We start from the raw sequence: 91,454 nt of genomic DNA, 5'->3' as shown, positions 1-91,454 counted from the left end.
TCACAGACAACAAGCCCTTTCGGCTACTTAAACAATTTTTACTTTCAAATATTGTCTAACTTTTGGGGGTCACTTCATTCTGGAGGCTCCGGGCGTATTTCTTTTTTTCTCTCTATCAATACATCCCTTTGGGATTGGGGCCATACTGGTTGGAACCGGGCTGGCTGTCCATGCAGGCAAACACAAGCAGGATGAGCGAACCGATGCCGGGGATCAGGTTCAACAGCAGGAACCAGGCGCTCATATTGATGTCGTGCAGCCGCCTTGCCCAGAGGGCGAGGAACGGGAGCAAAATAGCCAACCCATAAATCGTCTGGACCACACCGAAGACGGAAAGGAACCTGGTCAGGATGCTCAGGATCAACGTAATGACGAAGTTGACGAGGACGGCCATCCAGAAATCCCTGCGGCGGGTACGGCCGGAAAAGTTTATATAGTTGCGGAACATATTCACGTAGGGCTGAAAGAAATCCATGGTGACGGCTCCTTTTCATCATTTGTGTCCAATTATAACATAAGCCGCTCTAAAAAGGAAGTCCTTTTGTGCAAAATACACTTTAACAATAAGGATGGTCTTCCCTATGATTCCCTTTCTGCCTTGCAAAGATGTTTGCTTGTTCCGGGCACTTCTGTGGGACGAAACATAAGTCCCGCCTGTCTTTTTCGAACGCCCCCTGTGGAGCGGGAACGAATCCCTGTTGGCTTTCTTAGAGCGTCCCCCGTGGAGTAAGAAATATCAGGATTCCGCTTCGCTTACTTGGCTCTCGCTGGAGGCGCGAAAGACGCTGTGCGTCCGCGAAATGGCACTTCGTGCCCGCCGGAGGTGCGAAAGACGCTGTGCGTCCGTGAAATGGTACTTCGTGCCCACCGTGAGGCGGGAAATGAGTCCTCGTTGGCTTTCTTAGAGCGTCCCCTGTGGAGCGGAAAATATCACGATTCCGGTTCACTTCCGCGGCTATCGCCGGAGGCGCGAAATGACGCTGTGCGTCCCCGTGGAGCGGGAAATATCAGGATTCCGCTTCGCTTACGTGGCTCTCGCCGGAGGCGCGAGGGGCACTGCGTGCCCGCATGGTGAGGGAAATGCGCTTCTTTTTGGTGTCTACGGAGAGCACCCAGACCTTCACAATGTCGCCGACCTTGAGCACCTCGCTGGGGTGTTTGATGTACCGGTCGCTGATCTGGGAGATGTGTACCAGGCCGTCCTGGTGCACCCCGATGTCGATGAACGCGCCGAAATCGATCACGTTGCGCACGGTTCCCATCAGCTCCATGCCGGGCTTGAGGTCCTCCATGCTCAGCACGTCCGTGCGCAGCAGGGGCGGCGGCAGCTCGTCGCGCGGGTCGCGCCCGGGGCGCAATAGCTCTGTGACGATATCCCGCAGGGTCGGGACGCCGGTGTCCAGCTGCTTGGCAAGCGCCTCCTCGCCGGCCTGTGCCACCTTGTCCCGCAGGCCGTCCAGCCTTCCCGCGCGCACATCCTCCAACGTGAAGCCACAGCGCTCCAAGAGGGCCTTCGCCACCGCATAGCTCTCCGGGTGCACGGCAGTATTGTCCAACACGTTTTTGCTCTCGCTCACGCGCAGGAAGCCCGCGCACTGCTCAAACGCCTTGGGGCCGAGCTTCGGCACCTTCTTGAGCTCCGACCGGCTTTGGAATGCGCCGTTCTCCTCGCGGTACTTCACAATGTTCTTCGATACGGCGGACGATACGCCGGAAACCTTTTCCAGCAGGGCCGGGGACGCCGTGTTCAAGTCCACGCCCACGGTGTTCACGCAGTCCTCCACCACGCCGGAGAGCGCCTCGTTTAAGCGCTTGGGCGGCATATCGTGCTGGTACTGCCCCACGCCGATCGCCTTCGGGTCAATCTTGACCAGCTCCGCGAGCGGGTCCTGCAAGCGCCGCGCGATGGAAACCGCGCTGCGCAGGGTCACGTCGAAATCCGGGAACTCCTGGGCGGCCAGCTTGCTGGCGGAATAGACGGACGCGCCCGCCTCGCTCACCACCATGTATGAAACCCCGGCGCCCAGCTCGTGGATCACTTCCGCGGCAAAGATTTCGGTCTCCTTGCTGGCCGTACCGTTGCCGATGGCGATCACCTGCACCCCGTGCTTGCGGATCAACTCGGAGACGGTCTTCTTCGCCTCCTCGACCTTCGCCTTGGAATGCGTGGGATAGATCACGCCCGTATCCAGCACGCGGCCGGTCGCATCCACCACCGCCACTTTGCAGCCCGTGCGGTAGCCGGGGTCCAGGCCCATCGCCACGCGCCCCTTGACCGGCGGCTGCATCAAGAGCTGGCGCAGGTTGACGGAAAAGACCTTGATCGCGGCTTCGTCCGCGTTTTCCGTCAGGGTGTTGCGCACCTCCCGCTCGATCGCGGGGAAAATCAGGCGGCTGTAAGCGTCCTCGGCCGCTTCGCGCACCGCGTCCGTGCAGGGGGACCCCTCCTTGACCGCGACCGAATACACGATGTTCAGCCCGCGCGCCGGGTCCAGCGCCACGCTCACCTTCAAGAAGCCCTCGCGTTCGCCGCGGTCGGCCGCCAGGACGCGGTGCCCCGCCAGCTGCCGCAGAGGTTGCCGGAAGTCGTAGTACGGCTCATAGACGGATTCCTCCTCCGGCTTGGCGGCCTTGCTGACCAGCTCGCCCTGCGCCATCGTCACCACGCGCAAACGCTTGCGGATCCCGGCGTCGTCCGAAATCCACTCCGCGATGATGTCCTTTGCGCCCGCGAGCGCGTCCTCCGGCGTCTCCACGCCCAATTCGGGGTTGACGTAGGCTTCCGCCAGGTCGATGGGGTAGGAAGCCGTTGGGTCCTGCTTGTAGATTTCCTGCGCGAGGGGCTCCAGGCCCTTCTGCCGCGCCACGGACGCGCGCGTCTTGCGCTTCGGCCGGAAGGGGCGGTAGATGTCCTCGATCTCCGACAGGGTCGAAGCGCCGTCCAGGGCCGCGGCAATCTCTTCGGTCATGCTGCCCGCGGCCGTGATGAGGCTCGCCACCTCCTGGCGGCGTTTCTCCAGCCCGCGCAGGTATTCCAGTCGCTCCGCAATTTCGCGCAGCGTCTGGTCGTCCAGGGAACCGTGGGCCTCCTTGCGGTACCGCGCGATAAACGGGATGGTGTTTCCCTCGTCGATCAACTCTATGACCTTTTCCACCTGCCAATTTTTGAGGTGGAACTGCTCTGAAAGTATCGTTACAAAATCCATCCGCTCACCATACCCTTGCCATCTGCGCCGCCGCGCTCTTCGCCTGCTCCATCCGCTCTGCGACCTCTTCCGGCGGGAGAAGGTCCGTCCCCTCTGCAAAGAGGCAATCGAAGCCCGGGATGCCGAAGAACTGCGAGAGGGCCTTCATCTCTTTTTCGCCCAACTCCAAACCGGACGCCGCCCCGGTATAGAGGCCGCCCCGGGTGGTCAGATAGAGCAAACGGCTCGCCTTGCAGCACCCGATGCAGCCGGTATCGCCCTCGCCATAGCGGAACGTGATTCCCGGCACGGATACCGTCTCGATATACGCTTTCAGGATGGCCGGGAAGCTCAGCTCCCACATGGGCGCGGCGACCACGATGCCGTCCGCCGCGGCGAACCGGCGGGCCTCGGCGAACTCCGGCGCGTCGATCTTGCCTTGACTCTTGAGCGCCTCCCGGCGTTCCAGCTCTTCGCCGCGGATGCAATGGATGTCCGCCTCTGCCAAGCGGACCACATCGACGGTATCCTGGGGATGCGCCTTCCGATAGGCGTTGAGGAACGCGTCCGCCAGTTCGCGCGTCCGGCTGCCCGTGCGCAGGCAGGTATCCACATACAGGAGGGTGCGGGGCGCAACCCATTTTTCCATCACATAGTCGTCCATCACAAAGCCGTTGCCGATGTCCGTCACGAGCGGATAGGCGACGGTAAAGCCCCGCGACCGGTAGCAGGCGATGGACCCGTCGTTGTGTTTATTGACCGTGAGCCAAATTTTCCGCAATCCCTCGCGGCGGCAGAGGTCGGTCATAAAGGCGATGCCGTGGGATGCGATCCCCTTGTGCCGGAAGGACTTTTCCACATAGATTTTGCTGAGGAACAGGCTGTCCCCGTCGCGGCGGATGCCGGTGTACCCGGCCTTCTGGCCGTCGTATAAGAAGAAATAGTAGTGATACCCTTCGTTTGCCATCTGTGCGCGCATGGCCGGGGCCGACTGGAATTTTTCAATCATGTAAGCGGTCTGCTCCGCGCCGATGATGGGGGTAAAATGATCCGTCCAGATGGGCTTTGCCAAAGCGGCCAGCTCGTCCACCTGTTCGGGAAAGACTTCAACCATTTGGATAACAGGCATGGAATGTTTCTCCTTTTTCTTGGATTCTTGGGTTCTATTATACGTGCTTTTCCAAATGGACGCAAGAAGGCCCCCGGCATATGCCGGGGGCCTCGATTTGCAAGAAATGCTCACTCGTGCCGGACTTCAGACGAAATCCGTGCAATCCTTGTGGATTCTCTACTTCTTATCCCAAGAAGCCAAAGAATGCTTCCGCTGTATCCACTGCATTGAGATTATCTCTCTCTGCCACATACTGCGTCAGGAACAGGGCAACCTGTACATCCATCGGGTCGGCCGTATTCGCCGCAAACGTGGTGATGCCATTGGTGTTGTCCTTCAGGCGCAGGTTCATCATTGCCTCATTCAGATTGTAGGTAGCTTCCTGAATATCGGAATAAGAAGCGCTCGGATCCGCCTGGACTTCTTTCGCTCTGGCAAGCGCCGCGCGGAATTTCTCTATACCGGCTTCTTCATATTGGCCCGCGTCAACAGCAGGTACAATGGATTCTGCCTTTTCGATGATATAGGCCAGATTCTCATCCGGGCTCTGTTCCATCACCAAGTTCACACTGCTGTCCATCAATTTCTCAAATGCGTTCGCAATCTCATCGGCGGTCGCATCCGCATTGTCCAGCACGTCCTTGGCCTGGTTCATGGCATTTACAAAGTCCTGCCATGTGTCAGGGAGGAAATTTCCTTCCAGCGGGAGCAGTATGCTCAATTTATCATACAGATCCTGCAGCAGGTCCTTATTCACTTCATTAATCTCAATGTTATCCGGATCGCCGCCATCGGTCGTATCCATCTGATAGGCGTTCAGGACAAGCTTGCCGTGGTAGTGCTGGCCCTGGTAGGCGTTGCCGGCATTCTCCGGCAGATAGCCCGCGATCACATAGCGCACGCTTTCGCCCGCCGGGATCATCACGGTTGTGTATGTATCGCGAGCCCCATCGTCCGCGCCTGCATAATCCGTGTTCAGGTTGACATCCGCAACCTGCGTCCAGGCACCGGAGTTCGGGTCGTTTCTATTATAATAGACAAACACCTTGAGGGCTTCCTTCAGGCCGTTGTCACATGCCTCCGTCTTGCCCTGGGTGATGGTGAAGCCATCCTCGGTCAGAGCCGGCTCTCCGTCTGCACAGCCTTCGCCCAATTCCAGGGAAATCTGCACCTTGGTGGGCAGGGTGCCGTCGTTTGTGATGACGACCGGCTTAAAGTAGGCCGGAACAGGATCGGCATAATCGCCAGGGTATACGCCCGTGGTGTTGTTCTGCGTGACGTCGTTGGTCCATTTGTCCGAACCATTGCCCGCCAGTTCCGCGTTGAAATTTTTAAGCTGCATCGGGCGGAGATTATCAAAGGTTAAATCTGTGGACGCAGCTTCGCCCGGCTTTACACTGATGTCCAATATGCCGGCCGTAAAATTCGTGTTTACCTTTTCCGTATCTGTGAACCATGCCATTGTTCCTCCCGCCAATAGGCACAGAACCAGCAATACAGATATACCCGATAGAATCGCTCTGCTCTTTTTGGTCTTTTGCATGATGTTACCTCCATTTCATTTTCTAACCAGTTTGTCCGAACAAAAGGATTTTTCCTCTTTACGGGTAGTTCGTGTCTAGTATAGCATAAAAGATCATAAAAAGATATACCCAATCTATAAATTTTAAATATTTTTTTCTCTTTGTTCTGTCTGTTTTCGTTAAGTTTCTACCTAATTTGAATCGCTGCCCTACGAATTTCGCGTTTATATTTACCTTTTTAGATCCTTTACATTTCCTATTTATTCCTGAGAATCCCTTTGCCAACACAGAATAAACCGTGCAGGCATTTCCCTCTATCGAGCGAAAACCGTTGTAACATATTCTACAAACACAAAAAGCCCCAACCCTGGGAACTCCCGGGGTTGGGGCCTTACCGTTATCGGGAAGAAGTCTTCCCTTTTATTTTGATGTCCAGTCCACGATTACGCAATCGTTACCGTGCAGTGCTTTGTAGCGTTCTGGCCCGGCAGGGTCGTATAAACGCCCGTGCTCTGGCCCGGCGTGCCGATGGCATAGACTCTGTAATAGTAGTCGTTGCCGATCTTCGCCACGAACTGCGTCTTGAGCACATCGCCGTTGCCGACCGTGAAGCTCGGCGTCATAGCGTTGCCGTTGACCACGGTCATCTTGAAGCAATACGCCTGGCCGTGCTTCAGCGTGAAGTTGACCGTCGTGTCGGAAACCACATAGGCGTTCGCCGCCACGCTCTGGCCTGCGGAGACAACGCCCGCTGCGCCGTACGCATTGCCAATGTTCGCGGACGTGCTGCCGCCGGAGCTGCCGGCGTTCGAACCGCCGTTGTTCACTTCCACCAGGTTGGCCTTTGCTGCACGCGCCTGTGCGACCGCGTTATCCACAACAACCTGGCCCTCTTCTGCGTCGAGGGTCTCGTCCGCCAGCAGGGTCTTCAGGTTCGCGATCGAAGCGGCAACCGCTGCATAGCTCGTCGCTGTGTAGTCGGAAGCATCCAGTGCTTCGAGCTCGTTCAGCAGAGCTTCCAGCTCGGTCTTGTCCGCCTTCTTGCGCAGCGCTGCCATGGCCTCGGTCAGCGTCTGCGCCGCCGCGTCGATCGTCGCCTGCGCGTCGTCCTTCGTCAGCGCCTTTGCTGCATCGAGCGCCGCCTGGAAGGCCTCCTGGCCGTCCGGCAGGTACTTGCCCTCTGCGATCTCCGCTGCAACCGCTTCCGCCTTCTCGATCAAGTCGTTCAGGCTGCTCCGATCGGAGGCACGCACCAGGCCCTCCGCTGCGTTCAGCAGGCCGTCGTATGCCTTCGTGACGTCCGCTTCCAGCGGCTCATCCTCTGCAAGGACTTCCGCTGCCTGCGCCATCGCGTCGGCAAATGCCGCCCAGCTGCTGCTCGTGAAGTCGTCCTCCACCAGGCCGCTCAGCAGGTTATACAGTTCTTCCAGCGCGCTCGCGTCGCCCGCCTGGAAGTCCAGATAGTGGATGACGTTCAGCAGGCCGCTCCAGGCTGCATCGATCTGCGCCTGGGTTGCCGCGTCGTCGGCCAATACTGCCGCCGCTGCGTCGTAAGCCTCCATGAAGGCTTCCTTTGCCGCTGTGACCAGCGAATCGACCGTGCCGTCGTCCACATAGGTCTTCGCGTAGTTGTAAGTCTCTTCCAGGATGCGTTTGTCCGTCACTTCGAATACGAAGTCCAGATTGACGGAGCCGTTTTCGACCGTCGCCGTGTAGGTGTACGTATCGCCGCTGATGAGCTGCGGTTCGCCGCCGTTGATGGTCACGGAGCGGAAGTTCTTGCCTTCCACGCGCGGCGCAAAGGTCAATTCGGCTTCCGTGCCGTCTGCGACGTCCTTCATTTCGAACTTGCCGAGCAGGTCCGCGATCTTCTGCGGCTCGCCATTCACCGTCAGGGTGACGTCTTTGCTGTTGTACGTCGCCGTCAGGTTCTGCTCTTCCGATGCAGGGATCGGCAGGGCGTCCTGGGAGGTGGTTTCATTGCCGGCCAGCGTGTCTTCAAACAGCAGATAGAATGCCGCTGCGGACCAGCTGAAGTTCTTGGTGTGCAGGCCCTCGCCGGTCTCCGGGTTGTAGTTTTCACGGATGGGGCCGTCGCCCAGCAGGCCTTCCGTATTGTCGAACAGGCGGTAAGCCGCTTCTCTGGCTTCGTCCTCATAGCCGTAGTTCTGCAGGGCCTCTACCGCGTACAGCGCCTGATCCAGCCAGACCGGGCCTCTCCAATAGGTGCTCGGGCTGTACTTGTCGTTGTCCGCAGAAGCGGTTGGGAACGGAACCGGACGGTAGAATTTGTCCTCGTCCAGCATGTTTTCGGCAACGCGCGCAGCCTTTTCCGGCGTGGCGAGCTTTGCCCACAGCGGGAGCCAGCCCTCAGTGCCCTTGCCGCGGTTGACCAGCAGTTTCTTTTCGCTGCCGTCTTCGTTGGTCTGGAGGTCGTAGTAGAAGCCGGTCTCCTCATCGAACATGTTCGTGTTGATGTAATCGCGGACGTATGCCGCTTCCTTTTCGTACTTGGCAACGTCTTCGTCGTAGCCGAGCACTTCTGCCATGGACATCAGGAACGCTTTCTCCGCATAGAGGTAGGAGTTCAGGTCCACGGATTCCTGGTTGATGCTGTAGCCGACGATTTCATTATCGGCATTGCGCACCGGGAAGACATGCACGCCGATGTCGTCCGGGCCGTTGCCCTCTTTGTCAAAGCGGGTGGCGTTGTCCATGCCGCTTTCCCATGCAGCTGCCTCGATGATGGCGTCCTCGTCAAAGAGCGGTTCGCCGTTCCCGTCCAGCAGGATGTTGCCCTCGCGGTCATACTGATAGTGGGAATCGTGCACCATGGCGCCGTATTCCGCAATGCCGTTGTGGTCGACGTCGCGGTTGGTGTACCACCAATTGTGGTAGGCGACCAGCTTCGGATACATTTCCTCGAGGAAGGCCACGTCGCCCGTCTGGCGGTAGATGTTGTAGACCGCCCATGCCGCCAATGCTGGTTTGGAGTTGCGTTCGTTCCAGTTGCCGCTGTCGCCGCCGCGCTCCGGTCCAAGGTTGTAGAAGATGCAGTCAACGATCGTGCCAGCGTCCTGCGGGCGGACCGGGTCGTCCGGGGTGATCTGATAATCGAAGTGTGCGCGGATATTATCCTCTGCGGCCTCAGGGTTGAAGCGGGCCATACCGGTCGCCTGTTTCCAGGAATCCCAGCCCCACAGGCCGATGAACCACTGGTAGGATTTGGACGGGACAATGCCGCCGTGCTGCAGGGCGCCCGCCGCGCTGATCCAGTTGGTCATCAGGGTTTCGATAGCTTTCACAGCCGCGTTTTTGTACGCCTGGTCCACGTCCGCGTTGTCGATGGTATCGACATAGCCCTGCCAACGCTCGCTGTTTTCCACAAAGTAGCCGTCGCCGCTGGCCAGCATGTCCGCGGTTTTGTCCGCTTCCTCTGCGGCCTCTTCGTCCGTGAAGGTAAAGCTCTGCGTCTGGTAGGTCACATAGGGCTCGTCCGGCTCCACGGTGATGGGCGCTTCGAATGTGCTTTCATAGGAGAGCGCATCCTCGGAGACCTCCGTTGTGACCGGCTGGTCAAAGCGGATGTTAAACTTGTTTTCCTCTGTGGTCATGTAGCTCCAGATCTCGCGGATGGTTTGGAAGTTTACGGCTACGCCGTCGTCCGTCGCCTCCAGAGAGGTTCCGGAGGGGGAACCATACGCGTCGTATGAGTCAAAGATGGAGCCGGTCTGCTTGAGGTTCAGTTCCAGTGCTTCGTCCGTCTTATTGTCGATGGTGGTCCGGATCAGCGCCGTGCGGCCGCTGGCGAAGATCAGTTCCAGTTTGAGATCGATATCTTCCAGTTCATAGCCCTGCACCAGCTTACCGGGATAGGCGTTGACGGTCGCTGCGGCGTCCGCCAGGTTATAGGCCGTCCCGTCAGTGCCTGTAATAACCCATTTCCCAATGCATTCGGATAGGTTCACCGGGTATTCTTCGGCAAAGATCACCGGGCCGGCAAAGCCGCCGTAAGCGTCCGTGGCGTCTTGGGGATGCAGATAATAGCCATGCCAGGCGCCCATGTCGCAGAAGTTATTGTACTTATTGGTGCTGTAATCCCCATAGATGTCCGGCTCCGGCACGCCGGTCATATCCAATACATTGGCATAGCCGATCGGTTCCGGGGCAAGGATCGAATCCTCCTGCGCTGCCGCGGCCGCAAAAGCGCCGCCTGGAATTGTGCCCGCAACAAGTGTGGCACACAGGAGCATTGCAAGTGCAGAACGGTGCAGTTTTTTCATGAGACTTCCTTCCTTTCAAAATGTTTCGATCTGCGGGAATCGCTGGGTCCCCAGCAAGCGCTTGGAGAGGGCGCCGCGCCTCTTCCCGCTGGAGGCGGCAGGGGTCGGTTGGATGGCCTCCCTTCTTTTGAAAGATTTCCAAAAATAAAAAACCCTATAAAAGAATTTCAGGCAGAACGATCCATATCTTAATAAAGGCGAAACGAAATATGTGAACAGATGAATGTTTAATAGTATATTAACATTTACAAATTGTAAAGTAAAGAATACTCGTGCATAATATATAACCATTCTTTTTGTTATATTGCATAAATTCTGATCGCATATTGATTGATAAAGCAGTTTTTGATAATATTATATGAATAGAAAAATTTATGGCGGGATGTTGGGCGGCCAGCAGGCCAAGCGCCCCAGGAAACCGTTGCCACAGAGGGAAAAAGGGCTTGTAAAAAATTTTTCAGAAAAATTGAAAAAAACGCTTGCATTTTCAAATATCCTGTGCTATTATATGGGAGTCGCCAGTGAGGACGACAAGAATTGAATAGTTGGTGTCGATGACGATGAGGGTCCACCCGTTCCCATCCCGAACACGGAAGTTAAGCTCATTAGTGCCGAAGATACTTGGCTGGCGACGGCCCGGGACAATAGGAAGGCGCCAACATCAAAGCAGTCACCCAATAGGGTGGCTGTTTTTTTATAATTTCATATGCTTTTTTGCCGTTTTTGCGCAGCCGCGCCAGATCTGCGTGGCGCAATTGCGTGCCGGGCGCATGTTCTGCAACAAACCGGAAACAACATCCATGCAGAGGTTTTGTAGATCCCCCTTGTTTTTTTGCACGGTTTTCTATATAATGTTATTTAGCGCTTTAAAGCATAAAGTAATAAAAGTACAGACAGGAGTGATCGTATGATTATTGTCATGAAACACGGCTCCACCCAGGAGAACGTTGATAAAATCGTAGAAGTCCTGAAGGCACACGGCCTCGGGGCAAACCTTTCCACTGGCGCCCAGGCGACCATCATCGGCGTGCTGGGCGACAAGAGCAGGCTGGCGGACGCCAACCTGGAATTGATGGACGGCGTGGAGAAGTGCGTGCCCATCATGCATTCCTATAAGCTGGCCAGCCGGGAGATGTGCCCGGATGGGCGCGTTGCAGAGGTGGGCGGCCAGAGGATCGGCGGGAAACAGCTGGTCCTGATGGCGGGCCCCTGCGCGGTCGAGAGCGAGGAACAGATCCTGGAGGCGGCCCAAGGGGTCAAGGCAGCGGGCGCAACATTCCTGCGCGGCGGCGCGTATAAGCCGCGCACCTCGCCGTATGCGTTCCAGGGCATGGAGGACGAGGGCTTCAAGCTGCTCCGCAAGGCGGCGGACGCCACGGGCCTCAAGGTCGTCAGCGAAGTGATCTCCCATGACCAGATCGACACGGCGGCCAAATACTGCGATATGTTCCAGGTGGGCGCGCGCAACATGCAGAATTTCCGCCTGCTGCGCGAGATCGGCCGCTCGAAGGTGCCGGTGCTGCTCAAGCGCGGCATCGCCTCCACGATTGAGGAATGGCTGGACGCTGCCGAATACATTATGAGCGAAGGCAATTATAATGTTGTATTATGCGAACGCGGAATCCGTACCTTTGAAACCGCCACGCGCAATACGCTGGATGTCTCCGCGGTGCCGGTGGTCAAGGAGCGCAGCAGCCTGCCGATCATCATCGACCCCTCCCATGCGGCGGGGAAATCGCGCTACATTGAAAGCCTGTCCCTGGCGGGGATCGCCGCCGGGGCGGACGGCCTGATTATCGAAGTGCATCCGGAGCCGAAGGTCGCCATGAGCGACGCGGCCCAGCAGCTCACCATTCCGGAATACCAGGCGTTGGTCAAAAAGGTTGGCGCAGTGGCCGCCGCCGTGGGAAGGGAACTGCCCTGCTGAGCGGCCGCAGGGGCTGGCTGCGGCTTTGGAATGCCTTCCAAGCGGGCGGCGGCTCCATAAAGCGGGGGAAGTTTTCCACAGGATGGAAGCTTCCGGTGGAAAACAAAGCCGCCCCGGGATTTCCGGGGAAACGGTTTCCCGGGGAATAAATTTCATATAAGGGACCATGGAATGGCAATCGATGAAGCGGGCCCCGTTCTCCCAAGTGGAGGGCGGGGCCCGTTTTGTGCATTTCCGGCAGAGTTGTCCGCACGGAAAGCGCCTGCGGGATGCGCGCAACCCGGTCAGCCCATTTCGCCCAGCGTCAGCCCTTCAAAAAAGCAACCGTAGCTGCAATGGTAGATCTGATGCAGCGCAACCAGCAGGCGGATCGGGATATTCAGCTCGCCGGTTTCGTAGCGGGAATACAGGCCCCGCGTGGTGGAAAGGCCGAGGATGCCCAGCCGGGCCACCAACTGGTCCTGTGTCAGCCCGTTCGCCTTTCGGAGGCGGCGCAGGTTGTTTCCCATGTTGAGATCGGCCTTTAATTTTTCCATCAGGAGCCCTCCTCTGCGGCCATTTCCCATATACAAGGATGCGTATCTATGTTATGCTAAATAAGAAATAAACGCAAGCGGAAGGGCAGGGGGCAGCGATGCGCGCCGGACAGAAGGGCCATTACAAGAATTGTTGCTTTATGGGGCACCGGGATGCACCCGATGGGTTGTATCCCCTGCTGCGCAAGGAAGTGGAGAGGCACATCCTGCAATGCGGGGTGAACCGCTTCTTTGTCGGCACCTACGGCAATTTTGACCGCATGGCGGCTTCCGTGTTGGGGGAGATCAAAGCGCGGTATCCGCACATCCGCTTCTATCAGATGCTCGCCTATCCGCCGGAGCAGGAGTGGATGGAACTGCCGCCCGGCTGCGAACGCGCCGTCTATCCAAAGAAGCTGGCCCGGGTCCCGGAGAAGGCGGCGATCCCGGTCCTGAACCGCATGGTGGTGGACGCCTCCGACTACGTGATTGCCTATGTCTACCGCGTTTCCAACGGCGCCTATCAGACATGGAAGTATGCCCGCCTGCGGGAACAGCGGGGATTGCTTTGCATAAACAACCTGGCGGAATTTTGAACGGGATAGGGGTTTTATCTGGAACCATCATGTGAAAAATGCCATGCAAATGTAGGAACGTTCCTGCGTTTGCATGGCATTTTTCCTTATATTGAGGGGGAAAACGGGCGGCTGGGACGCGCTTTTGGGAGGCCGGCCAAAAAAGGAAGAGCGGAATGGTCTGCTAAAATATTGTAAATTCCGGTTTTGTTATCGTAAAGACTTTAAAAACCAAACCGGATACAATAGAGACAACGAAAGGGGAACGGCCCCGGGGAGGCGGAGAATCCGGCCGGCCCAAATCAAACAGTCAAAGTTACATAGGAGGAACGATCTATGAAAATGAGAAGATTTGCAGCAGCTATCCTTTCCGTATTGATGTTTAGCGCATGTGTGACCGGATGCGGAAGCACGGAAGAAACCCCCGCAGCAACCGACGGCACCGCTTCGACCGAGAGTACAAGCGATACGAACGCAGGCGGCGCGGACGACGGAAAATTGAAAGTCGGCTTTGCACAGATCGGCCAGGAATCCGGCTGGCGCGACGCGGAGACCGCTTCCATCCAGTTCTATGCAGGCCAGAATTTGGATACCATCGATTTCAAATTTGCAGATGCACAGCAGAAGCAGGAAAATCAGATCAAAGCAATCAAATCCTTTATCGATATGGGCGTTGACGTCATCGGCCTGGCGCCGGTAGTAGAGACCGGTTGGGACGCCGTATTCACCGAGGCAAAGGACGCAGGCATCCCGATCATCCTGGTAGACCGTATGGCGGACGTCCCGGAAGACCTCTATGCAACGTTCATCGGCTCTGACTTCATCGAAGAGGGCAAGAACGCAGCCGACGAAATGGCGAAGCTGATCGGCAACAGCGGCAAGATCGTACAGCTCGAAGGCACCGTGGGCGCCTCCGCTGCGAACGACCGCAAGAAGGGCTTTGAAGATCAGATGGCAGCGGAATATCCGGACATCGAGATCATCGCATCCCAGACCGGCGACTTCACCCGCGCAAAGGGCAAGGAAGTCATGGAGTCCTTCCTCAAGACCTATGGCTCGGACATCAAGGGCGTTTATGCGCACAACGACGACATGGTACTCGGCGCAATCGAGGCCATCAAGGAAGCCGGCCTCAAGCCCGGCGAGGACATCAAGACCGTTTCCTGCGACGGCGTCAAGGCGATCTTTGAAGCAATGGCTGCCGGCGAAGCAAACGTCACCATCGAGTGCAACCCGCTGCTCGGCCCGGTCTTCTTCGAGACGGCCCAGAAGCTTGCAAACGGCGAAACCGTTGAGAAATGGATCAAGTCCGAAGAGGGCATCTTCCGTCAGGAGACCGCCGCAGAAGACATCAAGACCCGTGTCTATTAATTTGATTTCTCCTTCACTTTCTTTCTTCTTCATTTTATAAATTTTACCGATTCTGTGAAATCCGCCCCGCCTGTTGAGACGGAGGCGGATTTTGCATATCAAAAGGAGGGGCTGCTATGAGCGGCGAAACGGCATTGATCCAAATGTCGCACATATCCAAGACATTCCCCGGCGTCGTCGCGCTCGACGACGTGCAGTTTACATTGCAAAAAGGGGAGATCCATGCGCTGCTGGGCGAAAACGGCGCAGGGAAATCCACGCTCATCAAGGTTCTCACGGGCGTCGAAGAGCGCGACGGAGGGACAGTGCTGCTGGAGGGAAAGGAAATTTTCCCCAAGACCCCGCAGGAGGCCCAGGACGCCGGCATCAGCACGGTGTACCAAGAGGTCAACCTGTGTCCCAACCTCTCGGTGGCGGAAAATGTCTATATTGGACGCGAACCCAAAAAGGGCGGGCGGATCGATTGGAAAACCATCAACACGCGCTCCAAGGAGCTTTTGGAGCGGTTTGACCTACAGATCGACGTGACCAAAACACTCGATTCCTATTCTGTGGCAGTGCAGCAGATGGTGGCCATCGCGCGCGCGGTGGATATCTCTGCAAAAGTGCTGATCTTGGACGAACCGACGTCCAGCTTGTCCACGCTGGAGGTGCAGAAGCTGTTTGAGATCATGCGGATGCTGAAAAAGCAGGGGATGGGGATCGTTTTTGTCACCCACTTCCTCGACCAGGTGTATGAGGTATCGGACACCATCACCGTGCTGCGCAACGGCGGCTATGTCGGTACATACGCCACGGCGGACCTCCCGCGCGTGCAGCTGGTCGCCAAGATGATCGGCAAGGAATACGCCGACCTCAACCAGCGCTTTGTCAACGAAGAGGCCGCAAAGACGGAAAAAGAAACCCTGCTGTCCCTCAAGGATGCCAGCGGCGCGGGCACGATCGATTCCATCTCGCTCGACGTCCACAGCGGGGAGGTGCTGGGGCTGTCCGGCCTGCTCGGGTCGGGCCGCTCGGAAATTGTGCGCCTGATCTTCAGCGTGGACCGTCTCAGCGGCGGTGAGATGGTGCTCAAGGGCGAACCCATCCACAACCGCAGCCCGTTGGGCGCGATCCGCAAGGGTTTCTCCTTCTGCCCGGAAAACCGGAAGACGGAGGGCATCATCGGGGATCTGAGCATCCGGGACAACATCATCCTGGCGCTCCAGGCAAAGCGCGGCATGTTCAAGGCCATCTCTAAGGCGGAAGCGCAGAAGCTCGCCGACGAATACATCGAAAAACTGGAAATCAAGACGCCGTCCGCGGACCAGCTCATCAAGAATCTCTCGGGCGGCAACCAGCAGAAAGTCATTTTGGCGCGCTGGCTGGCTACCAACCCAGACCTGCTGATGCTGGACGAACCCACCCGCGGCATCGACATCGGCACAAAGGCGGAGATCCAGAAGCTGGTGGTCCAGCTTGCGGAGCAGGGCATGGCGGTTATCTTTATTTCCTCGGAAATCGATGAGATGCTGCGCTGCTGCGACCGCATGGTCGTTTTGCGGGACAAAAAGAAGGTCGCGGAGCTGAACGGGCAGGAGATCTCGGAAGCGGCGATCATGCATTATATTGCGGGAGGTGCGGAGAATGAACCTGCTTAAAAAATGGAGCAAGGCGCAGGTGTTCTGGCCCATTGTGATCTTCCTGTTGATCCTGCTGGTCAATGGGATCGTCTCGGGCGGCGCGTTCTTCGAGATGAAGATCGTGGAAGGGCATCTGTATGGCAGAATTATTGACATTTTGCGGAATGGTAGTAAACTTATGTTGTTAGCCACCGGCATGACGTTCGTTTTGGCCACCGGGGGGACCGATATTTCCGTCGGCTCTGTGATGGCCATCAGCGGCGCGATCGCGTGCAGTATTGTTGCAAATGGCGGTAACGTGGCCGTCGCAGTGTTGGTGGCGATTTTGGCAGGAGTTGTAGCAGGGGCATGGAATGGGATGCTGGTCGCGAAGGTCAAAATTCAGCCCATCGTCGCAACCATGATCCTGATGGTGGCGGGCCGCGGCATTGCGCAGCTCATCACCAACGGTAAAATCATTACCATCAATTCGGATTCTTATTATTTTATCAACGGCGGCTATATTTTGGGCCTCCCGTTCCCGATTTTCATCGTGGCGTTTGTCGTGCTTATCGCCATGCTGTTCACCAAAAAGACCGCCTTCGGCCTGTTTTTGGAGTCCACGGGCATCAACCCGGTGTCCAGCCGCTTTGCCGGCATCAACGTGGACCGCATCAAATGGCTGGTCTATACCTTCTGCGGCGTGATGGCGGCGGTTGCCGGCCTGATCGAGAGCGCGGGCATCAAGGGCGCGGACTGCAACAATGCGGGCCTTTTGATCGAGATGGACGCGATCCTGGCGGTCGCAATCGGCGGCACATCCCTGAACGGCGGGCGGTTCTCCATCCCGGCGAGCCTGGTTGGCGCGCTGATTATCCAGAGCATCACCACGTCTATCTATGCGATGGGTGTTGCCCCGGAGGTCACGCTCGTGGTCAAATCGCTGATCGTTGTCTTTATCTGCCTGTTCCAATCCAAGGCGTTTAAGGATATGCTCAAGAGGCGGTTCCTGTCCCGGAAGGCGGTGAGCCAGGCATGAGAGAGACGAGTGGAAAGAAGAGAACGTTCCGGATCAAGAACATTTCCCTGGCAATCACCACCGTGCTGTTCCTGGTGCTGTTCGGCGCTGGGTCGGTTGCATACGACAACTTTTTCTCGTTCTCAACGTTCTTCAATCTGTTTAACGACAACGCGTATCTGATGATCGCTTCCATCGGGGTAACGTTTGTGTTGCTGACGGGCGGCATCGACATTTCCATTGCATCGACCATTGCGTTTACGTGCGTGTTTTCCGCGTTTTTGCTGCGGCTTGGCTGGACCCCGCTGATCGTGATCCCGCTGGTCCTGTTGATCGGCCTGGCGTTTGGCGCGCTGATGGGGTACATGATCCACTATTTCAAGCTTCAGCCGTTCATTGTCACGCTGGCGGGCCAGTTCTTCATGCGCGGCATGTGCGCGGTCATCAGCACGGAGTCCATCCCGATTTCGGATGAATTCTACAAGACCATGGCCCTGACGAAGGTCACTTTGTTGGGCGGTAGGATCTATTTCTATGTGTTTATCGCCATCCTGGTGCTGGTGGTTTCGCTGTTCGTGTTGAAGTTCACGCGGTTTGGCCGCACGGTCTACGCGGTGGGCGGCAACGAGCAGTCCGCCATCCTGATGGGCCTGCCCGTGGCGCGCACCAAGGTCGCTGTGTATGCGATCAGCAGTTTTTGCGCAGCGCTGGCCGGCGTGGTGTTCAGCTTCTATACGCTGGCGGGCTATTCCCTGCAGAACATGGGCCTGGAGCTCGATGCGATTTCCTCCTCCGTCATCGGCGGCACGCTGCTGACCGGCGGCGTGGGCAACGTGATCGGCACGACGGTCGGCGTCCTGATCCAGGGCGTGATCCAGACCATCGTCACCTATCAGAATTTGAACACCTGGTGGACCAAGGTGACCATCGCGGCGCTGCTGTGCATCTTCATCGTGATCCAGAGGGTGATCGCCATCCGCGCGGAAAAGGCGAAAGGGACTGCAAACTAAAGCCGTTGCTTTCTCGTTTACAGGAATCCATATCCGATACGGGATGGGGGCCGAGGGGGCCCATCGTATTGCCATCCCTGGCGGGAGGCCCTGCGCCGCCCGCCAGGGGTATTGTGCTTTCTGCCATGTGCTGTAAAACCGCCATCTGAACCATGGATGATCCAAATGTAAGAGGAATGTTGAGGTGCATGCAGATGCAAAGACAAACAAGGAAAACAAAGGCCCCGTGGGCGGTGCTGCTCGCCCTGTTCCTGCTGGCAACAGCTGTGTTCCCCACAGCGGCGTGGGCGAGCGCGCAGCAGGACCCCTCCGCTTCGGAAGAGGTCACCTATCTGGACACCGTGTCCGTCAGCCCGGATGCGGACCTGGAGGAAGGCAATGTGGAGATCCTATACTATTTCTACAACCGGTGCCTTTCCTGCGACGAGGAAGCAACCATTGAGGAAAATATCCTTGGGATGCTCAAGAAGGATTTCCCAAACGTCACAGCGGACCTCACGATCAAAAATGTGGCGGAAGAGGAAAACCTGGAGGCCCTGCGCCAGGCCCTGATCGACAGTGGGGTTGGGGAAGAAAAACTGATGCAGCATCCGATCGTGTTCATCGGCGACCAGGTGCTGATCGGCTCGCAGGAGCTGGGGGAAAAGTTCCAACCGGCGGTGGCGGCGTATCTGGAGGAACAGCGCGCTGCTGAGGACGAATCGGTCACGATCCAATACCTGTATGCGGAGGGCTGCTCCGAGTGCGAACAGGTGACGGAATTCCTGGATGGGATCACGGCCGTCGAAGTGCAGAACGAGGACGGTTCGGTTGAAGAAAAGCCCCTGCGTGTGGAGCGCATCGACGCGGGCAATATTGCGGACATCGAAGAGATCAATGCGCTTTACAGCGAGCACCAGGTCAAGCCGGAGGAGCGGCGTGTGCCAATTGTGTTATATGATGGAGGTTATTTCGTCGGCTATGAAAATATCCAAAAGAACTTGATAAATGCGCTAAAAAATGGTAATCTTAGTTATAATGACCAAGCCTTTGCAGAAGGGGCGGAGGAATCCCTCTCGGGGGCCAATTTGTTTTGGGTAGCCCTGTCAGGGTTGATCGGGGGGCTGTCCCCCTGCTCCATGTCGCTGGTCCTTCTGCTGTTTTCGCTGCTGATTGCCGATAAGCAAAAGGTACTGAAGGCCGGGTTCGGGTTCATCCTGGGCAGGATCATCCTGTATTTCCTGCTGGGGACCGTGTTCTTCGGCCTATTGCAGGCAATCGACCGGTCGCTCTTTTCGGGGATCAATACCGTGGTAGCCGTGTTGGTGGTTGTCATCGGGTGTTTGTTTGCCGTCCTGAGCTTTATCGACTTCCTGCGCACCAAGAACGGGCGCGCGGGGAAGGCCATTTTGCAGTTCACCCCGCGCATGAAGGATTTTTACCGCAGGACCGTTGAGAAACTTTCCACAGGGAAAGCTGTGTTTATTGCCGCTATGTTGGCGGGCGCGGTCATCGCGGTTGGGGAATTCCTGTGCACGGGCCAGCTGTTTGCAGCGACGGTCCTCTATTATTTTGATGCCAGTGCAGGAAATATGATGGTGGGAGCCCTTATATTCCTGCTTTATACCGTGATGCTTTCCCTGCCCGCCGTTGTGGTAACGCTTTTGATCTACCGGGGGAAGCAATATTTGGATATTGCGGCGAAATTTGCCGGAAAAGAGCACCTCATCAAGCTTGTGATGGCGGTCCTTTTCCTGGGCTTTGCCGCGTTGAGCGCCTACCATCTGTGGGGCGCCTGATGTCCCGCCGCATCGCTTCCAAAGGGCGGCGTAGCGGAAGCATAGAGCAGCCCCTGTGAAGATCCTCCGGTTTGGGACGGGGGTTTACTGGGGGCGGGCGCATGGCTGCACGCAGAGGCGGGGCGTCTTTTCAGGACATTGCTGTATGCGCCGGCAAGGGCAAGTTAGCCCGATACCGGAGGTCTACAGAAACCAATTGTGTCAGGTCCTTTTGGGGCTGGAGAAATGGGGTGGGAGACAAACTAGAGGGAGCAAAGGTTATTCAAGAAAAAGAAGGAGGATTCAAGTGAAAAGGTTTACAAAATTTGCCACAGCCCTATCGACTGCCTTTTTGATGGCAGCGGTTTTGGCAACGGGCGCCAGCGCGCACGACAACGGGGCTGCCCAGACGCCGCCCATGGGGTGGTCGAGCTGGAACCTCTTCGCGGCCAACATCGATGAGGATCTGATCGTCGATATCGCGGACGCGATGGTGGAGTACAATCTGGATGACGCCGGGTATGAGTATGTCAACCTCGACGACAACTGGCAGTCGTCCGAACGCGACGTCAACGGGAGATTGCAGTTTGACCCGATCCGCTTCCCGCACGACGGCAACTGGCTGTCGGGGCAGATCCACGACAGAGGGCTGAAGATGGGCCTGTATACGTCCAACGGCCTGTACACCTGCCAGGACCTGCCGGCCTCCGAGTTCCGGGAGCTGAGCGACGCGACGAGCTTTGCAAATTGGGAGATCGACTTCTTCAAGTACGATTATTGCCACAATGTGCAGCTCTCCCCCACGGCATATGGCATTTACGGCCTGGATGTCGCAAAGCCGTATGAGCCGGGCACGGAAGTTTATGAGTATTCCTATAGAGACGCGGAGCTGGAAGGCACCGCCTACATCTCTGGCGACCACATCGACGGCCTGGGTGAAAACGCGGGCGCCGCAACTTTCACCGTAACGGTGCCGGAAGATGGTACATATGCCATTAACCTGGACTTCTACAAGAAGCCGTCCAGCGAGGATGTGCCGATGTTCGTCGACATCAACGGCGACAGCGCCCATCCGTACCGCATGATGCTGCCGGCCTCCAACTACACCGGCGGCGCACCGGGCAGCCGTGCATCCGCTCTGTTTGAGCTGAAAGCCGGCGAAAACACCCTGCGGTTCTACAACCCGATCCGCAGCTCCAACCGCGACTACGACACCGCCCGCTACAACTACAAGTTCATGAGCACGAACTTGATGCAGGCGACGGAGAAGTATGCAGAGGAGAACGGCAAAGAAAACCGCCCGATCACGCTGGAAATCTGCGAATGGGGCGGCCGCCAGCCTTGGGTCTGGGGCGGCGAAACCGGCAACATGTGGAGAACTACCGGCGATATCGCGGCCAACTGGAACTCCATCTCCAGCATCTACGATACCAACGTAGAACTGTATAAGTATGCTGGCAAGTACGGCAAAGAAGAGGGCGACAACAACTACGGCTGGAACCATCCGGATATGTTGGAAGTCGGCGTCGGTTCTTCCTTGACGTATGACGAGTATGTCTCGCACTTCAGCCTGTGGTGCCAGATGGCATCCCCGCTGATCCTCGGCAACGACCTGCGGACGCTCGACGAGCATCCGGAGATCCTCGACATCATCACGAACGAGGACGCCATTGCGGTCGACCAGGACCCGACGGCCATCCAGGGCATCCGCTACCGCGATGAAGGCGATTTCGAGTACCTTGTAAAGCCTCTGACCGACGGACGCATTTCCCTGCTTATGTTCAACCGCTCCAATTCTGCGGCGACCATGACCCAGGAAATTTCCCAGATCGGCGAACTGCTGAAAGAAAAAGACGAGTACTACTATGACAACTACTACAAGCTCGACAACACCTATGTGTATCATCTGAAGGACGTCTGGGAGAAGGACGAAGACGGCAACAACATCGAGTTTGACTCCCCGGTTGCCACCGCATCCGTCCCGGCGCACGGCGTCAAGATGTACATCATCGAACCCAATGAGAACGTCCAGGAAGGCGCTTACATTGTTGGCGAACTCGACGACAGCAACCTGAGAAGCGGCGAGAGTGCAATCCTGACAGCGCGCTTTGTCAACGGCGGCGCAACGAAGGTTGACACCGTCGGCATCAGCCTCGACCTGCCGGAAGGCTTCACCTCCAAGGCGCTCTCCTCCACCGTGAGCAGCGACCTCACCACGGGAGAAAGCTTTACTGTCCAGTTCCGCGTCACCGCGGGCGATGTGCCCATGACCAATGAACCGATCACGGTCAAGGCACTTTTGACGTATGAAGGCTCCAACCAGCCGGTCACCGTGACGTTCGATACGATGATCACTGTGCAAGCGGCAGCAACGGGCGACCCGCTGCCGGACGGCCCGTTGACCACCGAAAACTGGGTATCCGGAACTGCCGGCTGGGGCAACATCCAGCAGGACCGCTCCATCAACGGCAACCCGCTGACCATCAACGGCACCACCTATGAGACCGGTATCGGCACGCATGCGCCTTCCGAGCTGGTATACTACATCGGCGGACGCAACGTAGAGTTCACCGCGCTTGTCGGCTCCGACGCGGATTCCGGCAACAGCGGCGACATTACCTTCCAGGTCTATGGCGACGACGACCTGCTGTATGACAGCGGTGAGATGGATTGGCATGACGATGCGAAGTCCGTCGCTGTGAAGCTGATGGGTTACGATTACCTGCGCCTGGTCGTCGACTCGGGCGGCAATATGGACTTTGACCACGCGGACTGGATCAATCCGCGAATCGATTCCTATGATCCGGAAGTGCTGGCAGACGATGTATTGACCATTGCGAACGCTTGGTCTGCGAACAGCTACTGGAGAGACCCGGCGGACGGCAAGAACATGGACGGCGGCTCCATGATCCTGGACGGCGTGAACTATGACCGCCCGGACGGCGGCTTCCAGGTGAACCCGCCCAGCGAGGTTGTGTATTACCTGAACGGCGCGTCCGGCGTCTTTACCACGAAGATCGGCATCGGCGATGAGGTGGAGGACGACGCCAACGGCGCTACCGTAAATTATAAGATTTACGGAGACGATGAACTCCTCTTTGAACAGTATATGGATGCCACTTCGGAATCCGTTGACGTTGAACTGCCGATGGCAGGCTATGATTTCCTGAAACTGGTTGTGGAAGAAGTAGACAGCACCGAATATGACCACGCTTGCTGGGTAGAGCCGCGCTTCACCACCTCTACCGAGCCGCTGGCGGCTTTGATCGCAGAGGCGGAAGAGCTGTTCAACACAACGGACAACGTCACGGACGAAGCAATCGAATTGCTCCAGAACGCGATTGACGAAGCACAGGCGCTCGTCGACCTGGGCAGCGAAGCCAATAAGGACGACATGGCGCTTGCCGCGAAGCAGCTGCGCGTTGCGATGCAGGAATTCACCGATTCCAAGTGGGTTGTCGATAAGGCGGGCCTCTATGGCGCGATTATCATGGCGAAATCCCTGAACGAAGAAGACTATGATGCGGATAAGTGGGCGGCCTTTGAGGAAGTCTATGACGCAGCATATGAAGTGTACTTGGATGAAGAGGCAACGCAGGAAGACGTCAATGCAGCGGAGCAGGCACTGCGCGATGCATTGAAGTCCCTGGACGTGGTCGCCGGCGACCTCGACGGCGATGGCGAACTGACGGATGCGGATATCGAGATGCTCCAGCAGTACATCTTGGGCGACCTGGAACTGACGGAAGACCAGATGGCTCTGATGGACTATGACGGCAACGGTACGGTTGATATCCGTGATATGATCCAGTGGAAGAAAGTCCTGTTGACACAGGCATAAACAGCAAACCATTATGACCCAGGCGGGTAGGCCGCCCGGCATAGTGGATTCGGAAAAGGCATTGACAGGCGTTTGGACCCTTTTGCCTGTCAATGCCTGTTTTCTTCCTTTCGAAAAACAAACTGCATAATTTACGTTTGAATTTTATAGAATTTTATGGATATTACATACAGAAAACTGCTTATCAAACCATTCATTGGACAATTCGGCAGAAAGATTTCTCTGCCTCCAAATATATGGCCCTGCAAGACGGCAGGACGGGAAAGAGGGGATGTAGGCTTTGCGGAAAATGAAGGATCTACTGTTGAATGTAAGCTTGCGGACCAGGATGCTCCTGTCCAATATCGTTGTGGCGCTTATCCCCTTCCTGATTTTTTCCATTGTGAGTGGGTTCGTCTTTCTGGATCATGCCCAGAAGACCGCGGAAGAGCACTCCGTGCAGTTGATCCACCAGGTGAGCAACTCTATGGACGTCTATGTGGAGACCATTGAAAAGATGGTCAATTATATCCAGTTGGAATTGCAGGATACGCCTTTTTTCACCATGGAATCCGAAGGCGCCTCTGGCTGGGACAGCGAGACGGCCTATATCCGTTCCGTTTTGGAAAACGTCGCGAATTCCCACCGGGAGGTGGCCGGGATCTTTATCGCGACAAAAGAGGACCTCTATGTCAGCACGGGGATGTCGCGCATTTCGCGCGACCCCTTTCAAAACGAACGGTGGTACCGGGAAGCTTCGGAAAACCCCGAGGAAATCCAGCTCATCAGCGTAGTGACGGGCCGGAATATTGTGACCAACCGCAGCTATAGCATCGACGATGTGTTCTCGCTGGCAAAAGCTGTGCAAGACCCGGAAACCGGGGAAGTGCTGGGGGTGATCCTGCTGGATATCCGCCACGACATTATCCAGAGTTCCATCAACGGCGTCACCATCGGGGAAAAAGGGTTTGTCTTTGTGATGGACCAGGAGGACAATATTGTTTATACGCCCGTCAACGGCATTGTATACCGCGTCAACCCCAAGTGGGTCAAGGCGATGGAGCCCATGTCGGTGCAGATCCAGGGCGGAAGCTACCAGATCCGCAGCGAGCTGTCCCCCTATACCGGCTGGCGGACCGTGGGCGTATTTTCCATGGACGAAGTGATGTCCAGCGTCAATACCATTGTGTACATCCTGTTTACCTGCGTCATCATCTCCCTGGTATTGGTGGTCATCGTTTCCTTTAAATTCAGCCGGACGCTCACAAACCCGATCTTTAAGCTCAAACGCCTGATGAAACAGGCGGAATCCGGCGACCTTACGGTCCGTTTCAATTTCCAACACAACGATGAAATCGGGGAGCTTGGGCAGAGCTTTAACCACATGATTGCGCGCATCGACCAGCTGATCCAAATGGTCTATGTGGAGCAGGAGAACAAGCGGACCGCAGAGATGAAGTCCCTCCAGGAGCAGATCAAGCCGCATTTCCTCTACAATACGCTGGATACCATCAGCTGGATGGCCCGCGACTACGATGCGGAGGATATCGTGCGTCTGGTGGACGCCTTGACAAATATGTTCCGCATTGGCCTGAGCCACGGGAAGGACATCATCACGGTAAAAGAAGAGATCACACACGTTTCCAACTACCTCTATATCCAAAAGATCCGCTATAAGGATAAGCTCAACTATGTGATCCATGTGGACGAATCACTCTATGCCGTCGAGGTGCCCAAGTTGATTTTACAGCCCCTGGTGGAAAACGCCATTTACCACGGCGTAAAGGCAAAGCGCGGCGGCGGCACCATTACCATCACCGGTGTGCCCGAGGGGGAAAACCTGGTGTTCACGGTCCAGGACGACGGGGCGGGAATGCTCCAGGAGAAAGTGGAGGAACTCAACCGGCGGATGAGCGAGCGCAGTGTGCTGGACGAAAAAAAGAGCTTCGGCCTGTTCTATATCCGGGAACGGATCCAGCTTTGCTACGGAAAGGGGTATGGCGTACATGTGGAAAGCACGCTGGGGGAGGGTACCCGCGTGACCATTACGCTGCCCCTGTATCAAAAGCCGAAAAAATTTGATGAGGAGTGATGGGAATGTACAAGGTGCTGATTGCGGATGACGAGGAGATTATCCGCAGGGGGATTGCCCATTTCCTGAAAAAGGACCCCGATATACAGGTGGTCGCCCAAGCGGAAGACGGGGAAATGGCCTTGGAACAGGCGATGGAATATCACCCGGATCTGCTCTTTGTAGACATCAACATGCCGTTTTTAAACGGCCTGGATTTTATTGAGAAGCTGAAAACCGTCCAGCCGGACGCCTTGATCCTTGTGATTACCGGCTACGACGATTTTAAATATGCCCAGAAGGCCCTGCGCCTAGGGGTCTTTGACTATCTGCTCAAGCCCATTATGGAGGATACCTTTTATGAGGCGTTGGGCAAGGCAAAAGACCAGCTTGGGCACCGGCAAAAACAGGCCCAGTATCTGGAATGGGCCCGGGCGCTGGTGGAGAAAAACCGGCCGGCGTTGATCGCCGAATTCCTGGAGGGCTGGCTGGACGGCCGCTTTACGGAAGCGGAGATCCAGGAGCGCATTTCTGCCCTTGGGCTGGAACTCCCGGAGCCAGTCGGCGTGACGCTGGTGCATCTTGAGAACAAGGACAATGCGGAAATCGGCGGCGAGTGGGACGAGGACTTGCTGTTCTATGCGGCGGAAAATATGGCGAATGAGGTCTTCCAGACGCTGCGCCCTGTATCCACCTGCCGGAATTCCGCCGGCGAATTGGTGCTGCTCACCGCGGGGGAACCGCGCGCTGTGTGGGAGGCCGCGGGGGAACAGCTCAAACACTTGCTGCAAACCCACCTGCCGGTGGATGTCTTCCTCACCCGGCGCCTGGGGGATACGCTGCAAGGCCTGCCTGCCGCATACGAAGGGGCGTCCGAGGACCTGCGTACCCTGTTGGAGACGCCGCAGCTTGTCCGGGATGCAAAAAAATACATCGAAGAAAACTTTGCCCGGGAGGAATTCTCCCTCACAGAGGCGGCGGACTATACGCATGTCTCCCCGCAGCACCTGAGCCGGGTGTTCCGCCAGAGCACGGGCATCACTTTTATGGACTATATCACGCGGGTACGCATCCGCCGGGCGATTGAGCTTTTGCGCGATGACGACCACAAGATGTATGAGATTGCGGAGGCGGTCGGGTACTCCAGCCAGCATTATTTCAGCAGCGCGTTTAAAAAGGTGCTGGGGGTTTCGCCTATGGAGTACAAGAAGAGCTTGCAGAAAAGGGGCGAACCCAATCCATGACCGGCCCAACGGCAGGAATGTAGAAAGGAGGGAATCCGCATGCGGGAACGGATCAAAAAGGCAGGCTACCGGTTGATCGGGAAAGCTGCCTGCGCATGTATCCTGATTTTTGTGTTGCTCTTTACGATCTTCTCCGCGTGTGTGGTAAAGCAGCAGCCAGACCAGATCTCCTATGTGATCGGCGTATCGCAGGCCAATATGCGGGAGCCCTGGCGGTTGGTGCTCACGCAGGAGATCCAGGAGGAAGCTGCCAAACATCCGGACGTGCGCCTGGTCATTACGGACGCGACGGACAACAGCGATAAACAGATCGCGGACATCCAACGGTTGCTGGATTTCGGGGTCGATTTGATGATCGTCTCCCCTTGTGACGTCAAAAAGGTCACGCCGGTGGTGAGCGAAGTGTACCAGTCGATCCCTGTGGTGGTCCTTGACCGCGTGGTGGAGGGGTACGATTATTCCCTCTTTATCGGCCCGGATAACGAACTGATTGGGAAGCGGGCGGGGAAATCCGTGTCTGCCATGCTGGGCGGCAAAGGGACCGTCCTGGAGCTCTGCGGGAGTTCCGTCTCGCAGGCGAGCATCGACCGGAGCGAGGGCTTCCGAAGCGTCATCGAAGAAGCGGGCAACGTCAGGGTGGAGCAGGTGCATGTTGTGAGCGAATCCCGCGACTCCGCGGAGGATATTGTCCGGGCGTTCGGCACGCATCTGCGCGACATCGACGCGATTTTCGCACACAACGATTATATGGCCCTCGGCGCTGCCCGCGCGCTGGAACAGTTGGGCTACGACGATATCCGCATTGTGGGGGTCGATGGGTTCACCGGGGAGAACCGGGGGATCGACCTGGTGCGCCGCGGGCTGATCGACGAGACGATCACCTGCCCAACCGGCGGCAGGGAGGCTGTCCAATATGCGCTGGAGATTTTGCAGAATGTCAGCGGCGTCCCCAAGCAGGTGATCCTGCGGAGCCACAGCATCACAAAGGAGAATGCGGACGAATACGTCGAGAGCCTCAACCGGGTGTATGAAGAGCCCGACCGGATCATCGACGTGGGATATGCACAGGTTGGCACGGAGAGCGTCTGGCGCTTGGCAAACACCCAGTCGATCAAGACCGCGGCCAAGGATTTTGGCATCAACCTGATCTACGAGGACGGCAACCAGAGCCAGGAGCGGCAGATCGAGGCGCTGCGCCGGTTCATTGAGATGGAAGTGGACGTCATTGTGCTAAGCCCGGTTGTAGACAGCGGCTGGGACGAGGTGCTGGAGGAAGCGCAGGACGCGGGGATTCCGGTCCTCCTTTCCGACCGGAAGGTCAGCACACAAAAGGACGATATGTATATGACGTTTATCGGCGCGGACTTCCTGGAGGAAGGGCGGCGTGCCATGCGGTGGTTGGCCGGGACCATGGAAGACCCGTTGGAGCATGTGCGCATTATGGAAATTGAGGGCACCGTGGGGGCGTCCCCTTCAGAGGAGCGCAGCCAGGGGTTCCAGGAGGTTATGCAGGAATACCCCAATTGCCAAATTGTCTATTCAGCCTGCGGGGATTTCACCTATGAGGGCGGGAAACAGGTGGTAGAGGATTACATGGCCTCCCATAAGTGGGACATCGACGTGATCTTCTCCCAAAATGACGATATGGCGCTCGGCGCGGCGGAGGCGTTGGAGGCCCATGGCCTGAAGCCCGGCGTGGACGTCAAGCTGATCTCTGTGGACGGCGTGCGCTCGGCCTTTCAAGCGCTGATCGATAAACGGCTGAACTGTGTGGTGGAATGCAGCCCGCTGCTGGGACCCCAGCTGATGAAGGCGGTCAAGGACTTGATGGCGGGAAAAGAGCTGCCCCTGCGCATTATCACCGACGAAAAGGTCTATACACAGGAGAATGCGCAGCAGTACATCCGGAGCAGGAAATATTGATTTCCGGGGAAAAGGGAAGCGGGATCGCTTCCAGACTTCCCGGCGCGCGTGCCGGAGGGAAAGCCGCGCAAGCTTCCTTATGCCGGGGCGCGCAGCAGCAACCAACTGAGTTTGATAAGGAGGATAAAAAGCATGGTCACACAAGAATTGTTTGGCACGACACGGGGCGGGGTCCCCGTATACCGGTTTTGCATCGAAAATGCGAGCGGGGCGTCCGTGAGCGTGATGAACTACGGATGCACCATCCAGGCAATCCGGGTGCCCGACCGCAACGGGACGTTGACGGACGTCTGCCTGGGGTACCGCACCCTTGCGGAATACGAGCAGAACAATGGGTATCTGGGGGCTGTGGTCGGGCGCCATGGCAACCGCATTGAAAAGGGGATTTTCCAGCTCAATGGGACGGAATACCATCTGGCGGTCAACGATGGGCCGAACCATCTGCACGGCGGGATTTGCGGATTTGACAAGCGCGTTTGGGACGCCAGCATTGAGGGGCAGTCGGTGATGTTCCACCGGCTTTCCCCGGACGGGGAAGAGGGGTATCCCGGCAACCTCGATGTGCGCGTGACGTACACCTTTACCGATGACAACCGGCTGCTCCTGCAATACCGTGCGGAGACCGACGCGGACACCGTGGTCAACCTCACGAACCACTGCTATTTCAACCTGTCCGGCGAGGGGAAGGGGACGATCCGCAACCATATCCTGCGCATTCCGGCGGGATCTTTCACGGAAAACGATGCGGACTGCCTGCCGACCGGCACCGTCCTCTCCGTCGAGGGGACGCCGTTTGACTTCCGGGAGAGCAAGGAAATCGGGCGGGATATGGACGTGGACTGCCCGCAGCTGCGCAACGGGAAGGGATACGACCACAACTTTATCCTGGACGGCGGGGATGGGGAGAAGGTCGCCGCAGAGCTCTATTCGCCCGATACAGGGATTGCGATGACCGTCCGCACCACCATGCCCGGCGTGCAGTTCTACAGCGGGAATGTGTTGGATGGCCCGGTCGGGAAATCCGGGGTGCCCTATGAGACGAACATGGGCTTGTGCTTGGAGACGCAGTATTTCCCCAATGCGATGTCGTGCCCGCATTTTCCGTCGCCCGTGCTGCATAAGGGAGCGCTCTATGCACACGACACGTCATTTACGTTTGGTTGTAAATAAAGAAAATTATCCAAAATGTATTTCATATACCCTGCATTTGCCGTCAGCAAAGGCCGGTTGGACTTTGCTGCGAAAACAGGGAGACGAGGGGAAGGCTTGTATTAAAAGCCTTCCTCTCATACGGTTCTGGAAAATTCAGCCCCGTTCATCTTTCCAATCCTTGACAGGTCCCAATGCGTCCTGTATAATGCCATTGTAAACTTTATGAAATCAATAGGTTGACAATAGGGAGGAGACGTATGAACCGGTTGGAAAAAACAAGAAGCTTGATCCTTTGCGCACTGTTTGCAGCCTTGACCGCGGTGCTTTCCCAGATTGCAATCCCGATTCAGCCCGTGCCGGTCAACCTGGCGACCTTCTCGGTCTTTGTGGCGGGCGGCGTGCTGGGGGCGAAGCGCGGTGCAATTAGCCAGGCCGTCTATGTCCTGCTGGGGGTGATTGGCCTGCCGGTGTTTGCCTCTTTCAGCGGAGGGATGGGAATCCTGCTTGGGCCGACGGGCGGCTATATCGTTGGGTACGTTGCGGCGGCATGGCTGGTGGGGCTCTTGTCCGCACGGTGCCATGGGAAGGCATATTGGTTTGCCCTGTCCATGGCTGGCGGGTTGGCGCTCTGCTATCTATTGGGCACCGCCTGGTATATGGTGGTCGCGCATACCGGCCTGGTGGAATCCCTGTTGCTGTGTGTCGTTCCTTTCCTTCCGGGAGATGCGGCCAAGATTGCCGTGGCCGCCCTGTTGGTACCCGTGCTGCGCAAGACGCTGTCCAAAGCAGGGATGGCGGTTTCGGTATGAACGGGAAGGCCATACGGCTGCGGCCCCACCACGGGCTCTGCATCCGGCACTTTACGGGAAAGGGCTATAGCCCTGCGTTTGTCGAGAATATGACGCGCGTCATCGCCGGCCTGCAAGCCGCACCGGAGACGGACATCGAACTGACCGCAGGTGCGGACGTCCTCTGCGCGAGCTGCCCACACAATCAAAGCGGCTGGTGCGCGTCCGCGCCGAAGCCCGATAGGTATGACCGTGCCGTGTTGCAATACTGCGGCCTGCGGTTTGGGCAGCGGGTTCCCTGGGACGAATTTGAGCGGCGGGTGGAGCAGCAGATCCTACGGCCCGGCTGTTTGGAGCAGGTTTGCCAGGGGTGCCAGTGGCTGGACCTCTGCCGGGGACAAAGTAGAACCTGTAATAATTAAAGCAAATTATACAAAGTGTATCATATTAAACGATACGTTTCGTATAATCATAATGATTTATACGAATAGGATATCACCTTTAGCGCCTTTATACCGGCGGAGCGATTCAGCGCCCGAAGAGGATACGATCGCTGGGGCGCCACCCTGCCCCTCTTTGTTTGGCGCGGAAGGCCGGGATCAGGATTTTGCGCTTCCCATCGCTGGGTTCCTCCGCTCGCATTTGACATGCAAAAAGAAATCTGTTACAATAGACAGGCTTGCTCGGAGGGCAAATCATTCGGTAGAAATGATGGGCTGGATAAGGCACAGACTGAAATGTCTGACCTTATCCAGCCTTTTTTATTTGGAAGGAGGAGAATATGAATGGACTTTCTGAACGGCAACATCAAAACCATCTATTTTAAATACTTAGCGGCGGCGTTTGGCAGCGCCCTGATCACGTCGATCTATTCGATTGTAGACATGGCCATGGTCGGCCAGTACCACGGCCCGGAGGGGTCGGCGGCCCTGGCGGTGGTCGCGCCCGTCTGGAACATCATCTACAGCTTTGGGCTCCTGATGGGGATCGGCGGCTCGGTCCTTTTCAGCACCATCCGGGGAAAGGCGGAAGGCCAGGAGAAGCGGTCAAATGCGTATTTTACCGCTTCCGTGATCGGCTCGATCTTTCTTGCGGCGGTCATTTGGCTGGTTGTGATCTTTTTCGACCGCGAGCTCCTGCTGCTGTTTGGCGCGCAGGACAACACGCTTTCTCTGGCGCGGGAATACGTGAGCCCCATCAAATTTGCAATCCCGCTGTTCCTGTTCAACCAGATGCTTGCGGCCTACCTGCGGAACGATAAAAACCCCGCGCTGGCCACAGGGGCTGTGTTGGCGGGCGGCATTTTCAATGTGTTTGGGGATTATTTCTTTGTCTTTACATGCGATATGGGCGCGTATGGCGCGGGGCTTGCCACGGCCATCGGTTCGGCCATCACGTTTATCGTGATGCTGTCGCATTTCTTCACGAAGCGGAATACACTGCACTTCGTGAAACCCACCGGCCTGTTCAAAATGCTGAAGGAGATCTCTGTAACCGGATTTTCCACCTTTTTCATTGACGTTGCGATGGGCATCCTCACCATCCTGTTTAACCGGCAGATTATGCACTATTTGGGGACAAATGCGCTGGCGGTGTACGGCGTAATTGTCAACATCAGTACGTTTGCGCAGTGCTGCGCCTACAGTGTTGGGCAGGCCTCCCAGCCCATTATTTCTACAAATTTCGGTGCAAACAAGGGGGACCGGATCCGTCAGGCCTTAAAATACGCTTTGGGCACAACGGCCTTTTTCGGCATCTTTTGGACAGCATTGAGTTTGGCGGTTCCCAACCTGTTTATCCGCGTCTTTATGACGCCAACGCCCGAGGTCCTGGAAATTGCTCCAACGATTTTCCGCTGCTATGGCATCTCGTTCCTTTTGCTGCCATTGAACATCTTTTCTACCTATTACTTCCAGGCCCTTATGAAGCCCAAGGTGGCGTTTGTTGTGTCCGTGGCGCGCGGATTGGTGGTCAGCGGGGTCCTGATCTATTTGCTTCCGTTGGTCACGGGGGCGGACTCCATTTGGTTCGCGATGCCCATTACGGAGCTGCTCGTTGCCATCTATGTCGTTTATGAGATGGTAAAATGTACAAAACCTCTGAAAACGAAAGGAGTTGTGTAGGATGAACCGAATCATTACCATTGGCCGCGAATTCGGAAGCGGCGGCCGCGAGTTTGGCCGCCGGTTGGCGGAAGAGCTGGGATTTGCCTATTACGATCAGGAAATCATCAGCGAAATTGCAAAACGGACCTCACTGTCCGAACAGTATGTGGAGGCGATTGTAGAACATCAGCCCTCGTTTTCGTTCCCCATCCATATTGGAAGGAGTTTTTACCCTGCGGTAAACCCTGCTTTTGAGCAGACGATGGCGGTCTATCAGGAGCAGGCGCGCATCATCACACAAATGGCGGCGAAATCCAATTGCGTGATCGTGGGGCGGTGTGCGGATTATATTTTGAAGGAATACCGGCCGTTCCGGATCTTTATCTATGCGGACATGGAAAGCAAAATCAAGCGCTGCCGGGAAAAGGGTCCGGAGGACGAAAAGCTGACCGATAAGGAATTGAAACAGAAGATTACCGGAATCGATAAGAAGCGTGCCAAGTATTATGAGGTCTATACCGGGCACGCCTGGGGAGATAAATTGAATTTTGACCTTTGCATCAACACCACACAGACCGTCATCAAGGAGATTGTACCCGCAATTGCAAGGCTCTTTGTTTGACGGGCCGCAGCAGGCTCCGAAAACCGGGCGCTTCACACCGAAGCGCCCGGTTTTTGTATCTGGAGGGAAACCTCTATACGGAAAAACGCGGAAAAAGCCGCCAGGGAAACAGGACCTCCAACCGGTTATAGGGCCCGAAGATGATTTTATAAAGAAAGCCTTTACGTCCCACCGCATACTCAGGGAACGATAGGGATCGAAATCAAAATAGAAATTTAACATGGATTTTACATAGATTTAACCCGCATCCGTTTTGCTTTCCCCTTGTGCTTTGTATGATATTATAATGGAACATTCTAAATAATTTTTTCAGTTCCTTTGTTATCGACCCCGGTTTTAAAAAACAGGGGCCGTATTTCTATAAATGGGGGGGAATCTGCTGCATGCGTGACGAACACAAAATCATTCAACAGGTCTATGCGGCAAAGGAAGATGTGGAGGCGGCGGACCGTCTGATCGGCATATACATGCCCTTTATCAAGGCGGAAACGGCAAAATATTTAAAACGACCGCCGGTGGAAGGGCACGATGACGAGTTGAGCATCGCGATGATCGCATTTCATGAGGCGATCGGCGGATATTCCCGCGTCCGGGGGGCTTTCCTGAAATATGCGGCGATGCTGATCCGGAGCCGTCTGATCGATTACAGCCGCAGGGAACGGCGGCACAGCCGCACCCTTTCGCTGGACACGCCGGCGGGGGAAGAGGATGCGGCGCTTTTGGATACGCTGCCGGAAGAAAGGGATCACCAGGAGGAAATGCTTTCCCGGGACGCTACCCGTGCGGAAATCGAGGAGTTGACCCGGCAAATGCAGGAATTTGGCGTCAGCATCAGCGACGTGGCGGACAATTGCCCCAAGCAGCAGCGCACGTTGGCCGCGTGCCGGCAAGCGCTGCAATATGCAAGGGAAAACCCGGAGCTCTTCGATGTGCTCTTACATACCAAAAAACTGCCGGTTGGACAGCTCGCGGCCGGCAGCGGCGTGGAACGCAAAACGCTGGAGCGGCATCGCAAATACATGGTCGCGCTCCTGTTGATTTATACCAATGGATATGAAATCATTCGAGGCCATTTAAAACAGGTGATGAAAGGAGTGGCGGCAAAATGAGTTATGTCGTTATGGAATGCCACCCCGGTTACGTGGTTTTACTGGATGAAGAGGGCCGGTTTTTAAAAGCGGCAAATCTCCGCTATGAGGTGGGGCAGACGGTATACGATCCGGTGCTGATGAAAGAGGGACCGGTCAAACAACGCCGCACGGCCCGATGGGTCTGCAGCGGGGTTGCGGCAATCGCAGCCTGCTTCCTCTTCCTCTTTGGGTTCGGCTATTACCAGGACTATATACAGCCCTACTCATCCATCTACCTGACCATCAATCCGGAGGTTCAGATGGACCTGAACCGGCATGGGGACGTTGTGGGGCTGGTTGGAACAAACGAAGACGGGGAGAAGCTCCTGGAGGGCTACGACGGCCAGGGGAAGGACAAAGTGATCGTGGCCGATGAACTGGTCGACCGGGCGATTGCGATGGGCTTCCTTTCCGAAGGGGGCCAGGTTTCCATTTCCATCGACTCCCCGGACGACATCCTGTTCCAGGAATACGGGACGGAGCTGCGCACGGAAGTGGAGGAACATCTGGCCGGGCGGATGACGGTTACCGTCGAAATTGTGGACCATAAGAAGGGGCGGCAGGAGCCGCCGGAGAGCGCTTTGCCCGCAGCGCCTTCCCAGCCCGCACAAACGCAGCCGGAGCCGGCGTCCGAACCGGCGGAGCCAGCCGTTGTGCCACCGGCATCTTCCGAGCCCCAAAACACTGGCGGCCAGGACAGCACCAATCCGGCAGGGACGTCCAGCTACAGCGATACCAACGATGGCCCGGGCAACGGCGGTGCGGCCAATGACCCGCCGCCCACCGGCAGCACGCCCGCCCCAGCGGACACGGACTATGGCTCCGGAAACGACGGCGTGACGGATTACGGCGATCGGGATACCGGCAATGGACAGAATAGCGGCGGGGTTTCCGGCAATCTGCCGCCCACCGGCAGCGCCTCCATTCCCGCAGATACGGACTACGGGCCCGGAAACGACGGCGCCACGGACTACAGCGATGGGGATACCGATGACGGTCCGGACGAGGAAGGCGGTACGGACTACGACGGCGGCAACGACCGCGGGGATGATGACGGCGATGACGATGATGACGACGACGATGACGGCGAAGACAGCGATGATTAAATTTAAAAAATTTTTCCAAGAGACCCCGGTTCCTGAAACGCCCCTCCGTAATCTATGGGTGTAAGGCAAAACAAAAGCCACCTGAAATAAGATTGAGAGGAGTTATCAAAATGAAATTGAGAAGAAAAATCTTTGCAGCGGTCTCTTCCCTGGCGATTTTCACAGCAGCCCTTCTGACCGGCTGCGGCTCTCCGGAAACACCGGCAGCCGAAGGCGCTGCGCTGAAAGAAACGGGAACCCTGATGCTGAGCGTGAACCCTGAGATTCAAATCGATTACAACAAAGAGGGAAAAGTGATCGCCCTCGCCGGCCAGAATGAAGAGGGGAAGGGGATTGTAGAAGCCTACCCGGATTACATCGGCAAGAACTGCGACGTTGTCTTGAGAGACCTGGTTGAGAAAATCAACGAGGCCGGATACTTTGTAGAGGACATCGACGGGAACGAAAAGAATATTGTGTTGCAGTTGGAACCCGGATCGGTACTCCCAAGCGACCATTTCCTGGCGGATATGAGCGCCAGCACCCAGGCGGTGGTCAAAGAGATCAGCCTTTCTTCCGGGATTGTGACCATTGACGGCGACGATTATGACCCCGCATATGCGAAGGGCGGGGAGCCCTCCCCCTACATCACCCTGGAAAAAGCGCAGGAGATTGCCCTGACCCAGGCCAACGTTCCGGCAGAAGACGCCGTGTTTGACGACAAGGAGTTCGACCACGACGACGGGACCCCGGTTTTTGAACTGGAGTTCACCGCCAATGGCAATGAATACGAATACGATGTACACGCGGCCACAGGGAAAGTGGTCAAAGCCGGGCATAAGGCGGTCGATGCGCAGGCCGGGCAGCAGCAGACGAGTTCCTCCGGGGATTACAACGACACGGACTACGGCCCGAACAACGACGGTGTGACGGACTACAACGACACGGACTATGGCCCGAACAACGACGGCGTGACGGATTACAACGACACGGACTATGGCCCGAACAACGACGGTGTGACGGACTACAACGACACGGATTATGGCCCGAACAACGACGGCGTGACGGATTACAACGACACGGACTATGGCCCGAACAACGACGGCGTGACGGATTACAACGACACGGACTACGGCCCGAACAACGACGGCGTGACGGATTACAACGACACGGACTATGGCCCGAACAACGACGGCGTGACGGACTACAATGACACAGATTACGGCCCGAATAACGATGGGGTCACAGATTACAACAACGGCGACACCAACTATGATGACGGCGGCAGCGACTACAGTGACAACGACGATGGGGATTCCGATTATGATAGCTAACCCGCCGGAGGCCATCCCTCTGCGGCACGAATACAAGCACCAGATCAACCTGCGGGAAGACCTGGTGCTTTCCCAAAGGCTGCGCAAATTGTTTCCCCATGACCCGCATGCAGGGGTGGACGGATGCTACCGGGTGACGAGCCTCTACTTTGATACCCCCTATGACAGCGCCCTGCGGGAGAAGCTCGACGGGGTGAACCGGAGGGAAAAATTCCGCCTGCGCTATTATGGGGCGGATCCCTCCTTTATCCGCTTGGAAAAAAAGTTTAAGCAGAACGGCCTGTGCGGAAAGCGCAGCGCCCGCATGACGGCGGAGCAGGTGCAAAGCCTTCTGGCCGGCGAATACGGGTTCCTGTTGGACTCCGGGGAACCGCTCTTCATAGAGCTTTACAGCAAACTGCAAGGGAAGGGCCTGCGGCCGAAAACCATCGTCCGCTACGACCGCGAAGCGTTCCTTTATGCGCCAGGCAATGTGCGCATTACCCTGGACCGGGACATCTGTACCGGGCTGGGGAACGTGGATTTCCAAAACCCAGACACGTTTTACCTGCGGGCGCTGGAACAGAGCACGGTGCTGGAGGTCAAATACGATGCGTTTTTACCGGAGCTTGTCCGCATGGCGGTGCAGGTTCCCGGAAGGCAGGCGGCGGCCTGTTCCAAATACGCTGTATGCCGCAGGTTTGATTAAAGGAAAATCGGGAGGAACGGCTGAAATGACTTTTCAGGATATTTTCAAATCCAGCTTTCTGGAGAACATCGCCAGCATCTCCATGCTGGACATGGCGATCGCCCTTGTCTTGGCCTTTTTGTTGGGGCTGTTCATCTTTTTCGTCTATAAAAAGAGCTACAGCGGGGTGATGTATTCCGCCAGCTTCGGCGTGACGCTGGTCGCCCTTTCGCTCATCACCACGCTGCTGATTATGACGGTCGTGAGCAATATTGTGCTGTCCCTCGGCATGGTGGGCGCCCTGTCCATTGTGCGCTTCCGCACGGCGATCAAGGAGCCCATGGACATCGCCTTTTTGTTCTGGTCGATTGCGGTGGGCATTGTGCTGGCGGCCGGCCTCATCCCTCTGGCGGTGTTCGGCAGCATCTTTATTGGGGCGGTGCTGGTCGCATTCTCCAAAAGGAAGACGGTGGATTCGCCGTATATCCTGGTGGCGCATTGCGAAAACAGCGAGATTGAGGAACAGGTGCGCATTTTTGTAAAGACGCAGGTCAAACGGCTGAACCTGAAAAGCAAAAGCGTGTGCGGCGGCTGCGTGGAGCTGAACTATGAAGTCCGCCTCAAGGATGACAACAGCGCCTTTGTCAATCAGCTGGAGGCCATGCCCGGCGTTTCCCGGGTGGTGCTTGTCTCCTACAACGGCGATTATATGGGATAAAGCGATGATAAAAAGTGCATGGATCGACCGGATCTGCACCGGCGCGGCAGCGTTGGCGGCCCTGCTTGCCATACTGCTGATGTTTGGCGAACCGTTGGGGCTCCCAAAGGCGAGTGCCTCGCCGGGGTATGCGTCCCGCCTGTTTGACAGCAGCAGGGTACATACCATCGATCTTCAGATCGATGACTGGGGCGCGTTTGTCGAAAACGCGGGAAAAGAGGAGTACGTCCCCTGTACGGTGGAGATCGACGGGGAGGCGTTCCGGCAGGTGGGCCTGCGCGCCAAGGGGAACAATTCCCTGCGCCTGACGGAAGAGTACGGCCTGTCGCGGTACAGCCTCAAGCTGGAATTCGACCAATTCATTGACGGCGGCAATTACTACGGCCTTGACAAATTGTCGCTGGACGCCTCCTTTCAGGACAACAGCTACCTGAAAACCTATATGGCCTATGATATGATGGCGTTTATGGGCGTCCCCACCCCGCTGTGCAGCTATGCGTGGGTGACGGTGAATGGGGAAGACTGGGGGCTGTTCCTGGCGGTGGAAGAACCGGAGGAAGCTTTCACGCGCCGGAATTTCGGAAAGGACTTTGGGCAATTATACAAGCCGGATTATCGTTCCCTGAACGAGGAAAACGCCGATGTAGCGCTCAAATACATCGACGGGGACCCGGACAGCTACCCCAACATCTTCGAGAACGCGAAGTTTAAAGCGTCGGAGGCCGACCGGGAACGGTTGGTCGAGGCGCTGCGGGTCTTATCGACCGGCGAAAATTTGGAATCGGCGGTCGATGTGGACGAGGTGCTGCGCTATTTTACCGTACAGGTTTTTGTGATGAACTGGGACAGCTATCTGGGACGCACCGGGCATAATTACTTTTTATATGAGGAGGACGGAATTCTCCGCATCCTTCCCTGGGACTATAACCTATCCTTTGGCACCTATGCCCTGGGGATGACCAATCCCATCAAGGACTCCAACGTGCTGATCAATTATCCCATCAACACCCCCGCAGAAGGGGAGGTTATGCGCAACCGGCCCCTGTATCACAACCTGATGAAGCATGACGAATATTTTGCCCGCTATCACAGGTACTTTGATGAATTCCTTTCGGGATATTTTGAGAATGGCCGGTTTGAAGCTGTCCTCCGGCAGACGGAAAAAAGGATTGCCCCCTATGTGGAACGGGACCCGACGGCGTTTTGCTCCTATGAAGATCACCAGCTGGCCGTGGATACGCTGGAACAGGTCTGCCTGCTCCGGGCGCAGAGTGCCCGGGGCCAGCTGGAAGGGAAAATCCCGGCGACCATCCGCGGGCGGCAGGAACAGCCGGAGGCCGGGGTGGACGCTTCTGCCGTATCATTGGCCGCCCTTGGCGATTTTGAGGATTTGGAGTGGGCAAAGGAGAAGCAGGACGCGGCGCTGGAAACGGTCCTACAAAAAGGGGCGTTGTAAAATAGCTGCCAGGCGATATTGTAAAAAAACGGCATCCAGCGGGAAATACCCGCTTGGATGCCGTTTCTGCGAGATCGTTTAAGGGACGCCTTGTGAACGTTGCCTCTTAGCGTCCTTTGTGCGGTGCGCCCGGTTGTTTCATGGGGCAGGGCCCCTTTGAATGGCTGCTGGCAGGGTAACCCGCTCACCAGCCCGAGAGGTGCGCCCGCTGCATGGCGCCCATCACCTTGGAGCGCAGGTCGGGGAACTGCTGCTCCAGGTTGGCAAGAAGCGTGGCCGTGTCCTGCCGGCTGGTTGCGCCGTCCGCAGGGCAGGCGCTTTTGACCACGGGGAAGGCGTTCCGGCGCGCGGCGGCCCGGATGGACGCCTCTTCGGTAAAGATCAGGGGGCGGATCATCCAGAGGTCCTTGCGGGAGAGATACGTCTTTGGGGAAAAGCAGGAGAGCTTGCCGCCGTAGAAGAGGTTCATAAAAAAAGTCTGCACGGCGTCGTCGAAGTGATGCCCCAGCGCCAGCTTGTTGCAGCCCGCTTCCTTGGCCATGTTGTGCAGGATGCCGCGCCGCATGCGCGCGCAGAGGCTACAGGGGTTCTTCTCCTTGCGCTCCTCAAAGATGATCTCCCCCAGGCGCGTGCGGCGCAGATGGTATTCCACACCCAGGGAGGCGCACAGGGAGGCGATCGGGCTGTAATCCGTCTCCTGGCCGCCAAAGCAGGGGTCGGCGGTCAGCGCGACGACCTCAAAAGGCTGCGGGTAGTAGTCCCGCAGGCGGGCCATGCCGCAGAGCAGCGCCAGGGAGTCCTTCCCGCCGGAGACGCCGACCGCAATGCGGTCCCCGGATGATACCATTTCGTAGCGCTCCATGGCGGCGCGCATCTCCCCCATAATCTTTTGCATGAATGATCCCCCGTTCCGTCTCAAGCCGCTCCCGGCCATATATCTATATTATATAATGTATAAGAGCGTTCCAATGGATTCCGTGCTATTATACCGGAAACGCGGCAAAAAGAAAAGCGCTACCCGAATTGACATTTCTTTAACAATTGAAATGACGGGGGAGTTTGCAGGAGATAATCGGCCAAAAATGCGAGAAAACGGAAGCTATCCGCAAAGTAAATTAAAAATTTCGCGTTTTGGTCTTGACACCGTGCGCCGCAGATGGTATATTAAGAACCGCACTGTAGGAAGTGCCATGCCTTTTTGAGGGATGGCCGTCCCGCCAAGAGCCTATCCCTGAGCCGCCGGAAACCCTGCGGCGATTCAGGGATAGGCTCGGGAATCTTGAAAGAATATTGGAGGTAAACGCTATGTCCACGTATATGCCCAAGGCCGGCGAAGTCGACCGCAAGTGGTATGTGATTGACGCGGCAGGAAAGCCGCTGGGCCGTGTTGCTGCCCAGGCTGCGGTTCTTCTGCGCGGCAAGCATAAGCCGACCTATGCTCCCCATGTCGATTGCGGGGATCATGTCATCATCATCAACTGCGCAAAGGCAGTTCTCACCGGCAAGAAGCTGGAGAAGAAGTTCTATTACCGCCACACCGGTTATATCGGCCACCTGAAGGCGGTCCGCTATGACACCCTCATGGAACAGCGTCCGACCAAGGCGATGGAATTGGCCGTCAAGGGCATGATTCCGAGCACCACCATCGGCCGCGCTGCATTGACCAGACTGCGTTTGTTTGACGGCGCGGAGCACAAGCATGCCGCCCAGAAGCCCGCAGCCTGGGAGTTATAAGGGAGGGACTGAACTATGTACGAGAAAGCGCCTTATTTTTACGGAACTGGCAGAAGAAAGAGCTCCGTCGCCCGTGTGCGCCTGTACCAGGGCACCGGCAAGGTGACGATCAACGATCGTGACATCGACGATTATTTCGGTCTCGAGACCCTCAAGCTGATCGTGCGTCAGCCGCTGGTGCTCACCGAGACCAACGAGAAGTTCGACGTTGTCTGCCGTGTGGCAGGCGGCGGCGTAACGGGACAGGCCGGTGCAATCCGCCACGGCATTGCGCGCGCCCTGTTGCAGTACGATTCCGAGAACCTCCGCGCCTCTTTGAAGAAGGCCGGCTTCCTCACGCGCGACCCGAGAATGAAGGAACGCAAGAAGTACGGCTTGAAGGCTGCACGCCGTGCACCGCAGTTCAGCAAGCGCTAAACTTTATCAAAAGTGGTCAAAAACCCCGGAACTACGCGGTTTCCGGGGTTTTTCCTTTTCAAATGGTTTGACGCAATTTGACAGAACGAAGCCTCTTTTAACCCGTTTTCTATGGGTTAAATGGTGGACAACCACCCCAAAAAGAGGGCTTATGGGTTAAAAAATAGGACAACCGAGACGCGATTTTGGGATGCCAAGGGGATGTTTATTTATACATCTCCAAGAGACCTTTTTCGTGAAAACGGTTTGTCTGAATTTGACCTAATTTGAACAAAAGAGAATAAATCTAATCGCCAAGCGCTCAGTATTTTCTACTGGGCGCTTTTTGCGTTTCCGGGGAATTTCATTCCGGGATAAGAAAAGGCCGTCACTTTCAATTTTTGAAGTGGCGGCTTTTTCTATTTCCAGAAGCCATAGAACAATTCAGAAATGAGGTGAAGTCATTGAACACGCAAATCATCGCCATCGCCAACCAGAAAGGCGGCGTTGGCAAGACAACCACCTGCGCGAACCTGGGGATTGGGCTGGCGCAGGCCGGAAAGAAAGTGCTGCTGATCGACGGGGACCCGCAAGGCAGCCTGACCATCAGCCTGGGCCACCCCCAGCCGGACAAGCTGCCCTTTACCCTGTCCGACGCGATGGGCCGTATCCTGATGGACGAGCCGCTGCGCCCCGGCGAGGGTATCCTGCACCACCCGGAGGGCGTTGACCTGATGCCCGCAGACATCCAGCTCTCCGGCATGGAGGTCTCCCTGGTGAACGCCATGAGCCGAGAGACCATCCTGCGGCAGTATCTGGACACGCTCAAGGGACAGTATTCCCATATCCTGATTGACTGCCAGCCATCCCTGGGTATGCTCACGGTCAACGCCCTGGCCGCCGCCAACAGGGTCATAATCCCCGTTCAGGCGGAGTACCTGCCCGCCAAGGGCCTGGAACAGCTGCTCCAGACCGTAAACAAGGTGAAGCGGCAGATCAACCCCAAGCTCCAGATCGACGGTATTCTGCTGACGATGGTGGACAACCGCACCAACTTTGCCAAGGAGATCGCCGCCCTGCTGCGGGAGACCTATGGCAGCAAAATCAAGGTGTTCGGCACCGAGATTCCCCATTCTGTCCGGGCCAAGGAGACCAGCGCCGAGGGCAAGAGCATCTTCGCCCACGATCCCGGCGGCAAGGTGTCCGAAGGCTACCGAAATCTGACGAAGGAGGTGTTGAAACTTGAAAAGCAGCGCGAAAAAAGTAGAGCTGGCTCCATACGATGATTTGTTTTCCACCGAGGAAAGCCGCCAGGATGCCAAGCTGGAGAAGATACAGGAAATTCCGCTGTCTGAGCTGCACTCATTTAAGGGGCATCCCTTCAAAGTCAAGGATGACGAGGCCATGATGGAGACCGCCGACAGCGTTCGGCAGTATGGTGTTCTGGTTCCGGCGATCGCCCGCCCGGACCCGGAGGGCGGCTATGAGCTGGTTGCCGGTCACAGGCGGCACCGGGCCAGTGAGCTGGCCGAGAAAGAAACCATGCCTGTCATTGTCCGAGACCTGGACGATGATGCTGCCACTATCATCATGGTGGACAGCAACTTACAACGTGAAAGCCTGCTCCCCAGCGAAAGGGCCTTTGCTTACAAGATGAAGCTGGAGGCTATGAAACACCAAGGCGCACGGGGGGACTTAACTTCGTCCCAACTTGGGACGAAGTTGCGTGCAGATGAATTGTTGGCGCAGCAGGCTGGTTCGAGTAGGAACCAGGTGCAGCGCTATATCCGCCTGACGGAGCTGATTCCCGAACTGCTGGATATGGTCGATGAAAAGAAAATCGCCCTCAATCCGGCTTATGAGCTGTCCTTTCTCAAAAAAGAAGAACAGCGGGATTTGCTGGACGCGATGGACAGCGAACAGGCTACCCCCTCTCTCTCCCAGGCTCAGCGACTCAAGAAATACAGCCAGGAGGGACATCTGACCCTCGATATGATGCGCGTCATCATGGGTGAGGAAAAGAAAAGTGATCTCGACAAAGTGACTTTCACCTCCGACACCCTGCGGAAGTATTTCCCCAAAAGCTATACGCCCCAGCGGATGCAGGAAACCATTATCAAACTGCTGGAGGCGTGGCAGAAGAAGCGCCAGAGAGACCAGGAGCGATGAAAGGAGCGCCTATGAGGGATATTTCAGCCCGTGAGCTGAAAGGACACAACATTCTTGCCGTGGAGCGGTTTCGGGACAATACCCGCTGGATGATCGAGTTTTCCGTCCTGCGCCCCGGTTCCTACGGCAGCCCCGGCGATGATATGCGGCTGTTTCTTACGGAGGACGGGTATCAGGCCGCCCTCGTAAGCCAGAAGCGTCGGGAAATCAAAATCAAGCGGTATGCCCGTGTGATCGAGGGCCATGTGCTCGACTTCAAACCGGACAAGCGCCGCCGCCACCCGTAAACTCATTATCACTACGAAAGGAAAGGAATGAATATGTGTACTGTCCAGAGCATCAAAGATGCCATCCGGGAAAGTTGCCAGTCCCAGTATGATATGGAATCCACCGACATTGACCGGGTTTTGCAGACCCTCCCGTTTTCGGAGCATGAGCCGATGTTCAGTCATCCGCCGAAGTACAAGCGTCCTTACCGGCCCTGGCAGAACAACAAAAACAGCTGAAAGCCACAGTCTTTTTCACGAAGGATTGTGGCTTTTTTCATGCCCTAAAATTAGAAAGGAGTGAAGTCAATGGCCGTTTTTCGCATTGAACGGACCAAAGATTATACCGTGATGAGCAATCATCACCTGCGGAACCACGAACTATCCCTCAAGGCAAAGGGGCTTCTTTCCATGATGTTATCCCTGCCTGATGACTGGAACTATACTACCCGTGGACTTGCGAAAATCTGCAAGGAGGGCGTTGATGCCATCGGCAGTGCGCTGCGGGAGTTGGAAACCGCCGGTTACATCGTGCGGAACCAGCTGCGGGACCAACAAGGCCGGATCAGCGACACCGAGTATGTGATTTATGAGAAACCCCAGCCCAGGCAGCCAGAAACGCCAAGGCCGGATACGGCTGTACCAGATACGGCTTCACCAGATACGGAAAACCCGTATCTGGATAAACCGGATACGGAAAAGCCCGCAGAATTAAATATAGAGAAACCAAATACTCAAAAACAAAATACTCATGGAGCAAGTACCGATTCCATTCCCTTCCGGGAAACAGCGGCAGCACAGCTGCCGGAACGGAAAGGAAGGGATGCGATGTCTGTCTCAGAGATAGAAAATTATCGGGAATTGATTCTGGAGAACATCGAGTATGACTATCTGTGCAGAGAGTTTTCGACCTACCGTGAGGACCTGGACGAGATTGTGGAGCTGATGGTGGAGACCGTTTGTGCCAAACGTAAAACCACTCGGATCGCTGGCAGCGACTTTCCCCATGAAGTCGTGCGCTCCCGGTTCTTGAAGCTGGATAGCGAGCATATCCGATTTGTCATGGACGGTATGCAGAAAAACACCACGGAGGTCCGCAATATGAAACAGTATTTGCTTGCAGTGCTGTTCAACGCGCCCACCACGATCAGCAATCACTACACCGTACAAGTCAATCACGATATGAACACAGGCGGCTGGTAAACAGCCGCTTTTCTGTTGCCCGGCAATACCGGGAGAAAGGATTTTGCCATGAAACGACCTCTTGCCTACATTACGGCTCCCTGGAGCAACAACCAGTATGAGAACGCCGAGAACGCTGCCACCTACTGCCGCCAGGTGTACAACGCCGGGTATTCGCCCATCTGCCCGGTTCTGTTCTTGTCCACCTTCCTCAAGGACGAGATTCCCCAGGAACACAAGGACGGGCTGGATATGGTGCGAGACTATCTGCGCCGGTCCCATGTGCTGGTGGTCTGCGGCCACGGCATCGACGAGACCGTGAAGAATGACATCGCCACCGCTGAGCGCCTGCGGATCACCGCTACCACCCTGGACGGTATCCTGACTGTGAAAGGCCAGGGACGCGGGAAAGGAGGTGCGCGCCATGCCTGAGCGTAAGACCGTGGGCCAGCTGATGGAGGAAATGCGGCTCAAGGCCGGGGCGCAGAACTACCACGGCCATGAGTACATGGATTTGGAGCGGTTTGCCGAGGACACCCGGCACATGATTATCTTCGATGTGCTGACCCACGATTCGCCGGTGGGCTGGAAAGGCGAACGGACCCGCCTGTTTCTGACGGAGGCCGGATACCAGAAAAGCCTGGAGAACCAGGAAAAGGGCCACATCAAGATTCTCAGCCATGCCAAGGTGCGCCAGGGACATCTGTACTATGACCGCTCCGATCAGCTGCGTTGAAAGGAGCCTGCCATGATGAAATACCTGCTGCGGCGGCTGGTGGTCCCGCCTTAGTATCAAGCGCCACCCCTGCAAAATCCGTGGAAAGGAGGCGATGACCTATGCAGGAGGAAGTGGAAAACAGGACTTTGACGCTGGTAGTCAGCGGAACAAAGTTTACCGGGCGGCTGTTTAAGGCCGCCATCACCAAGTACCTTGCCCACCGCAAGGAAAAGAAGCTGCAAAAGCAGAAAAGCCGGGATACCCCCGTGATTCCCCACGGCAAACAGACGGTGAAGCAGCTGATCGGCCAGAATCAGGGCGTTTCCAACATCGAGATCACCGACCCCTCCATCAAGGAGTTTGAAAAGATCGCCCGGAAATACGGCGTTGACTATGCGGTGAAGAAGGACCGCAGCAGCTCCCCGCCCAAGTACCTGATCTTTTTCAAAGGCCGCGATGCGGATGCCCTGACCGCTGCCTTTACCGAGTACACCGGCAAGAAGGTCAGAAAGGCGCAGAAAACAGAGCGTCCGTCCGTGCTGGCAAAGCTGAGCCAGTTCAAAGAGCTGGTGAAACACGCCGTTGTGGACCGGAACAAGCGGAAGGAGCTGGAACGATGAAGATGAAAAAGCAACTTGACATCAAAAAGCTCCTTTTGCTGAATATGCCCTATATCCTGATGGGGCTGTTCGCAACCAACTTCGGTGAAGGATGGCGGATGGCCGTGGGTGCGGACGCTTCGGCAAAAATGCTTTCGTTCTTCTCCACGCTGCCGGTGGCGCTGGCCAGCTGGTGGCCCAGCCTGCACCCTTTGGACCTGCTGGTGGGGCTGTGCTGCGGCGCTGGCCTGCGATTGGCCGTGTATCTCAAAAGCAAGAACGCCAAGAAGTACCGGCACGGTATGGAGTATGGCAGCGCCCGCTGGAGTGCATAATTTTAAGTGTAAAGGAAACCTATATGGACGCACAGGAGGTTATGCACATGACTAATTACAGCAAAATCACAGCCCTTTACTCCCGCCTTTCCGTAGGGGACGAGGACAGGGACGGCGGCGAGAGCAACAGCATACAAAACCAGAAGATTTTTTTAGAGAACTACGCCAGAGGGCAGCACCTAACCAATATCCGGCACTACATCGACGACGACGAAAGCGGCAGATTTTTTGACCGTTCCGCCTACTCCCGCATGATTGAAGATGTGGAAAGCGGCAAAATCGGCGTGTGCATTATGAAAGACCTGACCCGCTGGGGGCGCGACTATCTCCAAGTTGGAAACGCTATGGAGATATTCAGACGGAACAATGTGCGCTTTATCGCGGTAAACAACGGCATAGACAGCGAGAAGCCCGACACATTGGAGTTTGCGCCCTTTATCAACATCATGTCGGAGTGGTACGCAAAGGACATAAGCAAGAAAGTGAAAACGGGCATTAAGACCAAAGGCATGAGTGGAAAGCCGATTGCCACCGAAGCCCCTTACGGCTATGTCAAAGACCCCGACAGCAAGGATTTTTGGATAATCGACGAGGAAGCCGCCGAGGTTGTACGCCTTATTTTTCGTCTGTTTCTGGACGGGAAAAACCGAAACCAAATCGCCGTATATCTGACACAAGAGCAAATCCCGACCCCCACTTTCTACATGAAAGACCGGGGGCGGGGAACTTGTAAAAATAAGACGCTCAACGAGGATAACCGCTATAAGTGGAACAAAGCCACGCTGACCCATATCCTCACGCGGCAGGAGTATTGCGGCGATGTAGTCAATTTCAAGACTACAAAGCATTTCCGGGATAAGCGAAACCACTATGTAGACAGAAGCCAGTGGCACATCACAGAAAATGTGCATGAGCCGATTATCGACCGCACAGACTTTGAAAATGTGCAGCGGATTTTGGAAAACGCACCTGTCAAACGCCCCAACGGGGACGGAGAAATCCACCCTCTTGCCGGCTTGCTTTTCTGTAAAGACTGCGGTTCAAAAATGCACATTCGCATAGATTACCGAAACGGCGGCAAGCGGCATATTGCCTATTGCAGCGAGTACCATAAAGGGAAAGCCAAAAATCCTAAATGCAATTCCCCGCACATCATCGACGCGGATCTGCTTATGCAGACCGTCGCGGACGTGCTGAAAAAAATCGCGGAATACTCTATCAGCAATCGGGCAGAGTTTGAAGCCTTAGTAAAAAAGAGCCTTGCCATGCAGCAGACCGACAAGACAAAGAAACAGCAGAAGCGTATCCCGCAAATCACGACGCGCCTTGAACAGATTGACAAGGTACTGAATAAACTTTATGAGGACAACGCGCTGGGTACTATCCCGCAAGACCGCTATGAGCAAATGTCGCAGAAGTATTCAGAAGAATACTACACGCTGAAAGCGGAGCTTGCTGCACTCCAAGAACAGCTATCCGCTTTTGAAAATGCGGGAGGACGGGCGCAGAAGTTTTTGAAGCTGACGGAACGCTATGCCGCCTTTACCGACCTTACCCCCGCAATTCTCAACGAGTTTATCAGCCGGATTGAAGTGCATGAGCGCGACCAGAAAAGGGCGAGATACGCCATTCAGCACATCGGGATATATTTCAACCACATCGGCAGGTTTGAAAACGAAGTGACACAGCTTGCCGAGCCGACGGAGCAGGAAATCCGGCAAATGCGGGAGGAAATCGAGGAAGCAAAAAAGGAAAGGAGCCGCGCTTATCACAGAGCGTATTCAAGGGAGTACCGGGCGCGTAACCTTGAAAAGCAGCGGGAATATGACCGCATGAAAGCGCGGGAATACAGGGCGAGGAAAAAGGCGCAGGCAGCCGCCGCAGCCCCCGCACAGTAAAACAGAATAGCCGACAGCAGAGAGGGATTTTCCAGATACGGGAAATCCCTTTTTCGCGCCCGGAGAAAGGAGTTGCCATTGACAGAAAAGAAAGGAACGCCTATCCCGCCGACCAAGCCGGACGGAGTTATCACGACACAGGGAAACGGGCAGACCATTGTTGCGGAATTGTTTTTTAACCGCAGCGGCACAGAAACTTTCCGCGACAAGCTGCTAAAACTGATACTTGCCGACAGTTTGCGCTTTTCCGCGTCTGACGGTCAAGAGCCGGAAAAAACGGAAACCTTGCGATAACAGCCGCCCCGACGATACATTCCCCGTCCGGGCGGTTTTTATCGTCAAAAACGCCGTTTTTCCCAAGTCAAGAGCCGGGGAAAACACCCGAAAAATGCCCCTATTGCGTAACAGGGGCGCAGAAAGGAGAGTTTATGAAAACAGGGCTTACCAAGCAGGAAAAGACCACCGACATTTGGTTTGACGAGAAAGACCCTCTTATCCATATCCGCACCCACAACACCGCCTTAAAGAAGCGGCTGCTTGCATACAGCCGCCGTTATCCGGCGAATTGCCAGCAGACCGACGCAGACCCGGAAACGGGCTGCATGGAGTTTGATATTGAGAAAGGACGCTTCTCTTTCCGTCTGACCGCCCCATACAGCGAGGAACGGCGGGAAGCAGCGCGGCAGTATGCCAGAGAGAACAACGCCGCCGACAGGCTAAAATGATGTAGATTTGTTCATAGTCTTGTGCTATACTTAAAAAAACAAGCCAAAGTAAACCGAGCGGCAAACTGAAAATTTAAAAGGAGAATAAATGATGAAAAAGTTCCTTGCCTTTTTGTTGTTATTAAGTATGACATACCTATTTTGCGGATGTAGTAATATTCATTTAAGAGGAACGGCACCTCATTATGAAGAAAATACATATTCTGCTTCGGACGAGATTGAAAGCGTTACGATAGATGAGAAAAATACTCCCATTCAGATAGTCAGTTCAGATAGTAAAACTGTTTCTGTCACATATTATCGAGCAGATGATGGAAGTGAAGATTATGAGATAACAGAAGAAAATGGAGAGTTGACGATTACAAAGCAATCTCAATCTAATATAGGGGATAGATATTCTGAAGATGACTCTTATAAAAATGTTAAATTAGTGTTATCGCTTCCCGATAATTACACCGGCAATTTGTGTATTGAAACACTGGATGGTGATATAAATATCGGAAATGTGGATATTCAGGATATAACAATAACTACTAATAATGGAAATATAGCTTTTGGAAGTGCGACAATCAACCATTTGCAAATAAACACACTTGATGGTAATATTTCTTTTGACAACACCGCTATAATGCAAGAGTTAGCTTGTGAAACGAAAAATGGGAATGTTATAGGAACATTTAGTGGCAACATGGCAGATTATAGTATTGTTACCGAAACCGTAGGTGGTAATAGCAATCTCAATTCTAAGGTTGGCGGAGATAAAACAATATCAATTTCAACACAAGATGGGGATATTGATATTTCGTTTGATAAATAAGCCAAAATGCCGACATAGAATACAATATGCGACTTCCAGATTAGCAAGAAAAACACAGTAAAATTAAATAAACCACCCACAGGGGACAGCCGAGAAAATCGACTGTCCTTTTTCTATGCCGACAGGCAGAAAGGAGCGACCAGCTATGACAAAACCGAGAGAGAAAACCCGCGAGGAATTGACCGCCGAGATTGAGGACAGCAAGAAGAAAATCCAGCAGTACGAAAACCGGGAAAAGGTGCTGCGGCAAAAGCTGTCACAGGAAGAACGCCGGACACGCAGCCACCGCCTTATCGTCCGGGGCGCGGTCTTTGAAAGCATTGTGCCGGAAGCCAAGACCATGACCGACGAGGAAGCCGCCGCGCTTCTCAGGGTTGCCTTGACGAGCGAGCCAGCGCATGAGTTTTTGAAAAAACGAGCCGAGGGCGGGAACGCCGGATAAATCCCTTAGGCACTAAGGGCGCACTTATACACCCTTACGGGCGTGTGCGCTCTGCCGAGGGCTTATCTCCGCACAGGGAACTTTCCCCACGCTCCGATATGGCGGCTTTGCCGCAGACAGGGGAAGCTACACTTCCCCTGCGACAGCTTGCGCTGTCTACCCCTTTGTGTACTTGCCGGAAGCGAACACCTTGCGCTGCAAGCTGTTCACTTCCGACAAGTTTGAATGACGCTCTAACGGAGGTGATACCCATAGCCATTTACCATTGTAACATCAGCATAATCAGCCGGGGAAAAGGCAAATCTGCCGTTGCCGCAGCCGCTTACCGAAGCGGCGAGAAAATCACAAACGAGTGGGACGGAGAAACCCATGACTACACCCATAAAGGCGGTGTAGTCCATACGGAAATCCTGTTGCCGCCCCACGCCCCGCCCTCTTTCTCTGACCGCGCTACTTTGTGGAACAGTGTGGAGCTTTACGAGAAAGCCGGAAACGCCCAGCTTGCAAGGGAGATTGACGCGGCACTCCCCATAGAATTATCACGAGAGGAACAGATACGGCTTGTCCGGGAATACTGTTCCTCTCAATTTGTTTCCAAAGGAATGTGCGCCGACTTCTGCATACACGACAAGGGCGACGGAAATCCCCATTGTCATATCATGCTTACCATGCGCCCCCTTGACGAGCGCGGCGCATGGGCGGCGAAATCCAAAAAGGAATATGACCTTGACGAAAACGGCGAGCGCATACGCTTACCAAGCGGCAGATACAAGACGCACAAAGTAGACCTTACCGGCTGGAACGACAAGGGCAACGCCCTCTTGTGGCGCAAGGCGTGGGCGGACATTTCAAATGCCTACCTTGAACGCGCCGGAAGTACGGAGCGTATCGACCACCGCAGCAACGCCGAGCGCGGCATTGACGAGATACCCACCGTCCACATGGGCGTGGCGGCTTGCCAAATGGAGAAGAAAGGCGTAACCACCGAGAAAGGCGAGCTTAACCGGAATATCCAGAAAGCAAACCGTCTTATCCGGGAAATCCGGGCGCAGATCGGCAAGCTCAAAGAATGGCTTGCCGGACTGCTTGCCGAAAGGGAAACCGCCCCGGAGCAGCCCCCGCAATCCCCCGGACTTGCAAACCTCTTGATGAAATATCTAAGCATTCAGAGGGAAAAGAGCCGGAAGTATTCGCAGAGTTGGCAAAGGCAGCACGTAGCCGACGAACTGAAAACCGTATCGGCGGCAGTCAACTATTTATCCGAGCATGGCATTTCCACCCTTGCGGAGCTGGACGCAGCCCTTTCCTCTGTCAGTGATAACGCCTATTCTATCCGGGCGGGAATGAAAACCGCCGAGCAGCGAATGAAAGAGCTTCAAAAGCTGATTGAGTGCGGGAAGAACTACACCAAGTATAAGCCCGTCCGCGACCAGCTAAAGACGCTGAAAAACGGCTGGACGAGCAAACGCGACAAGTACGAGGAAGCCCACCGCGCCGAGCTTGCCCTATGGGAAGCGGCAAGCCGCTATCTCCATGCGAAGCTGCCGAAAGGAACAAAGAGCCTGCCTATCGCGGAATGGGAACAGGAATACGCCACCCTAAAGGCGCAGGACAGCGAGGACTATGCAAAACTGAAAGCTGCCTGCGCCGAAGTAGCCGAGCTTCAGAAGATACGCAAGTGTGTTGATGTCGCACTCCGCGCCGAGCAGCCGGAGCAAAGCCGCACCAAGCGACACGACTTAGACCGATGAAAGGAGTTGATTTTTTTGTATTATACCCAAGACCAGATAGACCGGGCAAACCAAGCCGACCTTGTTTCGTTCCTGCAATCACAGGGCGAGCAGCTTACCCGCGCCGGACAGGAATACCGCTGGAAGCGGCACGACAGCCTGACAATCCGGGGGAACAAGTGGTACAGGCACAGCCAGAGCAAAGGCGGCGGCCCCGTTGATTTTGTCATGGAGTTTTTCGGCAAGAGCTTTACCGAAGCCGTTGAATTTCTCACAGGCGAGAAAGGAGCCGCCCCGCCGCCGGACAGACCTTGCCCCGCGCCCCTCTCCGACTTCCGGCTACCGCCCCGGAACACCGACAACCGAACAGCGAGGAACTACCTCACAGCAGCCCGCCGCATTGACGAAGATGTGACGGGCTTTTTTCTTGCCAGCGGGGATATTTACGAGGAAGCCGCCCACCACAACGCCGTATTTGTGGGGCGGGACGAGGACGGCGTACCGAGATACGCCCACCAGCGCGGCACAGCCGGAAACTTCCGGCTTGATGTGAAAGGCAGCGACAAGGCATTTAATTTCTGCTACCGGGGCGAGGGCGAACGGCTTTTCGTCTTTGAAGCCCCTATTGACCTGTTATCTTTTCTCTGCCTGTTCAAAAAGGAATGGCAGAAACAAAGCTACCTGTCATTGGGCGGCGTGGGGGAAAAAGCCCTGTTGCGTTTCCTCTCTGACCGTCCGAACATCAAGACCGTTTACCTCTGCCTTGACAGCGACCAAGCCGGGAACGACGCTTGCAGCCGCCTTGTAGACCTCACGACGGAGGGCTTGACCGTCCACCGCCTTGTGCCGCTTTTCAAAGACTGGAACGAGGTATTGCAGCGCAAGGGGGAAATCACAGACGGGAAGTATTTGCGGGAAGCCGTTTACGGCTTGAAAGAGCCGCCGCCACAGGAAGAAACCGTTGAGATTATCCGCATGAGCGAGGTTGACACGCAAGCCGTTGAATGGCTATGGGAGCCGTATATCCCCTTTGGGAAAGTGACTATCGTACAGGGCAACCCCGGCGAGGGAAAGACCACCTTTGCCCTACGCCTTGCCGCCGCCTGTACCACAGGGGGAACGCTGCCGGGAATGAAGCCCCTGCCGCCGTTCCAAGTGATTTACCAGACCGCCGAGGACGGTTTGGGCGATACCGTCAAGCCCCGGTTGATAGAAGCCGCCGCAGACCTTGACCGCGTACTTGTCATTGACGAAGCCAAGCGGGAGCTTACCCTCTCCGACGAGCGCATAGAAAAGGCAATCGTACAGAATGGGGCGCGGCTGATTATCCTTGACCCCATACAGGCGTACATGGGCGAGAAAGCCGACATGAACAAGGCAAACGAGGTACGCCCCATTTTCCGCAGGCTTGCCGAAGTTGCCGAGCGTACCGGCTGCGCCGTTATCCTTATCGGACACTTGAACAAAGCCGCCGGAGGACAAAGCGCGTACCGGGGCTTAGGCTCTATCGACTTCCGGGCGGCGGCAAGGAGCGTGCTTTTAATCGGGCGCGTGAAGCGTGAGCCGAATGTGCGGGTAATCGTCCATGACAAATCTTCCCTTGCGCCGGAGGGAAAGCCCGTTGCCTTTTGCCTTGACCCGGAAACAGGATTTTCATGGATAGGCGAATACGACATAACCGCCGAGGAACTTCTATCCGGCGCGGGCGGGAATACCGCCACCAAGACCGAACAGGCGGAACGGCTGATACTGGATTTACTTGCAGACGGGAAAGAGCTTGCCAGCGAGGACATTGTAAAAGCCGCAGCCGAAGCCGGAATATCCGAGAGGACAGTACAGAACGCCAAGCGCAATATGGGCGGCATTTTGGGCGCAAGGCGCGTCGGCGGTCAATGGTACAACTTCCTCAAAAAGAAGCAGCCGCCCGAAACCGCAAGCTGAAAGTGCAAAACGCAGACCCTTTGCACTTTGCACTTTCGCGCTTTCACTATCATTTGCGTCAATAACTCAAAAAAGCACTTGACAAAACGCCTCATGGGGCACCCATGAGGACATCGCACCCTACATCGACCCGGTGTTCCAGAACAATGTGATTCTGACTAAAACCGAGAGCCTGACCATGAACAGCCGCCCCAAGGACCCCAAGACCGCCAGAAACAAAAATGTGCTGGTGATCGGTGGCTCCGGTTCCGGCAAGACCCGCTTCTGGCTGAAACCGAACCTGATGCAGATGCACAGCTCCTATGTGGTGACAGACCCAAAAGGCACCATCCTGGTGGAGTGCGGCAAAATGCTTCAGCGCGGCACACCCAAGCTGGGCAAGGACGGCAAGCCCATGAAGGATAAGCACGGCAAGGACATCTATGAGCCTTATCGGATCAAAGTCCTCAATACCATCAACTTCAAGAAGTCCATGCACTATAATCCCTTTGCCTACATCCACTCCGAAAAGGACATCTTGAAACTGGTCACGACGCTGATCGCCAACACCAAGGGCGAGGGCAAGGCCGGGGACGATTTTTGGGTTAAGGCCGAGACGCTTTTGTACTGCGCCCTCATTGGGTATATCCACTACGAGGCCCCGGTGGAGGAACAGAATTTCTCCACCCTCATCGAGTTCATCAACGCGATGGAGGTCCGGGAGGATGACGAGGAGTTCAAGAACCCCGTGGACCTGATGTTTGACGCGCTGGAGGCAGAGAAGCCCAACCACTTCGCCGTCCGTCAGTACAAAAAGTACAAGCTGGCTGCGGGAGATGTATGCTCTAAGTGACTTCTTAATCATGGCTTTTGTCATGGTTAGTGAAGCAGTCACTTAGAGCATTTTCATTTCAGGAGGTACAGCCATGAGAAACGAAAAAATCACCCCACTGTACGAGCGTTTGAGCCGCGACGATGAGTTACAGGGCGAGAGTAATTCCATAAGCCATCAAAAGCAGATGTTAGAGGAGTTTGCCCGCCGGAATAACCTGCCCAATCCCCGGCATTTCACCGATGACGGTGTATCGGGAACCCGCTTTGACCGCCCCGGCTTTCTGGCGATGATGGAGGAAGTCGAGGCCGGACGGGTGGAGGCCATTGTTATCAAAGACATGAGCCGCCTGGGGCGTGACTATCTGAAAGTCGGCCAGGTTATGGAGATTTTGCGGCAGCGCGGTGTCCGGCTGATCGCCATCAATGACGGTGTAGACAGTCTGAAAGGTGATGATGATTTTACCCCTTTCCGCAACATTATGAATGAGTTTTACGCCCGCGACACCAGCCGGAAAATCCGCTCCGTGTTCAAGTCCAAGGGCATGAGCGGCAAGCACCTGACCGGCACCGTTATTTACGGCTACTTGTGGGACGAGAAGCGGGAACACTGGCTTGTGGACGAAGAAGCCGCCGAAGTGGTACGCCGTATCTTTTCCCTGACGATGGAGGGCTACGGCCCCTATCAAATCTCCAGGCTACTGTCCGAGGCAAAGGTTGAAATCCCCGCTGTCCATCTGGCACGCTTTGACGAAGGAGTAAACAGGACGAAGCCGGTCAAAGACCCTTATGGCTGGGGTTCATCCACCATTGTAAACATCCTGAAAAAGCGGGAATACCTGGGCCACACCATCAATTTCAAGACCCGCAAGCACTTCAAGGACAAGAAAAGCCACTATGTTGACGAAAGCGAGTGGACGATTTTCGAGAATACCCATGAGGCCATCATCGACCAGGAAACCTTTGACAATGTGCAGCGTATCCGGGCAAATGTCCGGCGCTACCCGGACGGCTGGGGCGAGGCCCATCCCCTGACCGGCCTGATGTACTGCGCTGACTGCGGCGGCAAGATGTATGTTCACCGCACCTACAACGGAAAGCGCGATCCACAGTTTACTTGCAGCCAATACACCAAAGTCCCATGCGGGACGCTCTGCGGCACACAGCACCGCATCCGGGCCGAGGCCGTCCTGACCCTGATAACCGATATGCTCCGGGCCATCGCGGAGTATTCCAAGAATGACAGGGCTGAGTTTATCCGCACTGTCCAGGAAACGCAGGCCGCCCAGCAGACCGCCGACATATCCAAAAAGCGGAAACGGCTGGCCGCCGCCCAAAAGCGGGCCGGGGAACTGGAAAAGCTGATCTGCAAAATCTATGAGGACAACGCCCTGGGTAAGCTGCCGGACGCCCGGTATGAGGCCCTGGACGCACAGTATGCCAAAGAGCAGGACGCTCTCAATGCGGAAATCGCGGAACTGGAAAAGGCCGTTACTGGCTACGAGCAGAGCCGGAAATCTGCGGAGAAGTTTATTGCCCTGATTGACAAGTATGAAAACTTCGACACGCTGACAAACACCATGCTCAACGAGTTTGTAGAGAAAATCCTTGTCCATGAACGCGCCCGGAAAGGCAGCCAAGACACCACACAGGAGGTTGAAATCTACTTCAACTTTGTGGGCCGGTATATCCCGCCCGCCTTGCAGCCGGTTCCCCTGACCCCGGAGGAACAGGAAGAACTGCGGAAGAAGGAGGAGCGCAAGGACAGGCTTCACCAGAACTACTTACGTCGCAAGGCCAACGGCAAGCAGAAGGAATGGGAAGAACGCTACAACGCCAAGCGCAAGGTCCAGGTGGAGGTGGCAAAGGCCGCGATCCGGGCTGAGGACATGGAAAAAGGCATTTTTATCCCTGTCAGCCAGTTGCCCAGGCAGGAGCCGCGCAAGGCCACCATATCGGCCAGCGCCGCAGTTTAACCGTCACAGTGCAAAGGAGGACGAACATGAACGAATTGACTTACACCCGCTGCGGGGATTACTACATCCCCGACCTGAAACTTTCCGGGCAGCCGGAGGCCCCCATCGGCAAGTATGGCCGTATGCGGCAACGCTACCTGAAGGAACACCGGCCCGGCCTTTACAGCAGCTTGATTTTGAGTGAAAAGCTGTACCCGCACCTGTTGGAGATTGACCGGACGGCGCGGGAGCGCATGGACGCCATGCTGCCCCGCATGATGGAGGCGGCGGGCGTCACCGAGGAACTAAAAGCCCGTGACCCTATGCGCTGGGTGGGGCTGATGGACACTCTGAAAGTGCAGGTGGAGGAAATCATTCAAGACGAATTGATCTACAATTAGCTTTTAGGTAAAGACTTCGATTTGCATTAAATTATAATAATACCGACACATTTCCCACCTTGTATTCCGCAAAACAAAGAAATATAATTGGATATATGGGAAAAACCCGGATAAATAGTTTGAAGTCAAAGAACAGAATTTGCAAATCATAAAGGAGAAGTGGGATGAACAAAATTTTAATTATAGATGATGATAAAGAATTATGTGAGTTATTACAACGAAGCGTATTGGTAGAAAATATAAATGCTGATGTTTGCCATTCGGGAAAAGATGGAATATTTCTTCTCTCAACCAAACAATATCAGTTAATTGTATTAGATATAATGATGCCTGGATTGGATGGCTTTGAGACAATGGAGCATATCAGAGAAAAAAGCAATATCCCAATTCTGATGTTAACGGCGAAAAGCGATAATCTTAGTAAGGTTCGGGGACTGCGGGCTGGCGCAGACGATTATCTGACAAAGCCGTTTGATGTTGATGAATTTGTGGCGCGTGTTATATCTCTGATTCGTCGTTTTACCCAGTTCAGTGTGATTGATGATACTTTGGGAAAACTGGTTTACAAGGGGTTGGAGATCAATCTGGACGAGCATAGTGTTACCACGGAAAAAGGTACTTTTGAATTGCCAAATAAAGAATTTGAACTTCTTTTATACCTTGCGCGCAATCAGGGAAAAATTCTGACAAAAAAACAGATTTATGAGGCTGTATGGAAGGAAGAATATTGTTTTGACGATGCAAACATCATGGTTATGATTAGCAAACTCCGCAAAAAAATAGAACCGGATTCTGACAAATCTTCTGTTATTCAAACGGTAAAAGGTATGGGGTATCGCTTTAGTAAGGAGGTGTAAGGCTTGCTGTATTCAAATGCTTTTGTATATGCCCTTGGAGGATGTATATTTTTCTTCCTCGTATCAGTGATACTATGGGCGAAACTGATTCATACAAAGAAAAAATTTTCAGATATGGAAGAGGCTTTGGGGGAAATTGAAGGTGGAAATGCAAACCTTAAAATACTTGCAAGCCAAAGTGACCTGACAGCCCCGTTAGCCTATAAAATCAATGCGATTGTAAATAATTATGAAAGCCGCATTATTTCCATGAACAAACTGGATGAAGCCAACAAACAGCTAATGTCAAGCCTATCTCACGACGTAAGAACACCGCTTACCATTCTGATCGGCTATCTGGATGCTGTTCATAAAGAAATTGTGGTTGGGGCTGATAAAGAAACCTATATAGAAACAGCCCGGAAAAAAGCCCATGATTTGAAAGATTATATCGACATACTGTTTGATTGGTTCAAATTAAATTCAGGAGATCTTGATATAGTAATGACACCTACTGAAGTTACTGAATTTACCCGTACAATATTGAAAGACTGGATACCTGTCTTTGAAGAATGCGGATTGGATTTTAATATAGATTTTCCATCTTCTGCCTGTGAAATCATGATTGATGAAAATGCTTATACCCGTATTATCAACAATCTGATACAAAATGTCATATCTCATAGCCATGCCAGTTCCATTGAAATTATCATGCACAAAATGGAACGTCATATTGAAATTTCTATCTGTGATAATGGTATTGGAATTAGCAAGGAAGATTTACAGCATGTTTTTGAACGATTGTACAAATGTGATAAAGGGAGGTCTGGAAAAGGGAGCGGTTTGGGTCTTTCCATTACAAAGCAGTTGGTTGAAAAAATGGGAGGAGCAATATCGGTCAGCAGCGTTCCTAATAAAAAAACAATATTCATGATAGATTTCCCCTTGAGTGCTTGAAGTTTCCCCTGCCAAACGCAGGGGACTTTTTGTAAGAGGATAAATTTTAGCTGCCGGTTAGGTTTAGGTTAGGTTTAAGTTAGGTTGGCATGGTAAAGTATAATCAGTGGCAAAAAGGAGGCTATGTATAATGAATAATTATGTTATTGAAACACGAAATCTTACTAAACAGTATGAAACACAAAAAAGTGTTGCGGACTTGAATATTCATGTAAAAAGGGGACGTATCTATGGTTTATTGGGGAGAAATGGAGCCGGTAAAACTACAACCATGAAAATGCTGTTGGGGCTGACAGAACCAACTTCCGGAACTGTGCATATTTTTGGCAGGAATATCCAGACGGATGAAAGAACAATACTTCCCCGTATTGGTAGCTTGATTGAATCGCCGGGTTTTTATCCCAATTTAACTGGCACTGAAAATCTTCGGATTTTTGCAGAGCTTAGAGGCGTGCCGGGAAGGGATTCCATTCGCCGTTCTCTTGAATTGGTAGGGCTGCCTTATCGGGATAAGAAGCTGTTTTCCCAATATTCTTTAGGAATGAAACAGCGTCTTGCGATTGCCCTTGCAATCATGCATGACCCGGAACTTTTAATTCTGGACGAACCAATTAACGGACTTGACCCCATCGGTATTGCTGAGGTCAGAAAATTTATCCGCAGCCTTTGTACGGAACGCGGAAAAACCATTTTGATTTCAAGTCATATCTTGTCCGAAATTGCACTGCTGGCTGATGATATTGGAATTATCGATCATGGTGTTTTGCTGGAAGAAGAAAGTTTGGAAGAATTAGAACAAAGAAATGGAAGATATATTCATTTTAGAATATCAGACGCTGCGCAGGCGGGGCGCATTCTGGAAACAGAGTTCCATACACAAAATTTCAGCATAAAAGACGACCATAACCTTATGCTGTACGATCTCAATCTGGACGCGGCTTTTATAATTCATGCTTTTGATTCCAACAAAGTTGCAGTCAGCGAAGCTCACCTTTGTGAAGAAACATTAGAGGATTATTTCAAAAAGGTTACCGGAGGTGAAGGAATTGCTTAAATTGATTAAGTGTGAATTTTGGAAATTAAAGCGCAAAAAGTTAATTTATGCGTTTCTGTCATTGGCATTGTTTTTCCCTGTTATTTTGGTATATATGACAAAAGCCGGTTCGACGGCAGATACGACAGAACATTATCTGCAAACCCGATTTGATTACGCCTACACCATGATGTTGGGATATGGCCTGGTATTTTTGCTGCCATGTTTAATCGGCATTATTGCTGCTGTTCTGTTTTTTATGGAACGTGACTGTGATACTTTCAAAAATATACGAACGATCCCCGTTACGAATACGCAACTCATTTTGGCTAAGATTTCACTGCTATTCATCTTTGGTATTTCTTTTTGCATAATCAGCACACTTGCAGTTGCTGTTTTTGCAAAAGTCTTTCAAATGGGAATGGTTTACGGGATGGGTTACAAGCTGATTATGAGTATTGTATTTGGTATTCTCATCGTTGCAGCATCTCTTCCGATTGTTCTGCTGATTATTTATTTTAACCGTACATTCCTGTTGTCCATCCTGCTGTCATTCTTTTACTCGATTTTAAATTGGGGAATACTGGGCACTGTTGGAACAACAATCAGCGAAACTAAAATTATGTTTTTGAACTCTTTTCCAGTAATCTGTGTGATGAACTGGACCAGCGGCTCCATGATGGAGCATTTACAGAAAGATAATCTTCTGCCGGAGGCATATGCGATTATTCCCAGTACACTCCATACGCTACTCCTCATGCTGATTACGGTTGCTCTTTCTTTGTGGCTGATTATTCGATTTTATAAAAAATGGACGAGGTGAACAGGATGGGAAAAATAGTAAAGATGGAGTTTATTAAACTGAAACGATACTCGGTTGTGAAAGCCGGTATAATTATGACTTCCCTCTCAGCACTTCTGTCTCTCTTTTATTCAACGGCTGATGATGGAAAAACATGGACATTTGAATATTTTATGCGTCAGGTTTTGATTAACAACTGCACGTTGTTTTTTCCGATTATCATAACCTTGATTGCCGGTTATATTATCACGAGAGAATATACCAACGATACGATAAAAAACATTTTGACGATTCCTTTATCTTATCGCAGACTGCTTGCAGGAAAATTGATGATCCTTTTGCTTCTTACGATTTTTTTTAGCTTTTTTAGCAATCTGATTGGTTTGACGGTTAGTGCGGCAGCCGGATTTCCAGGAATTAGCGTGGGTTCGGTGTGCAGCTCACTTTTACAGATAACAGGAGCAAATGTTCTCGTTTATATTGCTGTTTTACCTATAATATTGATTATGAGCTGCTCTCCCAATAATTTTCTCGGGGGCGTTGCGATTGCATTTGTTTACGGCTATTTTGGTACTTTTGAAGGTACGTTGCTTAATTGGTATCCAATTAAGGCAAGTATGATTTTGATGGACCCTGAGTGTGGTGTTGAAAATGGAATGAGTTATCATCCTTTGCCTGCAATCTTTATATTATTGGCCATTATCGGATGTTCCATATTATTGCTGGCAAAAAAAGGGCGAAAGCCGCAGATACTTGTAGCCACGAAGAAAAAAAGAAAGACGGCCAGAAAACGAGGCTGGTGAGCAAATGAAGAAAAAGATCTATTTCATATTAGCGCTGACGTGCGTATTAAATTTATGTGGTTGTTCAAAGGTCTTTGAAGCTTTAGCTGATGGAAAAGACGCTGTTCTTGAAAACCTGATAAATGGGAAAAATGCTCTTTTAGATTCTGCCGCGAACCTTGCTGATGACGAGGTAAAGGACACAATATTAAATGCTATAAATTCAGTCAATGAGGCAGGCGGAAAGACTGCACTTACAAATGAAATCTTTTTGCAGGGTAAACGTACAGCAGGAGAAGATAGCTATACTGGCACATATCAGGCAGATTATACTCGCTTTTCAGGAACAGAAATTTTATTTGGAGGAACTACTGTAGAGCGTGAAAAAGGATCTACCGTTGAGGTGGAATGTACTTTAACGATTGAAGAAGGCGAAGCTATTATTTTCTTACAATCAGGAAATAATGACCCGACTGTAATTCTCCAGGCGAATGATACCTTTACCGGCAAATTTGAGGTCGGTAACGGAAGTAGCTATTTCGGAATATGGGGAGAAGAATTTACAGGTAGTGCAGAACTTAATATTGAGTGAAATATTCTGCCGGACGACGGCAAAGAAAAAAAGCCGTCGTTCAGCAGACAATCATCACGCCTAAAATGGAACGGCGGTTTTGAGTACATCAAGACCGCCGTTCTTTATGCCCTCGACAAAGGAGTGACGCCTACACACTGACACGGCGGCTTACGGAGGGAGCCGCCATGAAGCACACTGACCGCCGACAAATTCAGACGATGTTTGCACTACCGTCAAAAAAAGCCCAGCCACTGAACAGGCCCCGTCTGGCAGCCAGTGCGAAAATTGTCACAATGTAACTGAATACCGTATTTTTTGCGCTCGAATAGCTTTCTGCTGTCCGGGCGCTTTTTCATACCTGTGGGGACGGAACATCGGGTCAACATGGCCCGAGCCCTGCCCCCGGTGCCGTTCCCCGCCGCCCCGTTCAGATTTTCCCGCAAAAAATCTGAACGGAGGAAAGGCAGATGGAAGTCACCATCAATTACGACGGACAAGCTGTGGCCGTGGAGGTCACGCTGGAAGTCTATGAATTTCTTGACCGGGCCGACCACAAGACCGAGAACCTGTTCCATGAGCAGCGGCGGCACTGGGATGGCCGGGAGTTTGACGAGTACATAGTTGCCACCGAGGGCGTGGGTATCTACGGCGAAACGCCGGAGGACTACCTTTGCCGCATGGAAACGCTGGGGGAGCTGATGGCCGTCCTGGACACCTGCACCGAGGCCCAGCGCCGCCGGTTCCTGCTCTATGCCCTGGACGGGCTGAGTTTTTCGGAAATCGCTGCCCTGTGCGGCTGCTCCAAGAGTTCGGTGCAAGGCTCCATTGAAGCGGTCAGAAAAATTTTTCAAAAAATTTTGAGAAACCACCCATACGAATGACCCCTTTTCGGGCTACCAAGTGAAAGGGATTGTTTCCCTTATCCCAGCGGGAGGCGGACAGCGGACAAGCTGCCCGCCTCTCCCATTTTCAGGAGGTAAGCCTATGAAAACAATCAATCTGCGGTGGATTTATCCCCACTACCGGCACGACGAGTTTGTAGAGGTCAGCGATGAGGTTTGGGAGGCCATGCGGCAGGCCCAGCGCGAGATGAACAACTATGAGCGCCGGAAGGTCTACCACCGCGCCTGGTACTCTCTGGACGCATATAGCTGGGCGGAGAACTACGCGCTGGAACACGGCAGGTCGCCGGAGGAAATCCTTTTGGAGCGTGAGGAACGGGCCGCCCGCCTGCGGCTGGTTGCCGCCTTGCCGGAGGCCCTGTCTCATACCACTCCCACCCAGGCCCGCCGTGTCCGGGCCTACTACATCGCCGGTATCAACCAGCCCCAAATTGCCCAGATGGAGGGCGTACACAGTAGCAAAGTCAGCATTGCCATCCGGCGAGGCCTGCGGAATATGCGCCGCTGCTATGACGGCCTTTTCCCGTCAGAATGAGGGCGGGCCTATGCAGACGATCAACCTGAAACAGTATTACCCGTTCTGCACCGAGGACACCTTTGTAGAGGTGTCGGATGAAATCGTTGAAGCGTTTCTGCTGGACAAGCGGGCTGAGGCCGCCAGGGAGCGCAAGATGTACCGCTACAAGGCCCACTACTCCCTTGACTGTGACGACGGGATTGAGAAGGCTGCCATCGGCTGGGCGCAGCCATCGCCAGAGGACTACATCGTGCAGAAAGAGGAACAGGCTGAACACGCCGAACTGCTCCGGCGGCTCTATGAGGCCATTTCCTCTTTGCCCCCAACGCAGGCCCGCCGCGTCCATGCCCGGTATATGCTGGGGATGAAAGTGAAGGACATTGCCGTGATGGAGGGTATCACCCCATCCCAGGCGGGGAAGTCCATCCATGCGGCGCTTCGGCGGCTGCGCCGGTACTTCGTGCGCCGAAAATGGACAGGTGGCCTATGAAAACCATCAACCTGAAAAAATACTACTACCCGATTTGTAAGAAAGACACCTTTGTGGAAGTGCCGGACGAGGTGGCAGACGCCATTGTGGAGGAAAGCCGCGCAGAGGACGCCAATGACGCCAAACAGCACTATCACTGTTACTCTCTGGACGCATCCCCCGGCATGGAAAACCATTTCCCGGAGCAGGCCGTTTCCCCGGAGGATATTCTGATGGAGAAGGAAACGGAACGGGAACAGGAGGCCGCCCGTGCCCTGAGGATGGAACAGCTCCGGGAGGCCCTTGCCACCCTGACGCCCCGGCAGGCGAGCTGCCTTCACGCCCGGTTTTGGGAGGGCAAGCCCTTCAAGGAAATTGCCGGGGCCGAGGGCTTTACCACATCGGCTGCCATTGTCACGGTACGCAACGCCATCATCAAGTTACAGAAATATTATATCAGGCGCGGCTGGATGGAGCCGCCAAAGGAGAAAGCGATATGCACAAAGACAGCACCGCCCAAGCGAAACAGAAAAAAGACGAGCGCGAAGAAGTCCTGAAGGAGATCCGGCAGCTTGAGAACCGCCAGAAGATTTTGGAGAACAAACAGCGCAACGAGGAACGCAAGGCCCGCACCCGCCGCCTGATTGAGCGCGGGGCCATTTTGGAGGGCATTTTCCCTCTGGCCCCCGACCTTCCCGGCGTAGAGGTCAAGGCGTTCCTGATTGCCCTGTCCCATCTTCCGGGGGCGGCAGAACTGGCCGCAAAACTGCCGAAATCCGGGGACAAGCCGTAAGTCCCTTGTTTACAAGGGCGCACTTATACACCGTTGCCGGTGTCGTGCGCCCTGCCGGGGGCTGCCAGCGTACTTCGTCCGCGATGGGGAGCTACACTCCCCAAACCCCTTGTGCGCCACAGGTCACGGAACATCCGCAAGCGGCTGTCCCGTCCCCTGCGGCCTGAATATCCCTCACCGAAAGGAGGTGCCCCCATAGATTTTTGTCATATCCCCGTCAGTATCATCAAGCGCAGCGAGGGCCGTTCCGCTGTTGCCGCAGCCGCCTACCGAAGCGGAACCAGGCTGACGAATGAATGGGACGGCCTGACCCACGATTACACCCGGAAAGGCGGCGTTGTCCATGCGGAAATCATGCTGCCCGCCCACGCCCCGCGGTCATTTGCAGACCGCTACACCCTCTGGAACAGTGTGGAGCAGGTCGAGAAAGCCAGGGACAGCCAGCTTGCCCGCGAGATTGAAGCGGCCCTCCCCCGCGAGCTTACCAGAGAACAGCAGCTTGCCCTTGTCCGGGCCTATGTGAAGGACAACTTTGTGGACAAGGGGATGTGCGCCGATTTTGCCATCCATGACAAGGGAACCGGCAACCCCCATGTCCATATCATGCTGACCGTCCGGCCCTTAAAAGAAAATGGCGCATGGGGCGCGAAGTGCCGAAAGGCATACGACCTGGACGAGAACGGCCAGCGCATCCCGGACGGGAAAGGCGGCTGGAAGAACCACCGGGAGGACACCACAGACTGGAACGACAAAGGGAATGTGGAGATTTGGCGGGCGGCATGGGCGGCCTATACCAACCGGGCATTGGAGGCCGCCGGGCATCCCGCTCTGGTAGACCACCGCAGCTACAAGCGCCGGGGCATTGATAAAATCCCCTCTGTCCACCTGGGGCCAGCGGCCAGCCAGATGGAGAAGCGCGGCATCCGCACCGACAAGGGGGAAGTCAACCGGCAGATCGCCGCCGACAACAAGCTGCTGAAAGAAATCAAGGCCCGCATTACCCGTCTCTACAACTGGTCGAAGGCCGAGGCGGAGAAGCCGGAGGGCCAGCAGCCCAGCATGATTGACTTGTGGGAGGCCCAGCAGCAGCTCAAGCGGCCCGACACCCGCACCGGTAAAATCCGGGCTTTGCAGGAGAGCGCCGCCCTGTTCAGCTTTATGCAGGCAAACGGGATCAAGACCATGCAGCAGCTCCACGATAAAATCTCCGACATGAACAGCAGCTACTATGACCTGCGGGGGAAGATTGTCCAGGCCGAGCGCCGGATTGCTGTCCTCACTGAACGCGGGGAGATGTGGGCGCAGTACAACAAGTACAAGGCTGTCCATAGGCAGCTTGCCAAGGTGAAGCCGGAGAAACGGGAACTGTTCGAGCAGCGCCACAGTCGGGAACTGATCCTCTATGACGCGGCGGCCCGGTATCTGAAAGAGCTGAAAGCCAGCGGCGAGGAAATCACTCCCAAGGAATGGCGGCGTGAGATCGACCTGCTGACCGCCCAGAAACAGGTGGACAGCATCGACATGAAAGCCATGCGGGAGGAACTGAAAGCCGTGGAACGGCTCCGCAAGGCCGCCGACCAACTGGCCCGGCAGGAACGGGACAAGCCCCATGACCGGGGGCCGGAGCGGTAAAGGGTACGGCGTTTTGGTGACCCCTTGCAGGGGTGTCATGTTTCGTGACGCCCTTTACACACAGAAAAACCGCCGTACAGGTTTCCCCATACGGCGGCAGCACTCTCATTTATCGAACAGGTCGCTGTGCGTCCCGGTGCGGGCCAGCGTCAGCACCAGCACATCGTCCTCAATGCGATAGATGAGCAGCCAGTCCGGCTGAATGTGGCATTCCCGATGCCCCACCCAATCGCCGGTCAGCTCATGGTCTTTGTTTTTCTCTGGCAATTTTTCGCCCCGCGACAAGGCCCGGATAATGTCATCCAGCAGACCGATGTCCATGTGACGCTTCATCGCCAGCTTGTAGTCCTTTTTGAACTTTGTTGTCCAAACAATGTCGCGCTTCATCTTTTCAGCTCCCGGAGGGCTTCTTCCACATCGGAGTAGTGCTTCACGCTGGGATCACGCGCAATCCGTTCTGCCTCCAACATGGCGGCAATGGTTTCCTTGTTGGGCTGTTCCAGCCTGACTTCAAAGGGAAAGCCACCGGCGCGGAGCGACTGACGCAGAAAGACATTGATCGCTGTGGTAAGGTTCACGCCTAATTCATTGTAAAGCGTTTCGCACTGCTTTTTGATGTCGCTGTCCATACGGACGCTGAAATTTGTCGTGTTAGCCATTGTATCAGCCCCTTTCAAGTTTATTGCACTTATAGTATATGCCATTTGCAACGCAAAATCAACTCAATAGACTTGAAATTCACAAAAAATTAAGGAGGAACCGCCTATGATTACCGCTCACTATCTTGTGACCGTCCACCTGAATATCGACCTGCCCCTTGCCCTCTTGCAGCCGGAACCGGCAGACGCGCCCACCGGCCCGGAGCCGGAGGCCCATGCCTGCCAGGGCTGCGGCAACTGCGGCGGGTGTGGGAAGTGCCAGCATGAAAAAAAGCAAGCCTGAACCCGTCCCCGTCATGGACTACCGCCAGTACCGCAGAGCGCGGCGGCTGGTACATGAGTGCTGCAACTATGACGGCGGCCACTGTATCGCGCTGGACGATGGGGAGGAATGTGTCTGTGTCCAGTCTATTTCCTACTCCCTGCTGTGTCAGTGGTTCCGGGCGGCGGTGCTGCCGCTGGACAGGGAACTGGAAACGGCCCTGTTCCACTGCCTGGACGCCAAACGGTGCGCCGTCTGCGGGGCGTTGTTCACACCCGGCTCCAACCGGGCCAAATACTGCCCGGAATGTGCCGGACGCATGAAGCGTATCAAGGCCGCCCAGCGCAAGCGCAAACAGAGGGCGAAATGTCACGCTTTAGGGGCCGAAAACCCCTTGTAAATCAAGGACTTTTTCGAGGGTGTCGGCGGGGGCCTGATAGATTTATCCTTTGGCCCCCAAAACGGCCCTCTAAAGGCGTATAGACCCCTGAAATAACCCCAAGGAGGAACCCATGTCAGACAATCGAAAATATTACTACCTGAAACTCAAAGAGAACTATTTTGACGATGACTCCATCGTGCTGCTGGAAAGTATGCAGGACGGTGTGCTGTACTCCAACATTCTGCTCAAGCTGTATCTGAAATCGCTGAAACACGGCGGGCGGCTCCAGCTTGACGAGAATATCCCCTACACGGCGCAGATGATCGCCACTATCACCCGCCAGCAGATCGGCACTGTGGAGAGGGCCTTGCAAATTTTCCTGAAGCTGGGCCTTGTGGAAGTGCTGGACAGCGGCACTTTTTACATGAGCAATATCGAGCTGCTGATCGGCCAGTCCTCTACCGAGGCCGAGCGAAAGCGGGCGGCGAGGCTCCAAAACAAGGCTCTTTCCACGCCCCGGACAAAGGTTGGACATTTGTCCGACATTCGTCCACCAGAGATAGAGATAGAGTTAGAGAAAGAGATAGAAATAAAGAGAGAGATAGAGAAGGGACGCTCCGCCCGCGCCTATGGCCGTTACCAGAATGTTTTTCTGACGGATGAGGAACTGGCAGACTTGCAGGCCAGCTTTCCCACCGTATGGGGCCAGTACATCGAAAAGCTGTCCGAGTACATGGCTTCTACCGGCAAGCGGTATCAGAGCCATGCCGCCACCATCCGGCGCTGGGCCGGTGAGGACGCGAAGAAAGCGTCCCCGCCCACCCGCAACCGTGATTACAGCGTAAAGGAGGATGAAACCGTATGATGGAGATTACCGCAGAAATCCGGGCGCTGATCGACAAGGCAGCCGCCGGTGTGGAGCTGGCCGGGGACGAGTACATAGACCCGGCAGACGGCCTTATTCACTGTAAAAAGTGCGGCGGCCAGAGGCAGACCGTTGTGCCATGCTTTGGGAAACCCGGCTACTTCATGCCCCGCTGTATCTGCCAGTGCCAGCGTGAGGCCGAGGAACAGCGCAAAGCTGCCGAGGAACGGCAACGCCGCATGGAGCGTATCAAGCGCCGGAAGGCCCAGGGCCTGCAAGACCGCTATCTGTACGACTACACTTTTGCCAACGACAATGGCCAAAATCCCCTAATGGACAAGGCCCGCGCCTATGTTGAGAACTGGAAGGAGGCATACAGGAACAACACCGGCCTGCTGCTGTTCGGGGATGTGGGAACCGGCAAGTCCTTTTTCGCCGGTTGTATCGCCAACGCCCTGCTTGACCGGGATGTGCCGGTGCTGATGACAAACTTTCCCACCATCCTGAACCGCCTGACGGGGATGTTCTCCGAGGACAGGGCCGACTTTATCGCCAGCTTTGACGAGTACGACCTGCTTATCATTGACGATCTGGGTGTGGAGCGCAGTACCGAGTATGCGATGGAGCAGATGTTTTTCGTCATTGACAGCCGCTACCGCAGCCGCAGGCCCATGATAATCACCACCAACCTGAAACTGGCCGAACTCAAGAACCCGTCTGACCTGGCCCACGCCCGTATCTATGACCGTATCCTAGAACGGTGCGCCCCGATCCTCTTTGCCGGGAAGAACTTCCGGGAGGAAAACGCCGGGGCCACCAAGCAGGCGGCGAAAGACCTTGTGAACCGTAAGAGCGATTGATTGTTTTGCCGGACGGCGCAGCCCCGCCCGGAGAAAGGAGCGCCATGAGCGAAGAAACCCGTACCATGCAGACCGCAGACACCACCCCGGCCAGAGCGCCGGAGGATGCCCCCGCGCTGGTAAAGAAAATCGGCAAGACCACCTACAAGGTGCGCGTCCATTTCAGCCAGACCAGCACCGAAACCATGAGCGACAAAATCAAGCGTATGCTCAAAAACGAAATACAGCAGATGTGACCGGCTAATAAAGCCAGCCGCCTTGTGTTAAACTGATGATGGTACACACCAAAACTTTTAGCCAAGGAGGACATGAAAATGCTGTACACAGAAAAAGAGAAAAATGAGATTGAGCGCGTCCGCAAAGTGTTTGAGAAACATATCCAGCAGATGACCGCTTATGATTTGGTTTGGTCGGACAAGGTCGGCTATGTGTGGCTGGCAATATGTATCGACCCGGTTTATATCGACACCGGCAACTGGATAGAGTCTGCTGTCGGTCTTTGTTATGAGTGCTTGAACGATATAGCACTGGATGTTTTCGGAATGACCGGAAACGATCACGACTTCGAGGACGCTGATCCGCTGGAACTGGCCGAGATAAAGCGACGCTGGCAACCCTATATCGACCAACTGCCGGAATATGCGTACCTTTGCGACGAACTGTTAAGCAGGAGCAAATAACCCATCCGCAAAAGTGTCAGGAGCTAAAATCTGCTTCTGGCACTTTTTTGTGGCTTTTTTGTGAATTTGATTAAAAAGTCCTTGACAACTCGTTTCGGGCAAAACCGCAAAATCCATCCTGATTTCCTGCGGTGCGCGCCTTGCCGTGTTCGACATCGCGGAGCTGCGGGAGGTCACGGCCTACGACGAGCTGGAGCTGGATACCCTGGGAGACCGGAAAACCGCCTTGTTCTTGATTATGAGCGACACGGACGATAGCTTTAACTTCCTGATCTCCATGTGCTACACCCAGCTGTTCAATCTGCTCTGCGAAAAAGCGGACGATGTGTACGGCGGGCGGCTGCCGGTCCATGTGCGGTGCCTCATTGACGAGGCCGCCAATATTGGACAGATCCCTCGGCTGGAAAAGCTGGTTGCCACCATCCGAAGCCGTGAGATTTCCGCCTGCCTGGTGCTGCAAGCACAGTCCCAGCTCAAAGCTATCTACAAGGACAACGCCGATACCATCATCGGCAACATGGATACCTCCATCTTCCTGGGCGGCAAAGAGCCGACAACCCTCAAGGAGCTGGCCGCCGTGCTGGGCAAGGAGACCATCGACACCTACAACACCGGCGAGAGCCGGGGCCGCGAGACATCCCATTCTCTTAACTACCAAAAGCTCGGCAAAGATGTGCCATACTTGTTCGTGAAGAGTTCAGTTGCCTTGAATTTATCATGAACAGGGACACGATCAACTGGATTCTGAAAAAACTGAATACAGGAGGTCGAACATGGAGCATTTACCAAAGAAAGTCCATCACAACGGCATCAGCTATACGCTGGTGGGAGACTACTACATCCCCGATCTGAAGCTGCCGGAGGAAAGCCGCCCCATCGGGCGGTGGGGGCGGATGCACAAGGCGTTTCTGCAAGAACACCGTCCTGGCCAGTACAATGAACTGCTTCTGTCGGGAAAACTCTGGACATATCTTGCCGATCTGAATGAGCAGGCCGATGACCGGCTGGCGTGTATCATCTCGCAGATGCAGGTTGCGGAGGGTATCACCGAGGAACTAAAAGCCCGTGACCAGCTTGCCTGGGTTGGAGCCATGAACAGCATCCGCATCCGGGCAGAGGAAATCATCCGGGCAGAGATGATTTTCGCCTGAAGGAGGTGGGGTGCATGATTCTGGAAGAAATGTATAACGGCAGGTTTTATCCTTGTGAAACGGTGGTCGCTGATTCCCCGGAGTACAAACGGGCGGTCAAAGCCTGTTCAGACCTGATGGAGACATTATCGGAGCGTCTGAGCAAGGAGGACTATAAACTGGTCGAGGAACTGCGAGAGCAGGTGTCGATAGCCCAGTGCGAGGAAAACGAAAGCCACTTCAAATACGGTTTTTCAGCTGGGTTACTTGTCCAGCAGGAGGCCCACGAACAGGTGCAGCGGGGCGAGAATAAATAGTCCCTGTTGTATAGCCTGAAAACATGAAAGCCATTCACTTTTTACGGTGGATGGCTTTTTTGTTATCTGCGTTTCTTACGCTTGGGTGCATAGTACGGCTGCGGCTTGGCCTTTCCCCTCATGTTGTTGGGATTTTTGAGCATCTTGGACAGGCTCAGTATCCGCAAAAACGCCGAGAAGTCCTCCGAGGAAATCTTCTCGAAGGGTATCTGCATCCTGTTACAAAATTCGTGGATTACCATTTCTTCCTGACTGCCCTGTTCGAGTGCCTGCTCAAACTTTTCCTTCACGTCATCCAGCGTGAGCTGCGGGTCGGCGGTGGTCTTGTCCTTCAAGTGGGCTTCCCGTATATCCCGGACGATGCTGTCCAGGTCATCGTGCATGACGTGGCTGTAAAAGTCGCTTTCCTGCACCTGCCCCAGCTCCAGTGTCCGCACATAGAGGTCATCTTCTCCGGGCGCATATTTGCTGAGGACGGTCTGCCGGGTGGCCTCCATCACCAGATTCATCTGCTCCACCCGCATATTGGCGATCCGGTCGATACAAATTTCCATATCCACCATCAGCCGCCGGAAGTTCGGATGCGTGGCAAGTTCGCAGAGAAGCCGGTTGTTGATCTTGCCGCTCCGCAGAAGCTCAATCATCTCATCGTTCAAATGAAGAGACTGCACATCGGCGTTGGGAACCTCCTTGTTATCGGTCAGCCCCATCAAATAGTCGGCGGACACGCCGTAAAAATCCGCCAGTGTCGCAACCGCAAACGGGCTGATGTCCTTATAATCATCGCTTTCATATTTTCCCAGCGCCGATCTGGACAGGCCGGTCTGCTCCGCCAGCTGTTCCAACGTCAGGTGCTTGTCCACCACCCGCAGGTCTTTGAGCCGCTCCGGGATTGACAGCTTTGTGTACATCCAATGCCCCCTCTCTCGTTATCGTTTTTTCAGTGATTACACCCATTATAGCACGATTCCATAAGCGTGGAAATATGCGGTTTTCAAGCGTTTTTCCAACGTCTTGGATATACGGGAGCAGCCCCCTTTTTTCGATAGAATGGTTCTTGCAGACAGGCACTGGACCTTGAAAATCGAATGACCGGCTGCAAGGGGTATGACCTCCGGGGAAGTGACGCCATGACAGAAATCGAGCGCACCAAAGAGGCCGATACGCCGGGAGAAATTCCGGACAGGAACGGCTTGCAGGCAGACCGGCGGACAAAAAACAAGTTTATCATGCGGGGCGCATGGCTCCGCAGCAAAGAAATGGAGGAATATCATTATGAAACTGAGCATGAAAGAAAAGAAGATTCTCTACGCTTTCGCCTGTCCCAGCCACCACAACACGGTGACACGGCTGAAATGGCTGACGGCCCTGACCGTTGACCCGGAGGCGAAACGCCGGATGTTGGGGCTGGCCCGAAAGATGGAGACGGAGGTGGGCGAAAGCTGGTACGAGGCTTTTTACCACCATCTGCGCATGGAGATGGACGAGTACCGCCGTCTCAAGCGCAGCCTGCGTGTGCTGAAATCTTACACCGTTTATGAGGAGGATTTGTATGACGAAGCTGTCTAAGTATGAAAAAGAAACCATCATCAACTGGAACGAGGCCGAGAACCTTGCCAGCATCTACACCTTCAACGCCAGCTTGAAGCGCAGGCTGGCCGATTTCAGCCGGAAGTATCCGCTGCTGTGCCGGTTGGAGCGCAGCACGCCGGAGGGCAGCGTGACCTATGTGCTGGACAAGTCCCGGCTGTCGATTCGGTTCATCCCACCGTACAGCGAGGAACGGAAAGCCGCCGCCAGCGCCTACGCCAGAGAGCATGGCTTTCAGGTGGTGACAACGGAAGAAAAAATCGCCTGAAATTGGGGCGATTACGGCAAAAATGCCGGGTCTGCACCCGGCGTTTTGACCGGCAATCCCCGCAGGCGTATTCCGTATCCACTTCCCGCCGATGGGCGTAACTGTGTGGATGCGGAGCCGGTGAAACTGGCGGAAACCGCTTCTGCGGTGGAAGCCAGCTTCGCCGGAGCGGGAGTACAGAGGGCTGCAAGCCCTTTGTGCCTGGGTGCAGGGGCGGCAGCGCACTGCTGGGGTCAAGGGGCAACGCCCATTGGCGGGTTGAGGGCAGCCGCCCCATCGGGTCAAGGGCGAAACGCCTTGCCCAGGGAAAGTTGATGCCTGCGTCAACTTGTACTGGGTATTACCTGACGCAGAAATCCGCAGGTTTGGCGGCTTCGCCGCTGCTCCCCTTCTGGAAAAATCAACGGAGAATGGAGGGATGAAAATTGAAACTGACACGGCACAACGGACGCTCCGGTAAGCATGGCACCTATAATCCCCGGCACAATGACCGCCGGTTTGATATGGAGAACAGCGAACACATTGATGCCCAGCGAGCCAAGAAAAATGTGTACTGGGACTGCTACCGTGGATTCACTACCCCCGAACTTCGGGAGAACCCAGAACAGCCGGATTTCAGCTTTGAAGAAATCGAGCGGATGTACTACTACGAGCATTACTCTGACCATGTGGATGCCCAGAACGCCCGGAACGAGAAAACCCGGCACACTGAGCGCAACCGCACGGTGGAAGATCTTTTGAAAAACAACAAGACCTGCCCGGAGGAAAGTATTTACCAGATTGGCACCATGGAAGAATCCGTTCCACCGGGTACTCTGGCACTCATTGTCAGCGAATTTTACGAGGAGTTTGAACGGCGCTTTGGTTCCCATATCCACATTCTGGACTGGGCGCTGCATCTGGATGAGGGCACGCCCCACATCCATGAACGCCATGTGTTTGACTGTAAAAACCGGTATGGGGAGCTGTGCCCCCAACAGGAAAAGGCGCTGGAAGAACTGGGGTTTGAATTGCCTGATCCGAGTAAACCCAAGGGCAAACATAACAACCGCAAGCAAACCTTTGATGCAGTATGCCGCACGCTGCTCTTTGACATCAGCCGCAAACATGGGGTGCATTTGGAGCAGGAGCCGTCCTATGGCGGGCGGGCGTATCTGGAAAAGCAGGACTACATTCTGATGAAGCAAAAGGAGCAGCTGGCGGCTCAGGAACAAAAACTGGAGGAACTGACCCTGAAAATCGAGGATGTAGAAACACTGGTGGAGGAAGTTTCGGATATTGCCTATGACAAGGCGGTAGAGGTTGTCACCGATACTGTCCGGCAGGAAACCCATAAAGAGGATCTCCGGCTGGTGGAGGAAACAAAAAAGTGGGTACTCTCGCCGGAACGGAAAGCGCCGCAAAAAGAGCGTGAGTATGCCGCTGCCCGGCTGGATGGAGTAATTTCCAAAATCAAAAATACTATGCAGTCTGCGCTGACAAAAATCCAGAAGAAGCTGATGCAGCCGGAGGTCAAGCAGGCTGGCAAACAGCAGATTCAGGAAAAGGCCAAAGAATCCATTTTGGATTTTCTGCACAGGGCCAAACAGGATAGCACCCAGCGGGAGGAAAAGCGGAAAAAGCAACGGCAGCGAAAACAGGATATGGATCGGTAAGGCATCTGATTTTGCATACAAATCAGGTGCCTTTTCCTTGAGGAGGTGAGAAACATTGAACAGCGAAACTCAGAGTTTAGTGCCTGTCACTTGGCAGGCCGAAAGTGAGGAATTGACCGTTGCTGAAGTGCGGGAAAGCCTTTCCACGACGGAAAAAGGACAACCGGCCAATACCATTGGAAATTGCCGCACGGTGTTTTGCCAAGATCCGCTTTTACGGAGAGCAATCCGGCTGAATCTGCTGACCGACCGTGTGGACATTGTGCGGGATCTGGGCTGGCGCAGAAGCACCAGTGCCTTGACCGATACCGATGTCAAATATCTGCTCCTTTACTTTGAGCAGAACTATTGCCTGACCAGTGAAAAGAAGCTGATGGCGGCGCTCTCTATCGTGGCAAACGAAAATTGCTATCACCCCATTCAGGATGTGTTGAATGGCTTGGTTTGGGACGGCATACCCCGGATACGCTCCTGCCTGCATCACTTTCTGGGGGCGGATGAGGGCAACTATGTGGAAGAAATGCTCAAACACTTTCTGTTGGGAGCCATCCGCCGGGTGTTCCATCCTGGTTCCAAGTATGAGGAACTGCTCTGTCTGGTGGGCGGCCAGGGAGCCGGAAAGTCTACCTTCTTTCGCTTCCTGGCTATACATGATGAGTGGTTCTCTGATGACCTGAAAAAGCTGGATGATGACAAGGTGTTTGCCAAGTTGCAAGGCCACTGGATCATCGAGATGTCTGAGATGCTGGCCACCAGCAACGCCAAGAGCATTGAGGAGATCCGCTCCTTTATCAGTCGCCAAAAGGAAACCTACCGCACCCCCTATGAGACCCAGCCCAAAGACCGTCTGCGGCAGTGTGTGTTCGGTGGTTCCTCCAACACGCTGGATTTCCTACCCCTTGACCGGGCCGGAAACCGCCGGTTCCTGCCAGTGATGATTGACCCGGAGAAAGCGGAGGTTCACATTTTGGAGGACGAAGCCGCTTCCAGGGAATATCTGTTGCAGGTATGGGCGGAGGCTATGACCATTTACCGCAGTGGAGAGTATTCCATGAAGTTTTCAAAGGAGATTCAGAAGCAGCTGGTGGAGGTTCAGAAGGACTTCATGCCGGAGGATACCGAGGCCGGGCAAATCCAGGGCTTTCTGGAACACTACACCGGCAATGTGGTCTGCTCCAAGCAGCTATTCAAGGAAGCGTTGGGACACGCCATTGATGAGCCGAAGCGTTGGCAGCTGCACAACATCAACGAGATCATGAACACAGTGGTGACGGGCTGGAAGCCCTTCTCCAATCCCCGAATGTTTGCGGGCTATGGTCGGCAGCGGGGCTGGGAACGGGAGATTTCCGACAACGAACCGCCCGACAACGAAGGTGGATTTGTAGAGCTGAGCGAGGAAGAAGTCCGTCAACTGGAGCTGCCAAAGGAGTGGATTGCCTGATTTACGGGGTTTGTTGCCCAGTAGGTTGTCGGCTGGTTGCTGACTTTGTTGCCGCAAAAGTGGGGGTGTAGATACGATAAATACCCGTAAAGCAAGACTTTTGGGCGGGTATTTGTTCTCTGACAACGAAAGCAACGAGATTTCACAAGAAAATTTGAAAAGTAAGAAACGATGGTCAGACGATAGGTTGCAGGTTTTTCGAGGTCTGTTGCCGGACTTCGTTGCAGGCTCCCTTTGCCTGGCCTTTCTGATCTATGGAGGTAGCCTATGGAGAAAACCCAAAAGCAAGAAAACAAGCTGAGCAAAAAAGTGAAGTTTATCGTGATACGGGAGTTTTCAGGTGATAAAACCATGCAGGAAGCCTTTGAACAGCTCATTGAACGGCAAACTTGCGAACACTTTGAAGAATGGCTGGAACGCAAGGCAAGCTGAGGGAATTGGTTGAAGGAAAAACAGGGGCATGGTATAATATGTATATCGTGTCCCTGTTCATAGAAGGAGATTGCTATGAGCAGGAAAAAACAAGTCAATCAGAAAATCACAGCCCTCTATTGCCGTATTTCTCTGGACGATGGCGGCGATAACGAGAGTATGAGTATCAGCAATCAGAAACTTATGCTCAAGGAATTTGCCGAGAAAAATGGGATGTTCCAGTATGAGTATTATGTGGACGATGGTTACACCGGCCGCAATTTCAATCGTCCAGCTTTTCAGCGTATGATTGCCGATATTGAGACCGGTAAAATCGGTTGTGTCATTACCAAAGACCTGTCCAGACTGGGAAGAAATTATATCGAAGCTGGAAGCTATATTGAAATCTTCTTCCCCAAACACAATGTCCGTTATATCGCCATTACCGATGGTGTGGACAGTTTGACCCGTCAGGAAATGGACATCACGCCGTTCAAGAATATCCTGAATGATATGTATAGCCGGGATATTTCCAAGAAAGTGCTGGCGGGGCGTATGACCCGTTCCCGGCAGGGAAAGTTCTGTGGCGGACAGCCTCCCCTGGGGCTGATGCGTGACCCGGAGGATCGGGGGCATTTGATCCTCGACCCGGAAACTGCTCCAGTGATTCGCAAAATCTATGACCTGGCACTGGATGGCTGGGGCTGTATGCGGATTGCCAAGCAGCTGATGGAGGACAAGGTTCCCATCACCAGAGTAAAAGGAAATACCGCTTGCGATGTCAACTACTATGCGTGGGGCGGCGCAAGAATCAGCCATATCCTGCGTAACCCTTTTTATAAGGGCGCTCATCTGGTTTGCAGGACGCACCAGAAAGGGATTCGCTCCAACACCTATGACATCATTCCCCGTGAGGACTGGGAAATCATTGAGGGCTGCCATGAAGCGATTGTGACACCGGAGGAATGGGAACAGGTGCAGGCAATCGTAGATCGCAGGCCACCTATTATGAAAGGCAATGCCTGCCCCTTCTACAACTTGTTCCACGGTATTATCTACTGTGCCACCTGTGGGAAATCCATGCAGGTGCGGTATGAAAAGGTCGGCAGAACTGGCAAAAACCGCTTTACCGGCGAGATGCGGGAACCAATTGACAAGGCGTATTATATCTGCCAGACCTACAACCGGCTGGGCAAAAACGCCTGCACCAGCCATAAAATCGAAGCCAGGGATTTGTATAATCTCGTTCTGAAGGATATTCAGGAACTGGCAGCGATGGCGCTCAAAGATGCAGATGCCTTTTATCAACGGTTGAGCAGCCGGATGGAGCGCCGATATATGGTGGATGCTTCCGAGATGCAGAAAGAGCGTGAGCGCCTGGAAGCCAGAAACCGGCAAATTGACGATATGTTTCTGAGCCTTTATACCGATAAGGCCAAAGGCGTGATCTCTGAGCAGCGGTTTGTGAAGTTGACCGCCGCCATGGAGCAGGAACAGGAAGAAAATCAGCGCCGTTTGCAGGAGCTGTTGCGAATGCGTCAGCAGACTGATGCTCAGGAAAGTGAAGTCCGCACCTTTATCCGGGAGATTCGACAGTATGCCACCATTCAGGAGTTGGACGAAACCATTTTGAACCGTCTTATTAGCCGGATTTTAGTGGGTGAAGTCAAGAAAGTTGATGGGCAAAAAACGCAGGAAGTCAGGATTGTTTATAATTTTGTGGGGGAAATATCAATATAGAATTTACCTTCCTTAAAATATCGGTTTATACCAAAGAGTGATTCAGCAGTTCTCTCTTCATATATCAGGCAAAGGTAGTGTCAAATGAGTTATGAAAAAATGAAGTCTAAGAAATAGGCTCAGATTGAACCTTGAAAATTGCAGATATGATGTTTGATGGCAGCTTACGCCACCCTTGACAGCACACAAAAGCAATGCTCTGAGTGCCTTATCGACGGCGAAGAACTCAGGAACAGGCTGGTTTCTCCGTCTGGATCACAGCATTGTAGCATTGTTTTTGCGTGCCATCAAGGGTAAATCCCTCCGGGATGGCTGAGTTGTTATCTCCGGCTCTGAATCTAGGAACAGACTTATTCTTCTGCTTGAGACTTCTGCATCTGCAGGATGGTCTGTTGCCCGAGAAAGATAAGCAGCTGCCACTTGCCCGGCATGTTGTCGGCATTTTCCAGATGCTCTGCTTTATTGAGAACACGATAGTGGTTGTGCTGATGCGGTCTGAGAAAGTTATAATAAGCGACCCAGAGGGCGACATTGTAGCTGGCACCCTCATAGTTGTCATAGCCGCATGTTATGCGGTAGGAGGCTTTGAACGTACGGTTGAGCCGCTCGATCATCTGTTTGAAAGGGCGGAACTCTTTGGAGACTTCGTCCTCGTTCGTGAGCCCGATGACCTGAGTGATATCAAAGCGGAAGTTCTCACCGAATTGGTGGAAGAACTGCTGTGCCGCAAGCGGATAGGCGCTGTAGCCATCGGCGATAAAGCGGAAGTTTTCCGGAAGCTGCTTCAACTTACGGAAAGCCATGCGCATAGCAAGGATGCAGGGACCTACCCCGCGGTTGTCAGAGACCTGATAGCCAAGAATGGAGCGGGATACCGCATCCATGATGAACCAGATGTATCCTTTGATCCCGCGGACTTTGATATAGGTTTCATCGGCGATAAAGGTGGTTCCGGTCTTATACTCATAGTTGTCAACGAAAGGCTTGATGACGAGGGCGGCAGTCCGGGCATAATTGGCGACCTGCTGGTGGGAGATCCGGATGTTGTAAAGATCTTTGAGAGCCTGAGAAGTCTTGCGCAGGGAGAGACCAAGATTTACATGGAGAGTCAGACAGAGCCCCATGACATGGGCGTCATGCCGGCTGAACTTCAGGGAAGAGGCGTTTTTCGGAAGGGAGTTTAAATCCATGCGGAAGAAATCCACGGTGAATTCACGGTAGATGTAATGGAGCTTGTATTTATTCTTTCCGTAAGCCTCATTGAGATGTTCAGGATTCACTTTTTTAAGATTGTGGAGATAGTAAGGGCATTTCGGGTTCACACACTTATGCAGGACAAAAAACTTGCGGTCCTTTTTGGGAACGAGGGTATTCCCGCAGTGAGGGCAGCGCAGCTTTATCGTAGAGAAGCGGTTATCCTGTTGGGAGAACTTTGCGTCACAGACCTTACAGGAGAGCTGACCTTTGGAACCGTTATTCTTGTAAAGATATGGCTTCGGAGCCTGACAACGGGGACAGGAACAGTCATCGGGGATGTCACATCTGGACCGCCGTTTGATGGGACGGATCTTCTTGCCGTAACGTTTTTCAAAGTGAGGGATGAGTTCTTTGTAAGTCCAGTCCTGACGGAAATCTGTGATCAGAGGGAGTTCATCAATCCTGTATTTCTGGTATTTCGGGGAATGGGAGTCATCAAACGCCCACTGCCTGAGTGGAATGTATCTGCAGATAAAATTTAATAACCAGCAATTCATCTGATAAAGGTATTGAATGATGGTGAGAAGATAAAGTATAATGTCCATGAGCATTGGCTCCTTTCGTATAAGGTTGTTTTGGTCGATGACATTATACACGAAAAGGGAGGTCAATGCTCTTTTAATTTGCAAACCTCCGAAAAATCAAGGTAAAACGTAACTTTTACAATAAAAAATGAAGGTAGTTTTGACACTACCCAGGCAAATACGGGGGGTTAAATTATGGAAGCTGTATTGAAAACAATATCAGAGAATCCGCAGTATGCAGCAATCATTGCAGCAATTATTACTGCAATGGGAACAATAATTGCCGCGCTCATTGCAAAAATGAGGCGTGATGATAAAAAAGATACGCCAAAACAACAAGAAACGGTCATCATCCCACCTGAAATCGATCCGCTTAGCCGTTTGAAGAGCAATCTAGGTGGAATAAAAGATATCGAAAGCCTTGATCCTTTATCTGATGAATATTATAAAACTTTAGCTACACGACTTGCCATACAAAAGAATGACAAGACAGTCATAAAAATATCAAGGAGAACTAAACATGACTAATGAGTGTGCCGCAGAAAATTTGGTGTATAGTAAAGCATATGATAATATGTTTATTCCCGAACGATTTATGCGAAGAGTTACTGACCATATAATTCTGAACTATTTAGAGGACAATCATTTCTTTCAACCACCGCTATATCTAGTTATTGAAGGCTCTCCTGGTCAGGGGAAGACAATGCAGACAATTGCGGCATGCAATAAAAAAGGAATTGCTGTAAAGTATATTTCTGCATCCCAATTATCAGGCAAAAAAGAGGGTGAATCAAGAGAAGCTTTACAAAAAGTGTATAACGAAGCTTTGGAATTGTTGTATAGTGGCATATATCCGTGCATACTAATCGATGACTTTCATATGGGAAATGCCACAACAGACGAAAAAGTGAATAAAACAATTAACTCCAACTTACTAATTGGTTATATGATGAATTTGGCAGAAGCAATTCCTAAGCAAAGAATTCCAATTATTTTAACAGGCAATGATTTTTCTAAAGTATACCCTGCTTTAATTAGAGATGGGAGAGCCGATATTTTCTTTTGGGAACCAACAAGCGATGAAAAGTATGAAACTGTAAAATCATTATATGGTTCCATACTGTTAGATAGAGATACTGGAAATTTTAAAAAATTTTTTCTAAAATATCAAGATTGTAATGTCGCATTTTTTGCCCAGTTAATTAATGATCTTCGTAGGAAACAGCTTAGTGATCAGATTGCGCAAATTGATTCTGTATCTACAACTAGTATAAAATACTTAAGTCAATCTATAAGAATGCATTTGGATAAAATCACATTATCACAACTAGATGAATTAGCAACACAACGTAAAAAAGATAGAGAAAGGAAATTGGAGAAAAAATGGCGGATGTAGAATTGGAAAGCATAGATGTTGAAGTATATAGTCGATTACAAGTCTTAGCATTAACGATATCAGAATTTGCCACCGCCTTTGGTGCAGATGATGCTTGTATCCAATCTATCGAAAAAGGAGTATATGAACGTAATATTATAGAAAAAATATTTTTATATTATTACGATAGAAATAATGTTCTGGTTGGACAAATCACCTTTAGTATCGATTGGGAGATTTACCAAATAAAAATGTCAGATGAAAAAGGTAACAAGTTTGCAATCAACTCAAGTAAATCTATTCTAGAACAACTTGATAAGGCAACAGGTGAAATTATTCGACATGTGAACAGAGTCCGTAGGGCACTTGGTGTAGCAAGAATTGAGAGTAGTTATCAATATCGAAGTGAATACAATGCTAATGAACGAAAGCATCAAGAAGCCCAAAAATACTTGGGGCATGTTACTGGTAAGTATCGTGGAGAAATTAAAGAAAATCCCATATTTGAACACACGATAACATGTATCCTGGATTCACTTGAAGAACTGGAAATTAAAATTAGCAACAGATAATTTGCTTTTAATATGATGTAAAAATTCTGTTTTTATACGAACTCTATCATTTTACATTTTGTGTCGCTAATAACTTGTATAGGAATTAAAGAATCCCATTCAAATTTTCTCAATTCCATTTCATGTTTCTGTAGTCCTTTTGAAGAAAAGACTATGAAAGCGAAATTTAAAAACTCTTATTTTCTGTGTATATTATACCAACCCTCCTCTTAATTGGGGAGGGTTACTTTTTGTCCATTTTAAATTCATCACTTGACATTGTGGCAAAGAGCTTATGAGCCAGGATGAACTGGCCGTCATGGACGGCGGCAAGTGTATCCTCCAGCTGCGCGGTGTGCGGCCTTTCCTCTCGGACAAGTACGACATCACCAAGCACCCCAATTACCCGTACACCGCCGACGCGGACCCCAAGAACGCCTTTGACATCGAGGCGTTCCTGTCCACCCGGCTCAAGCTCAAGCCCAACGAGGTCTACGATGTGTATGAAGTAGACGCAGAGGGCGTGTAAATCTGTTCCGCTGTGAAAGACCTGCTAATAAAAGTCAAGTAGAAATTTCAGATTTTTAGGGAGGCGAAAAAATGCAATACAAAATCAAGCCGCTGAGCATCTCAAAATTAAAACGGCGGCCAGCCAGATGGTATAGAGTGTAAAAATCAGTCGTGCTCCAGGGATTCCAAGTAGGCTTTCACAGAAGCGTAGTAGATGCGCAGGAACTTGTTGGCAGAGGCCATCATGTAGACACGATATGGCTTGCCTTCAGAGCGTTTCTTGTCCATGAACTGGTACACCGGCTCGTCTATTGGAGCACATTGCAGGATGACGCTCATCACCAGAAAGAGCGTCCTGCGCAGTGAGGCAGATCCTCGCTTGGAAATGCTACGGCTACGGACATCTATTTGACCGGATTGGTAGGGCGGGGCGTCAATACCCGCAAAGGCAACCAACGCTTTTTTGGAATGAAAACGGCGTACATCGCCAATTTCAGCCAGGAGTTGAGGGCCGAGGGTTGGGCCAACACCAAACATCCCCATCACTACAGGATACTCCGGCAGAGAAGCTGCCAGGGATTGCATCTCCTGTTTGAGAGCAGCTAACGCGGAAGAAGTTGTCTGGAGTTGAGAAATGGCCTGTTCTACCAAAAGTTTTGCCGTATCCGTTTTCGGTATGACACCGAAGTGTCTGCAAGCAGAGGCATAAATATCCAGCGCCTTATCCTCGCTGAAATTGTAGCCGTGCTTTCTGCACCACTTCTGGTATTGGGTAGTAAAGGCCTTCTCAGACCGGCCACAAACGCACTCGCAATGCCAAAAAGTAGCGACAAAGTCCACCCACTTCTCGCTGCCATCGGCGCGGGGCGGACTGGTAAACAAGCGATTTGCGTCTGGGAAGGTGGTGTCCAGCAGGGAGATCAGGTTATTCTTCAGCATGGTCTGAACTTTGGAATACTGTTGGTACTGCCGGTAGCAGATTTTCAGCATGAGTCGGGTATCCTCCTCCGGGATATATCTCGGCAATGTGAGCCAGTGGTCAAGACCGTAGTTGGCCAGCTTTACGGCATCCTTTTTGTCGGTTTTGGCCCGTCTTAAACTGTTGTTTCCGTAGTCATGCACCAGCATTGCATTGACTACCGAGACATAAAGGCCCGCGTCGTGGAGCAGCCAGGCCACCGGAGCATGGTAATTACCCGTGGATTCCATCACCACACGGGTCTCGCCGTCCAGGCTTTTGAGCAGTCCTGCCAGCTCGCTCAGTTCATTGGCGGTGTGACGTACTTCAAAGGGTGAAACCACTACCTCTCCGAAGGGCCGCATGACTGCAATCATGCTCTTACCCTTGGAAACATCGATGCCAACGCAGTTCATTCACATTCCTCCAATACAAAGAATCTGCAACCGGAATCCATCTTTTCTCGCTGCCGATTCAATCTATTGTGTGACACGAACTCTCCGACATCCGGTGGTTCAACCTGCTTAAATCGAACGCTGCAACGAGAGGATGGCTAACAGTCTTTCACACGGACATACAAGCCCAAGGAGTGATTGGTCAGCCAGTTGCTCCTCTCATTGTAGCTTAGGCACGAGATGGAGGGAAAGCCGGACTGGCTGTCCGGCTTTCCTGTCCAAATTTATTGTAATAGGAGTGATCTTATCTACCCGCCTCAACCGCCCCGGATGGGGCCATCGGCGTACAAAGCGGACAATCACCAAAAAATAATGAAAAAAGGAGGACAGCCGGAATCAGGCCCCGGAAACCGGGTGCCGATTGTTCCGGCTTTTGTATGCCTATGAATGACTAAATCAAACTTTTCAAATGATTCCGGCTAACTATAATTTATGGCATTTTTCAATCAGGCTATCACCGTTCTTCAGACCCTCGTTATCGCTCTGGGCGCTGGTCTCGGCATCTGGGGTGTCATCAACCTGCTGGAAGGTTACGGCAACGACAACCCCGGTGCGAATGCTCATGTACGGTAAGGAAGCAAGCAACCGAAAACAAGAGATAGACCGCCAGCACTACACTATTCCGAACCAAAGACCAAAAGATAAGCATTGTGGGAAAATCTAAACTTTTGGATTTTCCTACAATGCCAACTACGGCGGAATCCCTCCCACTCCTTATATCTTTCTGTATACATTGAATTTGTATTTAGTAAAATGCAGACAACACCACGGATCGGCTTTTGGTTGGACAATTCCAACCAAACACCACAGCAGACAGCAGAAAACATTCTGAACGCTAGGAAGCCGGTATGATTGTTACATATAAGGGGAAGAAAAATTTCTTTTAGGTACTTGCTTTCCTAAAACTGATGTGATACAATGATTTAATCCAGAAAAGGAGTAAAAAATATGCGGCAAGGTATTCTTAAATAAAACTATAATCAAATAGTGGGAACAAAGGATTATGATAGCTCCTTTTGTAGGGGCTTAGTTTTTTGTACCCAATTTAAGAATACTTTTGCCTTATCAATTTTGACATATCCCCAAAAACAGCAATCACAAACAGGTGTATGCTGTATATGTGTATGTCCGCAACTTATAATCCCCAGTGGTAAAAGTATTTTACTGCTGGGGATTTTTATGCCCTTTGGGGCTGTAAAGGGAGGACAATCACATGAAAATAATCAATATTGGAATTCTTGCCCATGTAGACGCTGGAAAGACGACCTTGACGGAGAGCCTGCTATATGCCAGCGGAGCCATTTCAGAACCGGGGAGCGTCGAAAAAGGGACAACGAGGACGGACACCATGTTTTTGGAGCGGCAGCGTGGGATTACCATTCAAGCGGCAGTCACTTCCTTCCAGTGGCACAGATGTAAAGTTAACATTGTGGATACGCCCGGCCACATGGATTTTTTGGCGGAGGTGTACCGCTCTTTGGCTGTTTTAGATGGGGCCATCTTGGTGATCTCCGCTAAAGATGGCGTGCAGGCCCAGACCCGTATTCTGTTCCATGCCCTGCGGAAAATGAACATTCCCACCGTTATCTTTATCAACAAGATCGACCAGGCTGGCGTTGATTTGCAGAGCGTGGTTCAGTCTGTTCGGGATAAGCTCTCCGCCGATATTATCATCAAGCAGACGGTGTCGCTGTCCCCGGAAATAGTCCTGGAGGAAAATACCGACATAGAAGCATGGGATGCGGTCATCGAAAATAACGATGAATTATTGGAAAAGTATATCGCAGGAGAACCAATCAGCCGGGAAAAACTTGCGCGGGAGGAACAGCAGCGGGTTCAAGACGCCTCCCTGTTCCCAGTCTATCATGGCAGCGCCAAAAATGGCCTTGGCATTCAACCGTTGATGGATGCGGTGACAGGGCTGTTCCAACCGATTGGGGAACAGGGGGGCGCCGCCCTATGCGGCAGCGTTTTCAAGGTTGAGTACACCGATTGCGGCCAGCGGCGTGTCTATCTACGGTTATACAGCGGAACGCTGCGCCTGCGGGATACGGTGGCCCTGGCCGGGAGAGAAAAGCTGAAAATCACAGAGATGCGTATTCCATCCAAAGGGGAAATTGTTCGGACAGACACCGCTTATCAGGGTGAAATTGTTATCCTTCCCAGCGACAGCGTGAGGTTAAACGATGTATTAGGGGACCAAACCCGGCTCCCTCGTAAAAGGTGGCGCGAGGACCCCCTCCCCATGCTGCGGACGACGATTGCGCCGAAAACGGCAGCGCAAAGAGAACGGCTGCTGGACGCTCTTACGCAACTTGCGGATACTGACCCGCTTTTGCGTTGCGAAGTGGATTCCATCACCCATGAGATCATTCTTTCTTTTTTGGGCCGGGTGCAGTTGGAGGTTGTTTCCGCTTTGCTGTCGGAAAAATACAAGCTTGAAACAGTGGTAAAGGAACCCTCCGTCATTTATATGGAGCGGCCGCTCAAAGCAGCCAGCCACACCATCCATATCGAGGTGCCGCCCAACCCGTTTTGGGCATCCATAGGACTGTCTGTTACACCACTCTCGCTTGGCTCCGGTGTACAATACGAGAGCCGGGTTTCGCTGGGATACTTGAACCAGAGTTTTCAAAACGCTGTCAGGGATGGTATCCGTTACGGGCTGGAGCAGGGCTTGTTCGGCTGGAACGTAACGGACTGTAAGATTTGCTTTGAATACGGGCTTTATTACAGTCCGGTCAGCACGCCGGCGGACTTCCGCTCATTGGCCCCGATTGTATTGGAACAGGCATTGAAGGAATCGGGGACGCAGCTGCTGGAACCTTATCTCTCCTTCATCCTCTATGCGCCCCAGGAATACCTTTCCAGGGCTTATCATGATGCACCGAAATACTGTGCCACCATCGAAACGGCCCAGGTAAAAAAGGATGAAGTTGTCTTTACTGGCGAGATTCCCGCCCGCTGTATACAGGCATACCGTACTGATCTGGCCTTTTACACCAACGGGCGGAGCGTATGCCTTACAGAGCTGAAAGGATATCAGGCCGCTGTCGGTCAGCCGGTCATCCAGCCCCGCCGTCCAAACAGCCGCCTGGACAAGGTGCGCCATATGTTTCAGAAGGTAATGTAAAGATACATAATCGTCAAGACGGCAACAATCAGAAGTTATGGAGGGTAACAATGGAATATAGTAAGGAAGATTTAATGGAAGCAAAAAAGCAAATTTGGGGAGTGGGAGAGAACATGGGAACAGAGGAAAGTAAAAAAATCTGGGAGGAGAACGCACAATTTTGGGATAATGCAATGGGTGACGAATCTAATGAATTTCACAGAGAGGTAGTGCGTCCCAAAGTAACGGAACTTCTATCTCCTAATCCTGCGGATTACATTTTGGATATTGCGTGTGGCAATGGAAATTATTCTTCGTATCTTGCACAAAGAGGCGCTTCGGTTGTCGCTTTTGATTACAGCAAAAAAATGATAGAATTGGCTAAAAGACGGCAATCACAATATGCAAAACAAATTGAATTTTGTGTGGCGGATGCGACCGATAGAAAAAGTATATTAGAATTAAAAAGAAATCGAGCCTTTACGAAAGCAGTTTCTAATATGGCAATTATGGATATTACGGATATTGAACCACTTCTTATGGCTGTTTATGAACTGTTGCAGGAAAGCGGAATTTTTGTCTTTGCAACGCAACACCCTTGTTTTGTCACGTTGACTGAAAAATATATGACACCGCACAGTTACTATGATATAGCGATTGAAGGGCAACCGAAAGAGCAGATTTATTATCATCGTTCCATACAAGATATTTTTAACCTTTGTTTTAGAGCTGGATTTGTCATTGATGGATTTTATGAAGAATGTTTTAAAACCAACAAAGAAATTCCTATGGTAATGATAGTAAGGCTTAAGAAGGTAAAACGTGATAGCTTAAAATAAATTCAAGTTTGTCGGGTAAATAGCAAACCCAGCCGAGCCAGTCAACGGTCAAGATGAACGGCGCATATGCGCAGCCGTTGACAGCCCCGCCCGCCTTTGCTGGTAGGCAATCAAGGGGCGACAGCAAGAAGTGCCACCGCCCCGCACTATTATTCAGAAAGGGGAATTTCCATGACCGACCAGATAGCCTATCAAGAATATATCCAGCGCAGGTACAACGCCTTTTGCAAGACTGTTATCCGCTGTGCCGCCTTGGACAAGATTTTGAAGCTTAAACGGCAATGGGAACGGCAAGTTTCCCTTGACTATCTGATGAACGAGAAGTTTGTCCAGTTTGCCGCGTCGGAGCCGGACGAGGAATACCCATTTACCGTCTGCGGTCAGACCGTCCTGCTCTGCAACGCCGCCCTTGCCGACGCGATCTCTGTTTTGCCGGAGCAGGCACAGGAAGAACTTTTCCGTTACTACTTCCTGCGCCAGCCGCAGCGCGTGATCGGCGTACATATCGGCCGGACACGCAGCACAGCGGGGCGGCATATCCAGCTTGCTTTGAAACGGCTGCGGCGGCTCATGGAGGGAAAAGACCATGAGTAAACTTCTCCCCTATGAAACAATCGTCAAGGCGCATGAGGGCGACCCGGACGCAATCGACACCGTTCTTTCCCACTACGCCGGATATATCCGATACTGTTCCAAAGTACACGGGAAAGTCAGCGCCGAGGTTGAGGAACATATAAAACAGAAGCTAATCGCCGCGCTGTTCAAATTTCGCTTTGACCGATAAGCAAAGAACGAACACCGACTGTCATTAGCGATTTTCACCAGCAAGTTTACAATTCATCTATTTTCAAGAGAAATCAACCGTAGTATAATAAGACCAATAAAATCGAGTTTTACGGAGGCACGCGTAATGTATAGAACTATATTGATTGAAGGAATTACGACTGAAAATGTGGAGCAAAAAATCAATGAAAAAGTAACAGAAATGGAAAAAGAGAGCTATCAGGTTAAGACTATGTCATTTTTAGGAACGGACAAAGCCGTGTTAGTTTTCAAGAAAGGATTAAAAGGTAGCCTGCTTTAATTGCTATGTCATCATTGGGCTAACCTTACTCGAATTTTCAAAACTGAATACCAGCCGTCACCGGCGGCCAACGAAAGCAGTAAGTCTGAAAAAGATTTGCTGCTTTTTTTGTTGTCCGTTTGGCATTTTTGAAATTTGTCCGTATTAAGAAGCAAAGAAAAAATTTCCAGAATTTCCGTCATTTTTGCCTTTGCTGGTGTTGTAGGGAGTGAAAGGAAAAATTTTCTGCCCCGCCGGTTGCCAAATTTCCTTTTTCCGCATTACAGAAGCAAAAGAAAGTTTGTAGCAATCCCCGTTCAGCGGGTAGCTGGCGGCCTTTCAAATGTATCTTTGGCGAAAGGGAAAAAGGCCGCGTACAGCGGGCTGAAAGCCCCACCCCGTTCGCTCTATGTACGGAAATCCCGGACAGGGGCAGTCTACGGCTTACTGAGAGCAAGTTTCTACCACGGTGCCAAAATCCGCAATTCTGCGGTTTTGTCCCTCGCGGGAAACTTGTTGGGGAGTGCCTTCCCCAAACCCTGCTATGGCGGCTTACGCCGCAAAAATATTCCCGACCGGCGAAAAGTTTTTTCTCACTTTCGCCCCGGAAATGGCTAACAGATAAGAGAATTTTTTGTGATAAGTGAAAGGAGGTTTACAGCCCATGCCGAAGCGATACAACACACCCCACCGCAGCCGCGTTGTGAAAACCCGGCTGTCCGAAGATGAATACGCCGACTTCACAGCGCGGCTTGCGCCCTATGGTATCAGCCAGTCCGAATTTCTCCGGCAGGCGATACGGCGCACCGCCATACGCCCCATTATCCATGTGTCGGCGGTCAATGATGAACTGCTCTCTGCTGTCGGGAAGCTGGCCGCCGAGTACGGCAGGATCGGCGGCAACCTCAACCAGATTGCCCGGTATCTGAATGAGTACGGCGCACCCTACAATGCGCTGTCCGGCGAAGTACGCGCCGCCATAGCCGACCTTGCCGCCCTCAAGTATGAAGTCTTACAGAAAGTAGGTGACGCGGTTGGCAACACTCAAGCATATCAACTCTAAAAACGCCGACTACGGAGCCGCCGAACAATACCTGCTTTTTGAGCATGACGAGTTTACCATGAAGCCCGTCCTTGATGAAAC

Annotated in this window: 90 protein-coding genes, 1 rRNA gene and 6 pseudogenes; 85 read left to right on the top strand and 12 right to left on the bottom strand. The window is 53.4% G+C overall.

What is annotated here, in order from left to right; genetic code table 11:
• Positions 1–115: 115 nt before the first annotated feature.
• The 5 genes from B5F54_RS12540 to B5F54_RS12520 form a co-directional block, all read right to left on the bottom strand.
• A complete protein-coding gene (locus B5F54_RS12540) occupies positions 116–475 on the bottom strand; it encodes a DUF805 domain-containing protein (protein WP_087234597.1) in 360 nt (119 codons plus the stop codon).
• Between the two features lie 532 nt (positions 476–1,007).
• Positions 1,008–3,206 carry a Tex family protein gene (locus B5F54_RS12535; RefSeq protein ID WP_087234596.1) on the bottom strand — a complete coding sequence of 733 codons (2,199 nt, stop codon included), beginning with the start codon at positions 3,204–3,206 and terminating at the stop codon, positions 1,008–1,010.
• Positions 3,207–3,210: 4 nt separating this feature from the next.
• Positions 3,211–4,314 (bottom strand): GNAT family N-acetyltransferase, encoded by a 1,104-nt coding sequence (locus B5F54_RS17705; protein WP_172749733.1) that lies wholly within the window; start codon positions 4,312–4,314, stop codon positions 3,211–3,213.
• Between the two features lie 166 nt (positions 4,315–4,480).
• Positions 4,481–5,839, bottom strand: coding sequence for a TasA family protein (locus tag B5F54_RS12525; RefSeq protein ID WP_087234595.1), 1,359 nt, complete (start codon positions 5,837–5,839; stop codon positions 4,481–4,483).
• Between the two features lie 423 nt (positions 5,840–6,262).
• Positions 6,263–10,102: an MGH1-like glycoside hydrolase domain-containing protein gene (locus B5F54_RS12520; RefSeq protein ID WP_172749732.1), complete on the bottom strand. Its 3,840-nt coding sequence runs from the start codon at positions 10,100–10,102 to the stop codon at positions 6,263–6,265.
• Positions 10,103–10,646: 544 nt separating this feature from the next.
• On the opposite strand from B5F54_RS12520, the gene rrf reads away from it, so the two are divergent.
• Positions 10,647–10,763: ribosomal RNA gene (gene rrf / locus B5F54_RS12510) — 5S ribosomal RNA — on the top strand.
• A 246-nt stretch (positions 10,764–11,009) separates the two neighbouring features.
• Entirely contained in the window at positions 11,010–12,029 is a 1,020-nt protein-coding gene (gene aroF / locus B5F54_RS12505) for a 3-deoxy-7-phosphoheptulonate synthase (RefSeq protein WP_087234593.1), read from the top strand.
• A 284-nt stretch (positions 12,030–12,313) separates the two neighbouring features.
• Here aroF and B5F54_RS12500 read toward each other — a convergent pair whose 3' ends face one another.
• The gene (locus B5F54_RS12500; protein ID WP_087234592.1) at positions 12,314–12,565 is read right to left on the bottom strand and encodes a helix-turn-helix domain-containing protein; all 252 of its coding nucleotides are present in this window, start codon (positions 12,563–12,565) and stop codon (positions 12,314–12,316) included.
• A gap of 98 nt (positions 12,566–12,663) precedes the next feature.
• Between B5F54_RS12500 and B5F54_RS12495 the strand changes: the two genes are divergently transcribed.
• From B5F54_RS12495 to B5F54_RS12390, 21 genes are all read left to right on the top strand, one after another.
• Positions 12,664–13,140, top strand: coding sequence for a hypothetical protein (locus tag B5F54_RS12495; protein ID WP_087234591.1), 477 nt, complete (start codon positions 12,664–12,666; stop codon positions 13,138–13,140).
• 315 nt (positions 13,141–13,455) lie between these two features.
• Complete coding sequence (locus B5F54_RS12485; protein WP_087234589.1) at positions 13,456–14,490, top strand: ABC transporter substrate-binding protein; 1,035 nt, start codon at positions 13,456–13,458, stop codon at positions 14,488–14,490.
• A gap of 116 nt (positions 14,491–14,606) precedes the next feature.
• Positions 14,607–16,130: a sugar ABC transporter ATP-binding protein gene (locus tag B5F54_RS12480; protein WP_087234588.1), complete on the top strand. Its 1,524-nt coding sequence runs from the start codon at positions 14,607–14,609 to the stop codon at positions 16,128–16,130.
• The gene (locus B5F54_RS12475; RefSeq protein WP_087234587.1) at positions 16,117–17,130 is read left to right on the top strand and encodes an ABC transporter permease; all 1,014 of its coding nucleotides are present in this window, start codon (positions 16,117–16,119) and stop codon (positions 17,128–17,130) included. The genes B5F54_RS12480 and B5F54_RS12475 overlap by 14 nt, the downstream gene beginning before the upstream one ends.
• Complete coding sequence (yjfF, locus tag B5F54_RS12470; RefSeq protein WP_087234586.1) at positions 17,127–18,119, top strand: galactofuranose ABC transporter, permease protein YjfF; 993 nt, start codon at positions 17,127–17,129, stop codon at positions 18,117–18,119. The genes B5F54_RS12475 and yjfF overlap by 4 nt, the downstream gene beginning before the upstream one ends.
• Positions 18,120–18,313: 194 nt before the next feature.
• Positions 18,314–19,897: a cytochrome c biogenesis CcdA family protein gene (locus B5F54_RS12465; RefSeq protein WP_140400381.1), complete on the top strand. Its 1,584-nt coding sequence runs from the start codon at positions 18,314–18,316 to the stop codon at positions 19,895–19,897.
• A 286-nt stretch (positions 19,898–20,183) separates the two neighbouring features.
• Positions 20,184–23,717: an NPCBM/NEW2 domain-containing protein gene (locus B5F54_RS12460; RefSeq protein WP_172749731.1), complete on the top strand. Its 3,534-nt coding sequence runs from the start codon at positions 20,184–20,186 to the stop codon at positions 23,715–23,717.
• A 304-nt stretch (positions 23,718–24,021) separates the two neighbouring features.
• The gene (locus B5F54_RS12455) at positions 24,022–25,788 is read left to right on the top strand and encodes a sensor histidine kinase (protein ID WP_242969697.1); all 1,767 of its coding nucleotides are present in this window, start codon (positions 24,022–24,024) and stop codon (positions 25,786–25,788) included.
• Between the two features lie 5 nt (positions 25,789–25,793).
• Positions 25,794–27,011: a response regulator transcription factor gene (locus tag B5F54_RS12450; RefSeq protein WP_172749730.1), complete on the top strand. Its 1,218-nt coding sequence runs from the start codon at positions 25,794–25,796 to the stop codon at positions 27,009–27,011.
• 39 nt (positions 27,012–27,050) lie between these two features.
• Positions 27,051–28,934: a substrate-binding domain-containing protein gene (locus B5F54_RS12445; RefSeq protein ID WP_087234581.1), complete on the top strand. Its 1,884-nt coding sequence runs from the start codon at positions 27,051–27,053 to the stop codon at positions 28,932–28,934.
• A 132-nt stretch (positions 28,935–29,066) separates the two neighbouring features.
• Complete coding sequence (locus B5F54_RS12440; RefSeq protein ID WP_087234580.1) at positions 29,067–30,104, top strand: aldose epimerase family protein; 1,038 nt, start codon at positions 29,067–29,069, stop codon at positions 30,102–30,104.
• 239 nt (positions 30,105–30,343) lie between these two features.
• Complete coding sequence (locus B5F54_RS12435) at positions 30,344–30,895, top strand: biotin transporter BioY (RefSeq protein ID WP_087234579.1); 552 nt, start codon at positions 30,344–30,346, stop codon at positions 30,893–30,895.
• Positions 30,892–31,296, top strand: coding sequence for a DUF1284 domain-containing protein (locus tag B5F54_RS12430; protein WP_087234578.1), 405 nt, complete (start codon positions 30,892–30,894; stop codon positions 31,294–31,296). The genes B5F54_RS12435 and B5F54_RS12430 overlap by 4 nt, the downstream gene beginning before the upstream one ends.
• A 363-nt stretch (positions 31,297–31,659) precedes the next feature.
• A complete protein-coding gene (locus tag B5F54_RS12425; protein WP_087234577.1) occupies positions 31,660–32,997 on the top strand; it encodes an MATE family efflux transporter in 1,338 nt (445 codons plus the stop codon).
• A gap of 1 nt (position 32,998) precedes the next feature.
• Entirely contained in the window at positions 32,999–33,601 is a 603-nt protein-coding gene (locus B5F54_RS12420) for a cytidylate kinase-like family protein (RefSeq protein ID WP_087234576.1), read from the top strand.
• Positions 33,602–33,984: 383 nt separating this feature from the next.
• Positions 33,985–34,710, top strand: a complete 726-nt coding sequence (locus B5F54_RS12415) for a sigma-70 family RNA polymerase sigma factor (RefSeq protein WP_087234575.1) — start codon at positions 33,985–33,987, stop codon at positions 34,708–34,710.
• Positions 34,707–35,837 carry an anti-sigma-I factor RsgI family protein gene (locus B5F54_RS12410; RefSeq protein WP_087234574.1) on the top strand — a complete coding sequence of 377 codons (1,131 nt, stop codon included), beginning with the start codon at positions 34,707–34,709 and terminating at the stop codon, positions 35,835–35,837. The genes B5F54_RS12415 and B5F54_RS12410 overlap by 4 nt, the downstream gene beginning before the upstream one ends.
• Before the next feature lie 110 nt (positions 35,838–35,947).
• Positions 35,948–37,150 carry a PepSY domain-containing protein gene (locus B5F54_RS12405; RefSeq protein ID WP_087234573.1) on the top strand — a complete coding sequence of 401 codons (1,203 nt, stop codon included), beginning with the start codon at positions 35,948–35,950 and terminating at the stop codon, positions 37,148–37,150.
• Positions 37,140–37,838: a polyphosphate polymerase domain-containing protein gene (locus tag B5F54_RS12400; protein WP_242969696.1), complete on the top strand. Its 699-nt coding sequence runs from the start codon at positions 37,140–37,142 to the stop codon at positions 37,836–37,838. Before B5F54_RS12405 ends, B5F54_RS12400 begins: the two co-directional genes overlap by 11 nt.
• A 25-nt stretch (positions 37,839–37,863) precedes the next feature.
• A complete protein-coding gene (locus tag B5F54_RS12395; RefSeq protein ID WP_087234572.1) occupies positions 37,864–38,535 on the top strand; it encodes a DUF4956 domain-containing protein in 672 nt (223 codons plus the stop codon).
• Between the two features lie 4 nt (positions 38,536–38,539).
• Positions 38,540–39,991 (top strand): CotH kinase family protein, encoded by a 1,452-nt coding sequence (locus B5F54_RS12390; protein ID WP_172749729.1) that lies wholly within the window; start codon positions 38,540–38,542, stop codon positions 39,989–39,991.
• A gap of 184 nt (positions 39,992–40,175) precedes the next feature.
• Here the strand turns inward: B5F54_RS12390 and B5F54_RS12385 are convergent, their stop codons facing one another.
• A complete protein-coding gene (locus B5F54_RS12385) occupies positions 40,176–40,886 on the bottom strand; it encodes a tRNA 2-thiocytidine biosynthesis TtcA family protein (protein WP_087234570.1) in 711 nt (236 codons plus the stop codon).
• A gap of 73 nt (positions 40,887–40,959) precedes the next feature.
• Between B5F54_RS12385 and B5F54_RS12380 the strand changes: the two genes are divergently transcribed.
• The 34 genes and pseudogenes from B5F54_RS12380 (at position 40,960) to mobQ (B5F54_RS12210) (ending at position 67,406) form a co-directional block, all read left to right on the top strand.
• Positions 40,960–41,193 carry a hypothetical protein gene (locus B5F54_RS12380; RefSeq protein ID WP_140400380.1) on the top strand — a complete coding sequence of 78 codons (234 nt, stop codon included), beginning with the start codon at positions 40,960–40,962 and terminating at the stop codon, positions 41,191–41,193.
• A 103-nt stretch (positions 41,194–41,296) separates the two neighbouring features.
• A complete protein-coding gene (rplM, locus tag B5F54_RS12375) occupies positions 41,297–41,725 on the top strand; it encodes a 50S ribosomal protein L13 (RefSeq protein WP_087234568.1) in 429 nt (142 codons plus the stop codon).
• Positions 41,726–41,740: 15 nt separating this feature from the next.
• Positions 41,741–42,142: a 30S ribosomal protein S9 gene (rpsI, locus tag B5F54_RS12370; RefSeq protein WP_054324959.1), complete on the top strand. Its 402-nt coding sequence runs from the start codon at positions 41,741–41,743 to the stop codon at positions 42,140–42,142.
• Positions 42,143–42,585: 443 nt separating this feature from the next.
• A complete protein-coding gene (locus tag B5F54_RS12365) occupies positions 42,586–43,407 on the top strand; it encodes a ParA family protein (RefSeq protein WP_087234567.1) in 822 nt (273 codons plus the stop codon).
• Positions 43,364–44,290: a ParB/RepB/Spo0J family partition protein gene (locus tag B5F54_RS12360; RefSeq protein WP_087234566.1), complete on the top strand. Its 927-nt coding sequence runs from the start codon at positions 43,364–43,366 to the stop codon at positions 44,288–44,290. The genes B5F54_RS12365 and B5F54_RS12360 overlap by 44 nt, the downstream gene beginning before the upstream one ends.
• Positions 44,291–44,301: 11 nt before the next feature.
• Entirely contained in the window at positions 44,302–44,577 is a 276-nt protein-coding gene (locus B5F54_RS12355; protein WP_087234604.1) for a DUF5720 family protein, read from the top strand.
• 27 nt (positions 44,578–44,604) lie between these two features.
• Positions 44,605–44,796, top strand: coding sequence for a hypothetical protein (locus tag B5F54_RS12350; protein ID WP_002576356.1), 192 nt, complete (start codon positions 44,605–44,607; stop codon positions 44,794–44,796).
• Between the two features lie 69 nt (positions 44,797–44,865).
• Complete coding sequence (locus B5F54_RS12345) at positions 44,866–45,759, top strand: DUF6017 domain-containing protein (protein WP_002576355.1); 894 nt, start codon at positions 44,866–44,868, stop codon at positions 45,757–45,759.
• 48 nt (positions 45,760–45,807) lie between these two features.
• The gene (locus B5F54_RS12340) at positions 45,808–46,170 is read left to right on the top strand and encodes a DUF7768 domain-containing protein (protein ID WP_087234603.1); all 363 of its coding nucleotides are present in this window, start codon (positions 45,808–45,810) and stop codon (positions 46,168–46,170) included.
• The gene (locus B5F54_RS12335) at positions 46,163–46,474 is read left to right on the top strand and encodes a DUF5720 family protein (protein ID WP_002576353.1); all 312 of its coding nucleotides are present in this window, start codon (positions 46,163–46,165) and stop codon (positions 46,472–46,474) included. Before B5F54_RS12340 ends, B5F54_RS12335 begins: the two co-directional genes overlap by 8 nt.
• A 101-nt stretch (positions 46,475–46,575) precedes the next feature.
• Positions 46,576–47,076 carry a PcfB family protein gene (locus B5F54_RS12330; protein WP_002576352.1) on the top strand — a complete coding sequence of 167 codons (501 nt, stop codon included), beginning with the start codon at positions 46,576–46,578 and terminating at the stop codon, positions 47,074–47,076.
• Between the two features lie 2 nt (positions 47,077–47,078).
• Positions 47,079–47,381, top strand: a pseudogene (locus B5F54_RS12325) (VirD4-like conjugal transfer protein, CD1115 family); the annotation flags it as partial.
• 32 nt (positions 47,382–47,413) lie between these two features.
• Complete coding sequence (locus B5F54_RS12320; protein ID WP_087234565.1) at positions 47,414–49,288, top strand: recombinase family protein; 1,875 nt, start codon at positions 47,414–47,416, stop codon at positions 49,286–49,288.
• A 78-nt stretch (positions 49,289–49,366) separates the two neighbouring features.
• Entirely contained in the window at positions 49,367–49,582 is a 216-nt protein-coding gene (locus B5F54_RS12315) for a transposon-encoded TnpW family protein (protein ID WP_071434520.1), read from the top strand.
• 134 nt (positions 49,583–49,716) lie between these two features.
• Positions 49,717–50,013 carry a hypothetical protein gene (locus B5F54_RS12310; protein WP_071434522.1) on the top strand — a complete coding sequence of 99 codons (297 nt, stop codon included), beginning with the start codon at positions 49,717–49,719 and terminating at the stop codon, positions 50,011–50,013.
• A gap of 91 nt (positions 50,014–50,104) precedes the next feature.
• Positions 50,105–50,830, top strand: a complete 726-nt coding sequence (locus tag B5F54_RS12305) for a DUF4097 family beta strand repeat-containing protein (RefSeq protein ID WP_071434528.1) — start codon at positions 50,105–50,107, stop codon at positions 50,828–50,830.
• Positions 50,831–50,975: 145 nt separating this feature from the next.
• Positions 50,976–51,272: a DUF3847 domain-containing protein gene (locus B5F54_RS12300; protein WP_087234564.1), complete on the top strand. Its 297-nt coding sequence runs from the start codon at positions 50,976–50,978 to the stop codon at positions 51,270–51,272.
• A 242-nt stretch (positions 51,273–51,514) separates the two neighbouring features.
• Positions 51,515–53,023: a MobQ family relaxase gene (gene mobQ / locus B5F54_RS12295; protein ID WP_140400378.1), complete on the top strand. Its 1,509-nt coding sequence runs from the start codon at positions 51,515–51,517 to the stop codon at positions 53,021–53,023.
• A gap of 15 nt (positions 53,024–53,038) precedes the next feature.
• A complete protein-coding gene (locus B5F54_RS12290) occupies positions 53,039–54,943 on the top strand; it encodes an AAA family ATPase (RefSeq protein WP_087234563.1) in 1,905 nt (634 codons plus the stop codon).
• A gap of 85 nt (positions 54,944–55,028) precedes the next feature.
• Positions 55,029–55,757: pseudogene (locus B5F54_RS12285) on the top strand (type IV secretory system conjugative DNA transfer family protein); the annotation flags it as partial.
• 91 nt (positions 55,758–55,848) lie between these two features.
• Positions 55,849–57,729 carry a recombinase family protein gene (locus tag B5F54_RS12280; protein ID WP_087234562.1) on the top strand — a complete coding sequence of 627 codons (1,881 nt, stop codon included), beginning with the start codon at positions 55,849–55,851 and terminating at the stop codon, positions 57,727–57,729.
• Between the two features lie 26 nt (positions 57,730–57,755).
• Complete coding sequence (locus B5F54_RS12275; RefSeq protein ID WP_087234561.1) at positions 57,756–58,109, top strand: TnpV protein; 354 nt, start codon at positions 57,756–57,758, stop codon at positions 58,107–58,109.
• A gap of 164 nt (positions 58,110–58,273) precedes the next feature.
• Entirely contained in the window at positions 58,274–58,966 is a 693-nt protein-coding gene (locus tag B5F54_RS12270; protein WP_087234560.1) for a response regulator transcription factor, read from the top strand.
• A gap of 6 nt (positions 58,967–58,972) precedes the next feature.
• Positions 58,973–59,902: a sensor histidine kinase gene (locus B5F54_RS12265; RefSeq protein WP_442856126.1), complete on the top strand. Its 930-nt coding sequence runs from the start codon at positions 58,973–58,975 to the stop codon at positions 59,900–59,902.
• A gap of 130 nt (positions 59,903–60,032) precedes the next feature.
• Entirely contained in the window at positions 60,033–60,956 is a 924-nt protein-coding gene (locus tag B5F54_RS12260; RefSeq protein WP_162609373.1) for an ABC transporter ATP-binding protein, read from the top strand.
• The gene (locus tag B5F54_RS12255; protein WP_087234559.1) at positions 60,949–61,758 is read left to right on the top strand and encodes an ABC transporter permease; all 810 of its coding nucleotides are present in this window, start codon (positions 60,949–60,951) and stop codon (positions 61,756–61,758) included. The genes B5F54_RS12260 and B5F54_RS12255 overlap by 8 nt, the downstream gene beginning before the upstream one ends.
• Before the next feature lie 5 nt (positions 61,759–61,763).
• Entirely contained in the window at positions 61,764–62,540 is a 777-nt protein-coding gene (locus B5F54_RS12250) for an ABC transporter permease (RefSeq protein ID WP_087234558.1), read from the top strand.
• 4 nt (positions 62,541–62,544) lie between these two features.
• Positions 62,545–63,111 (top strand): hypothetical protein, encoded by a 567-nt coding sequence (locus B5F54_RS12245; RefSeq protein ID WP_087234557.1) that lies wholly within the window; start codon positions 62,545–62,547, stop codon positions 63,109–63,111.
• 449 nt (positions 63,112–63,560) lie between these two features.
• Positions 63,561–63,974, top strand: coding sequence for an RNA polymerase sigma factor (locus tag B5F54_RS12235; protein WP_087234556.1), 414 nt, complete (start codon positions 63,561–63,563; stop codon positions 63,972–63,974).
• Between the two features lie 103 nt (positions 63,975–64,077).
• Positions 64,078–64,530 carry an RNA polymerase subunit sigma-24 gene (locus B5F54_RS12230; RefSeq protein ID WP_087234555.1) on the top strand — a complete coding sequence of 151 codons (453 nt, stop codon included), beginning with the start codon at positions 64,078–64,080 and terminating at the stop codon, positions 64,528–64,530.
• Positions 64,531–64,540: 10 nt separating this feature from the next.
• Complete coding sequence (locus B5F54_RS12225; protein ID WP_087234554.1) at positions 64,541–65,002, top strand: RNA polymerase sigma factor; 462 nt, start codon at positions 64,541–64,543, stop codon at positions 65,000–65,002.
• The gene (locus B5F54_RS12220) at positions 64,999–65,538 is read left to right on the top strand and encodes an RNA polymerase sigma factor (protein WP_087234553.1); all 540 of its coding nucleotides are present in this window, start codon (positions 64,999–65,001) and stop codon (positions 65,536–65,538) included. The genes B5F54_RS12225 and B5F54_RS12220 overlap by 4 nt, the downstream gene beginning before the upstream one ends.
• Positions 65,478–65,774: a DUF3847 domain-containing protein gene (locus B5F54_RS12215; protein ID WP_087234552.1), complete on the top strand. Its 297-nt coding sequence runs from the start codon at positions 65,478–65,480 to the stop codon at positions 65,772–65,774. The genes B5F54_RS12220 and B5F54_RS12215 overlap by 61 nt, the downstream gene beginning before the upstream one ends.
• Before the next feature lie 39 nt (positions 65,775–65,813).
• A complete protein-coding gene (mobQ, locus tag B5F54_RS12210) occupies positions 65,814–67,406 on the top strand; it encodes a MobQ family relaxase (RefSeq protein ID WP_242969698.1) in 1,593 nt (530 codons plus the stop codon).
• A 105-nt stretch (positions 67,407–67,511) separates the two neighbouring features.
• Here mobQ (B5F54_RS12210) and B5F54_RS12205 read toward each other — a convergent pair whose 3' ends face one another.
• Both B5F54_RS12205 and B5F54_RS12200 read right to left on the bottom strand, forming a co-directional pair.
• On the bottom strand, positions 67,512–67,793 hold the full coding sequence (locus tag B5F54_RS12205; protein WP_050616854.1) for a type II toxin-antitoxin system YafQ family toxin: 282 nt from the start codon (positions 67,791–67,793) through the stop codon (positions 67,512–67,514).
• Positions 67,790–68,065, bottom strand: coding sequence for a type II toxin-antitoxin system RelB/DinJ family antitoxin (locus B5F54_RS12200; RefSeq protein WP_050616855.1), 276 nt, complete (start codon positions 68,063–68,065; stop codon positions 67,790–67,792). Before B5F54_RS12200 ends, B5F54_RS12205 begins: the two co-directional genes overlap by 4 nt.
• 106 nt (positions 68,066–68,171) lie before the next feature.
• On the opposite strand from B5F54_RS12200, the gene B5F54_RS17700 reads away from it, so the two are divergent.
• From B5F54_RS17700 to B5F54_RS12160, 9 genes and pseudogenes are all read left to right on the top strand, one after another.
• Positions 68,172–68,348, top strand: coding sequence for a hypothetical protein (locus B5F54_RS17700; RefSeq protein WP_172749728.1), 177 nt, complete (start codon positions 68,172–68,174; stop codon positions 68,346–68,348).
• Positions 68,329–68,727: a cysteine-rich VLP domain-containing protein gene (locus tag B5F54_RS12195; protein ID WP_087234551.1), complete on the top strand. Its 399-nt coding sequence runs from the start codon at positions 68,329–68,331 to the stop codon at positions 68,725–68,727. The genes B5F54_RS17700 and B5F54_RS12195 overlap by 20 nt, the downstream gene beginning before the upstream one ends.
• A gap of 112 nt (positions 68,728–68,839) precedes the next feature.
• Positions 68,840–69,574, top strand: a complete 735-nt coding sequence (locus B5F54_RS12190) for a phage replisome organizer N-terminal domain-containing protein (protein ID WP_050616857.1) — start codon at positions 68,840–68,842, stop codon at positions 69,572–69,574.
• Positions 69,571–70,434, top strand: a complete 864-nt coding sequence (locus B5F54_RS12185; protein ID WP_050616858.1) for an ATP-binding protein — start codon at positions 69,571–69,573, stop codon at positions 70,432–70,434. The genes B5F54_RS12190 and B5F54_RS12185 overlap by 4 nt, the downstream gene beginning before the upstream one ends.
• A gap of 65 nt (positions 70,435–70,499) precedes the next feature.
• Positions 70,500–70,670: a transposon-encoded TnpW family protein gene (locus tag B5F54_RS12180; protein ID WP_178627770.1), complete on the top strand. Its 171-nt coding sequence runs from the start codon at positions 70,500–70,502 to the stop codon at positions 70,668–70,670.
• Between the two features lie 78 nt (positions 70,671–70,748).
• Entirely contained in the window at positions 70,749–71,114 is a 366-nt protein-coding gene (locus B5F54_RS12175) for a hypothetical protein (protein ID WP_050616860.1), read from the top strand.
• An 85-nt stretch (positions 71,115–71,199) separates the two neighbouring features.
• Positions 71,200–71,790: pseudogene (locus tag B5F54_RS12170) on the top strand (VirD4-like conjugal transfer protein, CD1115 family); the annotation flags it as partial.
• 97 nt (positions 71,791–71,887) lie between these two features.
• Positions 71,888–72,265, top strand: coding sequence for a TnpV protein (locus B5F54_RS12165; RefSeq protein WP_087234550.1), 378 nt, complete (start codon positions 71,888–71,890; stop codon positions 72,263–72,265).
• 14 nt (positions 72,266–72,279) lie between these two features.
• Complete coding sequence (locus tag B5F54_RS12160; protein WP_087234549.1) at positions 72,280–72,561, top strand: DUF6809 family protein; 282 nt, start codon at positions 72,280–72,282, stop codon at positions 72,559–72,561.
• Between the two features lie 62 nt (positions 72,562–72,623).
• On the opposite strand, the gene B5F54_RS12155 is transcribed toward B5F54_RS12160, so the two are convergent.
• Positions 72,624–73,472: a helix-turn-helix domain-containing protein gene (locus B5F54_RS12155; protein WP_087234548.1), complete on the bottom strand. Its 849-nt coding sequence runs from the start codon at positions 73,470–73,472 to the stop codon at positions 72,624–72,626.
• A 364-nt stretch (positions 73,473–73,836) separates the two neighbouring features.
• Between B5F54_RS12155 and B5F54_RS12145 the strand changes: the two genes are divergently transcribed.
• The 6 genes from B5F54_RS12145 to B5F54_RS12125 all read left to right on the top strand — a co-directional run bounded on the left by B5F54_RS12145 (position 73,837) and on the right by B5F54_RS12125 (position 79,666).
• Positions 73,837–74,130, top strand: coding sequence for a hypothetical protein (locus B5F54_RS12145; RefSeq protein WP_087234547.1), 294 nt, complete (start codon positions 73,837–73,839; stop codon positions 74,128–74,130).
• Positions 74,114–74,419 (top strand): molecular chaperone, encoded by a 306-nt coding sequence (locus tag B5F54_RS12140; RefSeq protein ID WP_087234546.1) that lies wholly within the window; start codon positions 74,114–74,116, stop codon positions 74,417–74,419. The genes B5F54_RS12145 and B5F54_RS12140 overlap by 17 nt, the downstream gene beginning before the upstream one ends.
• Positions 74,420–74,844: 425 nt before the next feature.
• Positions 74,845–76,074, top strand: a complete 1,230-nt coding sequence (locus B5F54_RS12135; protein WP_087234545.1) for a serine/arginine repetitive matrix protein 2 — start codon at positions 74,845–74,847, stop codon at positions 76,072–76,074.
• Between the two features lie 112 nt (positions 76,075–76,186).
• The gene (locus B5F54_RS12130; RefSeq protein ID WP_087234598.1) at positions 76,187–77,515 is read left to right on the top strand and encodes a virulence-associated E family protein; all 1,329 of its coding nucleotides are present in this window, start codon (positions 76,187–76,189) and stop codon (positions 77,513–77,515) included.
• Between the two features lie 267 nt (positions 77,516–77,782).
• Positions 77,783–77,947: a hypothetical protein gene (locus tag B5F54_RS17695; RefSeq protein WP_172749727.1), complete on the top strand. Its 165-nt coding sequence runs from the start codon at positions 77,783–77,785 to the stop codon at positions 77,945–77,947.
• A 75-nt stretch (positions 77,948–78,022) separates the two neighbouring features.
• Positions 78,023–79,666 carry a recombinase family protein gene (locus tag B5F54_RS12125; protein WP_087234544.1) on the top strand — a complete coding sequence of 548 codons (1,644 nt, stop codon included), beginning with the start codon at positions 78,023–78,025 and terminating at the stop codon, positions 79,664–79,666.
• Positions 79,667–80,016: 350 nt separating this feature from the next.
• Here the strand turns inward: B5F54_RS12125 and B5F54_RS18430 are convergent, their stop codons facing one another.
• Complete coding sequence (locus tag B5F54_RS18430) at positions 80,017–80,856, bottom strand: IS6 family transposase (RefSeq protein ID WP_442856125.1); 840 nt, start codon at positions 80,854–80,856, stop codon at positions 80,017–80,019.
• A gap of 36 nt (positions 80,857–80,892) precedes the next feature.
• Here B5F54_RS18430 and B5F54_RS18425 point away from each other — a divergent pair, with 36 nt between their 5' ends.
• The 5 genes and pseudogenes from B5F54_RS18425 to B5F54_RS12100 all read left to right on the top strand — a co-directional run.
• Positions 80,893–81,405 (top strand): hypothetical protein, encoded by a 513-nt coding sequence (locus B5F54_RS18425; RefSeq protein WP_442856124.1) that lies wholly within the window; start codon positions 80,893–80,895, stop codon positions 81,403–81,405.
• Between the two features lie 237 nt (positions 81,406–81,642).
• Positions 81,643–81,975, top strand: a complete 333-nt coding sequence (locus B5F54_RS12115; RefSeq protein WP_087234542.1) for a hypothetical protein — start codon at positions 81,643–81,645, stop codon at positions 81,973–81,975.
• On the top strand, positions 81,968–82,843 hold the full coding sequence (locus B5F54_RS12110) for an AAA family ATPase (protein WP_087234541.1): 876 nt from the start codon (positions 81,968–81,970) through the stop codon (positions 82,841–82,843). The genes B5F54_RS12115 and B5F54_RS12110 overlap by 8 nt, the downstream gene beginning before the upstream one ends.
• Positions 82,831–83,394 carry a hypothetical protein gene (locus B5F54_RS12105; protein WP_087234539.1) on the top strand — a complete coding sequence of 188 codons (564 nt, stop codon included), beginning with the start codon at positions 82,831–82,833 and terminating at the stop codon, positions 83,392–83,394. Before B5F54_RS12110 ends, B5F54_RS12105 begins: the two co-directional genes overlap by 13 nt.
• A 262-nt stretch (positions 83,395–83,656) precedes the next feature.
• Positions 83,657–83,902, top strand: a pseudogene (locus B5F54_RS12100) (VirD4-like conjugal transfer protein, CD1115 family); the annotation flags it as partial.
• Between the two features lie 146 nt (positions 83,903–84,048).
• Here the strand turns inward: B5F54_RS12100 and B5F54_RS12095 are convergent.
• Entirely contained in the window at positions 84,049–85,257 is a 1,209-nt protein-coding gene (locus B5F54_RS12095) for an IS110-like element ISEnfa110 family transposase (protein WP_002382856.1), read from the bottom strand.
• 471 nt (positions 85,258–85,728) lie between these two features.
• Here B5F54_RS12095 and B5F54_RS12090 point away from each other — a divergent pair.
• From B5F54_RS12090 to B5F54_RS17355, 8 genes and pseudogenes are all read left to right on the top strand, one after another.
• Positions 85,729–85,857, top strand: a pseudogene (locus B5F54_RS12090) (Maff2 family mobile element protein); the annotation flags it as partial.
• Positions 85,858–86,509: 652 nt separating this feature from the next.
• Positions 86,510–88,429: a tetracycline resistance ribosomal protection protein Tet(W) gene (tet(W), locus tag B5F54_RS12080; RefSeq protein ID WP_002586627.1), complete on the top strand. Its 1,920-nt coding sequence runs from the start codon at positions 86,510–86,512 to the stop codon at positions 88,427–88,429.
• A gap of 50 nt (positions 88,430–88,479) precedes the next feature.
• Positions 88,480–89,247, top strand: coding sequence for a class I SAM-dependent methyltransferase (locus tag B5F54_RS12075; protein WP_002586626.1), 768 nt, complete (start codon positions 88,480–88,482; stop codon positions 89,245–89,247).
• 171 nt (positions 89,248–89,418) lie between these two features.
• Positions 89,419–89,841, top strand: a complete 423-nt coding sequence (locus tag B5F54_RS12065; RefSeq protein ID WP_087234538.1) for a sigma-70 family RNA polymerase sigma factor — start codon at positions 89,419–89,421, stop codon at positions 89,839–89,841.
• Positions 89,834–90,031 (top strand): helix-turn-helix domain-containing protein, encoded by a 198-nt coding sequence (locus B5F54_RS12060; protein WP_087234536.1) that lies wholly within the window; start codon positions 89,834–89,836, stop codon positions 90,029–90,031. Before B5F54_RS12065 ends, B5F54_RS12060 begins: the two co-directional genes overlap by 8 nt.
• A gap of 126 nt (positions 90,032–90,157) precedes the next feature.
• Positions 90,158–90,331, top strand: a complete 174-nt coding sequence (locus tag B5F54_RS17690; protein ID WP_172749726.1) for a hypothetical protein — start codon at positions 90,158–90,160, stop codon at positions 90,329–90,331.
• Positions 90,332–90,974: 643 nt separating this feature from the next.
• Positions 90,975–91,373 carry a plasmid mobilization protein gene (locus tag B5F54_RS12055; RefSeq protein ID WP_087234534.1) on the top strand — a complete coding sequence of 133 codons (399 nt, stop codon included), beginning with the start codon at positions 90,975–90,977 and terminating at the stop codon, positions 91,371–91,373.
• Positions 91,345–91,454: pseudogene (locus B5F54_RS17355) on the top strand (relaxase/mobilization nuclease domain-containing protein); the annotation flags it as partial. The gene B5F54_RS12055 and the pseudogene B5F54_RS17355, both read left to right, overlap by 29 nt.

Source organism: Anaeromassilibacillus sp. An250, from assembly GCF_002159845.1.
In the GTDB taxonomy this organism is placed as follows: domain Bacteria; phylum Bacillota; class Clostridia; order Oscillospirales; family Acutalibacteraceae; genus Anaeromassilibacillus; species Anaeromassilibacillus stercoravium.
This window is presented reverse-complemented; position numbering and strand designations above follow the sequence as displayed.

Bases quoted from the DNA above. Each gene is read 5' to 3' on its own strand.
- B5F54_RS12540 (WP_087234597.1), bottom strand. From the start codon at position 475: ATGGATTTCTTTCAGCCCTACGTGAATATGTTCCGCAACTATATAAAC.
- B5F54_RS12535 (WP_087234596.1), bottom strand. From the start codon at position 3,206: ATGGATTTTGTAACGATACTTTCAGAGCAGTTCCACCTCAAAAATTGG.
- B5F54_RS17705 (WP_172749733.1), bottom strand. From the start codon at position 4,314: ATGCCTGTTATCCAAATGGTTGAAGTCTTTCCCGAACAGGTGGACGAG.
- B5F54_RS12525 (WP_087234595.1), bottom strand. From the start codon at position 5,839: ATGCAAAAGACCAAAAAGAGCAGAGCGATTCTATCGGGTATATCTGTA.
- B5F54_RS12520 (WP_172749732.1), bottom strand. From the start codon at position 10,102: ATGAAAAAACTGCACCGTTCTGCACTTGCAATGCTCCTGTGTGCCACA.
- aroF (WP_087234593.1), top strand. From the start codon at position 11,010: ATGATTATTGTCATGAAACACGGCTCCACCCAGGAGAACGTTGATAAA.
- B5F54_RS12500 (WP_087234592.1), bottom strand. From the start codon at position 12,565: ATGGAAAAATTAAAGGCCGATCTCAACATGGGAAACAACCTGCGCCGC.
- B5F54_RS12495 (WP_087234591.1), top strand. From the start codon at position 12,664: ATGCGCGCCGGACAGAAGGGCCATTACAAGAATTGTTGCTTTATGGGG.
- B5F54_RS12485 (WP_087234589.1), top strand. From the start codon at position 13,456: ATGAAAATGAGAAGATTTGCAGCAGCTATCCTTTCCGTATTGATGTTT.
- B5F54_RS12480 (WP_087234588.1), top strand. From the start codon at position 14,607: ATGAGCGGCGAAACGGCATTGATCCAAATGTCGCACATATCCAAGACA.
- B5F54_RS12475 (WP_087234587.1), top strand. From the start codon at position 16,117: ATGAACCTGCTTAAAAAATGGAGCAAGGCGCAGGTGTTCTGGCCCATT.
- yjfF (WP_087234586.1), top strand. From the start codon at position 17,127: ATGAGAGAGACGAGTGGAAAGAAGAGAACGTTCCGGATCAAGAACATT.
- B5F54_RS12465 (WP_140400381.1), top strand. From the start codon at position 18,314: ATGCAAAGACAAACAAGGAAAACAAAGGCCCCGTGGGCGGTGCTGCTC.
- B5F54_RS12450 (WP_172749730.1), top strand. From the start codon at position 25,794: ATGTACAAGGTGCTGATTGCGGATGACGAGGAGATTATCCGCAGGGGG.
- B5F54_RS12445 (WP_087234581.1), top strand. From the start codon at position 27,051: ATGCGGGAACGGATCAAAAAGGCAGGCTACCGGTTGATCGGGAAAGCT.
- B5F54_RS12440 (WP_087234580.1), top strand. From the start codon at position 29,067: ATGGTCACACAAGAATTGTTTGGCACGACACGGGGCGGGGTCCCCGTA.
- B5F54_RS12435 (WP_087234579.1), top strand. From the start codon at position 30,344: ATGAACCGGTTGGAAAAAACAAGAAGCTTGATCCTTTGCGCACTGTTT.
- B5F54_RS12430 (WP_087234578.1), top strand. From the start codon at position 30,892: ATGAACGGGAAGGCCATACGGCTGCGGCCCCACCACGGGCTCTGCATC.
- B5F54_RS12425 (WP_087234577.1), top strand. From the start codon at position 31,660: ATGGACTTTCTGAACGGCAACATCAAAACCATCTATTTTAAATACTTA.
- B5F54_RS12420 (WP_087234576.1), top strand. From the start codon at position 32,999: ATGAACCGAATCATTACCATTGGCCGCGAATTCGGAAGCGGCGGCCGC.
- B5F54_RS12415 (WP_087234575.1), top strand. From the start codon at position 33,985: ATGCGTGACGAACACAAAATCATTCAACAGGTCTATGCGGCAAAGGAA.
- B5F54_RS12410 (WP_087234574.1), top strand. From the start codon at position 34,707: ATGAGTTATGTCGTTATGGAATGCCACCCCGGTTACGTGGTTTTACTG.
- B5F54_RS12405 (WP_087234573.1), top strand. From the start codon at position 35,948: ATGAAATTGAGAAGAAAAATCTTTGCAGCGGTCTCTTCCCTGGCGATT.
- B5F54_RS12400 (WP_242969696.1), top strand. From the start codon at position 37,140: ATGATAGCTAACCCGCCGGAGGCCATCCCTCTGCGGCACGAATACAAG.
- B5F54_RS12395 (WP_087234572.1), top strand. From the start codon at position 37,864: ATGACTTTTCAGGATATTTTCAAATCCAGCTTTCTGGAGAACATCGCC.
- B5F54_RS12390 (WP_172749729.1), top strand. From the start codon at position 38,540: ATGATAAAAAGTGCATGGATCGACCGGATCTGCACCGGCGCGGCAGCG.
- B5F54_RS12385 (WP_087234570.1), bottom strand. From the start codon at position 40,886: ATGCAAAAGATTATGGGGGAGATGCGCGCCGCCATGGAGCGCTACGAA.
- B5F54_RS12380 (WP_140400380.1), top strand. From the start codon at position 40,960: ATGGATTCCGTGCTATTATACCGGAAACGCGGCAAAAAGAAAAGCGCT.
- rplM (WP_087234568.1), top strand. From the start codon at position 41,297: ATGTCCACGTATATGCCCAAGGCCGGCGAAGTCGACCGCAAGTGGTAT.
- rpsI (WP_054324959.1), top strand. From the start codon at position 41,741: ATGTACGAGAAAGCGCCTTATTTTTACGGAACTGGCAGAAGAAAGAGC.
- B5F54_RS12355 (WP_087234604.1), top strand. From the start codon at position 44,302: ATGAGGGATATTTCAGCCCGTGAGCTGAAAGGACACAACATTCTTGCC.
- B5F54_RS12350 (WP_002576356.1), top strand. From the start codon at position 44,605: ATGAATATGTGTACTGTCCAGAGCATCAAAGATGCCATCCGGGAAAGT.
- B5F54_RS12345 (WP_002576355.1), top strand. From the start codon at position 44,866: ATGGCCGTTTTTCGCATTGAACGGACCAAAGATTATACCGTGATGAGC.
- B5F54_RS12340 (WP_087234603.1), top strand. From the start codon at position 45,808: ATGAAACGACCTCTTGCCTACATTACGGCTCCCTGGAGCAACAACCAG.
- B5F54_RS12335 (WP_002576353.1), top strand. From the start codon at position 46,163: ATGCCTGAGCGTAAGACCGTGGGCCAGCTGATGGAGGAAATGCGGCTC.
- B5F54_RS12330 (WP_002576352.1), top strand. From the start codon at position 46,576: ATGCAGGAGGAAGTGGAAAACAGGACTTTGACGCTGGTAGTCAGCGGA.
- B5F54_RS12320 (WP_087234565.1), top strand. From the start codon at position 47,414: ATGGACGCACAGGAGGTTATGCACATGACTAATTACAGCAAAATCACA.
- B5F54_RS12310 (WP_071434522.1), top strand. From the start codon at position 49,717: ATGAAAACAGGGCTTACCAAGCAGGAAAAGACCACCGACATTTGGTTT.
- B5F54_RS12305 (WP_071434528.1), top strand. From the start codon at position 50,105: ATGAAAAAGTTCCTTGCCTTTTTGTTGTTATTAAGTATGACATACCTA.
- B5F54_RS12300 (WP_087234564.1), top strand. From the start codon at position 50,976: ATGACAAAACCGAGAGAGAAAACCCGCGAGGAATTGACCGCCGAGATT.
- B5F54_RS12280 (WP_087234562.1), top strand. From the start codon at position 55,849: ATGAGAAACGAAAAAATCACCCCACTGTACGAGCGTTTGAGCCGCGAC.
- B5F54_RS12275 (WP_087234561.1), top strand. From the start codon at position 57,756: ATGAACGAATTGACTTACACCCGCTGCGGGGATTACTACATCCCCGAC.
- B5F54_RS12270 (WP_087234560.1), top strand. From the start codon at position 58,274: ATGAACAAAATTTTAATTATAGATGATGATAAAGAATTATGTGAGTTA.
- B5F54_RS12260 (WP_162609373.1), top strand. From the start codon at position 60,033: ATGAATAATTATGTTATTGAAACACGAAATCTTACTAAACAGTATGAA.
- B5F54_RS12250 (WP_087234558.1), top strand. From the start codon at position 61,764: ATGGGAAAAATAGTAAAGATGGAGTTTATTAAACTGAAACGATACTCG.
- B5F54_RS12245 (WP_087234557.1), top strand. From the start codon at position 62,545: ATGAAGAAAAAGATCTATTTCATATTAGCGCTGACGTGCGTATTAAAT.
- B5F54_RS12235 (WP_087234556.1), top strand. From the start codon at position 63,561: ATGGAAGTCACCATCAATTACGACGGACAAGCTGTGGCCGTGGAGGTC.
- B5F54_RS12230 (WP_087234555.1), top strand. From the start codon at position 64,078: ATGAAAACAATCAATCTGCGGTGGATTTATCCCCACTACCGGCACGAC.
- B5F54_RS12225 (WP_087234554.1), top strand. From the start codon at position 64,541: ATGCAGACGATCAACCTGAAACAGTATTACCCGTTCTGCACCGAGGAC.
- B5F54_RS12220 (WP_087234553.1), top strand. From the start codon at position 64,999: ATGAAAACCATCAACCTGAAAAAATACTACTACCCGATTTGTAAGAAA.
- B5F54_RS12215 (WP_087234552.1), top strand. From the start codon at position 65,478: ATGCACAAAGACAGCACCGCCCAAGCGAAACAGAAAAAAGACGAGCGC.
- B5F54_RS12205 (WP_050616854.1), bottom strand. From the start codon at position 67,793: ATGAAGCGCGACATTGTTTGGACAACAAAGTTCAAAAAGGACTACAAG.
- B5F54_RS12200 (WP_050616855.1), bottom strand. From the start codon at position 68,065: ATGGCTAACACGACAAATTTCAGCGTCCGTATGGACAGCGACATCAAA.
- B5F54_RS17700 (WP_172749728.1), top strand. From the start codon at position 68,172: ATGATTACCGCTCACTATCTTGTGACCGTCCACCTGAATATCGACCTG.
- B5F54_RS12195 (WP_087234551.1), top strand. From the start codon at position 68,329: ATGAAAAAAAGCAAGCCTGAACCCGTCCCCGTCATGGACTACCGCCAG.
- B5F54_RS12190 (WP_050616857.1), top strand. From the start codon at position 68,840: ATGTCAGACAATCGAAAATATTACTACCTGAAACTCAAAGAGAACTAT.
- B5F54_RS12185 (WP_050616858.1), top strand. From the start codon at position 69,571: ATGATGGAGATTACCGCAGAAATCCGGGCGCTGATCGACAAGGCAGCC.
- B5F54_RS12180 (WP_178627770.1), top strand. From the start codon at position 70,500: ATGCAGACCGCAGACACCACCCCGGCCAGAGCGCCGGAGGATGCCCCC.
- B5F54_RS12175 (WP_050616860.1), top strand. From the start codon at position 70,749: ATGCTGTACACAGAAAAAGAGAAAAATGAGATTGAGCGCGTCCGCAAA.
- B5F54_RS12165 (WP_087234550.1), top strand. From the start codon at position 71,888: ATGGAGCATTTACCAAAGAAAGTCCATCACAACGGCATCAGCTATACG.
- B5F54_RS12160 (WP_087234549.1), top strand. From the start codon at position 72,280: ATGATTCTGGAAGAAATGTATAACGGCAGGTTTTATCCTTGTGAAACG.
- B5F54_RS12155 (WP_087234548.1), bottom strand. From the start codon at position 73,472: ATGTACACAAAGCTGTCAATCCCGGAGCGGCTCAAAGACCTGCGGGTG.
- B5F54_RS12145 (WP_087234547.1), top strand. From the start codon at position 73,837: ATGAAACTGAGCATGAAAGAAAAGAAGATTCTCTACGCTTTCGCCTGT.
- B5F54_RS12140 (WP_087234546.1), top strand. From the start codon at position 74,114: ATGACGAAGCTGTCTAAGTATGAAAAAGAAACCATCATCAACTGGAAC.
- B5F54_RS17695 (WP_172749727.1), top strand. From the start codon at position 77,783: ATGGAGAAAACCCAAAAGCAAGAAAACAAGCTGAGCAAAAAAGTGAAG.
- B5F54_RS12125 (WP_087234544.1), top strand. From the start codon at position 78,023: ATGAGCAGGAAAAAACAAGTCAATCAGAAAATCACAGCCCTCTATTGC.
- B5F54_RS18430 (WP_442856125.1), bottom strand. From the start codon at position 80,856: ATGGATTTAAACTCCCTTCCGAAAAACGCCTCTTCCCTGAAGTTCAGC.
- B5F54_RS18425 (WP_442856124.1), top strand. From the start codon at position 80,893: ATGGAGCTTGTATTTATTCTTTCCGTAAGCCTCATTGAGATGTTCAGG.
- B5F54_RS12115 (WP_087234542.1), top strand. From the start codon at position 81,643: ATGGAAGCTGTATTGAAAACAATATCAGAGAATCCGCAGTATGCAGCA.
- B5F54_RS12110 (WP_087234541.1), top strand. From the start codon at position 81,968: ATGACTAATGAGTGTGCCGCAGAAAATTTGGTGTATAGTAAAGCATAT.
- B5F54_RS12105 (WP_087234539.1), top strand. From the start codon at position 82,831: ATGGCGGATGTAGAATTGGAAAGCATAGATGTTGAAGTATATAGTCGA.
- B5F54_RS12095 (WP_002382856.1), bottom strand. From the start codon at position 85,257: ATGAACTGCGTTGGCATCGATGTTTCCAAGGGTAAGAGCATGATTGCA.
- B5F54_RS12075 (WP_002586626.1), top strand. From the start codon at position 88,480: ATGGAATATAGTAAGGAAGATTTAATGGAAGCAAAAAAGCAAATTTGG.
- B5F54_RS12065 (WP_087234538.1), top strand. From the start codon at position 89,419: ATGACCGACCAGATAGCCTATCAAGAATATATCCAGCGCAGGTACAAC.
- B5F54_RS12060 (WP_087234536.1), top strand. From the start codon at position 89,834: ATGAGTAAACTTCTCCCCTATGAAACAATCGTCAAGGCGCATGAGGGC.
- B5F54_RS17690 (WP_172749726.1), top strand. From the start codon at position 90,158: ATGTATAGAACTATATTGATTGAAGGAATTACGACTGAAAATGTGGAG.
- B5F54_RS12055 (WP_087234534.1), top strand. From the start codon at position 90,975: ATGCCGAAGCGATACAACACACCCCACCGCAGCCGCGTTGTGAAAACC.